Below are 85817 nucleotides of genomic sequence, written 5' to 3' on the forward strand. Positions count from 1 at the left end.
GTAGCACCGGTAGCACCAGTTGCGCCGGTAGCACCAGTTGCACCGGTAGCACCAGTTGCACCGGTAGCACCGGTAGCACCGGTAGCACCGGTAGCACCAGTAGCACCGGTATCGCCTTTAGCACCAGTTGCACCGGTAGCACCAGTAGCACCGGTATCGCCTTTAGCACCAGTTGCACCGGTAGCACCAGTAGCACCGGTATCGCCTTTAGCACCGGTAGCACCGGTATCGCCTTTAGCACCAGTTGCACCGGTAGCACCGGTAGCACCAGTAGCACCAGTTGCGCCGGTATCACCTTTAGCACCAGTTGCACCGGTAGCACCGGTATCGCCTTTAGCACCAGTTGCACCAGTTGCACCAGTTGCACCAGTTGCGCCGGTTGCACCAGTTGCGCCGGTATCGCCTTTAGCACCGGTATCACCTTTAGCACCGGTATCGCCTTTAGCACCAGTTGCGCCGGTTGCACCAGTTGCGCCGGTAGCACCAGTTGCGCCGGTAGCGCCGGTAGCACCAGTTGCACCAGTAGCACCAGTAGCGCCGGTAGCGCCGGTAGCACCAGTAGCGCCGGTAGCACCAGTTGCACCGGTATCACCTTTAGCACCAGTTGCGCCAGTAGCACCAGTAGCACCAGTTGCGCCAGTAGCACCAGTTGCGCCGGTAGCACCGGTTGCGCCGGTTGCACCAGTTGCGCCGGTATCACCAGTTGCACCAGTTGCACCACCACCGATTACGCTCAGGGTGTATTCGTTAGTGCCGTTTGAGGTCATTGTCAAACCGTGACCAGCGATCAGTTTCAGAGGATTGTTTGTTGAATTTGGATTGTATTTGAATGTACCTTCAGCAGGTGAGCTACCGCTGCCATTGTGGCCTGAGAATACAAACGGATTCAGGTTTTCGATGCGGTTTGCTACGGCAAACAATTGAGAGCCGTTGATTGCATCGGTAGAAGTTGCATTGATACGACCTGCGGCAACGTTTTGGATTTGACGTTCGTTACCTGCAGAACCTACAGACAATACTGCGCCGTTGCCCAAGCCGCTGGTTGCGCCTGCGAAGCCGCTGTAAGTGTAGCTGCCAACAGTAGCAGTGTTAGTAGGTACGAATGCGCTGGTTGTAGAACCGTTACCCAGGGCTACGCTGTTTTCGATAGTAGATTTAGCTTCTGTACCCAAAGCCAGAGTGTTTTGGGCTGTTGCTTGAGCACCGTTACCCAGAGCAGTTGCAAACTTGCCGTTAGCTTGAGAGAGGCGACCCAATGCGATGGCTTGTTCTGAAGTAGCTTGGCTTTGTACGCCCAAAGCCACTGCGTATTTACCAGTTGCTTGAGCAGCAGGACCGAATGCAGAAGCAGAAATACCGTCGGCTACAGAACCGCGACCGATTGCTACGTCAGAACCTTGTTTGGCTTGAGCGTCGCCACCCAATGCTACCGCGCCGTTTGCCAGGGCTTGAGAACGTTGACCGATGGCAGTTGCTACGATACCGGTTGCTTGAGAGTCGGTACCAATCGCCATTGCAGAACCGGCATTATTTACTACGCCGTCGCCATCAGAACCAGTAGAAGTACCATTAGCTTTAGCGTTATAACCTACTGCAATGTCAGCAGTTTGAGAAGCACTTGATTTAAAACCTACTGCAATAGAGTTATTACCAACTGCTTGAGCAGCTTCAGCCGCAGTCATAGAACCACCGACCGCAACAGAGCTTACACCAGCAGCATTAGCTGATGCACCACCGGCAAAAGAGGCTGTACCGGTTGCTTTTGAGGCCGCTCCAACCGCAACTGCATTTGTACCTGTTGCGGTAGCTTCGGTTGAAATAGCAACAGAATCTTGGCCGGTCGCGCTACTACCACCCAATACCACCACCCCTGCTTGAGCAGCACTAGAAGCCATTAAGGCACCTGCCACTGCAACTACAGCAGCTACGGCTTTACGCTTGTCGGAAGCGGATTTTTTGCCGTGTGCATGGCTGATTTCAGAAACCGCAGTCCATGTCTGGGTCGAGTGGTTCCAAATAACTTTAAAGACTTTATTCATATCGATTTTCCTGTAAGGGGTTTGATTTCTTTTGGGACGTGTTGCTCGACCATAAACTGCTTGTCCATATATATGCCGCACTTCAGAGTCTCCCCTTTATGCGGTTTTACGTCGTAATCTCTCGTATGCAATTCCCGTGCCCAAAGTCTCCATTCGGCCGAATAACAGCTAAAAGCCTGTTTTATGGGATTTTATGCTGATACATTTTGGGAAGCTTGTGAAGTTTGGGAAACGATGTGCCATTTTTTTGTCAGCTTGTTTCTTAACAAGTCACTTTTTGTTAGCTTCTTTCAATGCATTCGGAATCCTGACTCAAATTTTATATGCTTTTGGTTTCGTAAATTGACTCTTCCGATAAAGTGTTATTTTTTCGACTTCAACGGTCATGCCGGTTAGATTTACTTGTTGCTTTTTAAACGCTTTTATAACAATATGATTTCACTTAATTTTTTTAAACAGAAATGATTATTAAATATTATACGAATAGGATACTTTAGTGATAGATTTGGATGTCGGCTTTTATTTAGATAATTAATGAATTTTGTATTGAAAGTTGGTTTAAAACGTGTAAAAGCTTTGCATAGCCTGTTTTCAGACGGCCTTTAACGTTTTCTAACATATAAATGGTGAATAAATGATACGAATTTATGCGCTATTGAGCCGATAGATAAGATTAAAAAGGCAAGTGTAAAACTTGCCTTTACGTTTGGGATTTGTTTGTTCTCTATTGTAGAAAACTGTGTTGTTTTCAGGCGGCCTTACCAACGGAATGTTTGGGTCACGCCTGCGGAAGCGCCGTTGTTGCCGGCATAGCCGTAGCCACCGGTATGGCTGGAGGCGCAGGCTGTGAGTGTGGCGAGGGTAAGGATGAGGAGGATGTGTTTCATGTTTTTTCTCTGAGTGGGTTGGTTTTAGGCTTGTGTGGCGTTGTATTGCCTTATTTATCGGGCTGGCTGGGGCTTGGTTGCTTTGTCCTGATTTGCAGTTAGTCCGCTAAATTGTTTGATGATTGAAGAAGGCCGTCTGAAAACGGGTTTCATGATATTGAAACTTTGTTTTCAGACGGCCTTTATTTTATATCAGCTTATTAGTGGCGGAAATGGCGGATGCCGGTTACGACCATGGCGATGCCGTGTTCGTCCGCTGCGTCAAAGACTTCTTGGTCGCGCATGGAGCCTGCCGGATGGATGATGGCTTTGATGCCCTGCTCGGCAATGACATCTACGCCGTCACGGAATGGGAAGAAGGCATCGGAAGCGGCACATGCGCCGTTGAGGTCGAGATTGGCATCTTGCGCTTTGCGGGCGGCGATGCGGGTGCTGTCCACGCGGCTCATTTGACCTGCGCCGATGCCGTAGGTTTGGCCGCCTTTGCCGAAGACGATGGCGTTGGATTTGACGTATTTTGCGACGTTCCAAACAAACATCAGGTCGTTCCATTCCTGCTCGGTCGGTTGGCGTTTGGAGACGACTTTCAAATCGGCGCAGCTGATGCGGTGGATGTCGGGCGTTTGTACCAACAGTCCGCCGCCGACGCGTTTGAGTTCAAAGCGGTTGGCACCTGCTTCAAGCGGCACTTCCAATACGCGCACGTTTTTCTTGGCGGCGGCGATTTCGAGGGCTTCGGCGGTGAACTTCGGCGCCATGAGGACTTCCATAAATTGGTTGTCGGTAATTTGTTTGACGGTTTCGCCGTCCACTTCGCGGTTGAAGGCGATGATGCCGCCGAATGCGCTGGTGGTGTCGGTAGCGTAGGCGAGTTTGTAGGCATCCAAGGTATTGGAGGCGATGGCTACGCCGCACGGATTGGCGTGTTTTACGATCACGCAGGCCGGCGCGTCAAAGGATTTGACGGCTTCCCATGCGGCATCGGCATCGGCGATGTTGTTGTACGACAATTCTTTGCCTTGCAGCTGTTTGTAGGCGGAAAGGCTGCCTGCGGCGGGGTAAATATCGCGGTAGAACGCGGCACGTTGGTGCGGATTTTCGCCGTAGCGCATGTCTTGCACTTTAATCCAGCTTTGGTTGAACTGGCTGGGGAATTCGCCGATTTGGGGCTGACCGCTCAAGACGTCGTCTGAAAGCGAGGTTAAGTAGTTGGAAATCATGCCGTCGTATTGGGCGGTATGGCTGAATGCTTTGCGTGAGAGGTTGAAACGGGTTTTGTCGCTCAATGCGCCGTTGTTGGCTTCGAGTTCGGCGGCGATGGCAGGGAAATCGGCTGTGTCGGTAACGATGGCGACGTGTTTCCAGTTTTTTGCGGCAGAGCGCACCATGGTCGGGCCTCCGATGTCGATGTTTTCAATCGCGTCTTCCAGTGTGCAGTTTGGTTTGGCGATGGTAGCGGCGAAGGGGTAGAGGTTGACGCACACGAGGTCGATGTTGCCGATGCTGTGTTCTTCCATCTTGGCGACGTGTTCGTCCAAATCGCGACGGCCGAGGATGCCGCCGTGGATTTTCGGATGCAGGGTTTTCACGCGGCCGTCGAGCATTTCGGGGAAGCCGGTATAGTCGGCAACTTCGATAACGGGAACGCCTGCATCAGCCAAGAGTTTTGCTGTACCGCCGGTAGAGAGGATTTCAACACCGAGCTTGGTCAGGGTTTGGGCAAATTCGACTGCACCTGTCTTGTCGGATAGGCTGATCAGGGCGCGTTTGATGGAAGACATTTGGATTTCCTTTGTTGAAGGTTTAATCAGTATGGGATGAATTTTCAGGGCGGTATTATCCCCCAGTTTCGCATTTTTGGCAGTAGGTTTTTGCAAATATTGTTAACAATTTTATTGTAAAAGGCCGTCTGAAACTTGGTTTCAGACGGCCTTTTGCTTTTGTCTATTTAAATCCCATTTTCTTTGCTACCCATACTGCGCCTGCCATGCCTGTGCATAATGGCATGAGTAAGGCAACGGGGGCGTAGGTGAGCTCCAAAATAAAGGCTATGGCTGTCAGGGGCATTTTGAGGGAAACGCCGAGGAAAACGGCGGCACCGACAACGGCCGCGCTTTCAGAGGACATTTCAGGGAAAAAACTATTCCACGCGGCTGCAGCGGCAAAGGCAATGGTACTGCCGAGCATCATGGACGGGGTAATCAGACCGCCGTATGCGCCTGCCGCCAGCGCCATTAAGACGACCAGCCATTTGACGGCGGTCAGTTCAAGGCTGTGTTGCCAGTCGGTCAATCCGCCAAAGGTCAGTTGGTTGCCTGCTTTGCCGTTGCCCAAAATTTCGGGAAACAAAACGGACATTACGCCGATGAGTGCAAACATGCAGACGGCCAAGGGAATGATTTTGATGTTGTCGCGCTTGATGAAGGGGAACTTTTGGGCGGTACGCTGGAAAAAGACGGCGGTTGCGCCCAGTATCGGGCCGATGATGGCGGAAAACCAAAGTAATGAGGTGTTGATGGAAAGGTTGGCCGGATGATATTGCTGCACGTCGCCCAAGCCGATGCGCGCGACGGCGGTAGCGATGACTGAAGTCAGCAATGCGGCGGCGACGGCTTGCTGCGTCCACAAGCCCAGCATGGCTTCGAGGATGAAAAGTGTGGAGGCGAGCGGCACGTTATACACGGCCGCCAAACCTGCACCCGAGGCGCAGGCAATGACCAGCCCTGCGTCGTCTTCGCTCAACCCGAAACGGTTGACGCCGACTGAGGCGAAAGCGGCGGTCATTTCACGCGGCGCAACTTCGCGACCGAGCGGCGAGCCAAGCCCGACGGTAATGATTTGCAACAGGGCATGACTGACGGTTTCAAAAAACGGAAAACCGGCGAGAGGATTTTTAACCACGGCTTTAATGCCCGGTTGCGGCCTGCCGTAGCGTTTGAGCAACCACCACCCCAAACCAACCACCGCGCCGCAAAAGGTCATCACGCCGATACGCCGCGCAGGACTTGCCTGCGATACGCCCTCCCGGAAAGAAACGTATAGGCCGTCTGAACCGTAACCATAAGCAAGATGTTGAATCGTATGCATGATTTCGGTTAATACAATGCCAACCATGCCGCCGATAATGCCGGTAATGATGAGGGCGGCCCAAAGTTTATGCGTTTCTTTCACGGGATTTGGCTTGAGGTAGTAATGGTTTGATAAAAGCGTTTTAAGGGAACTATTATCCGCCTAAGGGATAGTTTTTGGGGGCGACGTGGGTTTCGCCGTTATAAGGGAAAATATATTTCTGATTTTTATAATTTTTCTTTCCTGATACGCCGCTGAGTTTTGCAGCCAACGCCCATACGCCGGATACGGCAGGACGGCTTTTGTCAAAAGCGATTTTGGCTTCCAGACTGGTATATCTGTCTTTGCAGTTTCGTTTTTCGCGCCCTTTATATTCATCGCAATTGCCGTAATATGCGCCGTTATCGTTACCGTTGATAATTAAGCTTTTACGGACACGGTTGCTATTATCGGTAAACAGGAAGTTTTGCGAAGTCGTCGTGTCGCCTTGGCCTGTATAACTTGACTCGGCAACATAGCCCCAGTCTTGCGCGCCAACCTGAACAAACTTCCACGCCTTATTCTCCGACGGCTCCCCCCATGCGCCAATTTCATCGCTTCCATGTTGTTTGATTGCCCACTTGCCGTCTGCTTTTTCCAAAACAAACAATTCTGCCAGACCGGAAGAAGCATGCGCGTCTTGTTTGACTTTGAGCTTCATATCGTAGGCAAAACCCGTGTACAACACATAGCGCGTAGGCGTGCCGTTGCGCGTTACGGTATGGTCGGCAACGGGTTTCATGCAATACATAATATTGTCAGATGCTGTCTCACTGTCTTTCGGCGGCTCAGTAAGCTGGCATTTGTGCGCGGCAAGCGGTCGGTTGTAATACTTGGCAATGACGGCCTGTACGGCGGCTTTGTCGCTATCGGGTGCAGCCGACGCCAAGACAGGGCAGGCGAGCAAAAGCAGAGAGATAATGCGTTTCATAGAAATTTTCCCAAAATGTCTTATTGAAAAAAGATACTGCTTACTTCAGGCCGTCTGAAACCATTTTCAGACGGCATTCTTGTGTTTGTTGCTGACACGCGCCAACATACCGGTGACAAAAGTGGACACAATAACGACGGTAATACCTATCGCAGACATAGTACTTAAATGTTCGCCCAAAATTAACACCGCCATGATAACGCCGATGACTGGCTCAAGCGAAATCAGCAGGCCGGAGACGTTGGCAGGGACTGTGTTCATGCCTTTATTCCACAACAGATAGGCAAGCCAACTACAGCCAATCCCCATATACAAAATCGACAGCGTACCACCCCATGACCAGTTGATTTGATAGCTGTCTGCCAACACCAGCGAAAACGGCAGGCACAACACCGCCGCCACCGCCATGGAAGCCGCGGTAAATGCGGGCGCACCGATACGGGCAATCATCTGCTGGCTCGGACGTATCACGCCTGCAAAACCGAATCCTGCAAGCAAAATCAGCAAACAGCCGAACCAGTCAATCGTACCGCCCTCTTCTGCACCGCCCATTACCATCATGCCCACGCCTGCAAACGCCACCGCGCCGCAAATCCAGTGGTAAAGTTTGGCTTTGTCGTTGAAGAAGAAATGACCGACAAAGACCACCAGCAAAGGCTCCAACCCCACCATGGTAATCGCGCTGGCAGCGGATGTATATTTCAAACCGATAAACTGGAGCATCAAAACGACAACGTAGTTGACAAAGGAAATCCACAACAACGGCTTCCACTCGCTCCGCGGAATCCTACCCAAATGACGGCGGCACGACGGCAGCACCATCAACGCGGCAATCAACAGCCGCGCCTCAACCATCAGCGTCGGGTCGAGCATCTCGTAGGAATACTTGGCAGCGATAAACGAGCTGCCCCAGATTAACAATGCGAGTATTTGGTAAAGCATGGTTCAACTCATGGTAAAAAAATTAATCGTTTCTTCTCTGGTTTTCAGACGGCCTGAAGCCTTTTCAAGCTGTTTTTATTTTGATTGTGTCAGCAAATCCAAAAATATCTAACTAATGGATAAATGACATGGCCGGTTCTTTCATTATAGGCAGGCAGAAATGTCCGTCCTATCCTCCCTATTACAACAAACCATGCTGCTGCAGCTTTTTGCGCAAGGTATTGCGGTTTAACCCCAAAATGACCGCAGCTTTAGATTGGTTGCCGCCGCATTGTTCCATCACGCAAATCAGCATCGGTTTTTCGACTTGGTGCAACACCATATCGTACACGCCGCAAGGTTCCGTACCATCCAAGTCTTTGAAGTATTGTCGTAAGTTTTGTTCAATACATTGCGCAATGTCAGTCGTCGTTTGATTCATCGTCATGTCTTTCTTTGGATTTGTTTTTTAAATGATGAGGCCGTCTGAAACCCTTTAGTCTTCCCGATAGTGGCATACCCAGCGGTCGGTTTTCTCTGAAAGCGTCTCAAGATAGGCGGCAAGGGTGTCGTATTGTGCTGAGGCGCTGTCCAAGCGGTTGATGTCCCGGCGTGTCTGCTCGCCTTCGGGCATTTCGTCGATATACCAGCCGATGTGTTTGCGGGCAATACGTACGCCGGCCACTTCGCCATAAAATTCATGCATGGCGCGGATATGGTTCAAAATAGTGGCGTTGCATTCTGCCAAGCTCAAGGCCGGCGGCAAAACGCCGTGTTCTGCATAATGTTTTAAATCACGGAAAAGCCACGGCCTGCCTTGTGCGCCACGCCCTATCATGATGCCGTCGGCAGCGGTTTGCTTGAGGACGGCGACGGCTTTTTGTGGCGAAGTGATGTCGCCGTTGACCCAAACGGGGATGTTCAGACGGCCTTTGGTTTCGGCAATCAGTTCGTAACGCGCTTCGCCTTTGTACATCTGCGTGCGCGTGCGGCCGTGGATGGCAAGGGCTGCAATGCCTGATTCTTCGGTAATTTTGGCGATGGTCGGCAAGTTTTGATGTTCGTCGTGCCAGCCCAAACGGGTTTTGAGGGTAACGGGTACATCCACCGCGTTGACAACGGCTTCCAAGATTTCGCCAACCAAAGGCTCGTTTTGCATCAACGCGCTGCCTGCCTGCACATTACAGACTTTTTTGGCCGGACAGCCCATGTTTATATCAATGACCTGCGCACCCAAGCCGACGTTGTAACGTGCGGCTTCTGCCATCTGCTGCGGATCGCTGCCGGCAATCTGCACGGCCACAACTCCGCCTTCGCCTTCAAAATCGCTGCGGCGCAAGGTCTTTTTGGTATGTCTCAGCGTCGGATCGCTAGTCAGCATTTCGCATACCGCCCACCCTGCGCCAAACTCGCGGCAAATCCGGCGGAACGGTTTGTCCGTAATGCCTGCCATGGGGGCAAGTGCGATGGGGTTGTCAATGAAATAGCCGCCGATGTGCATGATGTGTGCGCCAAGTTGAAAGGGCTGAAATTGTACAATTTTTAAGCAATTTTTCCAATCGTATTTACATGTTGCACAATGAAAAAGGCCGTCTGGAACTGAGTTTCAGACGGCCTTTTCAGCCACAATATTTAAATAAACAGCATAACAACCATCTGCACTGCGGCCTGAATCATGGCGATAATCGGCCAAATCAGTTTGGCCAGCAGGCCGGTAAACAACAGGATCAGGATAATCCATGTGCCGTATGGCTCGATTTTACGAAACTGCATGGACTGTTTGGCGTTAAGGAAGGTATCGATAAAAATACCGCCGTCCCAAGGCAAAATCGGAATCAGGCTGAATGCGACCCAAATCGAGTTCACCATCACGCCGTAACCGGCCATCTGCACCAACGGCGCTTGATAAGATTCAGGTACATACGCGGACAATACGACGACAAAGCCCCAGAAGAATGCCAAAATCAGATTGGCAATCGGACCTGAAATCGACACCCAACGCCACGCACGGCGCGGATCGCGGAAATTGCGCGAATCGATGGGCATAGGACGCGCCCAGCCGAACAGAAAACTGCCTATCATCAGACACACCAGCGGCACGACAATCGTACCGACAGGATCGATATGCGGCAGCGGATTGAGGGTCAAACGCCCAAACTGCTCGCCGGTATGGTCGCCCCAATATCGCGCCGTATAACCGCGTGCCACTTCGCGCACGGTAATGGCCAACAACACGGGCAATACTGCCAGCAGAAATACGCCTAAATCAAAATTTGCAAACATGGTTTTCCTTATCAAACATACCGTCTGAAAACAGAAAATATCCTTTCAGACGGCCCGAGGCTTTAATCGTCTTCTTTTTTATTCGAACTGAAAAACTCTTTCAGCTCTTTCCAAGTAATGCCCTTACCTTGCGGATTCAATTTGAAGACTGGTTTGCCGTAATTGCTGTACACACTGTCGCCGATAATATTAATGGCCTTATGTGTGCCGTTGATTTGCATATACATGCGGGAAGCCAACATGCGGCCTTTGCGGTCGAGATAATAGTCGACAACAAGATTGTTATCGAATATCCTCTGGAAGCTAAGTGGCTGGTTATCACTTATGTTGACAGACATACTGAAAAATTCCCGCGCATTTTTATAATCTTCTTCTGTTGACCCTGGTTGAGGCGTTTTCTGTAATTTCGACAATTCTTCATCAAAAGCCTTAGCCATTGCCTTCATTACGACAGAATCATACTCCGGTTTCATGACATGACGTACACGATAGCGTGCATGGTTTGCCTTACCAAAGGCATCCATTTCTTTAAATACATATGCATCGGCAGGCATAGCCTTATTGGCACTCAAAAAAGCACGTACTCCCGCCTCTGCAATATGATCAAAAGGCATGTGTTTCGAATCACCGATTTCTTTCAAACTCACTTTTAAAGGTTCTTTAATCAAACGTTTGCCGATTTTCTCATCAGTGTACACATTAACAATGGCAGACACGCTGGCAGGCAGATCAACATAAATTTCCCATTTTTCCGCATCTAACTTCATAGGAAGTTTGATACTAAGTTTTTCATTGTGGTTGTTGATGACCAATTCAGGAATCATCTCAAATTGACGCGTTGACAAATCAACTGCCGACTCATAATTCAGATGAACCCCTTCCATGTAACTGGATATGGCAGGATATTTATCCAGATAATCAACGGCAACTTGTGCGATATTGCCATCCGGCAAGGCATCAAGCATTGCATTGCGGAACTCAGCCTCTTCTCGTTCAGAAAACTCCTGCTTCAAAGCAGCGTCGTCTTCTTGAGCAACCTTCATAGAGGATGCCGCCTCCCCCTCTTTGGCTTTGGCATCCTTTGCTTTCGCTTCGGCTTTCTTTTCCACCTTTTCATCTGCCAATACAGCTTCAGCCAATGGGCTGATATATATTCGAGAGCTGCCTGTGATGTTAAAGCTGCGGTCTTCTTTTAAAATACGGTCATTGGAAATCGACATTACCTCGTGTGCGGTTTTGTGATCTAAATTACTGCACGCGCTCAAACCAAATGCCGCAGCAATGGCCAAACCAATTATTTTCTTCATTCTGTATAACCTTTTTGATTAAATGATTTCGTTAGCACAATTTAACACAAGGCGCCGATTCCATAAAGGCTTTCAAACGGCATGATTCATTGCTGCTCACTATCATACCTAATTCAATCGCCCTATCTATTTCAAGCCCAAAGGCCGTCTGAAACTTCAAATCCAGTTTCAGACGGCCTTTGATTTCCTATTTAAAATGCCTTTGCTGTTTTACAGGCTGTAATACATTTCAAATTCCAGCGGATGAGGTGCCATACGGATACGGCGGACATCTTCTTCTTTGAAGGCGATGTAGCTGTCGATCCAGTCTTTGCTGAACACACCGCCGCGCAGGAGGAATTCGTGGTCGGCTTTGAGGGCGGCCAGTGCTTCTTCCAGAGAAGCACAAACGGTAGGCACCAATGCATCTTCTTCCGGTGGTAGGTCGTACAGGTTTTTATCGGCAGGGTCGCCCGGATGGATTTTGTTTTGAATACCGTCCAAACCGGCCATCAACAAAGCGGCAAATGCCAAGTATGGGTTGGCGGTCGGATCAGGGAAACGCGCTTCGATACGGCGTGCTTTGCTGCTGTTCACAGACGGAATACGGATGGAAGCGGAACGGTTTTTGGCAGAATATGCCAGTTTGGTCGGCGCTTCAAAGTGCGGCACGAGGCGTTTGTAGGAGTTGGTGGACGGATTGGTAATCGCGTTCAGGGCCTTGGCGTGTTTGATGATGCCACCGATGTAGTAGAGCGCGGTGTCGCTCAAGCCGGCATAGCCGTCGCCTGAGAACAGGTTTTGACCGTCTTTCCAAATGGATTGGTGAACGTGCATACCGCTGCCGTTATCGCCCATAATCGGTTTAGGCATGAAGGTGGCGGTTTTGCCGAAGTTGTGGGCAACGTTTTGAATCACGTATTTCATGTCTTGGGTTTGGTCGGCGCGTTTAACCAAGGTGGCGAAACGGGTACCGATTTCCATTTGGCTGCCGGTACCGACTTCGGCGTGATGGACTTCCACTTCGATGCCGAGTTCTTCCAAAACATTGACCATGGCAGAACGCAGGTCTTGGCCGTAGTCAATCGGCGCAACAGGTGCGTAACCGCCTTTGACGGTCGGACGGTGGCCGGTGTTTTGACCGTCCATGTGCAGGCCGCTTGACCATGCGCCGCTTTCGGAAGTGATTTCGTAACGGGTTTTGTGCATATCGGTTTCAAATTCTACGCCGTCAAAAACGAAGAATTCAGGCTCAGGGCCGAAATAGGCGGTGTCGCCGATACCGGAAGATTTCAAATAGGCTTCGGCGCGGCGTGCGATAGAGCGCGGGTCGCGGTCGTAACCTTGACCGTCGGCGGGGTCGATGACGTCGCAGGTGAGGACGACGGTGGTGTCGTCGAAGAAGGGGTCGATGAAGGCAGTCGCGGGGTCGGGGCGCAACTGCATGTCGGATGCCTGAATGCCTTTCCAGCCGCCGATGGACGAGCCGTCAAACGCCTGACCGTTTTCAAACCACTCTTCAGGGTCGTCGAGGACGATGCGGGCGGGGATGGTAAAGTGGTGCTGCTTGCCTTTGGTATCGGTAAAGCGCAAATCTACGAAGCGGGCTTCGCTTTCTTCAATCAGTTTTACAGCGTCTTTGATGGACATCTTCAGCTCCTGAGGGAATAGGTTTAAGTTGTTATTCTACCACGGTAAGGCCGTCTGAAATACATCAGGGCACCCGTTTTTACGCAATGAAATATAGTTTCAGACTGTTTAATTGTCAACAATTTTACATTACGCTTTCTTAACATAAAGACCGCTATAATAAGCACTCTTTTCTTTTGTTTTCTCAGACCGTTTTATGAACAACACCCCGCGTTACGCCGTTTTCGGCAATCCCGTTGCACACAGTAAATCGCCGCAAATCCATCAGCAGTTTGCGCTGCAAGAAGGCGCAGCCATTGAATATGAGCGCATTTGTGCCGAAATCAGCGGCTTTGCCGAGGCTGTTGCGGCGTTTCGCGCCGAGGGTGGGCAAGGTGCGAATGTAACCGTTCCGTTCAAGCAGGAAGCTTTTGCGCTGGCAGACGAACATTCCGACCGCGCTTTAGCGGCCGGCGCGGTCAATACGCTGGTGTGGTTGGAAGACGGCAGAATACGTGGCGACAATACCGATGGTATCGGTTTGGCCAACGACATCACGCAGGTCAAAAATATTGCCATCGAAGGCAAAACCATTTTGCTTTTGGGCGCAGGCGGCGCGGTGCGCGGCGTGATTCCAGTTTTGAAAGAACACCGCCCTGCCCGTATCGTCATTGCCAACCGTACCCACGCCAAAGCCGAGGAATTGGCGCAGCTTTTCGGCATTGAAGCCATCCCGATGGCGGATTTGAACGGCGGTTTTGATATCATCATCAACGGCACGTCCGGCGGCTTGAGCGGTCAGCTTCCTGCCGTCAGCCCTGAAATTTTCCGCAACTGCCGCCTTGCCTACGATATGGTTTACGGCGAAGCGGCGCAGGCGTTTTTGAACTTTGCCCAAAGCAACGGCGCGGCCGAAGTTTCAGACGGCCTGGGTATGCTGGTCGGTCAGGCTGCCGCCTCCTACCATATTTGGCGCGGATTTACGCCCGATATCCGCCCCGTTATCGAATACATGAAAGCCCTGTAACCATGTTCCGCATCATCAAATGGCTGATTGCCCTGCCCATCGGCATCTTCATTTTCTTCAACGCTTATGTGTACGGCAACATCATTACTTACCGCGCCGTCGCGCCCAGCAAAACCGCCTTCATGTCCATGCGCATGAGCCAGTTTGCAAAAGAAGGCCGCGATGTCGAGCTGGATTACCGCTGGGTGCCTTACGACCAAATCTCAGTCAATCTCAAAAAAGCCCTGATTGCTTCCGAAGACGCCAACTTTGCCGAACACAGCGGCTTTGACTGGAACGGCATCAAATATGCCATGAAACGCAATAAGCAAAGCGGCGAAGTCAAAGCCGGCGGTTCGACCATCAGCCAGCAACTGGCGAAAAACCTGTTTCTTAACGAAAGCCGCAGCTACATCCGCAAAGGCGAAGAAGCGGCGATTACGGCGATGATGGAAGCCGTTACCGACAAAGACCGCATTTTTGAGCTGTATCTGAACTCAATCGAATGGCACTACGGCGTATTCGGCGCGGAGGCTGCGTCCCAGTATTTCTACAAAAAACCTGCCTCCGCCCTCACCCGCCAACAAGCCGCCAAGCTCACGGCGCGCGTTCCGGCTCCGCTGTTTTACGCAGACCATCCTAAGAGCAAACGGATGCACAACAAAACCAATATCATCTTACGCCGCATGGGCTCGGCGGAACTACCCGAAAGCGATATGGATTAATCAAAAAGGCCGTCTGAACATTTCAGACGGCCTTTATTTTTAAGCTTTCTCTTCCGGCTCCGGTACGTCAAACACTTGGCGCAGGTAAGCGAGGAAGGTGTTGTTGGTGGTCATGGTTTTGCCTGGGGAATCGGAGAGCTTGGCGACGGATTGGCCGTTACACTCGACAAGCTTCAAGACAATGTTCAAAGGCGTGTGTCCCAAGTCGTTGGTCAAGTTGGTACCGATACCGAAACTGGTTTTGAAACGGTCTTTGAAGTATTGGTGCAACGCCCATGAACGCTCAATATCGAGGCCGTCTGAAAAGGTCAGCATTTTGGTGCGGCTGTCGATTTTGAGTTTTTTGTAATGCTCGTAGGCTTTATCGCCCCAAACATAAGGATCGCCGCTGTCGTGGCGCAGGCCGTCGAAGAGTTTGGCGAAGTACAGGTCGAAATCACGCAAGAAGGCATCCATGCCGACCACGTCGGTCAGGGCGATACCGAGGTCGCCGCGGTATTCGTGTACCCAGCTTTCCAGCGCGGCTTTTTGGAAATTGCGCAAACGTACGTCCAAGGCTTGGAAGGCTTGGAGGAACTCATGCGCCATGGTGCCGATGGGTGTGATGCCGATTTTTTTGGCCAGATAAACATTGCTGGTACCGCGCACAATGTCGGGAGCGGCTTCTAATAAGGTGCGGATAACGTGTTCCTGCCATGCAAGGGTGTAGCGGCGGCGCGTACCGAAATCGGAAATAAGGAATGGCGGATCATTCGGATTTTGTGTAGCTGCAATTTCTTTCAGCTGTTGCGCTTTGGCCTGCAAACGACGCTCGCCTTCTTTGATGACGGCAGGCGTTTCCAAGCGGCGGAAATAGAGTTCGTTGACGATGGCAAGAATGAAAATCTCGAAGAACATCGCCTGTATCATCGGGCCTTCGATGCGGATGTTCAGACGGCCTTGATCATCAGGGCTGACTTGGACGAAGCGGCGTTGGAGTTGGAAAAGTTCGAGATAATCGACAAAGTCGCTTTTGATAAAGCGCAGGCTGCGCAGATAGTCGAGTTCGTCATGGGTAAAGCGCAGCTGGCACAGGGAGTCGAGTTCGCGTTCCAAGTCTTCTTGAATATCGGCCAGCGGATACACCATCTCTTTGTTGCGGCAACGGAATTCGTAGAGGCTGTGGGTTTGCGGGAATTGGTGCAACACGACTTGCAGCATGGTAAATTTGTACAGATCGGTATCAAGCAGGGATTGGATAATGGGCTGATAAGCGGACATAAGTTTTCTCTGAGTAAACGTGGGCTTGATGAGGGTATCGATTTTAATAGGAAAGGCCGTCTGAAAGAAACCTTATTCAGACGGCCTTTATCTTATTTAATCCAACTGCGCTACGGAAACCGGCAAAGAACGGATGGTAGACAACATTGTGCTGGCATCTTTTTGCTGTTTGCGGAACGCGGCCATATTGGTCGGGGTCAATTTCGGCGTCGGCAGGGCGACGGTAGTCGGGTTGACCGGCTGGCCGTTGACGCGTGCTTCGTAGTGCAGGTGCGGACCGGTCGAACGGCCGGTTGTACCGACAAAACCAATCACTTCGCCGGCACGGACTCTGCCGTCGGCAGGGCTGAACGCGCTCATGTGGCCGTACAGGGTCTCTACACCGTTGGCATGGCGAATCATCACGGTGTTACCGTAGCCGCCTTTCCAACCTTTGAAAATCACTTCGCCGTCGGCAGCGGCCTTAATCGGCGTACCAGTCGGCGCGGCATAGTCGATACCGGTGTGCATACGGACGGTATGCAGGACCGGGTGGACACGGTAGCCAAACGGGGAAGAAATGCGCGTGTATGCAACAGGCTCGGTATTAAAGCCTTCTTTTTGTTGCAGGGACTTACCGTTTTGGTCGTAGTAGCTACCGCTTTCTTCGTCGCCTTTGCCTTGGCTGTAATAATAGGCTTGGTAGGTCTTGCCGTCTTTAACCACTTCAGCCGCCAAAATATCACCGACTGCCATTTGCTGGCCGCGGAAATACATGCTGTTGTACAAAAGACGCACGGTATCGCCTTCGCCCAAGTCGCTCATATTGAACGAATCGGCAAAGATTTCTTTGAGCTGGATATACACTTCGGAAGGAATTTCGGCACGGAGCATATCGCCGATGGCGGAAGTGCGGATTTGCACGGAGCGCAGGGTCGGCATGGTTTTCATGTCGATTTCGGCATTGGAGATGCGCCATTTGCCTTTGACTTTTTCCAAAGCCACCAAGTTGCGTTCCAATTCTTCATCGGTAAAGAATTGAACGTCGGTCACTTGGCCTGAAGAGTCGATGCGGATATTGACGGATTGGTTGGTCCGCAGGTTTTTCATGTTGAGGTTGGCATTGTTTTTCGCCATGATTTGCTTGATGTCTTCTTGGTTGACACCCATGCGCGTCAAAACGTCTGCCAAAGAGTCGCCGGCTTGGACAACTTCTTGCACCCAATAGCTGGATTGATAGGTATTGGTTTCCACATAAATGGCAGGCAGCTCTTCGGAAATACGCTCGACTTTGAAATCGGTCTGTGCAGGTTGAGGGTCGGTAATGGCGTATGCGGTCATGATGCCTGAAGCCGGCAGCAGAAACGCTAAGAGGGTTGCTTTGAATCGAGTGGAATATTTGTTTTTAATCACGCGTTATCCTTAATGGGGCGGTCTGTTTTTTAAAGTTTGCAGAATGCCGGCACATCCGGCCTACCGCGACCGCCTGCTGGTTTAAACAGTTTTGGGGATAAAGGACTTTGAGTCTTTTTTCCGATCTGAAAATCAGATTTTCATTCGGAATGAATGAGGTCGTGTTTGAGATTGACGTTATTATCAGGGCTATTGTGTTGATTTACACCCTGTTTTTCTGAAATTTACGCCACGCATTCTAGCATGGCAGCCCGTTTTTTCCAAACCGGCCGTCTAAACGGCTCTTTTTCAGGGCGTAAGGGCAAGGTTCCGAAACGCATCATTTGTCGCGTAAAATAACGGTTTTCCTATCTATTTGCGCTTATGAAACTGACCCTCGCCCTCCCCTCGCTCAACCGCTTTGCCGACGAATCCGTTCCTGCGCTTGCCTTACCTGCTTTTAACCGTCTTTTGCGTTACGGCATATTACGCAAAGAAACACTCAGGCCGTCTGAATTTTACGGCCGCCATTTGTGGAACGGCAGCCTCATTACCCAAGTGCAACGTTTACGCCACACAAGCCCAAACCGCACAGCCGCTTTTGCCTCTCCGGTTTGGCAACAGATGGGCATGCACCATGTCAACATTATCAGCGGCGAGTTTATCGGCATCCAAAAAGAGGAGGCGCAACGGTTATGTGCGGATTTGTCGGCGTTTTATCAAGATAAAGATTGGCAATTCGAGCCGCTTTGCGAAAGCATGTGGCTGCTCAATATGCCGAAGATTGAAGATTGGGGCGCGGAATGTGTTTTGGATGTGTGCGGGCAGCCGGAAATGGACGGTCAGGCACACGGCAAAGATGCGGTGTCTTGGTTGGCCATGCAGACGGAAATCCAAATGTTTCTCCACACGCATCCGATTAACCAAGCGCGTGAACAACAAGGATTGCCGGAAATCAACGGTTTGTGGCTGTGGAATGACGCGGACGGTACACAGTCTGCGGATATTGTCGCTTCAGACAGCGCATGGGCGCGTTTTTCGGATAAGCCCAAACTCGATGCGCCATATGATTTGAAGGCTTGGTTTGAGATGGTTCAAGAAACAGGCAATGCGGTTTCAGACGGCCTTATCTTTTTGGACGACTTGGTTTCCACCTTACAGACAGGCGATGTTTGGGCATACAAAGATATTTTGGAAAGCTGGGAAACTCGTTGGTTTGCTCCTTTATGGGACGCACTCGCTTCAGGCCGTCTGAAAACCGTTTACATTGCTACAGACGGCGAAAACGGCGGCACGCTGGAAATCGGCCACCGTTCCAAATGGGCATTTTGGCGCAAAGCTAAAACGTTTAACGGATCGTGGTAAGCGGTTTTAAGCCTCCAACGCCTCCAATTTGGCCAAAATTTTGTCCCACACATCCTGCAACGGAATCGCTTTCAACAGACGTGTCGGATCGTTGGTGTCGATACTGTCAGGATGGGGCAATTCGGCATAATCGCCGGCATAAATGACCTCGGCCTCTTCGGAATACGGACGCCATTTATTCACCCATGACGCGCCAAACAAAGCGATTTGCGGTTTATCCAAAGCTGCGGCGATGTGCATCGGTGCGGAATCGACACCGACAAACAGCTTGGCGCCCTCAATGGCCGCCGCCAATTCACGCAGACTCAAGCATCCGGACAGCACATATACTTTTCTGCCTTCCGGAATATTCAGACGGCCTATAATTTCCTGAAGCATGTATTGCTCGACAGTGTTGTGAGAAGCAGTCAATACGACATTCTGTCCGCTGTTGAGCAGAAGCTGTACGATAGCGGCGTTTTTGCCGTCTTCCCAACATTTGAAATGCCAACGCGCCCCCGGGTGCAGCAACACATAATCTTCGCCGCTCCAACCCTGCTCACGCAATTTCTGCCGCATGCTTTTCCTTGCATCTTGTGCCACCCAAAGGCGTACCCTCGCATCGGCCACGTCTTCCGGCTGGATAAGCGGCGCGAGGATATTCAACTGGTTTTCAACGATATGATGGCTGGTATCAAGCTCATGGTTGATAAAATCATGACAGAAACGCCACCAGAAACCGTCGCGCTTGATGCAGTCCAAACCCACGCTGCAACGGGCGCACAGTTTGGCGATTATTGCCGCGCGCCATTGGTCGGACAGGTTGAAAGCCCAGTCGTAATCACGCGCCTTCAGCTTAGACAAAAGATTTTTCTCACACGCCAACTGTTTGAGTACACCCAGCTTCTTCCAATTTCGATCAATGGTAAAAATCTGCGCAATCTGCGGATTATCGGCAATCAGCTGCCCCGTACCGGCATACACCAGCATATCGATTTCGCAATCGGGGAAACGGGTTTTCAGCGCATCGACCACCGGCGTGCTCAAAAGCACATCGCTATGATGGCGCAATTTGATGATCAGAATACGTTTGGGTTGGGCTAAAGACATACAAATACTTTCAGACGGCCTGTTGATTGGCTGCTATTGTAAAGCGGAAAACAGGTTTCATAAAATACAAAACAGGCCGTCTGAAACCTATCTTGCTGATTCATCGCTATAAAATCCGCACAAGCCATGCAATTTATATTACAATCCGCACCCCGTGGTTCGAAAACCTCCCACATTAAAAAACTAAGGAAACCTCATGTCCCGCAACAACGAAGAGCTGCAAGGCATCTCCCTTTTGGGCAACCAGAAAACCCAATACCCGAGCGAATACGCACCTGAAATTTTGGAAGCGTTCGACAACAAACATCCCGACAACGACTATTTCGTCAAATTCGTCTGCCCCGAGTTCACCAGCCTCTGCCCGATGACCGGCCAGCCCGACTTTGCCACCATCTACATCCGCTATATTCCCCATATTAAAATGGTGGAAAGCAAATCACTGAAACTCTATCTCTTCAGCTTCCGCAACCACGGTGACTTCCATGAAGACTGCGTCAACATCATCATGAAAGACCTCATCGCCCTGATGGATCCGAAATACATCGAAGTATTCGGCGAATTCACACCGCGCGGCGGCATCGCCATTCATCCGTTTGCCAACTACGGCAAAGCAGGCACAGAGTTTGAAGCTTTGGCACGCAAACGCTTGTTTGAGCACGATGCACAATAATCCTGTTCAGACGGCCTAACGCCCTTTTCATTGCAAGACTTTCTCTATTGCACGGTCTCTCAAGGCCTCATGCCGTCTGAAAAACTCCGAAAGATTTCCATGTACGAATTTACCGCCGCACAGCAGAAGAAAGCGCTCTTCTGGCTGGTGCTTTTCCATATTTTTATTATTGCCGCCAGCAACTATCTGGTGCAGTTCCCCTTTCAAATTTTCGGTATCTTTACCACTTGGGGCGCATTTTCCTTTCCCTTTATCTTCCTCGCTACCGACCTGACCGTGCGCATTTTCGGCGCGCCGTTGGCGAGACGGATTATTTTTTGGGTGATGTTCCCTGCCCTGCTGCTCTCTTACGTCTTCTCCGTCCTCTTTCATGAGGGCAACTGGACAGGCTGGGCATCTTTAACTGAATTTAACACCTTCGTCGGCCGTATCGCATTGGCCAGCTTTTCTGCCTATGCGCTCGGGCAAATCCTCGATATTTTCGTGTTCAACAGATTACGCCGTCTGAAATCATGGTGGGTTGCCCCTACCGCTTCCACCGTAGTCGGCAACGCTTTGGACACGCTGGTGTTTTTCGCCGTTGCCTTTTATGCAAGCAACGATGAATTTATGGCGGCAAATTGGCAGGGCATCGCATTTGTCGATTATCTGTTCAAACTCGCCATCTGCACCCTCTTCTTCCTGCCTGCCTACGGCATCGTATTGAGCATCTTGACCAAAAAGCTGACTTCCTTAAACGTCCGTCAAGAAATGCCCGAATCAGTTTTAGCCAAATAAGCTGCAGATAAAAAACAAGGCCGTCTGAAACTTTAATCGTTCAGACGGCCTTTTATGTTTTAAACAATTAACCGGTCAATTGTTTGGTAATCAGTTTTTTCAGCGGTGGGAAGTTATTACTTGCACGCAATACCAAACCGCGCAGCAGTTTTGCCGGAGCAGTTTCATTGGTAAAGAGTTTCAGCAGCATATTAGTGCCGTGGTAAATCGGATGGGCATGGAACATATGCTTGGTGCTGTATTTTTCCAGCAGACTCTTCGCACCAATATCCTGACCGCGTTGCTCGGCTTCGAGAACCAATTTAGCCAAAAGATCGGCACTTGCCAGACCCAAGTTGAAACCGTGCGCAGTAACCGGATGCATACCGACTGCGGCATCGCCGATCAACGCGCTGCGTTTGCCATAGAAACGTTGGGCAATCATACCGACCAAAGGATAATTGTGAATGGTGCTGACCAATTCCATATCGCCCAAACGGCCTTTGAGTTGCTCTTTCACGCTGGCTGCCAACTCTTCCGGCGACATATTTTTAATCGTTTCGGCTTTATCGCTGTCCACCGTAATCACTGTATTGGTCAAGTGTTCTTCCAAAGGCAGTAACGCAATGGTGCGGCCGTAGTGGAAGCATTCATATGCGGTATGCAGGTTGGACAGAGTATGCTTCATGCGGCACACAAACATGGTGCGGCTGTAATCGTGCATATCTGAAGAAATGCCCAGTTGACGGCGCGTTTGCGAGAAGCGACTATCGGCGGCCAACAACAGACGGCCGGTCAATACTTCGCCGCTTTCCAAAATAACTTGCGCCTCATTGTCAGAAGTTTTAACTTCTTTAACATTGGTGCCGGTCAGGATTTTGACGTTGTCCAATTTGGACACGACTTCATAAGCGGCTTTACGGATATTGTGGTTGGAGATCAAATAGCCCAAGCAGTCCGCAGGCTCGCCGCGCGCCTGAGTCGGTTGCGGGAAATGGAGCTGGTAATCGGAATGGCCGTTCAACACTTTGGCATCGCGCAAAGGATAAATTTCGTCTTTTGGAATCAAATCCCACATACCCAATCGCTGCATGATTTCGCGCGACAAGTGTGTCAATGCGATTTCACGACCGTCATACGGCGGATTTTGCAACACTTCTAAAGGACTTCTTTCAATCAGGGTTATGTTCAAACCGCTTCCGGCCAACTCTGCGGCAAAACTTAATCCTGCAGGGCCTGCGCCGACGACGAGAATATCACTGTGTAAGCTCATGGGAGGAATTCCTTGTATTCAACTGATACGGATTTTTTCAGACGGCCTTAAGTTTACTGTGTTTAGCTACATGAGGGTAAATCAAAGGCATTTGATAGATTATATAGAAAGAATCAATAGAATAAAACAAAGGCCATCGATTATAAGCACGTTTTTACTTTGGCCTTAATATAAATCAAGCTTCACGACATACGGATTTTATCAAACAGACAAAACCGTCAGATAAACAAAAACCGCATTCCGAAAAGGAATGCGGCTTTCAATCGTAAAACGATTATTCTTCAGAACCGGTATAAGGACGGATGCTGACGGTTTTACGGTTCAGCGCGCCTTTGGTTTTGAATTCAACGTAACCGTCGACTTTAGCAAACAAAGTGTGGTCTTTGCCCATGCCTACGTTGTCACCTGCGTGGAATTTAGTACCACGTTGACGAACGATGATAGAGCCTGCCGGAATCAGCTCGTTGCCGTAGGCTTTAACGCCCAAGCGTTTGGCTTCTGAATCGCGACCGTTGCGGGTGCTACCGCCTGCTTTTTTACTTGCCATTTGTAATACTCCTGAACTTACTTGAAATTAGGCGATTGCCACGATTTCGATTTGGGTGAAATTTTGGCGATGGCCTTGGCGTTTTTGGTAGTGTTTGCGACGACGCATTTTGAAAATGCGTACTTTCTCGCCACGACCATGAGCAACGACTTTAGCTGTTACTTTTGCGCCTTCGATAAAAGGTGCGCCTACTTTTACAGATTCGCCGTCAGCAATCATCAAAACTTCAGTCAGTTCGATTTGGCTGTCGAGTTCGGCTGGTATCTGTTCTACTTTCAATTTTTCGCCAACGGAAACTTTATATTGTTTACCGCCGGTTTTTACGACCGCGTACATACTCAACTCCATGAGAATTAGGTTAACTTTCCGCACACCATGTGCGAAACGAGCTATTCTATTTCTATTTGCCTGTTTTGTCAAAATTTATTTTATTTACAAGTGAAAAGGCCGTCTGAAAGATATGTTGCATGCTTTTTAACTGATATAATCACGCGCTGGATTGCTGATATCTTTATGCAACGTTATTACCCCGACCGAATGTACGGGTTTAAACAGATTCATTGGAGCCCCGCTCCTTTTATCAACAGAGAATGTTTTATGCTCGAAAACCTGCCTTACTTCCAACGCCACCTGCCCGATGACCTTGCCAAAGTTAATGCGGTCATCAACCAAGCTGTTCAATCCGATGTCGCGCTGATTTCGCAAATCGGCACATACATCATCAGCGCGGGCGGTAAGCGCCTGCGTCCGATTATTACCATTTTGGCAGGCAAAGCAGTCGGGCATGACGATGAAAAACTGTACTCGCTGGCAGCGATGGTGGAATTCATCCACACCTCCACCCTCCTGCACGACGATGTCGTCGATGAAAGCGATTTGCGCCGCGGCCGTAAAACAGCAAACAACCTCTTCGGCAACGCGGCGGCTGTTTTGGTCGGCGACTTCCTATATACACGCGCTTTCCAACTGATGGTTGGCTCAGGCAGTATGCGTATCTTAGAAGTGATGGCAGATGCGACCAACATCATCGCCGAAGGCGAAGTCATGCAGCTGATGAACATCGGCAATACGGATATTACCGAAGAGCAATACGTCCAAGTTATCCAATACAAAACAGCAAAACTGTTTGAAGCTGCCGCGCAAGTCGGCGCAATTTTGGGCAAGGCTTCCCCCGAACACGAGCAAGCCTTGAAAGACTACGGCATGTACGTCGGTACGGCTTTCCAAATCATTGACGATGTATTGGACTACTCTGGCGAAACCGAAGAAATCGGCAAAAACGTCGGCGACGATTTGGCAGAAGGCAAACCTACCCTGCCATTGATTTACTTGATGAGAAACGGTTCCGAGCAGGCCGCAAACGATGTGCGCCACGCTTTGGAAAATGCCGACCGCAGCTATTTTGAAAAAATCCACGACTTTGTCGTCAACTCCGACGCTTTGCCGTATTCGATTTCCGAGGCGAAAAAAGCTGTCGACAAAGCCATCGCTTCATTGGACGTGTTGCCTGACAGCGAAGTCAAAGATGCCATGATCCAACTGGCAAAAGAATCCTTGGCCCGAGTATCTTAATCCGATGAATTTCAGCTTTGTCCCTTTGTTTCTGGTTACGCTGATTTTTTTAGGCGTTGTCAGCAACAACAACTCGATTACAATTTCGGCGGCCGTCTTATTGTTGATGCAGCAAACCGCTTTGTCGCAATACATTCCCTTTGTAGAAAAACACGGCCTGCAAGTGGGCATCATTATGCTGACCATCGGCGTATTGAGTCCGCTGGTTTCCGGCAAAATACAGATTCCGCCGCTGTCCGAGTTTCTCAATTTCAAAATGATTACCTCCGTCCTGATCGGCATCTTTGTCTCTTGGCTTGCCGGACGTGGCGTTCCATTGATGAGCGAACAGCCTGTTTTGGTAACCGGATTATTAATCGGTACTGTCATCGGCGTTGCTTTTCTTGGCGGCATTCCGGTAGGCCCCTTAATTGCCGCCGGCTTATTGTCTTTTTTTGCCGGAAAGGTTTAAAATCCCCTCCTTTAACGCCTCGCCATAGTTCAACGGATAGAACGTATGCCTCCTAAGCGTAAAATACAGGTTCGATTCCTGTTGGCGAGGCCATAGTTTCAATAAAAGCCTTTCATACTTTGAAAGGCTTTTTTGTTATCAATAAATAAAGGCCGTCTGAAACTTTTCAGACGGCCTTTTCATTTTGCCAAACCGTTAACCCGGACGACCATCCGAACGCGGACGGATCAACCAAGGAATATATTTCCATGCGTACAACAGCAGAGATACGGCAAACAAGGCGGCGGAGCAACGGATACTGTGTATGTATGCCGTACCGCTCACAAAGGTAGCCAAAACACGGATAACCGTTGCGGCAATCATCAGCCAAAAGGCGACAGGAACCACTTTAGGCGGCGGATAAATAGAGTTGCCGGTATGGCCAAGCGCAGTTCGCGCCATCATACCCAAAGTCAGTACGCCGATACCGCCAACGCCGATGAGGTGCACACCCAAATTCAGGAAACTTGAAATCCAATAAGAAAGACCAACCGCGATCAAGCCCAAGCCTGTAAACAGATAGCCGGCAAACAAAATCCAAAGCATAGGCTCTTTCAGTACGGCTTTATACCACCAGCGGTACACCTGCACGGTAAAAATCACACCGGCAGCAATAGAGAACAAAGCAGCCAATTCCGGCAATATGTTATGAGCCATCATCATAGCAGTCAGCATAGGCAGCCAAAGCGATGCGTGCGCGACCCATTGAGGGCTGGGAATTTGCGGTACGTTCAAACGTTTGGACGTAAAGAACGAGATAATCCGCATACCGATCAAACCGATAAAACCGGCCACCATAATCAAACCGGATTGCAAACCGGTCATCAGCGCGATGGCATCAAACGGCTGCATTTTCATATGGAACGCGAAATGGGTGCCACCTAAAACAAAAATAGCAAATACAGCAACATAGTTGCGCTTGTTTTGAGAACGGATTACCGGCAAAGCCATACACACCGCGCCATACCAGAAAAAGATCGTACCGAATATACCGCTTGCCGTAGCACCCCAGCCGGGAATAAACGCACACAAACGCGCAAGCAGCCAAAATGCGGTCAAACCTGCCAACGCCTTACCGCGTGTAGGCGGCTGGCCAGTCCAAGTTGCCACCGCGGTCAGCAAGAATGCAATGACAACCAATCCGGCGTAGCCCCAAATCATTTCATGGGCATGCCAATACAAACCCGGCAATTCAGGCGTACCCTGATAGCCGAAGCCCCAAAGCAATATAGACAATGCGCCATACAAAGCCGCCAACGAGTAAAACGGGCGGAAGGCCATTGCCCATACAGGATGTTTGAACAAATCGTTCATGGTGGTTCCTTCAATTTTTATATCATCATAAGACAGCAACAGAGGCCGTCTGAAACTTTTCAGACGGCCATCGATTCCCTTCCCTATTACACATTTTCAGGCAAAGGCAAAAAAGGTTCAATCGCAGGAAAAAGCTCACGTTCCTCAAAACGCGCATGATCGCGCAAAGTTACCGCAAAATCCTTATTCCATGATTCATTCATATATTCAGGATGAGCCATCATCGCACGCAGCTTGGCATGATCGCCTTCAAAACGCTGCCTCAACGCCGGATCAACCTTATCCCAATACGGCGCAAACATGGTTTCCTCCTCCAAAAAATGTGGCTCAAGCTCCACAAAATGAGGATCCAGCTCCGCTTGATGGCTTTGCTCCGGCACACGCAGGAGACGGACGCACAACGACAGCGAGCCATGATGCTCACGGGAAAGTTCTATTAATGCAGGGTGGCGTTTCAAGGGTTTCATAAGTTCGTTATAATGGCAACAGTCTATCAAACTGGATTAATTCAAATGTTTCAGATATTATGAAACCCAACCCCACATAAAGTCAAACGGCCCCTCTCCAAGTACTACGCTTTTGACATATAATAAAAATATCTAAAGAGCCAGCCATGTATCTGACCCAACATACCGATTACGGATTGCGCGTATTGGTTTATACCGCCATCAATGATGACACCCTCGTCAATATCAGCACCATTGCCGAGACTTACAATATTTCCAAAAGCCATTTGATGAAAGTGGTTACCTCATTAGTCAAAGGCGGATTTCTGGTCAGCGTGCGCGGCAAAGGTGGCGGTTTGCGCTTGGCGGATGTTCCAGAAAAAATCAACATCGGCGCAGTCGTGCGCCATCTTGAGCCGATGCAGGTTGTCGAATGCATGGGCGATAACAACGAATGCCTCATTACCCCATCCTGCCGACTGACCGGCATCATTACCGGCGCCATCAAAGCCTTCTTCAACCATTTAGATCAATACTCCCTGCAAGATCTTTTGGACAAACCAACCTACGACATACTCTATACCCCGCGTATCCCGATCAACGAAATACGCAGAATGGTTGATTAAGTCTTCAGGCCGTCTGAAAAACAGTCCGGCTATATCAAAATAATCATCAGCCTCTCAATATAGAGGGTGGTATTACTCGGAAAAATAAAAAATGCCGTCTGAAATTAAGATTTTCAAACAGCATTGTTAATTTTAAAATAATAGAAAGATATCGACCAGAGCAAGCAAAAAGTAACTGCTCGCCATTTACTTATTTCCTAATTAAAAAGTACGCCAAGTATCTTCCCAATCAACGTAACGGTCTTTTTCCAATACAAAATTGGGAACGTTATATACCAATCCCGGCTCAGGCGGCTGATAATCAAAATCAAATTTACCTTCAACAACTATAAAGATGTCAATGTGATAAGCCCATTTCGGCCTAAAAAAGCATTACCTAAATGTGCTTTAACCTTTTGTATCCATTTTATAGGTTGATTTTTATGCTGTTGTTCACATTATATTCCAACCCTTCACAAACCAATAAATACAAAAATGCCCGAAGCCAAAAGCCTCGGGCATTTTTAATATTTGGTGGGTCCGGTGGGTTTCGAACCCACGACCAAGGGATTATGAGTCCCCTGCTCTAACCCCTGAGCTACAGACCCGTCAAGAGTAGAAGCGGATTATAGCATAACTTGTTGCTTGTTCAAGATGCCGGGCAAATGTTTCAGACGGCCTGTTGGTTTTCTATTCTGGCATTATGCCGATATGCCCAATACTTCCCAAACTTTCAAAGCGTCCGATGTTGCTTTGACATCGTGAACACGGATGATTTGCGCGCCTCTAGCCACTGTGGCCAAAGCGGCTGCGACGCTGCCGTGTACGCGTTTGGCAGCATCTTGTTCGCCTGTCAGCTCGCCAATCATACGTTTGCGCGATACGCCAATCAGAAGGGGAAATCCGGTTGCGTCCATCAACTCAGGCAAATGTTTTATCAGGGTGATGTTGTGTTGCAGGTTTTTGCCGAAACCGAAGCCGGGGTCTAGCGTGATGCGTTCAGGGGCAATGCCTGCTTGAACGCATTCTGCCGCACGTGCTTTCAAATAACGCGCGACTTCTTCGACGACATCTTGATATTGCGGATTCAGCTGCATGGTTTTGGGCAAACCCTGCATGTGCATGAGACACACACCCGTCTTCGGCTGTTGCGCCAGCAATGCGACTGCACCTTCATCACTTAATGCGGCAACATCGTTGATAATATCGACGCCACCTTGCGCCAAGGCTTTTCCCATGATCACCGTACGGCGCGTGTCCAAGCTGACGGGAACATTCCACTTGGCGACTTCCGCTAAAACCGGCTGCACCCTGGCCCATTCTTCTTCAAGAGAAACATCATCCGAACCCGGGCGGGTAGATTCGCCACCGATATCGAGAATATCCGCACCGTCTTTCAGCAGCTGCTCGGCATGTGCCAATGCTATTTGGACATTTTGCGAATAGGTGCCGCCATCGGAAAATGAATCAGGGGTCAGATTGACGATGCCCATGATTTTCGGTTTGTCTAAGGCGATTTCAAATCGGCCTGCCTGCCAAATGTGCGTGTTCATAATGCTTCCATTGATGAAATAATAGGATAGAGGCCGTCTGAAACTTTTCAGACGGCCTTTAGGTTTTGACTTCAAACAGTCAATTACATTCCGCCGTAATTCGGTCCGCTCGCGCCTTCAGGACAAATCCAAGTGATGTTTTGCGTCGGATCTTTGATGTCGCACGTTTTGCAGTGAACGCAGTTGGCGGCATTGATTTGCAGACGCGGACTGCCGTTTTCTTCGACGATTTCATATACGCCGGCCGGACAATAGCGGGTTTCGGGCGAGGCGTATTCTTTGTAGTTTACATCTATCATGACCTGCGGATTTTTCAGCACCAAATGGTCGGGCTGGTTTTCTTCGTGCGCAAGGTTGGCAAGGAAAACGCTGCTCAAACGGTCGAAGGTCAAAACGCCGTCGGGCTTCGGATAGTCAATCGGCTTGCATTCAGCGGCTTTTTTGAGCTGCTCGTTGTCTTTGCCGTGATGTTTCAAAGTCCACGGGGCTTTGCCTCTGAAAATCATCTGGTCGATACCGGTATAGACGGAGCCGAGGTAAACGCCCCATTTGAATGACGGACGGACATTGCGCGCGGCGTAAAGCTCTTGATACAGCCAACTTTGTTCAAAGCGTTGCTGATAATCGGTGGCCTCTTTGCCGCTGTCGAAGCTTTCCACTTCTTCGAGGTTTTCCAACAAAGGAAATACGGCTTCTGCGGCAAGCATGGCGGATTTCATGGCCGTATGGATGCCTTTGATGCGCGGCATATTCAGGAAACCTGCGGCATCACCGACCAAAACGCCGCCTTTGAACGAGAGTTTCGGCAGGCTTTGCAAACCGCCTTCAATCAGCGAACGCGCACCATAAGCGATACGACGGCCACCTTCAAAGGTTTTGCGGATTTCAGGATGGGTTTTGAAACGTTGGAACTCTTCAAACGGCGACAAATAAGGGTTTTGATAATCCAAGCCGACCACAAAGCCGACAGCGACTTTGTTCTCGTCAAAGTGATAAATAAACGAGCCGCCGTAGGTTTTGCTGTCCAACGGCCAGCCTGCGCTGTGCATGACCAAACCGGGCTGATGTTTTTCAGACGGCACTTCCCAAATTTCTTTAATGCCCAAGCCGTAAGTTTGCGGCTCGCTGTTTTGGTCGAGCTTGAATTGTTCAATGACTTGCTTGGAAAGCGAGCCGCGACAGCCTTCGGCAAATATGGTTTGCTGCGCCCAAAGCTCCATGCCGGGCTGGAATGAATCGGTCGGTTCGCCGTCTTTGCCCACACCCATATTACCGGTCGCAATGCCTTTGACCGAACCGTCTTCGTGATAAAGCACTTCGGCAGCGGCAAAGCCCGGATAAATTTCTACGCCCAAATTTTCCGCCTGCTCTGCCAGCCAGCGGACAACTTCGCCCAAGCTGGCGATGTAGTTTGCATGGTTGTCGAAATTAGGAGTAATCGGCAGGTTGAACGCTTTTTTCGCGGTCAGGAACACAACCCTGTCCTTCGTCACTGTGCGTGTCAGCGGCGCGCCTTTTTCTTTCCAATCAGGAATCAGCTCATTCAAAGAAATCGGATCGATGATGGCACCGGCAAGCGAGTGCGCACCGGCCTCCGAACCTTTCTCCACCACACAAACGCTGATTTCGCGTCCATTCTTTTCGGCAAGCTGCTTGAGTTTGATGGCGGCGGACAAACCCGACGGGCCTGCGCCGACAATCACGACATCGTATTGCATACTGTCGCGTTCGATGGTTTCTGTCATGGCGGTTCCTGTATTGTCATTATTGAATTTAATCCGCTAATTATACAGCCTGGACATATAGTTACCAAATACAACAAAAGGCCGTCTGAAACTTTACTCAAATTTCAGACGGCCTTTACTGTGTTCAAAAGATTATTGCGCTTTGGTTTCCGTTACAAAACCGATTTTACTGATACCGGCTTCGCGTGCCGCTTGCAGGGCTTGGTTGACGTAATCGTATTCAACCGCTTTATCCGCCGCAATCGCCACAATCACATCTTCGTTTTTCGCTTTGGCCTCTTTCAGCTTGGCGGTTACCGTTGCCAAATCCACTTTGGCATCCGAATCACCGCCAACGACATAAGCACCATTGGCATCAATGCTCAAACGCAAAGGATCTTTAGGCTGCTGCTTGTCCTCTTTTGCCGCTTTTTCCGAAGCAGTCGGCAACTCCAAAGGAATCGAGTGGGTCAGTACCGGCATGGTAATCATAAATACAATCAGCAACACCAGCATCACGTCCACCAAAGGTGTAACGTTGATATCCGACATCGGCGCATCATCGCCGGAATTCATTGATCCGAAAGCCATGGTTTAATCCTTTTGGTTCAGAAGGCGGACATGCAGGTCATGTGCAAATGCGTCCATATCTTGCGCGATGGTTTTTGTACCGCGGTTGAGGAAGTTGTACGCCAATACGGCCGGAATCGCCACAAACAGGCCGACAGCAGTCGATACCAAAGCTTCGCCAATCGGACCGGCTACCGCAGCAATGCTCATTTGGCCGCTTTCGCTGATGCCGATCAGGGCATGGTAAATACCCCAAACAGTACCCAACAGGCCGATAAACGGAGCGGTTGCACCGATAGAGGCCAAAGCGGTCATACCGTAGTCGAACTGTCGCATGGTTTGGGTCAAACTGTTGCGGATATGAACGACCAAGTATTCGTTCAAAGGCAATTCGTCAATCAGCGATTTGCTCGTCGTTTGACGGTAATTTTGGTATGCGCGCAGAGATTCATCTGCAACACGGCTCATCGGTGCTTCTACCGCTTTGGCTTTTTGTACGGCATCAGCCAGCGTAAACGCATTCAGCATCAACTCTTTTACCTGAGCATTGCCTTTTTTCGCTTTGCGATATTTGATGCAGCGAATCACAATGACGCTCCAAGTTACCACACTCATCAACAACATCAGGACAAATACACCAATCAGTACCACATCACCTGATTTGAAAACTAAACTTAAATCCATAATTTTTCCAAGTTAAAAATAAAATTAAAATTTCTATCGGGTCATTTAAAATTATTTCCCAACAGCATATATTTTCCAATCAATCAGCTTAGGCCTAGATACTTATTCGAGCGTGAATTTGACAGGTACTTTAAATTCAGTCCAAACGCTTGCATTACAGCTGCCATCTTTAACGGCTTTACGCGCTGCATTATCCAGACGACTATAACCACTTGATTTATTCACACTGATTGAATCCACTTTACCGCCGGGACCAACCAAGACTTTCAAAACAACCAAGCCTTCTTCACCATTTTCAGTGGATAGTGAAGGATACGGAGGTCTTGGAATATGGCAGGTTCCTTTTGCAGGATTGCCTTTACTGCTGCCGGCACCTGTACCGCTGCCACCACCTCCGCCACCGGTACCGGAGCCATGTTCGCCTTTCGCACCGCCGCTGCCGGATCCGCTGCCTTCGCCACGGCCGCTGCCTGTACCTTTCGTACCGCCGCCGTTGCCTTTTCCTTCTCCGCCCAAGGCTTTGCCTTCGCCGTTGCCTTTACCGTTTTCAGCAGTATTCGGCCCGGTTTTGCTGCTTGAGTGTTCAGATGCTTTGGGAGATGGTTTAGGTTCTGCCTTCGGCTCTGGTTTTGGTTCAGGTTTTGGCTCGGGCTTCGGCTCAGGTTTAGGTTCCGGCTTAGGCTCGGGCTTAGGTTTCTCGATAGGTTTCGGTTTTTCCTTTTGCTGTACGATATCCGCTTTTTCTTTTTTCGTTACCACAGGTTTGATAACAGGTTTGGGCGGCTCGACAGGCTTAGGTTTGGGCTTCGGCTTGGGTTTCGGTTGTTCGGGGGTAGGCTCGGGTGCAGCAGGTGTGCCTTCGCCTTCAGGGCTGCCGTCGCCACCGCCGAAATCGCCCAAATCGACAAATTCAATATTCGCCATTTCGACAGGAGGCGGTTTGTGCGCGTGCCATAAAAGTGCAACCAAGCCGACGTGAATCAACGCAACGGAAGTCACGACGGCTGGAGTTAAAATTCGTTTTTTATCCATAATTCCGTTATGTTAATAGCAACAATTCCCGTTTGCAAGTCGTTTTACAGTCAAAATAAGCATTAATGCTTATATAGAAAGTTTATAGACCTGCTGTTTTAAAGGCTGCATATCATAATATGATATTAGCTCTCATTACTAATATTATTAAACAAGCGGTCATCTGAAAAGATAAACGGTATTGCAAAAGCCTTCGCTTCTTACAATCTTTATGTTATCCGCACATCAGACCAATATTGAAACCTCATCAGACCGATAAAAATTCAAATAGTTTCAAACCATCTGTATTTTTTATCCATAAAATATCAGGCCGTCTGAAAACATTCTTTCAGACGGCCTGACTCAAACAAAATTATTTTTTCCGCTTCGCCCTTGGGTGCGCTTCATCATAAACACGCGCCAAATGGTCGAAATCCAGCTTTGTATAAACTTGCGTAGCGGAAAGATTGCTGTGTCCCAACAATTCCTGCACGGCACGGATATCGCCCGATGCCTGCAAAAGATGGGTTGCATAGCTGTGGCGCATCATGTGCGGTGAAATATGGCTGGCACTGCCCACGCGCACTGCCCACGCCTGCAGGCGTTTTTGGATTTGACGTTGCCCCAGCCTGCCGCCGTTCTTATTGGTAAACAATGCCTGCTCGCCTTCTTTGGCAATACGCACCGCCAAATAATCGCGCAATGCCGCAATGCTTTTAGCCACCAAAGGCACTTGCCGTTGCTTGCCGCCTTTACCCTTCACACTGACCCAGCCTTCGTCCAAAACGATACCGTCCAGATTCAAACCTTGTATCTCGCTCAGGCGCAAACCGCTACCATACATCAATTCAAACATGGCCTTATCGCGCACGTCCAACTCGTCATCAACAGGCGCATGGTCAAGGATATGGTTTAAAGGTTCTTGCGGCAGCGCTTTGGGCAGGCGTTCAGGCAGGCGCGGCGCTTTCATATTAAATGTCGGGTCGCTTTCCATGACTTCTATCTGCACCAGCCAACTGCAATACTGCCGCCATACCGACAATTTCCGCGCCAAGCTGCTTTCGCTTAAGCTCTTTTGCGACAGCTTTTTCAATACCGCCACAAAATCGCGGCGCGTCGGCAGGTTGTTTTCAAGATTATCGGGCAACAGGCGCATCAATTCACTCAAATCGCGCCGATAAGCGGAAACAGTATGCTCCGACTTGCCTTGTTGCAGCAAGGTTTTCAGATAGCGTTCAAGATGAAGCGCAAAATGGTTTGATTCCGCCATTTCAGACGGCCTCCAATGCCGTTTTCAATGCCGAAGGCAGACGGCAAACTCGTTGCTTGCCATAATCGAAACACACCATGCCTGTCTGCACTTTCGCCAGCATAAGGCCGTCTGAAGTCCTGCGGATACAGTACAGCAAAGAAAAACCCACACCGGCCACGCCCGCCGCCCCCATTTCTACCGACAGCTCATCGCCATGATGACCTTGCGCCAAATATTGCACCGCCGCATCCGCCATAATCAGGCCTGCCCCTCCGGCATCCATTTCGCTCCAACCCAGCGTCACCAGCCAACGCATCCGCACTTCATGGCACAAACGCAACACCGCATCGTTCGCCAGATGGCCGCCATAGTTCACATCGCCCACCCGCACCGTCAAGGCCGTCTGAAACAAAGGCTTATCACACTCGGCCACCAAAATCCTATCCATTTTGCACACCCGTTTTCAATACCACGCCATTATAAACCGAGACCCTGTTCGTTAATATATAAAAACAATGTAACAGCTTGTAGTTTTTCATTTCAAAAAACATTATAATTTATCGAATAAATTTACCCTTCACTACCTCAGGAGCTCCTCATGGCACTCGTATCCATGCGCCAATTATTGGACCATGCAGCCGAAAACAGCTACGGTCTGCCCGCATTCAACGTTAACAACCTCGAACAGATGCGCGCCATCATGGAGGCGGCCGACCAAGTTAACGCCCCCGTTATCGTTCAAGCATCCGCAGGCGCACGCAAATACGCAGGTGCCCCATTCCTGCGCCATCTGATTTTGGCCGCAGTCGAAGAATTCCCGCACATCCCTGTCGTGATGCACCAAGACCACGGCGCATCTCCTGACGTGTGCCAACGCTCCATCCAACTGGGCTTCTCCTCTGTAATGATGGATGGCTCGCTGATGGAAGACGGCAAAACCCCTTCTTCTTACGAATACAACGTCAACGCCACCCGTACCGTGGTTAACTTCTCCCACGCTTGCGGCGTGTCAGTTGAAGGCGAAATCGGCGTATTGGGCAACCTCGAAACCGGCGAAGCCGGCGAAGAAGACGGTGTCGGCGCAGTGGGCAAACTTTCCCACGACCAAATGCTGACCAGCGTTGAAGATGCCGTACGTTTCGTTAAAGATACCGGCGTTGACGCATTGGCTATTGCCGTCGGCACCAGCCACGGCGCATACAAATTTACCCGTCCGCCCACAGGCGATGTATTGCGTATCGACCGCATCAAAGAAATCCACCAAGCCCTGCCGAACACCCACATCGTGATGCACGGCTCCAGCTCCGTTCCGCAAGAATGGCTGAAAGTCATCAACGAACACGGCGGCAAAATCGGTGAAACCTACGGCGTACCGGTTGAAGAAATCGTCGAAGGCATCAAACACGGTGTCCGCAAAGTCAACATCGATACCGACTTGCGCCTCGCCTCTACCGGTGCCATCCGCCGCTTCATGGCAGAAAACCCATCCGAATTCGACCCGCGCAAATACTTGAGCAAAACCGTCGAAGCCATGAAACAAATCTGTCTTGACCGCTACCTCGCATTCGGTTGCGAAGGCCAAGCCGACAAAATCAAACCGATTTCTTTGGAAAAAATGGCAACCAAATACGCCAAAGGCGAATTGAACCAAATCGTTAAATAATCCGTATCTCGGATTCACACTAAGGCCGTCTGAAAACTTGAAAATAAGGTTTCAGACGGCCTTAGCTTTGGGGAAATTATAGTAAAATCTTCCACCGACCACACATCAAAACACATCGAAAGCAAACATGAAACTCGCCGTTATTTTGCCGGCCTATTGCGCCGAAGCTTATTTGCCCGAATGCTTGGATTCGGTATTGAATCAAACATTCCGCGACTTTTTCGTCATCGCCATCAACGATGCTTCAACAGACAAAACCGGCGAAATCCTCGAAGCTTACGCAGCCAAAGATTCACGTTTGCAGGTTTTCCACCTTCCGGAAAACAAGGGCGAGCCGTTTGCCTGCCAATTTGCCATGGATATGCTCAAAGACGTAGAGGTCGAATATGTGGCACGAATGGACGCGGACGATATTTGCGCCTTGGATCGTTTTGAAAAACAAATTCACTTCTTAGACAGCCATCCCGAAATCGATATTGTCGGCAGCCAAGCCACCATCTTTTTTGATGACCAAACCGGAAGAGAACCCATTTTAAGCGACCTCCCCCTGCTCGACAAAGACATTAAAGCCTTTCTCTCCTTTGCCGCCCAAAACATGTTCAACCCCACCACCATGTGGCGGCACGACAGCATTAAAGACCTCAGAATAAACTACACCGCGACAGAAACCGCGCCCGATTTCCATATGTGGGTGCAATGCGCCCTACATGGAAAAACCTTTGCCGACCTGCCCGAGCCTTTGTTGTCTTACAGGATACACACCGCTCAAGAAAGCAAAAAAAGAGACAAAATCAACAGATCCGTCCAATACACCATGGAATTATGGTTCAGCCACCTTTTCCCTGAATTAAACCCAGTAGAAGTCACTCTCTTAAGTCGAATCTTGCATGAAAAGCAACTGCGTTTAACCACCGAAGAACTGAAAACCATTTTTGCCGCTTATGACAGAATCAGCAAAGACCGCAGCATCTCTTTGTTTGGCGAAGACCGCAATACGTTGTTCGGTATGATAGACCAGTTCTTCAATTTCTTAAAAAGCCGGTTGAAATTCACTTAAATCATAAAAGGCCGTCTGAAACCTCGGTTTCAGACGGCCTTTATCTATTTCAATATCAATCTAAATCAGAACAAGCCGTGAATCACTCCTTCTGCGTCTACATCAATTTTCTCGGCAGCCGGAACTTTCGGCAGACCCGGCATTTTCATCATATTGCCGCACAATGCAACGATGAAGCCTGCACCGGAAGAAACGGTAATGCCGCGCACGGTAATGCGGAAGCCTTCAGGGCAGCCCAAGAGTTTGGCGTTGTCGCTCAAAGAATATTGGGTTTTCGCCATGCAGACCGGCATTTTGTCCAAGCCCAGTTTTTCCAGTGAAGCGATTTCGGCAGACGCTTCCGCGCTGAAATCGACATCTTCCGCGCCGTACACTTTTTGGGCGATGGTGCGGATTTTGTCTTTAATGCTCAACTCAACATCGTAGGCAAAGCCGAAGTTATTCGGTTGGTTTTCGATGGCGTTGACGACTTTGTGCGCCAAGTCTGCACCACCCGCGCCGCCTTTGCCCCATACTTCAGTCAAAGAAACTTCAACGCCGTGTTCCGCGCAGGCTTTTTCAATCATGGCTAACTCAGCATCGGAGTCGGACACGAAGCGGTTGATGGCAACCACCACAGGTAGGCCGAATACATTTTTCAGGTTAGAAATGTGTTTCAGCAGATTAGGCAGGCCTTTTGCCAAAGCATCAAGGTTTTCTTCGCCGAGGTTGGCACGCTCCACGCCGCCGTTGTATTTCAAAGCGCGGACAGTAGCCACGACAACAGCCGCATCAGGTTTCAAATCCGCCAGACGGCATTTGATATCGCAGAATTTTTCCGCGCCCAAATCTGCGCCGAAGCCTGCTTCGGTTACGGCGTAATCGGCAAGGTGTTTCGCCAAACGGGTGGCGGTAACGGAGTTACAGCCGTGGGCGATGTTGGCGAACGGACCACCATGCACAAAGGCCGGAGTGCCTTCGATGGTTTGCACCAAGTTAGGCTTAATCGCATCTTTAAGCAATGCCGCCATCGCGCCATTCGCTTTCAAATCTTTGGCGTAAACAGGGCTACCGTCTTTGGCGTAGGCGACAAGGATGTTGCCCAACCGCTCTTTCAAATCACTGATATCTTTGGCAAGACAGAATACCGCCATCACTTCGGAAGCAACGGTAATGTCGAAACCGTCAGGACGCATCACGCCGTCAACAGGTTTGCCCATACCGTCGATGATATTGCGCAACTGGCGGTCGTTCATATCGACCACGCGACGCCACAGGACGCGTTTCGGATCGATGTTCAACTCATTGCCTTGATAGATATGGTTGTCGAGCATGGCGGCGAGCAAGTTATTCGCCGCACCGATAGCGTGGAAGTCGCCGGTAAAGTGCAGGTTGATGTCTTCCATCGGCAAAACTTGGGCATAACCGCCGCCTGCCGCGCCGCCTTTGACGCCGAACACCGGACCCAAAGAAGGCTCGCGCAGGGCGATCACCGAGTCTTTGCCGATATGGCGCAATGCGTCCGCCAAACCGATGGTTACAGTGGTTTTGCCCTCACCCGCAGGAGTCGGATTAATGGCGGTAACCAAAATCAGACGGCCTTGTTTTTGCGGCAGTTTAAACGCTTCGGCAGGATTGATTTTGGCTTTGTAATGACCATAGGGCTCGATGTTGTCAACGTTCAAACCCAGCTTGGCGGCAATTTCACCAATCGGGCGCATGGTGGAAGACTGGGCAATTTCAGCATCGGTTTTGAAGCTCATGATTTTCCTTTATTGAGAGAGGGAAAGGCCGTCTGAAACAATACAATTAAAGACGGCTGGAAGAAAAAGAATATTAGTTCTATTATAACGTTTTCCAAAGACAAACCGCAGTGAAAATTTCGATATTTCATCAACAAGCGGATTCATATTGTCAACAATTTGAAACAAAGGAATAAAACATGAGCAGCAACGCATGGCTGTTTTGGGCATTGGCATCGGCAGGCTTCGCCTCATTGACTGCCATTTTCGCCAAAATGGGTTTACAGGGCATAGATTCGGATTTCGCCACCTTTATCCGCACCTTGGTCATCCTCGCCGCTTTGGTACTGTTTTTAACCTACACCGGCAAATGGCAGGGCGTGAACGGCTTTACCGGTCGTAACTGGACATTCCTCATCCTATCCGGCCTCGCTACCGGCGCATCTTGGCTTGCCTACTTCAAAGCCCTGCAACTGGGCAACGCCTCGCAAGTTGCACCCGTCGACAAATTCAGCCTAGTCTTGGTCGCCCTGATGGCCGTCGTTTTCTTAGACGAACGCCCAAGCACGCAGGAGTGGATAGGCTTAGGCTTGGTAACCGCAGGTGTGTTGACTTTAGCTTTGAAACGATAAAGATTGGGATATCAAAAAAAGGCCGTCTGAAAAATTTCAGACGGCCTTCGTTTCAACCAATCAGCTCACAATTAATTTGAACCGACTTTGATTTTTTGCCACAAGTTAACAGACAGTTTTTTCGCATCTGCGCTCATTTGAGGCATGACGAAACCGTCTTTCATGTCTTGCTCGTTCGGGAAAATAGAACGTGTGTTCACCAGCTCTGCAGGCATTTTTTCGCGTGCCGGTTTGCTGGCTGGGGCGAAGGTTACGGCGATACCGTTTTTCGCAGCCACTTCTGGATCAAGCGTGTAGTTGATGTATTTATGGGCATTAACGATGTTTTTCGCATCGGCCGGAATCAGCCAAGATTCAATCCAGAAGCCCATGCCTTTCGGCGTCAACACTTCAATGCCGACGTTGTTTTTCACTTCTTCGGAACGCGCTTTGGCCAAGTTCAAATCGCCGCCGTTACCTGCCGCCAAGCAGATATCGCCGCGCGCTAATTCGTCAATGATGGAAGGGCTGAAACGTTTCACGTCAGGACGGATGGTTTTCAAAACTTCTGCAGCCGCTTTCAAATCTTCAGGATTCGAGCCTTTAGGATCTTTACCCAAGTAGTTCAACAAGATTGGGAACATTTCGCTCGGGGTATCCCACAAAGCGATGCCGCAAGATTTCAGCTTGTTGGTGTATTCGGGTTTGAACAGCAAATCCCAGCCGTTTTCAGGCAATTTTCCGCCCAAAAGCTCCTTGCCCTTCGCCGTAATCGCAATCGTATTCACACCTGAGAAGTATGGAACGGCGTATTGATTGCCCGGGTCGGCGGTTTCCAACATCTTCAGCAATTCAGGGTCGATGTTTTTGTAGTTCGGAATCAGATCCTTATTGATTTTTTGGTATGCACCTGCCTCAATTTGTCGCGGCAGGAAGGCAATACCGGGTACAACCAAGTCATAGCCGGATTTGCCGGTCAGCATTTTGGCTTCCAGCGTTTCGTTGTTTTCATACAAATCGTAAGTCAGCTTCAAATTGTTGGCTTTTTTGAAGTCTTCGACTGTACTTTCGTCAACGTAGTTTGACCAGTTGTAGATATTCAAAGTATCGGTGGCGGCTGCTTCGGCATTGGCAGCAGGCGCGCTGCCTGCTTGAGGTTGCTCGGCTTTTTTCTCGCCACCGCCGCACGCGGCCAAAGACAATGCGGCCAATACGGCTAATACAGATTTTTTCATACGGGCAGATTCCTGATGAAAGAGTGGTTAATGTCAATAAATAAGAAACCCTGCACCCCATAAACACCCCGGCGCAAAGTTAGGCTATTGTAATGGAAACGTAAGCAAACGCAAAGCAATATCCATCTGATTTTTATTGAAATAAGGCAAAGCAATATCATCTTTTTCCCAAAAGCGTTGCACCGGCTGTCGTTTTTGGGCAAAATACGGCTGATTTGCGCACGTTTATAGAGAAAAAACTTGCATACAAGGAAATCTGTCTTTAAAATTGCGCGTTTACAGAATTTATTTTTCAGGAGATATTCAATATGGCAAACAGCGCACAAGCCCGCAAACGTGCCCGCCAGTCGGTTAAACAACGCGCCCACAACGCCAGCCTGCGTACTGCATTCCGTACCGCTGTGAAAAAAGTGTTGAAAGCAGTTGAAGCCGGCGACAAAGCTGCTGCTCAAGCAGTTTACCAAGAATCCGTTAAAGTCATCGACCGTATCGCTGACAAAGGCGTATTCCACAAAAACAAAGCAGCCCGTCACAAAAGCCGTCTGTCTGCTAAAGTAAAAGCTTTGGCTTAATACTGACGCAGATGCCGAAAATCCTGACAACCAAAGCAGGATGAATCGAGCTGATACGATGCCCCTGAGGTCCTGCCTTTCAGGGGCATTGCCGTATTCACCGCCCAAACCGACTAAACAAAACCATTTACCCTTTCATCAGGCCGTCTGAAAAACAACGGAAACTCTCATGACCAAGATGTTGAAACATTCCCTAAGTATCGGATTCATTGCCGCAGCCCCGCTGGCCACCGCCGATACCGCCCTACACTGCACCACCATTCAAGACAACGCCACCCGTTTGGCGTGTTACGACAACATCTACTCGGCGCAACTCCCCCCTCAATCCCCACTGCCGCAAGTGCAAACCGAAACCGCCAAAACACCGGTTGACCTCGAAAAAAGCGTGCGCAAGAGCATTGAGAAAAAAGAAGCGGCCATTGTATTCGACAACCCTACCCATCCGAATATTTCAGACGACGTATTAAGCGAAACTGCCGACAGCTACACGCCTCTAAGCCTGATGTACGATTTGGATAAAAACGACACGCGCGGCCTGTTGAGCGTACGCGAGCATAATCCTATGTACCTCATGCCTGTTTGGTACAACAGCAGCCCCAACTATTACCCGGAATCCCCCAGCCGCGGCGTAACCACGCAGGAAAAATTCAGCGAGCAAAAACGCCTCGAAACCAAAATGCAGGTTTCCTTCAAAAGCAAGATTGCCGAAGATTTATTCAAAACCCGTGCCGATGTATGGTTTGGCTACACCCAAAAATCCGACTGGCAAATCTTCAACCAAGGCCGCAAATCCGCTCCGTTCCGCAATACCGACTACGAACCCGAAATCTTCATTACCCAACCCGTTAAAGCAGACCTGCCTTTCGGCGGCAAACTGCGCATGGTCGGCGCAGGTTTTGTTCACCAATCCAACGGTCAAAGCCGCCCCGAATCACGCTCATGGAACCGGGTTTACGCCATGGCCGGCATGGAATGGGGCAAGCTGACCGTTATCCCCAGGGTTTGGATGCGCGCCTTCGACCAAAAAGGAGACGACGACGACAATCCGGATATCAACAAATACATGGGTTACGGCGACTTGAAAGTCCAATACCGTTTCAACGATAAGCAAAATGTTTATTCCGTCCTGCGTTACAATCCGAAAAGCGGACGCGGCGCCGTTGAAGCGGCCTATACTTTCCCCATCAAAGGCAAACTCAAAGGCGTTGTCCGCGGCTTCCACGGCTACGGCGAAAGCTTGATTGACTACAACCACAAACAAAACGGCATCGGCTTCGGCCTGATGTTCAACGACTGGGACGGCATCTAAATGACCCCATATTGTTTCAGACGGCCTTTGCAATCAAGGCGGCCGTCTGAAACAATAAGACAAAACAAGCCATTCGTTTAAAATACTCGTTTCCTAGCGTCCAAACGCGTATAATGCAAAGTTTGGGCAAAACTTGCCGGAATGAAACAAAGATGACAGAAGCCGCAGCCGAAAGCGGAAAAATCGCCAAGGCTTTAAAGAAATACCTAATTACAGGCGTGCTGGTTTGGTTGCCGATTGCCGTAACCATCTGGGCGATGAGCTATATCATCTCCGCCGCCGACAAACTGATCAACCTATTACCGGAAAGCTGGCAGCCCCAGCATTTCTGGGGGTTCAACATACCTGGCTTGGGCATTGTTGCCGCCACCGTCGTCTTGTTCGTTACCGGCGTATTCGCCGCCAACGTATTGGGCAGACGGATTCTCGGCGCATGGGACAGCCTTTTAGGACGCATTCCCGTCGTCAAATCCATCTACTCCAGCGTTAAAAAAGTTTCCGAATCCCTGCTCTCCGACAGCAGCCGCTCGTTCAAAACCCCCGTACTGGTTCCCTTTCCGCAACCGGGCATTTGGACGATAGCCTTTGTTTCCGGCCATATCCCCGCTAAACTCAAAGGCAGCCTGCCGCAAGATGACGACTATATTTCCGTTTACGTCCCAACCACGCCCAACCCGACCGGCGGCTATTACATCATGGTGAAAAAAAGCGACGTTCGCGAGCTGGACATGAGCGTGGATCAGGCATTGAAATATGTAATTTCGCTGGGCATGGTAATGCCGGACGACTTACCGGTTAAAGTCCTACCCGCCCAAAAGCCGTCTGAAGACGGTGATACCGAACATAACAATTAAGGTCTTCTTTTTTCAGACGGCCTTTCCTTCTTTTTCAAATTGAACAATATAAAAAGGTGATTTTATGCGTACCAACTATTGCGGCCTAATCAGCGAGCAATATTTAGACCAAACCGTAACCGTCAAAGGCTGGGTACACCGCCGGCGCGACCACGGCGGTGTGATTTTTATCGACTTGCGCGACCGCGAAGGCATCGTCCAAGTCGTAATTGACCCCGATACGCCCGAAGCGTTTGCCACTGCCGATTCCGCCCGCAACGAATACGTTTTGAGCATTACCGGCCGTGTGCGTAACCGTCCCGAAGGTACGACCAACGACAAAATGATTTCCGGCAAAATCGAAATCCTTGCCAAAGAAATCGAAGTGTTGAACGCCGCTGCGACGCCGCCGTTCCAAATTGACGACGAAAACATCAGCGAAAACGTGCGCCTGACCAACCGCGTTATCGACCTGCGCCGTCCGGTGATGCAGCGCAACCTGCGCCTGCGTTATCAAGTCGCTATGGGTGTTCGCCGTTATTTGGATGCGCAAGGCTTCATCGACATCGAAACGCCGATGCTGACCCGCTCCACGCCTGAAGGCGCGCGCGACTATCTCGTGCCGAGCCGCGTTCATCCGGGTGAGTTTTTCGCTCTGCCGCAATCGCCGCAATTGTTCAAACAACTGTTGATGGTGGCAGGTTTCGACCGTTACTACCAAATCACCAAGTGCTTCCGCGACGAAGACCTGCGTGCCGACCGCCAGCCCGAATTCACCCAAATCGACTTGGAAACCTCGTTCTTGAACGAGGATGAAATCATGGACATCACCGAAGGCATGGCAAAACAAGTCTTCCAAGACGCGCTGGGCGTGGATTTGGGCGATTTCCCGCGTATGCCTTACTCGGAAGCCATGTTCTACTACGGCTCCGACAAACCCGATATGCGCATCAGCCTGAAATTCACCGAGCTGACCGACCTGATGAAAACGGAAGAATTCAAAGTCTTCCGTGGCGCAGCCGACATGAAAGGCGGTCGCGTGGTTGCCCTGCGCGTACCGAACGGCGCGAAATTCAGCCGCAAAGAAATCGACGAATACACCAAATTTGTCGGCATCTACGGCGCGAAAGGTTTGGCGTACATCAAAGTGAACGATGTCAGCAACCTTTCCAACGGCGAAGACAGCGGCCTGCAATCTCCAATCGTGAAATTCCTGTCTGAAAACGCCCTGAAAGAAATCATTGCACGTACTGGCGCGCAAAACGGCGACATCATCTTCTTCGGCGCAGACAAAGCCAAAGTCGTGAACGAAGCCATCGGCGCACTGCGTATCAAAGTCGGCTTGGAACACGGCGCGGAAAACGGCTACTTCGTGGACGAATGGAAACCGCTGTGGGTGGTGGATTTCCCGATGTTCGAATACGACGAAGACGGCGACCGCTGGGCAGCCATGCACCATCCGTTCACCTCGCCCAAGCCCGGTCATGAAGACCTGATGGCGACCGATCCTGAAAACTGCCTGGCACGCGCCTACGATATGGTGTTAAACGGCTGGGAAATCGGCGGCGGCTCTATCCGTATCCACCGTGCCGACGTACAGGAAAAAGTGTTCGCCGCACTGAAAATCAGCCCCGAAGAGCAACAGGAAAAATTCGGCTTCCTCTTGGACAACCTGAAATTCGGCGCGCCTCCGCACGGCGGTTTGGCGTTCGGCCTTGACCGTCTGGTGACGCTGATGACCGGCGCCGAATCCATCCGCGACGTGATTGCCTTCCCGAAAACCCAACGCGCCCAATGCCTGTTGACCAACGCGCCAAATGCGGTGGACGACAAACAGTTGCGCGAATTGAGCTTGCGCCTGCGTCAGAAAGCAGTTGAAACAAAAGAAGCATAATTTACCGGCTTAACCTTTAAAATATCAAGGCCGTCTGAAAAATTTGAAATTTCTTTCAAATTTTTCAGACGGCCTTTCTACATTTTGGTCGTTTATATATATATAATCAACCGCAAACTGTTTTATTTTAAACGTTTACTTTAATGACGTTAGAGTGTGAAAATTAACCGTTTGTAATAAAAACAAACAAATAGTCTTCGCAAGCAATATCATAGCTGTTATACAATAAAGGAACCTGACAATGTTTCTAATACTAACGGGGCTGATACTGACTTTTTTTGTTACATTGTTTATTATTACTTCAATTGTTCATAAAAAACAGTTTGCCTACAACACACACCAAGACTATAACTATCCCTCCCTCCCCTCTACCGCGCATGCTACCCTCAAGGGTGGCAGCCTGACTTTGCCCGCCACTATCCGCGGGCAAGATACCGTTATTGCCAAACTCCGTATCAAATCCACTTGGGCAGGATTGCTGGTATTGCCTTTTGTTGAAACCATTTCATCTAAGGGAAAATGGAAGCAATATTTCGAATACGGCGCAAAAGGCGTGCGCTATATCAATCTGAGTGATACCTTCTCTGACAACGACAAAACCATCCGCTTGGAAGGCAAATACCTATCCTTGCCTGATCAAGAAATCGAACTCTCTGTTTATCCGCGTGAAAACCTCGACGGCAAAAAAATCCTTGTCCTCGCGCCTCATGCTGACGATGCCGAATTAAGCGCATACGGTTTGTATGAAAAACACGCCGCCAATTCAATGATCTGCACCTTAACTGCCAGCGAAGGCGGCAGCTTCCACTATGGCAATCTTTACAGCACATGCGACTGCGACACTCAGGCACAATATCTGCAAAAAGGCAGGATGCGCGTTTGGAACAGCCTGACCGTGCCCATTTTGGCCGGTGTGCCGTCTGAAAACATCCTGCAACTGGGCTACTTCGACAGCACATTGACCGCCATGCGCCAAAATCCGGAAAAAGAGATTAAATCGACCAAAATCGATACGACCGATGTCGATATTTTCCGCAGTGCCAATACCTCCCCATTGGCGAAACATCTCAAGCCCGGCTCGACTTGGAACAGCTTGGTGGACAACCTTGGCTATCTGATAGAAACGTTCCAGCCGGATATTATCGTGACGCCGTCTCCCAATATCGATGTGCATCCCGACCACCAACATACTGCTCTGGCCGCCATCGAAGCCCTGCGCAAAATCGATTACCGCCGCGGCAATCTGTTTTTACACACCATACATTATCTGAGCGACGACTTCCCTATCGGTAAAGTAGGTTCCTCCCTCAGCCTGCCGCCATCCTCCGAGCAACCGTTTTACTTCCAAAGCATCTATTCCCATCCCTTGGATAAAGAAGAGCAAAACCGCAAACTTCTCGCCCTTGACGCCATGAACGACATCCGTCCTAATTCAGACGGCTATATGCGTTGGAGCACCATGATATTCAAAGGCTTAAATAAACTGCGACACCACGTCCTCCATCTCGACAAAGACTTGGTCAACCGCTTTGTCCGCAGCAACGAATTCTTCTATACCGTCCCCATCAGCGACTTGTACCAAGAAGAGACGCTGAAACAAATCACCTATCAGGGCAAAGCCCAATAAACCACAAAGGCCGTCTGAAAAGATGTTTCAGACGGCCTTTATCACACCAAATCAAAACAATAAAATCACCGCATTACAAACGAAAAACACCAAGCCCAAATCCAAAAGCGACAACCCAAGTTATAATAAAACCCTTCCCACACGTCCCACATCATCATGCCGATTTACTTCATCGCCGATTTGCACCTGAGCGAATCCCATCCTCAGCTGACCGCACTCTTCCAAAAATTTATCCAAGAAAAAGCCGTTCACGCCCAAGCCGTATACATTCTTGGCGACCTTTTCGATTTTTGGATCGGCGATGACGAAAACAGCCCTTTGGTTCAAACCATCAAACAAACCATCCTCAGCCTAACCAAGCGTAGCATTGCCTGCTATTTCATCCATGGCAACCGCGACTTCCTCATCGGCAAAACCTTCGCCCGCGATACCGGCATGACCTTACTGCCCGAGTACGCCGTTATCGACCTGTTCGGCACACCCACCCTACTCTGTCACGGCGACACCCTCTGCACCGACGACCATTCTTATCAAAAATTCCGCCGTACCGTCCATCAAAAATGGCTGCAACGCCTGTTCCTGCTCCTGCCGCTCACGCTCCGACTGAACATTGCCACCAAAATCCGCAAGCAGAGCAAACAGGACAAACAACACAAAACCGCCGACATCATGGACGTCAATCCAGCCTTTACCCACGAAACCGTCCAACGCTTCCACACGCCCCTGCTCATCCACGGCCATACCCACCGCGAAAACATCCATCGCAACGCCGATTACACCCGCATTGTACTCGGCGACTGGCGCGATAATTACGCCTCCATTCTCGAAGTTGATGCCGAAGGCTACCGTTTTATCGCCTTATAAAACATCAGACCGTCTGAAAACCGGTTTCCCGATTGTTCAGACGGCCTGACTGACAAACATCCTCAAACGGTTTACGCAAACCAACCGCGTATCCGCTCCAAACCACCAAAGCGCACACACGCATCCGCATTCGCCTCGGTTTTCGGTTTCGCCCGATAAGCAATGCCGAATCCCGCCTCCCGTATCATCGGAATATCGTTCGCACCATCACCCATCGCCACCACCTGCCACGAAGCCAAACCCAGACACTCACGGTATTCACGCAACAAATCCGTCTTAGCCTGCGCATCGATAATCCGCCCTTTCAGACGGCCTGTCAGCTTGCCGTTTTCCACTTCCAACACATTCGCAAAATGGAAATCCAAGCCCAAACGCCGTTGCAGGCGTTCCGTAAAGAACGTAAACCCGCCCGACACCAGCATAAACTTCACATCATTCCGTTTGCACTCTGCCAACAAAAATTCCGCACCCGGCGAAAGCTGCAACACATTCTCGTACACCTCTTCCAACACGCGCTCGTCCAAACCGGCCAGCAAAGCCACACGCTTACGCAAAGACTGCTCAAAGTCCAGCTCGCCGCGCATCGACTGCTCCGTAATCGCTGCCACCTCATCTTTCAGCCCGACACCGGCCGCAATCTCATCCACACACTCAATCGTAATCAGCGTCGAATCCATATCGCTGACAATCAGTCCCAAATCAGCAAAAGCCACATCCGGCAACACCGCACCATCTATCTGCTGCGCAATCAACGCCGCACGCATATCGTCCGTCAATTCAAAATCATCATCAACCGGCACACGCAACACCGACTTCCCTGATGGCGCAGACACTAAACCGCCAAATGCCGACCAGTCGCAAGCGCCCAAATCCCCATGTTGCAACACCAAAACTTTCTTCATCTCATTCTCCTCATACCCCAAGACCTTTACAAACATATCGGGTACACATTCAGCCTAAAACAACGAAACCGTATTTTTGCAAAGGCCTTAAAAAACCAAAACAGCATTATAGCCGAACAACCCCGGCAATTTTCAGACGGCCTGTAAACAATTCAACTAGAGCTACCAATACCAATCCCTGCATCAACTAAACAAGTCATGATTCAAAAATTTGATTTAGGACAAGCTGTTTAAAAAACTTTGCAAGTAACAGATAACTTGTTATTGCTTTTTCTTACAGTTTCGATATAGTTCTTTATGGCTAGTTTGGCACTACCCCTTATATCTAGCTTTCATTGCATTACAACCTTCATTCGTTGCCAACGGCTCCCTTTCCGGCGGCAACCTTTTTTTGACCCGATGGTTTGGCAAAATCGAAATTGAATCAAATAAAATGATTCGGAGACTTATATTTAATTTTTAAAACAAAACGGCTTATAAAAAACAACGGCTCAATTTAAACGGATATTGCCGCCAATATTTAAAAACAAACAGACCTTTCTTTATCAAGGACCTCATCAAATGCATCATTCTGAAAAACTATTCAAACTGAGCACACTTACCCTCTGCCTTGCCGCATTGCCCCAAGCCGCACAAGCTGCCGAAGAAGTACAACAGGCTGAAGTGGAACAAGTTACCGTAGTGGGTAAAAACAAAAGCCTGCGCACTGAAAGCCAAAACAGCTACACAGTATCCGCCCTGCGCTCAACCACAGGGCTGGTGCTCTCTCCGCGGGAAATTCCCCAATCTGTCAGCGTTATTACTAAAAAACAAATTGAAGACCAAGGCATTACCGACTTAGAAGGTGCATTGCAAAACGCTACGGGTATCAATGTTTTCAAAAGCGGCGGACGCACGCATTTCATGTCGCGTGGCTATTTTATCGAACAGTTTGAAGAAGACGGCATTGCCACGCAACTCGGCTCTCCCGGCGGATTCGGCTTAGGCGGCCCAGCCGGCGACCCGACCAGTGCAACCGATATGGCCATGTACGACCACATTGAAGTGGTGCGCGGTGCGGCAGGTTTGACACAGGCAAACAACGAACCCGGCGGCACGGTAAACGCCGTCCGCAAAAAGCCGACTGCAAAACGCCAACTTTCCGCCGATTTGATGGCAAACTCATGGGGCAAAGTAAACAGCACCTTTGATGCATCCGGCACCTTAAGCCAAGAACACGGCCTGCGCGGTCGTTTTGTCGGCTCGGTAGGCAGCAACAAAACCTTCAAAGACCAATCCGGCGGCCGCGACCTCCTTCTGTATGGCGTGATGGACAAAGACATCGGCGACAACAGCAAACTTACCTGGGGCGCAAGCTATCTCAACCAAACCGAAACACCCGATCCTGACGGCCTGCCGATGCGTGCAGACGGCAAAGAGTGGAAACGCAGCCGCTATCTTGGTGCGGATTGGAACGAAGCCCGCCTGAAAAAATACAATCTTTTTACCGAATTTGAACATTATTTCAACGACAACTGGAAACTGAGCAGCAAGTTGGACTGGCGTAAGAACACCAGTTCAAAAGAATATTACACGCTGGGTGGCACAGGTAACGGCATCGGTACAGACGGCCTGGGAACCACATACAGCTTCGACCGTTACGATGCAGGCAACCGCCAGTTCACTTTCCAAAACAACCTGACCGGCCGCATCTTTGCTTTCGGCCAAAATCACGATCTCTTCTTCATGCACAGCTATTCCAAAGAGAACGTGAACTCAAGCAACCGCTGGTTTGATGACAGCAGTACCTATGACGCAGATGCCTTTAACGGCAGCGAGAAAGCCAAACCTGATTGGGATTCTGCCACAGCCAAAGCCCGTGGCGGTGACGGCCGTTATACTACCCATGCCTTTGGTTTGGGCGCGCGCATCAATCCTACCGACAAACTACACATTATCGCAGGCGGACGCTATACCAGCTGGAAACGCGACTTCTATTGGGATCGCAACCTCAAAGACGGGGTAGCAGGTTCATCAGACTCGCTCAAACGCAACCGCTTCGTTCCTTATGCCGGCATCACTTACGACATCACACCTAAACAAAGCGTTTACGCCGCCTATACATCCATCTTCAAACAAACGATGAACCGCGACTACAACGACAACCTGCTACCTCCGATTATGGGACGCAACTACGAACTCGGCTGGAAAGGCGAATGGAACGAAGGCCGTCTGAATACTTCCGTCGCCCTCTACCGCACCGACAAAGACAACAACAACCAACGCGTCAATGCCAAACCGCACGCCTATTGGGAACCGCTCAACCAAAGCAGCCGCGGCTTGGACGCCGAAATCTCTGGCAGCCTGACCGACCGTTGGCAAGTTTACGCAGGCTACACCTTCAACCGCAGCACCAACCGCAACAGCGTTACCGGCAATGTTGAATCTCGCCGAAAAGGCTACAACTTCAGCAGCCATACGCCGAAACATATGTTCCGCCTCTACACCAGCTATATCCTGCCGATTGATGACGGCAAATGGACGGTCGGGTTGGGGGTAAAGAGCAGCAGCAAAACCGCCAATTCCTACGGTTCCATCAAGCAAGGCGGCTACACGGTTTGGAATACCAACGTCCAATACCGCCCGAGCAAAAACCTGCAACTGGGGCTGGCAGTCAACAACCTGACCGACAAACGCTACTACGAAAACCAATACAGCCGTGCCGCCAACAGCGGCAACTTCTACGGCGAACCGCGCAATGCCGTGTTCAGCCTGAAATGGAAAATGTAAAATAGCGGCAAATCGGGAGTGGATTGCCCTCCACTCTTCAAAAGCATATAAAAACCAATCATTGCTTATAAACAAGGCCGTCTGAAAACAAAATTCTGTTTTCAGACGGCCTATCACGCACATTTACAAGCATTCATCATGAATACGCTCAAAAAATTCTTTTACCTTGCCCGCCCTTTTTGGTCGGGGACACACGGTCGCCTCCAATGGCTGATGCTCGCCGTTTTGATAGGGTTTACCCTATTCTCTATTACCATCAGCGTTTGGATTGCCGCGTGGGACAAACGCTTCTACGACGCGCTGGCCGCGTTTGACGGCGCATCCATGCCTTCGCTCATTGTCGAATACCTCGGCTATATGGCGATGGTTATCGGCTGCATCGTCTGCGGCGACTGGCTGCAAAAACGCCTCATCTTCCGCTGGCGCACCCATCTGACCGAGCAATTTCAAAAAAACTGGCTCGAAGGCCACAAACACTACCGCCTGCGCCTGACAGGCGAACCGGACAACCCCGACCAACGTATCGCCGAAGACATCTACCTGCTTGCCGACAAAAGCATCAGCCTCTTTCGCTCCTTCATCAATAATATTGCCAAATTCAGCGCGTTTGTCGCCGTATTGTGGACGCTCTCCGGCGTACAGACTTTCAACATCGGCGGATACAGCATTACTGTTTACGGCTATCTTGTTTGGGTTGCACTGATTTATTCCATCTTCAGCACCGTCATCGCCCATCTTGTCGGCCGCAAACTCAAAAACCTCAACATTGACCGCCAGCATCGCGAAGCCGACTACCGCGCAGCCCTTTTACGCGTACGCGACCATGCCGAACAAATCGCCTTCTACAACGGCGGCGAAGCCGAAACAGGCCGTCTGAAACAGCGTTACCTCCGCATCCGCGACAACTGGCGGCGGCTCACCAACTGCGAATTCCGCCAAGAAACCTTCTGGGCGACCTACGTGCGCATCAGCATCTTCATCCCCATCCTCGCCACCCTGCCCATGTACCTCGCCAAAACCATGACCTTCGGCGACATGATGCAGACCCGCACATCGTTTGCCCGCGTCCAAGACAGCTTCGGCTGGTTTACCGACTCCTACCGCCGCCTCATCGAATGGGCGGCAGTCGTCGAACGCCTCTCCGGTTTTCAGACGGCATTGGAACAAGTAGAGCAGGAAGGCAGAAGCGCCGCCCGCCCAGCACCCGCCCTGACTTTAAACAACCACCGCCAAAGCGGCATACTCGTCCTGCAAAACCTCACCGTCCACACCCAAACCGGCAGCCCCCTGCTCACCGACATCAACCTCGAAGCCCACGCCCCTGAATGGGTATTGCTCGAAGGCAGAAGCGGCATCGGCAAATCCACCCTGTTGCGCACCCTCGCAGGCTTGTGGCCGTATTACCAAGGCAGCTTCGCCCTCGACGGCAGCCTCCTCTTTCTTCCCCAACGCCCTTACCTGCCTGCGGACACATTGCGTCAAACTGTCAGCTACCCTTATACGGCCTGCCAAGACGACCATTTGATTCAAACCGTTTTGGAACAAGTCGGCTTAAGCAGCCCCACGGGTAGGTTGCACACGTTGATGAACGATTTGGACACTTCATACGAATGGCACGGCATCCTTTCCGGCGGCGAACAGCAACGCCTCAGCCTCGCCCGCGCACTGCTGCACAAACCGCAAATCCTGTTCCTAGATGAAGCCACCAACCAGCTCGATGATGAATCCGCCCTGATGTTGATGCAGACCCTCAAGCAACATTTGCCCGATACTTTGGTCATCGGCATCAGCCACCAACCCAAGATTCAAGCCCTGTTTGATAGCTCTCTGAATTTGAATGAAAAATTATTTAAATGTTAAAATGTGCAAAATGCTTGCTTTCGATCCCAACAAGGTATATAGTACCAAGTAACTAGTTCTTATTGATGAGAGCTACTCCTTGGATACTTGCCTCCGGTTCTCCAACCCGGGGGCATTTTTTTTGTGTTTGTATGAATAGGATAAAGACGGAATATAAAAGGTTTTAAAAACATGAGGCCTATAATCTTTATAAGGGATTGACTATAAATAAAAAACGCCAATCTCAAAGCCATAGTCAAATAAAACCTCAAACCACGTTTTCCCAAACTTTTAGGTCGTCTGAAATCCTCTCTCCAATATCGTCAATCCCATATTTCAGACGGCCTGTTTAACCCTCTATTGCAAAGCTTGGCACAAGCACCGCTGACCGACGGCAATTAATTACTATATAATCAAACGCATTGTTACCCTACAAAGGAGCCACACCATGACCACAAAAATTAAAATTGGTATCGTCGGTGCAACCGGTTACACAGGCGTTGAATTGTTACGTCTGCTCAGCAGCCACCCCAACACAGAAGTCACGGCCGTCACCAGCCGAAGCGAAGCCGGTATTGCGGTTGCCGACTACTTCCCCAGCCTGCGCGGCATTCACGACCTTTCATTCCAAACGCCCGAGGATGCCGGACTTGACCGTTGCGACCTCGTATTCTTCGCTACGCCCAACGGCGTAGCCATGAAAGAAGCACCGGCCCTTGTGGAAAAAGGCGTACGTGTAATTGACCTGTCTGCCGACTTCCGCATCCGCGACATCCCCACATGGGAAAAATGGTACAAAATGACCCATGCCGCGCCGCAACTCGTTTCCCAAGCAGTGTACGGTTTGTGCGAACTTCACAAAGACGACATCGCTAAAACCATGCTGGTGGCCAATCCAGGTTGTTACCCTACCTGCGTTTCCCTGCCCTTATTGCCGCTGCTTCAGGCTGGCCGTCTGAAAGCCAACGCTCCTCTGATTGCCGACTGTAAATCCGGTGTTTCCGGTGCAGGCCGCAAAGCCAGCACCCACGCCCTGTTGTGCGAAGCAGGCGACAACTTCAAAGCCTATGGCGTCGGCGGCCACCGCCATCTGCCTGAAATCCGACAAACCCTGTCCGGACTGCAAGACCATGTTTCAGACGGCCTGATTTTCGTGCCACACCTTGTTCCGATGATACGCGGCATGCACGCCACCCTGTATCTGCACCTGCAAGAACATACCGATCCTGAAGCTTTGCTGCGCGAATACTACCGAGACAGTCCTTTTGTCGATATTTTGCCTTCAGGTTCGACACCTGAAACCCGCAGCGTGCGCGGTGCTAACCTTTGCCGTATCAGCGTTCAAAAAGCGCCCGATCAAGACGATGTATGGATTGTTCTTTCCGTCATCGACAACTTGGTCAAAGGCGCAGCCGGTCAAGCCGTGCAGAATATGAACATTATGTTCGGTCTGCCCGAAACCACCGGCCTGACTAATGCACCATTGATGCCTTAATATCATCTTATTGAAAACACAAGGCCGTCTGAAACTTTGATCGTTCAGACGGTCTTTATCGATTCATTCACAAACATTACTCATACACCACGCCGGCAAGCATTTCTTCTTCATTCAAGTTGCCGTACTGTTGCTCCCAATCGTGGGTAGCCTCCACCATATCGCATTCTTTGGCAAAAGCCAGCAGCCTGCCGTCCATCTGCTCCAGACTCAAGCTGCCCAAGCGTTCGCATTCCGAAGCCGTCAGATTACCTTCTGCCTCATGCGCCTCCGAAGATCCGAAAGGCAGAGCAAAAAAACCCAGTACCAACGCCAGCAGCACCCAAAAAGTATTTTTACGCGAACGAGTCATTTCACACCTCTCATCATAATCATATAGCAGGTTTAAATCAGAAAAACTAAACCAAATAAAATTAAACTAAGAAAAATCGAATAGAAAATTAGAAATATCGATTTATCTAAGACAAAACAAATAATACTAAGAAAAAATAGAATATGCAATACTTTTTCTTAGATTAGGTAATTTTTTTCTTACAATTTTATAAAAACTAAGGTAAAATACACTCAAATCGTCCAAACCATATAAAAAACATACCTCCATAAAGGCATAAACATGGATACCTTTAAAGACCGCCTGGCTTTCTTATGGAAAGATGAAGCCCGCCAAGCCAAAATTGCCGCCGACATCGATATGACCATCGCCGGATTCAGCCGTATCTGGAACGAAGGCGGCCTGCCGAAATCGGAAACGCTAAAAAAAATCAAACAACTTAAAGGCTGCAGCATAGACTGGCTTTTGACAGGCGAAGGTTCACCCTTCCCCGATTCCGAAGCCCCAAAAGCCACAGCAACCGACACACTGGGCAACCCTGTCGATATAGACGAATTCGTCTTCGTACCGCGTTACGACATCCAAGCCGCGGCCGGACACGGTCAGCTCGTCGGCGATGAGCAACCCATGTTCGCCATGGCGTTCCGACGCTATTGGATTGAAAATTATGTAACGCGCGACATCAAAAACCTTTCCGTTATCTCAGTCAAAGGCGACTCGATGGAAGGCGTGCTGAATGATGGCGACACCATCCTCATCAACCACGGCCAAACCACGCCGCGCGACGGCCTCTATGTTTTGCGCCTCAACGAAAACCTTTTGGTCAAACGCCTGCAACTGATACCCGGCGGCATCGTCAACGTCATTTCTGCCAACGAAGCCTACCCTACTTTTGAAATCGACTTGAAAAACCCAACCGACGACGTTGCCATCATCGGCCGTGTCGAATGGTTTGGCAGAAGTATCTAAATCTGACATACTGATGCTTGAAATTTCTGCCATGCCCTCCATGTAAGCTGGCAGACCCTGTCTGCACAAACTTGCCTTGACTAACGGTTTGCGCGACAATAGTAAAAATATTCATATAAAAGGAATCACATCATGTCAGACGAAAGCCCTATTATCTTTACTGACAGCTGCTGCACCAAAGTTGCCGACTTGATTGCCGAAGAGAACAATCCTGATTTAAAATTGCGCGTATTCGTCAACGGCGGCGGTTGCTCCGGCTTCCAATATGGTTTTACCTTTGATGAAATCAAAAACGACGACGATTTTGAAATCCAGAAAAACGGCCTGACGTTCTTGGTTGACCCGATGAGCTACCAATATCTGGTTGGTGCGGAAATCGACTACACTGAAAGCCTGCAAGGTTCTCAATTCGTCATCCGCAATCCGAATGCAGAGACAACTTGCGGTTGCGGTTCGTCCTTCTCCGTATAAACAGTCCGTTTTTGCCACAAAAAACAGGCCATCTGTATCTTCAGACGGCCTTTTGTGTGAATTTATTTTAAACAATTTTAGATTTACCTTATAATATCGGGCGTGAATATTTACTCTGCAATAGACATAACATTGGACATGCATATTTCCATATAAATAAAAAATTATTGTCCAGCCGATTAACGACACAAAGGCAAACCGTACTTGGTCTGCCTGAGACTGTAGCCTCTGTTCTGGCTCGTATCATAAGCCAAGACAGCTCAAACACAATAACAAAACCTTAGGCCAAACCCATTTGGTTGACGCAGTCGAAATACTCATGGGATATCAATGAGCAAACAAGAAAAATTTTTCGACGTATACGTTTCCTATCCGCCAAACACGGATAGGGAGCGCATCCATGCCTGCCTGTATGAAAACCTGCCTGAAAACGAAGTTGAGAGCCTGATTCAAGCCTTGGCCGAGCGTCCGCAAGCCATTGTGGCCGAGAAATGCACCCAAGACGAGCGAGAAAATGCGCAGCATTACTTCGGCTATTTGGGTTTGGACGTGATCGTCCGTCAGGCTATGGAATTGGAAGCGGTTGAAGAAGAAGCCGTATTGGCAGTCAACACTCCCGACCCTATCCAATGCCCCGTCTGCATGACGATTATTGACGAACTAGATTCACAGGAATGTAAAACCTGCCACTTTGATTTGACAGAAAAAAATGAGCTTGCCATCCAGCGCAAGCGCATTGAATGGCAGGAAAGAATCTCTTTCGAGCATAAAAAACAAACCGAAATTGCCCACAAGCTCAAATATGAACGTGAGCAGGAAGAGAAAAAACTGCGCAAAAAAATCCGTGCCGAATTGGAATCCCAATTACGCAAAGAGTTAGGCCAAAATCCTGAGCTGGCCGCACTTGCAGCGAGGAAGAAAACACGGTTTCTGCTTACAATGGCTATCGTATTCGCCGTTTTGAGCCTGCTTGCACTCGGCTATATCGCTGCAAAATTCTTCTAAACTGATTTCAAAACTTAAGGCCGTCTGAAAAACAGATTTTCAGACGGCCTTTTATTTCCTTATTGATTGAACCATTTCAATCAAGCCTCTTGCACATCAACATCCACCGACCATCTGATTTTGCCGTCGCGGTTTTGCTGCAACACCTGCACCCACAAACTCACGGCGCGGTGCAAATCCTGTCGGGATATCGACTCGAGGAAGATTTGCGCGCGTTCGCGTTCGGCGAGGCGCACCATCAGCATGGGGGCGGCGCCGAACTGGGAGACGCTTTCGGGCAAAAGCGGGGCGAGAGTTTCTTTGGCGGCGTTGAGAAATTCCATCGCATCGGCAACACGCGGCGCGTCGGCGCGAATGGCGGTTTGAAAACCGAAGGGCGGCATGGCGAACATTTGCCGCTCGTTCAATTCGTTTTCGGCAAACATGGCGTAGTCCTGCGCTTTGACGGCGGCGAAGACGGGATGTTCGGGCAGTTGGGTCTGTATCAACACCTTGCCGGGTTTGTCGGCGCGCCCCGCCCTGCCGGATACCTGCATCAGCTCGGCAAACAGCCTTTCCGGCGCGCGAAAGTCCGCGCTGTACAGGCTGCCGTCGGCGTTCAACACGATAACAAGGTTGAGTCGCGCGAAATCATGGCCTTTGGCGAGCATCTGCGTGCCGACCAAAATGTCGATTTCGTTTTCGGCGATGCGGCGGTACAAATCTGCCCAGTCGTTTTTGTGCGCCGTGCTGTCCCTGTCGACGCGGACGACGGCGGCCTTGGGCAGGAAGGCGCGCAGGGTTTCTTCGACGCGCTGCGTGCCGTGTCCGACGGCGGTCAGGTCTTGGTTGCCGCAGTCGGGGCATTTGAACGGGATGGGTTCGCGGTGGTCGCAGTGGTGGCAGCGCAGTTGGCGGGCGCGTTGGTGCAATACCATTTTGGCGGAGCAGTTCGGGCAGCCGAAGGTATGGCCGCAGTCGCCGCAAAACAGCGCGGGCGCGAAGCCGCGCCGGTTGAGGTACACCAGCGACATGCCGCCTGCTTCAAAGTTCTGCTTCAAAAGCTGCAAGGCTTGCGGCGAGAAGCCGTTGTCGAGTTTCAGACGACCTACGTTGAGGATGTCCACTTGCGGCAGTTGCGCGGCGGCATGGGCGCGCTCGGTCAGTTGCAGCAGGCGGTACGCGCCGCTTTGCGCCTTGTGCCAGCTCTCCAAGCTGGGCGTGGCGCTGCCCAATACGACGGGGCAGCCGCTCTGCTTCGCCCGCCACACCGCCAAATCGCGGGCGTGGTAGCGCAATTCGTTGTCCTGTTTGAACGAGCCGTCGTGTTCCTCATCGACCACAATCAGCCCGACATCAGGCAAAGGCGTGAACACCGCCAGCCGCGTGCCGATCACCAGCTTTGCCTGCCCCAACATGGCACGCAAATAATCCTGCGTGCGCCTGCCTGCCGCCATCTGGCTGTGCAACACGGCGGTCGGCACGTCGGCAAAACGGTTTTCCACCCGCTCCAAAAGCTGCGGCGTGAGGTTGATTTCGGGCAACAGAAACAACACCTGCCGCCCCTGCGCCAATACTTTCGCCATCGCATCAAAATACACCTCGGTCTTGCCGCTGCCGGTGATGCCGTACAGCAGAAACGGCTGGAAGCTGCCGAAGGCCGTCTGAATTTCATCGGAAGCCTTCTGCTGGTCGGCGTTTAATACAAATTCAGAGTGCGAAGCCTGCCCGTGGTACGACCTTAAAACAGGTTTCGCCGCTTCCGTCGTTTCAATCCAGCCCTGTTCCGCCCAATCTTCGATTAATCTCGCCGCCTGCGCGTTCACCTGCTTTAACGCCGCCATCGTCATCCCGCCCAACAGCAGCGCATCCCACAAAGCCGCTTTTTTGTTGAACCGCGCCGGCGGCGGCGTTTGCGCCCTGCCCTGTTCGTTCAGCGCGTAAAACAACGGCGGCTGCGGCATTTCCACCGCGCGCGTTTCCTTCAAACCCTGCGGCAGCGCGGCAAACACCGCCTGCCCGGTCGGATAGTGGTAATAACGCGACGTAAATGCCAACAAATCACACCAGCTTTGAGGCAACGGCTTTTCTTCCATAAAGGCCGTCTGAACGCTCAAAATCCGCGCCGTATCCATATCGGGCGCAATATCCGCTTCCCACACAATCCCGACAACGGTTTTATTGCGGAAAGGCACAAGCACCCGCGTTCCCGGAGGAAGCGGCTCGGAATGGGAATAAGTCAAAAGGCCGTCTGAAAGCGGCACGTTTACGGCAATACGGTGATAGAACATACAAACAATCAAATTATTTTTTCGTATTTTAACAGCCGAAAGCTATTTTCAGACGATAATTTGAGCCTGAGTACAATGCAGACATGACAGAGGTTTGATACAATGCCTTACTTTCAACACACGCAAGTCTCTCGCATGAAAACCAAGTTAATCAAAATCTTAACACCGTTTGCCGTCCTTCCTTTGTTGGCATGCGGTCAACCTGCCGTATCCAACGCCAACGCGGCGCCTGCTCCGGCCGCCAAAGCGGAAGCGCCTGCTGACAAATCCGTTGCCGCTTCTTTGAAAGCGCGTTTGGAAAAAGTCTATGCCGCCCAAGATTTGAAAGTTTTGAGCGTCAATGAAACACCGATTAAAGGCATTTACGAAGTTGTCGTCAGCGGCAAACAAATCATCTATACCGATGCCAAAGGCGACTATATGCTCGTTGGCGACCTCATCAACGTCAACACGCGCCAAAGCCTGACTGAAGAACGCGCCGCCGATTTAAACAAAATTGACTTTGCTTCCCTGCCTTTGGACAAAGCCATCAAAGAAGTGCGCGGCAACGGCAAACTGAAAGTCGCTGTTTTCTCCGATCCGGACTGCCCGTACTGCAAACGCTTGGAGCATGAGTTTGAAAAAATGACCGACATCACGATTTATACCTTCATGATGCCGATTCCAAGCCTGCACCCTGATGCCGCGCGCAAAGCCGAGCTGTTGTGGTGCCAACCTAATCCGACCCAGGCATGGATCGACTGGATGCGCAAAGGCAAGCTCCCAAGCGGCAAAGCAAACTGTGAAAACCCTGTTGCAGAAACCACTTCGTTGGGCGAACAATTCGGCTTCAACGGCACACCAACCGTGGTCTTCCCTAACGGCCGCAGCCAAAGCGGTTACAGCCCTATGCCCCACCTCAAAGAAATCATCGAGAAAAACCAGTAATACAGGGTTTAATCTCCATAAAGGACGCTTTACGCGTCCTTTTTTCATGTCGCCCGCCATCAACTGCCTTCAGACGGCCTCAAAACAGACAAATATAAAAAAGGATGTGTCCAACACGTCCTTTTTCCCTTTACCTTACAGGTAGAATTTTTCAATTACTTTCAGATTTTCATCCAATTTATACACCAGCGGCTGACCGGTTGGGATTTCCAAGCCCATGATGTCTTCGTCGGAAATGCCTTCGATGTGTTTGGCCAACGCACGCAGGGAGTTGCCGTGTGCCGCCACCAATACACGTTTGCCGCTCAAGATAGCCGGAGCGATTTGGTCTTCCCAGAAAGGCAGGACGCGCTCGAGGGTAACTTTGAGGTTTTCGCCATCAGGTACGACATCGCTAGGCAGGTTGGCATAGCGGCGGTCGTTGTGGGCGGAGTGAGGGTCTTTAGGATCCAGCAGCGGAGGCAGGGTGTCGTAGCTGCGGCGCCAGATGTGGACTTGTTCGTCGCCGTATTTTTCTGCGGTTTGTTTTTTATCCATACCTTGCAGCTGGCCGTAGTGGCGCTCGTTCAGGCGCCATGATTTGATTTGTGGAACAAACAGTTGGTCAGATTCTTCCAAAACGATGTTACAGGTTTTGATGGCACGGGTCAGAACGGAAGTAAAGGCGATGTCGAACTCGTAGCCCTTCTCTTTCAGCTTCTTACCTGCTGCTGCGGCTTCTGCCAAACCTTGCTCGCTCAGCTTGACGTCGCGCCAGCCGGTGAAAAGGTTTTTCGCGTTCCATTCGCTTTGTCCGTGACGGATGAATACTAATTCCATGATAGTTTGCTCCAATGAAGTTTGGGAAAGGGTATTTATATCACACTTTGCCGCCGCGCTGATAACGCCGGCGGTTACTTTTGATATGTTGCAAGTTTGCTTTTAGTCTTCAGACGGCCTTGTCGGAAGGTAAACATCAAAACGCGTGCTTTTGCCTGTGTATTGATAAGCAGGCTTGCGCCCGTCGAGAAATTCGCCCAAGCGTGGGCGTTTGACGACAATACGCTTTTTGGCGGTATTCAACGCTGCGTCCAACAACTCGGCTTCGTCTTGTGCCGCGCCGACCAAGTCGTGAAAGTAAGCCATTTCTTTTTTCACGGCGGCGGTTTTGCGGCGTTCCGGATACATTGGGTCGAGATACACCACATCGGGTCTGCCGTTTTGCGTTGCCAATTCTTGCATTAAATCAACGGCATTGCCGAAGTGCAAAGTAATGCGTTGGGCAATCTCCCGTGTTTCTTCACTTTGCCCTGCCCTGTTAAGGCCGTCTGAAAGTAGACAGGCAACGGCGGGATTTTGTTCAAAAGTTTGTACCTTCAAACCCAACGAGGCAAGCACAAAACTGTCGCGTCCCAGTCCGCCGGTAGCGTCCCAGACAGTCGGTTGCGCAGTGTGGTTGACGGCTTTGGCAATCAACTCGCCGCCGCCTTTAGTGCGCCGGTAATGGGCGGCACCGCCATCAAAATCAACGCGGACACGGCCTTTTTCACCAGCGCGGCACAAACTGATACCGCTTTCGTCAGCAATAAGGAAACCGCCTTCTTCAGGCTGCCGGTCGATAACGGTCAGCCCGAAAGGCTCGGTAAGGCTGCGAAGTTCGGCAGATTCGGTTTCGTCAAAATAAATCTTGTACATAAGGCTTATGTTTCAGACGGCCTTGAAAACTCAGGCCGTCTGAACGTTTTAATTGATGTCCAAGCGTTCCATGCGGTAGCGCATAGAGCGGAAGCTGATGCCCAAAAGCTTGGCGGCTTGGGTACGGTTGTAACGGGTTTGCTGCAAAGCCTGCTCGATGATGCTGCGTTCCACTTGGTCGAGGTAATCCTGTATCTGCATGGTACGCGGATCAAACGGCGGAATGGGGCTGTGATTGAGCGTAGTTTCGTGTGCGTCAGGTTCGGCAATATCGTCAAAAGAGAAGCCGCTACGTTCAGCCTTAACCTGTGGGGCATTTTGAATCTGCAAGTCATCCACTTGTATCACTTGGCCGACCGTCAGTGCGACGGCGCGTTCGAGGATGTTTTCCAACTCGCGGAAGTTGCCGGGATAGCTGTAATGCAACAGGGCTTCTTGGGCTTTCGGGCTGAGTTTGTAGGTTTGATTGCCGTGACGGTGTTTGTACAGCAGATACAAAATCAGCGCGCCCAAGTCTTCGCGCATTTCGCGCAAAGGCGGCATGTGCAGGGTGACAACGTTGAGGCGGTAATACAAGTCCTGACGGAACGCGCCGCTTTCAACCAAAGCTTCGAGGTTTTTATGGGTCGCACAAATAATGCGCACATCCACAGGGGTTTCCCGCGCATCGCCGATACGGCGCACGGCTTTTTCTTGAATGGCGCGCAGGAGTTTGACCTGCATGGCAAGCGGCAAATCGGCAACTTCGTCAAGGAACAAAGTGCCGCCGTCAGCGTGTTGGAAAAAACCTAAACGGTCTTGATCCGCGCCGGTAAAGCTGCCTTTTTTGTAACCGAAAAATTCGCTTTCCATCAGGTTTTCAGGAATGGCGCCGCAGTTGACGGCAATAAACGGTTTGTCGGCACGGTTGGACAGCTCGTGAATCGTGCGCGCCGCCTGCTCTTTACCCGTACCGGACTCGCCGGAGATATAAACGGAAACAAGGCTGTGAGCCAATCTGCGAATCAGGTGGCGCACTTCGACCATTTGCGGCGAGGTACCCAACAGGCGCGGCATATCGTCCTCGCCTTCCAATATAGGTGCGTCTTGTTGCAAAGCAGGATTGATGCTGCCGGCCGAAAAACGCTCTTTTAAGGAATTGAGTCCTTCCGGAACAATCAAAGGCCGGTTAAATTCGCTCTGTACGCTCTTAGGAGGCGTAACGACAGGCTTGGCCGGTTGAGGTTCGGGTTTATACAGGGCGGCAGAAACTGGCACAGGCTGCGATTTGATTTTTTCAGACGGCGTGGGTTCGGCAGTATTGTCTGAAACCGACACTGCCGATTTAACCAATGAACGCAACTGCGACAGCGTAATCGGTTTTTGCAGATAATCAAACGCCCCTGCTTTCAAGGCTTCAACGGCTTGGTCGGCATTGCCGAAGGCCGTAATCACGGCGACGGGTGTGTCGAGCATCAACTCGTCGATGTATTGGACAACCTCGAGGCCGGAGCCGTCGGGCATACGCATATCGGTCAGCACCAGCGAATAATCGTTGTTGCCCAGCTTGTCTTTGGCTTCTTCAACACCAGCCGCAGTATCGACGCGCAGACCCATTTTCATCAGGGTCATTTCCATCAGGTCGCGGATGTCTGCCTCGTCATCAACAACCAAAACCGGCTCTTGCAATTTATTCATCCCGCGCTTGCTCCTTCGGTAAAATCAATTCAAACCCGTTCATTTCAGGGTGATAATGCAGCTGCCCCATATTGGCGTGTGCCAACTCGCGTGCGACGTAAAGCCCCAAGCCGGTGCCTTGTTTTTCGGTAGTGTAAAACGGCTCGAACAAATGATTTCGTACATCAGGCGGCACGCCTTTGCCGTTGTCCGCCACTACGATGGAAATATGCATCCTGCCGCTAGGGCGGATAAGGACGGTAATGGCGTTTTCGTCCTGACGGCTGTGTCGCCACGCATTGTTGCACAAGTTCCACATCACTTGCTGCAAGTGCATAGGATCGACCAATACGGTCAGATTGTTGCCGTCCATATTCATGCGCAGACAGCCGATGGCATCGGGATTGTTCAAGGTAAATTCCTGCTTGAACTCCAACCAGAATTTCATCAGATTAATCGGCTGGCGGCTGATGTTGTCTCGTTTGTTAAACAGGGATACGTCTTCCAACATCTTGTCGATGCGTTGGATATTGCTGTCGATGATGTTGTAGAGCTTGGCCTTGAGCGGGTCTGCCTCATCGCCCTCTTGCAACAAATCGCTGGCATGACGGATGGCGGACATCGGGTTGCGGATTTCGTGGGCAAGGTTGGCAGTCAACTGTCCGAGCGAAGTCAGCTTGGTGGACATGGCCTCCGCAGCCACTTCACGCAATGAGCGGACGTACAACATCAGCAGCTCAGTTTGCTCCTGAATCAGCGGAACGGCACGGACGTGCATGGCGTGTTGGAAAATATGGATATCGGTTTCAAAAGGTTTGTCGGGTTGACGCTGCCAGCGTGCGACCAGTTCGCCAAACACGATTTCCTGCTGATCGATAATCAGACTGGGGAAATAGATTTTTGCCTGCTTGTTAAACAGCCACACGCGTTGGGTCGCATCAATCACCACAACCGCTTCCTGAACGCGGTTCAAAACCAAATGGTTCAAGCCGCTGATACGGCGGTATGCCAGTTGATGGCGGCTGGCGGACTCTGTAGCCTGCTCCAAATAACGGGCGGCAAACGATGTCAACATTGCCACCAGATAGCCTGCGCCGATCAGCATCAAAGAATTCGCCATTGATTTCGCGTCCCAATTAAACGAATCGAAACGCATACTGCCGTCTAAAAACAGGTTCAAAATAAACAACATTGCCGTATAACCTGCATACAGCATGGGGTAATGGCCATAACTGAGCAGACACGACGTAGCAACAAACGGCAAAACCAAAATCCCGAAACCGGAAGCCGTACCGCCGGAGATATACACCAAAACCATCATCATGGTGATGTCGACCATGGCGCTGGCATTGGGCAAATCCAAAGACTGCCACTGCCAGCCCGGACGGAACACGGAGAGCATAATCAGGAAGAAATACAGCGTTACCCAGATATAAAACGCAACGTCCGGCAACGAAACGCCAATCAGGTTGCCGCCTGTGTAGCTGCCGAACGCGTGCAAAACCAAAAGCGGTAAGACGATGGCTATTCGGGCAATGTTGATTACACCGGGAATCCGCTCCCTCAGATTACCCAGTTCTTGAAGATTGGCTCTGTTCATAAGTGAACCTTTTTTATTATCATGCAATGTCGTATAAATTTAATTTATTTAGATATATTTGTTCTTGTTTCAGGACAAACTTTTCAGATGGCCTGAGATTTCCAATACCTTGCCTTTTTTACCGCGTTTGCCGTCAATATCGGCAATACGCAGTTTTTCCTGATATTCTGCACCGCGTCGGCCGACCGATACAACGGTAAACTCAGGAGAGGTCGTCACCATAATGTGTTCCAAAGATGCACCGTCGGTCAGCGACATCAACTGCAAACCGCGCCCTTTGGGCATGACTTTGAGTTCGCCGATGGAAAACGCCAAGAGGCGGTGGTCGCTGCTTGCCAGTACGATTTTGCAGTCGGGGTTGATGAGCGAGGAAGCATAGACGGCAATCGGCGGCAGGACGGTTTCGCCACTGTCCACAGTCATCACCACTTTGCCCGCTTTCACGCGCCCGACCATGTCGCCCAGCTTGGCAATGAAGCCGTAACCGCCGCTGCCTGAGAGCAGGTAGTGCTGTTCGGGCTGGCCGGTGAGCATGGCGACGGGTTTCGCGCCGTTTTGCAGCTCGATTAACGATGAAACCGGCACGCCGTCGCCACGTCCGCCGGGGATTTCGGCGGCATCGAGCGTGTAGGTTCTGCCCAGTGAATCCAGGATGACGACAGGCAAAACGGTGCGGCCTTCGAGGGTTTGTTTGAGGCGGTCGCCTTCTTTGAACGCGGTCTGGCTCAAATCGAGGTTGTGTCCGGCACGGCTGCGTATCCAGCCTTTTTCCGACAGAATCAGCGTGATGGGTTCGTCGGCGGTGGTCTGTGTCAGCACCGCGCGTCCGGCTTCTTCCACCAGCGTGCGGCGCGGGTCGCCGAACTGCTTCATGTCCGCCTGCATCTCTTTGATAATCAGCTTGCGTTTTTCGTTTTCGTCACCCAAAAGGATATTCAGACGACCTTGCTCTTCGCGCAATTCGTTCAATTCTTTTTCGAGTTTGAAACCTTCCAAACGCGCCAACTGACGCAGGCGGATTTCCAAAATGTCTTCGGCTTGGATTTCGGTCAGCCCGAACGCCACCATCAGGTCAGTTTTCGGGTCGTCTGATTCGCGGATGACTTTAATCACTTCATCAATGTGCAGAAAAACTTTCAGACGGCCTTCAAGGATGTGCAGCCGTTTTTCCACTTGGTTCAAACGGAATTTCAGACGGCGTGTTACAGTAACGACGCGGAAATCCAGCCATTCCTGCAAAATCGTTTTCAGGTTTTTCTGCGCGGGACGGTTGTCCAGCCCCATCATCACCAAGTTCATGGACACATTGCCTTCCAGCGAAGTCTGCGCCATCAGCGTGTTGATGAAGGTATCGGTATCGATGCGGCTGGATTTCGGCTCGAACACCAGACGCACGGGATGTTCGCCGTCGGACTCGTCGCGCACGCGATCGATTAAATCCAGCATCAGCTTTTTGGTATTGAGCTGATCTTGGTTGAGCTGCTTTTTACCCGCTTTCGGTTTCGGGTTGGTCTGTTCTTCGATTTCGGCAAGGATTTTGGCGGAATTGGCGTTCGGTGGCAGTTCGGTCACAATCACGCGCCATTGTCCGCGCGCCAGTTTCTCGATTTCGTAACGCGCACGCACGCGCACGCTGCCCTTGCCGGTTTCGTAAATCCGGCGCAATTCGTCCGCCGGCGTAATGATTTGACCGCCGCCGGCAAAATCAGGCGCGGGAATATATTGCATCAGGTCGGCGGTTTCCAGCGTCGGTTTTTTCAACAGCGCAATCGCCGCCTGCGTGACTTCGTTCAAATTGTGCGACGGAATTTCGGTCGCCATGCCCACCGCGATGCCCGACGCGCCGTTGAGCAACACCATAGGCAGGCGGGCGGGCAGGTGCAGCGGTTCGTCAAACGCGCCGTCGTAGTTCGGCACGAAATCCACCGTCCCCTGATTGATTTCGGACAACAGTAATTCCGCAATCGGCGTCAGCCGCGCTTCGGTGTAACGCATCGCCGCCGCCCCGTCGCCGTCGCGCGAACCGAAGTTGCCGATGCCGTCGATTAAGGGATAGCGCAAGGTAAAATCCTGCGCCATGCGGACCATTGCCTCATAGGCGGAACTGTCGCCGTGCGGGTGGTATTTACCCAAAATCTCGCCGACCACGCGCGCCGATTTCACCGGCTTCGCCCCCGCCGTCAAACCCATATCGCGCATGGCAAACAAAATGCGCCGCTGCACGGGCTTCTGGCCGTCTGAAACTTCAGGCAGCGCGCGGCCTTTGACCACGCTCATGGCGTATTCGAGATAGGCGCGTTCGGCGTACTGACCTAACAGCAGGTAGTCTTCGCCGATAGGAGATGGGCTTGGAGCGGAAATGTGTTCTGTCATCAGGATGGTAAAACGAAATAAATTAAAGAAGGATATTGTAAAGCAAAATCGGTAGTCATAGCCAATTTGAGTGATGAACGGTAGTGCAGCGACAATAAGGCTTACCGAATCAGGTCAGCAAATGGAATCCGTTTCGACAAAAAAGGCCGTCTGAAACCATTTCATGTTTCAGACGGCCTTTTCATTTTGGTTTTAAATCAAAACTTCGTTATTCTGTAGTAGCCGGTTTAGCCGCAGTTTTAATGGTTAAGGTCAACGCGGCGGCAATGGCGAGGAAAACACCGGCAAACGTCATCGCGTTGGCAGGGTTTGAACCCAAGAAGGTTTTGTACACCCAGCCGAAAGATACGGTTTCAATCAGCATTGGAATCACAATCATCATGTTCACAATACCCATGTACACGCCGTAACGTTCTTTCGGAATAGAACCGACCACAATCATAAACGGCACGCCCATCATACTTGCCCAACCGACACCGAAACCAATCATCGGGGCAAACATCAGGTATTTGTTGCCGATGTGCGGAATGGTGAGCAAGGCCAGCGCGGCAAGGGTTACGGCAAAGGCGTGAACATATTTGGCGGCATATTTGCGCGCCATCCACATCAGGCCGAAGGCGGAGATAAAGGTTACAACGTTGTAGAAACCGTTTACCAAACCGGTCCATGCAACCGCTTGACTATACGCTTCGGTATTTTCAACAGTCGAATCCCAAACGGATTGGACGATACTGTGGGAAATATATTGCCAGTAGATAAAGAGTGCGTACCATTGGAAGAGATACACCAAAGCCAGTTGCCACAGGGCAGTCGGCATTTCGCATACAGCAACGATAATATCTTTAACAGCATGAGCCGGACCACTTGGTTACGCCTTAATAGCCGCCATTTCCGCAGGACTAGGCTCGCGTTCGGATGTCGATAAAACAGTAACCAAAACCGAACCGATAGAGCAAACCGCACCAATATAGAATGAGCCGAATACCCAATAAGGAATACCCACTTCAGAAGTTTGGTTCAACCAACCAACTTGTTTAAGGAGATAAAGAGAAATGTTAGCAAGGGTAATACCCAAACCGGTAAACACAGACTGCATCAAGAAACCGGTAGATTGCTGATGTTCGGGCACAGTATCGGCAATAAAGGCACGGAAAGGTTCCATTGCAGTGTTGTTACTGATGTCCAAGAGCCACAGCAGCAATACGGCCACCCACAATGCGGTAACGTGCGGATAAATAAAGAGACAGAGGCTGCAGCCGATGGCGCCAATCAAGAAATACGGGCGACGGCGACCCAATCCCGGCACCCAAGTGCGGTCACTCATCGCACCAATCATCGGCTGCACCAGCAAACCGGTAATCGGGCCTGCCATATTCAAAATTGGCAACTGGCTCGGATCGGCATGAAGAAAGCTGAAAATCGGATTAATCGCAGTTTGCTGCAACCCGAAGCTATATTGAATACCGAAGAAACCGAAGTTCATCAGCATAATCTGGCGAAATGTCATCGCCACTTGTGGGGAGATTTTCATAGGAAGGCTACTCCTGGGTAATAAACTATGGAAACAACAAACTCCAATTTCAGCAGTATGACGCTTTTATTATATTTGGGCTGCCCTTTTTACTAAGGCAACTCCGTTTTCAGACGGCCTTTATTTTGACCGTTTGCATGATTCTTATTTTGATGTGTGTTTGTATTGTTTAAAGTTTATTTTCAGGCCGTCTGAAACTATTTATTAATCACAGACTGACGCCAGATGGTTTCCCCAACGACCTTGACTGGCCGAACCGAGCCGGTCGGGTGTTCAATGTGTTGAAACAGCAAATCCGCCGCCATCGCGCCCATGCGCAAATAGGGCAACTCTGTACTGGTCAACGGCGGAAACAGCGTCTCCGCAATCGCACTGTGGTTATCATAGCCAGCAACCGAAACTTGCTCGGGAACCTGCACGCCGCGCGTCCTCAAAATCCCGTACACGCGCACCGCCATTTCATCGTTGCCGCAGCAAATTACCATCGGCGGAAGCGGCAAAGACAGCAGCTTCAAAATAGCCGAAATCAAAGACCCGCTGTCGTTGCTGAAGTCAGGATAGCCAGTTTGCACCAAATCAGGATCGAAGACGATATCCGAATCAGCCAAAGCACGGCGGTATCCGGCCAATCTCAATCTCGTCGCTTCCACACCCGGCTGCAAAGTCACATAAGCAATCCGTTTGTGTCCGCTTTGGATAATCCGGCGCACCAAGCCATACTGCCTTGCTTCATCATCCGGCAAAACCGCCGGCGTACCCACTGAATCAAAACAGTTGACCAACACCATCGGACAACGGTTGGGCACTTCCGGCAGCAATACTTCCTGATGGAAACCTGCCACATATAAAATCCCCTCGGCCCGATGCTCCATAAAGGTACGGATCAGCGGCTCCATCTGACCGGGCTGACCCGGCTTATTATCGATGTCGGCAATCATCAAAATCTTGCCTTGTGCGCGAATCTGCTGCTGAATGCCCTTAATCAAGAACATATCCGGTATGCCGTGCCCGCCCGTATTCTCGCCTGTCCGCGAAATGGCGCCGATAATCAGGCCGACCAATCCGGAACGGTGTGACCGCATAATCCGCGCCGCAGAAGACGGGATATAGCCCAAAGCAGCAATCGCTGTTTCTACTTTGGAACGGGTTTTCTCACTGACCGGCGCATCGCTGTTAATCACCCGACTGACCGTCTTGGGAGATACCCCGGCATAAGCAGCGACATCATAAATTGTAGCCATCTTACGGACCCGCCCCGACAAGATTTCAATAATGTTACATAGGATAACACAGCAGACATCGGTGTCATACCCCCTTTTTTACAGAAACTTGATGATAATCAACCGTTTATATTGAATTTTGCATACATTTCTTAAACAAAACCGCCCCTACCACCTCCCAAAAGTTGTCCAAATTTGTTAAACTACAAACAACTACAAAAAGCAGAAAATAGATACCCTGCTTGTTTACCGTTACATACTAAGGAAACGAGATGTCCGCATACTCAGACGCATGGCAGGCCTTGGAAGCCCATCATGCCGATACTCAACACGTTACCCTGCGCGAACGCTTCGCCGCAGATGCCGAACGTTTCAACAATATGCACGAAATTCTGCACGGTTTGTTATTTGATTACAGCAAAAACCGTCTAGATGAAAACACCCTAGATTTATTGTGCCAACTGGCCGAAGCAGCCGATTTGCCACAATATATGCAGGCCATGAGCAGCGGTGAAAAAATCAACACCAGCGAACACCGCGCCGTCCTCCACACTGCCCTGCGCCTGCCTGCCAATGCCAAACCTGTTTACGTTGACGGCGAAAACATCGTGCCCAATGTTCATCACGAACTCAACCGCGCACTCGAGTTCGCACGCCAACTTTTAGACGGTACGCACGCAGGCATTACCGGCAAGCCGATTACCGACTTGGTTCACATCGGTATCGGCGGCTCCGATTTAGGGCCGCGCATGGCCACACAGGCGCTGCAGCCTTATTGGCAAAACATCCGCGTCCACTTTGTCAGCAACTCCGATGATGCCGACCTGACCCAAACCCTTCTCGGCCTCAACCCCGAAACCACCGTATTCAGCATTGCCAGCAAATCGTTCCGCACACCGGAAACCCTGCTCAATGCCTATGCTGCGCGCACTTGGTATCGCGATGCAGGTTTACCTGATTCCGGCATCTACCGCCACTTCTGCGCCATTTCCGCCGATGTGGCCGCTGCCCAAAACTTCGGTATCTCCCCCGACAAAGTCTTTGCCATGTCCGACTGGGTCGGCGGCCGCTATTCCGTCTGGTCGCCTATCGGCCTGCCATTGATGGTTGCCGTCGGAGAAAAAGCGTTCCGCAAAATGCTGGCCGGCGCACACACGATGGATACCCATTTCTTCGAAACGCCATTCCGCCGCAACATTCCCGTCCTGATGGCGCTCATCAACGTTTGGTACAACAACTTCCAACATTCAGACGGCCAAACCGTTGTCCCATACAGCCACAACATGCGCCTCTTTACCCCGTGGCTCAACCAGCTCGATATGGAAAGCCTCGGCAAACAGCGTACTTCAGACGGCCAACCCGTTTCCTGCACCACTGGCGGCATTGTCTTCGGCGATGAAGGCGTCAACTGCCAACATGCCTACTTCCAGCTTCTGCACCAAGGCACGCGTCTGATTCCCGTCGACTTCATCGTCCCCATGACCACAGTCTACGGCAACCACCGCCAACACCGCTTTACCGTTGCCAATGCCTTCGCCCAAGCCGAAGCGCTGATGAAAGGCAAAACCTTAGACGAAGTGCAAATCGAATTGGCTGCCCTGCCCCAAGACGAACGCGACCGCCTTGCGCCGCAGAAAGAGTTCCCCGGCAACCGTCCGAGCAACAGCCTGCTTATCGACAGCCTGACACCTTTCAACCTCGGCATGCTGATGGCGGCTTACGAACACCGCACCTTCGTACAGGGTGTGATTTGGCGTATCAACCCCTTCGACCAATGGGGCGTGGAATACGGCAAAGAGCTGGCCAAAACCATCGAACCCGAACTCGAACGCGGCACGCCGGCACATGACAGCTCCACCAACGGTCTGATCGCCTTCTACCGCAACTGCAACGCAAGATCGAAGGCCGTCTGAAAATAAAATGTCCGTAAGACTAGCATATCTACCTATCTTACGGACATTTCAAAACCTAATCGGCGGTAAGAATGAACCGTTAAAGCACCGCACTTTTAGACAAAAGTAGCTAGATTTTGATATAAAAAAAGGCTAAATCGATAATGACTTAGCCTTTTTCATCAGACTTGATTAGTTGTTTGTTGTTAATGCGCCTAAATCTTTATCAACTAAGAACAAACCTTTACCATCTTCACCAAGAAGATTTAATTTATCCAAAATTCCACTGAATAATTTTTCTTCTTCATGTTGTTCAGCCACATACCATTGTAAGAAGTTAAAGGCAGAGTAGTCTTTCTCTTCAAAAGTTCTACCAACTAATTCATTGATTTTAGAGGTAATTAACTTTTCATGTTCATAAGTTAATTCAAGTACTTGTTTCAATGATGAAAATTGATGAGGTGGTTCATCAATTTGTGTGATGATAGCCAATGCGCCGGTCTCATTTAAATAAGTGAAGAGTTTACGCATATGCTGCATTTCCTCAGCCGCATGCTCTGATAAAAATTTTGCAGCTCCTTCGAAACCTTGTTGTTCGCACCAGGCGCTCATTTGTAAATATAAGTTAGAAGAATAAAACTCTAAATTCATTTGATCATTTAATAGTTTAATCACGCTATTTGATAACATTTTATTTCTCCTATTCTTATAAAGTTTTTAATTCACGATCAATGTAGTAGAGCGCTGTACCACTTTCACCAAGAAGTTTGAATTTATCAACAATACTGTTAAATAATTTTTCTTCTTCATGCTGTTCAGCTACATACCATTGTAAGAAGTTAAAAGTAGAGTAATCCTTTTCTGCAAAAGTACTCTCAACTAACTCATTAATTTTAGATGTCACTAGTTTTTCGTGTTCAAGTGTTGTTTCAAAAACTTCTTTTAATGAAGCGTAATCGTGTTTAGGGGCGTCAATTTTACCTAACAAAGGCATTCCACTGGTTTCGCTCACATAAGTAAACAACTTTTGCATATGTTCCAATTCTTCATCGGCATGACGAAGTAAAAATGCCGCAGCGCCTTCATAACCATGTTTATGGCACCATGCACTCATTTGCAAATAGACATTTGATGAATACAACTCGAGATTAATTTGTTCGTTTAATTTTGCTGTAATTGACTTACTTAGCATAACTAACTCCTTTTCTTAATGCGGTTATATAGATGTATCACAATACAAAATTTGTATTTGCGGATGAATTTTACTCATTTTATTGAGAATAGTCAATTTTATTTTATCAATTTTTATTGTAACACATTAATTTAAAAGGATTTTATAAATAAATCATTCTCATTTGGTTCCATTTAATGAAATGAGTTATCAATATCGCCTTTGCCTAAATTCTCTAGAGAAATGATGAGGTGTTGGAAGGAGAATCGTAGATTTCCAAAGTTTTTTGCTCTCACTTATCAACTCCAAAATACTGGATAAATAGAAAACATGAAAATTCAATGTTTTTTATAGAATTACGCATCAAAGCGATATAGTTTCAAAGTAGGTTATCCTTAATATTTGAATGTGACAATTACCATTTATTATTTAACATAATATACATATTGTTGAAAAATCTACTGGTTAACTTCAATCAGGGAAAGCATGAAGAAGTTAGGAAGTTGGTTGGAAAGTTGATTAGGGTAGATTTTATTCAAATGAAAGACTAGGCTATGAAATCAAAATTTGTGTATAAGTTACTGGTAATTTCAAAGTACCTGTATATTTTAATTTGTATATCAATACCAATCGTTTTTATTTATGAAAGCTACCAAGGAGATAATGTTGATTTTATGATTTATATTCATGCTTTTATTATTTTTTCCATATTGGGTGTATTGACTCAATATTCTACATCTAATTTTTTTGAAAAGGAAAAATAACATGATTGAACTATCCATTGAGGATCTGGAACTAATTTATGGAGGAGGCTTAGGAGAGAGAATCCTTCAAGGAGGAGCAAATGGTGCATAAATAGGAGGATCAATTGGTGCAGGTATTGGTCTGGGTGTCGGTATAGCTTTTGGCAGTATTCCTGCCGGACCAGCTATTATGGTCGGTGGCACAATTGGTGCTGCTGTTGGTGCTGCAACTGGTATGGGTGTTGCAGCATATGAGTATTACCAAGAAACTCAGCCTAAAGGGACAGTAACGGTCGGTCCGATTTCTGCTTTTGCTGTGGGCAAATCAGGAAACGGCTACACTGACGGCACAAATTACCACTGATATTTCTCATCGTTCAAACGATCTCTAGGGGTCGTCTGTAACTTTCTTAACTTCAATTTTATGAATACACCCAAGCAACCCTTCTTCCGTCCTGAAGTCTCCGTTGCCCGCCAAACCAGTTGTTCCAACAAAAGGCCGTCTGAAACTTAATTTGTCAAAGTTTCAGACGGCCTTTATTCAACAAAGATAGCAGAAGTTAATTCGCCATATCCCCCATCTTTGCTACAATATCCCTTTTCTTTTTTATTGATTCCACTATGACAACCGCACCCCAAACCAGCACTTGGCGCAAGATTTTCTCGCGCAGTATGCTGATTTGTATCTTTACAGGCTTCACTTCGGGGTTGCCGCTTTATTTTCTGATCAACCTGATTCCAGCATGGTTGCGCAGCGAATATGTCGATTTGAAAACCATCGGCCTGATGGCACTTATCGGGCTGCCTTTCACTTGGAAATTTATCTGGTCTCCCGTCATTGATTTGGTCAGATTACCTTTTTTAGGACGGCGGCGCGGTTGGATGCTGGTTACGCAAATTGGTTTGCTGCTGACCTTGCTCATTTACGCCTTCCTAAATCCTGCTCAGCATTTATATGTAATTATGGGCTTATCGTTGGTGGTCGCCTTTTTCTCTGCCAGCCAAGATATTGTATTGGATGCATTTCGACGCGAAATTTTGTCAGATGAAGAATTAGGCTTAGGCAACTCTATCCACGTCAATGCCTACCGTATCGCCGCTTTGGTACCCGGCTCGCTCAGCTTGATTCTGGCCGACTTAATGCCTTGGCACAACGTATTCATCATCACGGCGCTATTTATGTTGCCGGGTCTGCTGATGACCCTGTTTTTAGCCAAAGAGCCTGATATTCCCCCAACTGTGCCTCGTACATTTGCCCAAACAGTCTCTGACCCTTTCAGTGAGTTCTTCTCACGCAAAGGAATCAAACAGGCCATATTGGTATTGCTGTTTATCTTTCTCTACAAACTGGGCGACAGTATGGCAACGTCTCTGGCAACGCCGTTTTATCTGGACATGGGCTTCAGCAAAACCGACATCGGCCTCATTGCCAAAAATGCCGGTTTATGGCCTGCTGTCATTGCCGGTATTGTAGGCGGTATTTGGATGATAAAGCTCGGCATCAATAGAGCTTTGTGGATTTTCGGCGTGGCGCAATGGGTAACGATTCTAGGCTTTGCTTGGCTGGCAAATTTTGGCAAATTCGAAACCATCACACTAACAGAACAAATGATGCTTGCAGCTGTAATTGGTGCAGAAGCAGCTGGCGTAGGTCTGGGTACAGCAGCATTTGTTGCCTATATGGCTCGTGAAACCAATCCAGTATTTACGGCCACACAATTAGCCCTCTTTACCAGCCTGTCAGCCGTTCCCCGTACATTTATCAATGCTTCGGCAGGTTATCTGATTGAAGCGATGGGTTACTTTAATTTTTACTGGCTGTGTTTTGCTTTGGGCATACCGGGCATGTTGCTGCTGTTTAAAGTGGCACCGTGGAATGGCGAAAAAATGAGTAACTAGATTGCCAGTCTAAAACTTCTAGTAAAACAAAAGGCCGTCTGAATGTTCAGACGGCCTTTATCATACAAAAGCTTTATTCGGCAGCAGGTTTGACAGTACTGCGGACATCACCGCTTTTTTCTTTATGTTTCAAAACAGCGCGGTCGAGCTTGTCCATCAAAACATCAATCGCAGCGTACATATCCTGTTCAATCGCTTCAACGTGCAAATCTTTGCCTGCCAGATGCGCATCGGCTTCAGCTTTTTGATTGACTTTTTCCACCGAGAGCGTAATGGTCACAGAGATGATGTTGTCGGCGTGGCGATTGATTCGTGCCAACTTGTCGGAAACATAGTTTTTGATGGCTTCGGTAACATCAAAATTCAGACCGGTGATTTTCAGATTCATGATACAGCTCCTTCGGTTGATTAGTCCGTCAAAACGGATCGGAATATATCTACTCGGTAAATTTTCGCTTGTGTGCCGGTGGGATGTCTAATGATTCTCTATATTTTGCAACTGTACGTCTGGCGATTTCAATGCCGCGTTGTTTTAATAATTTGACGAGGGTCTCGTCCGAATAGGGTTTGCTGCTGTCTTCGCTTTCAATCAGCTGGCTTAATACGGCTTTGATTGCGCCTTGGCTGAACCCTTCGCCGTCATCGTCGGCATTGACTGCCTGTGTGAAGAAATAGCGTAACGCAAACAGGCCGCGCGGGCAAGACAAATATTTCTGATTGGCGGCGCGCGAGATGGTACTTTCCGCCAGACCCAATTCGGCGGCGGCATCTTTCATCAGCATTGGCGACAGGCCGATTTCTCCGAAGATGAAAAAATCTTCCTGATTTTTGACGATATACTCAGCAAGGCGGAGGACCGTGCTTTTACGCAGCTCCAAAGAATCAATACGCTGCTTGGCTTCGTTGATTTTTTCCTTCCACCCCAGTGCGCCCTCTTCCGCTGATTTCATCAGGTCGCAATACTCCTGATTGAGCTGCAGCTTCGGCCAAGCCGCCTCGTTGCTGATGACTTCCCAGCCATCCTTGCCCTCTTTGACCCAAACGTCAGGCTGAATATAAGGCGTGGGCGTGGCAGAGGCGAAACCGTAGGCCGGATAGGGATTGAGCTCGGCAATCATATCGAGCGCGGCTTCTATGGTTTCACTGTCGGTATCGGGATAGAGTTTGCGGAAACGCAGAACATTTTGTTTGCGGTTTTTGCCTAAGTCTTGAAGCGAACTTTGCACCAAATGCGCGGCCATTTGTCGGGCAGGAGAAGCCGGCAAACGCATTAACTGCAGCATGAGCGACTCGGTCAAATCCGCCGCCGCCACGCCGGGCGGATCAAAGGTTTGCAATATATCCAGTGCATTTTGCAGGGCTTCTTCGTCCAGCATCCATTCTAACGGCGTGTGGTCGATGATTTCTTCAAGGCTGTCGGTGAGGTAGCCTTGTTCGCCCAAAAAATCAATCAAGACATGAACATAGGCCGCTTCCACTTGCGAGAGCGGATGCTCGCACACTTGGGCATGCAGATAGTGTTTGAAATCCTCTTCTTCGGCGATGTTGCTCCAAATATCTTCGGCATCATCGCCGCTCAACTGCTGACCTGCGCGCGGCATGGTGACGGTACGGTTGAGTCCGCTATCGGCAAACTCATCGGTTTCCGGACGCTCAAGCAGAGGATTGTCTAATAACCAGTCTTCCACTTCGCGCTCAAGCTCAAGACCCGACATCTGCAAGATGCGCAAAGACTGCTGCAGCCGCTGGTTGAGCTGCTGGGTCTGTTTGAGTTTAAGGACGAGTGAAGACATAGTGTTTTTTCAAAGTGTATGGATAGTTTTTCAGACGGCCTTCGTACGGAGAGCCGTCTGAAAAACTAGGTTATCGGTATTATATTTGTATTTTTAGTAATTATTTCAATATTTAGAGCCACCCTCAATTAAAATGAGAGCCTCGTGTGAAACCGGTTTTACGATTACCGCCAAATATGCATTCAATATTTGAAATTTTCACCCAAGTAAACCGAACGGACTTGTTCATTGTTGACCAAATCATCCGGCTTGCCTGAAGCCAATACCGTACCGTCGCTGATGATATAGGCACGGTCGCAGATGCTGAGGGTTTCGCGCACGTTGTGGTCAGTAATCAATACGCCGATACCGCGTGATTTGAGGAACTCGATAATTTTCTGAATATCGATGACGGCAATCGGGTCAACGCCGGCAAAAGGTTCGTCCAGCAAAATGAAACGCGGCTGCATGGCCAACACGCGCGCGATTTCGACACGGCGGCGTTCGCCACCGGACAAGGACGGCGCAGGGTTGTTGCGCAGGCGCTCGATGTTCAAATCGGCCAACAGTTTTTCAAGTTCGGCATCGATACGGCTTTTGTCCTTCATGCTGATTTCCAAAATGGCGCGGATATTTTGTTCCACGGTCATTTTGCGGAAAATCGAGGCTTCCTGCGGCAGATAGCCGACGCCGAGGCGGGCGCGCTCGTGAATGGGCAGGTGGCGCAACTCTTGGCCGTCCAGCATCACGCTGCCTGCATCGGCGGCAATCAGGCCGACAATCATGTAAAAGCTGGTGGTCTTACCCGCGCCGTTGGGACCGAGCAGGCCGATGACTTCGCCGCTTTCGATTTCCAGGGAGAAGCTTTTGACGACTTGGCGTTTTTTGAAACTTTTTTGCAGGTTTTGAACCACAAGACGGCTGTTGTTTGCGCTCATATTCTGTTGACTTTCGATATTGACCTCAGGCCGTCTGAACCTTTTTCAGACGGCCTTGTTCGTGTGTTTTCTTATTTGTTTTTTTGCGGGCTGGACGGCTGGATGACAACGCTGACGCGGCCGGATTTGGCGGCGGATTTCACACCGGATTTGGCGCTGCCGTTGATGGTGTAAACCTCAGTTTTGGTGTTGTAAGTGATGACCGCACCTTCAGCCACATCGCCGCCGCGCTGTACTTTGGCATTGCCGGTCAGGGTAACCAGACTGGCTGCGGAAGAATACGTGACGGTATTGGCTTGGCCATTCACCACGCCTTTGCCGCCGTCCAACTCTTGGCTGAATTTGACGGGCGAGCCGGTGGCTTTCATCAACTGCTCGCTTTTGTCGTTGCGCGAAACGGTTACGCTGCCGGCACGGATATTGAGCGTGCCTTGTTTGATGATGACGTTGCCGGAAAAGGTGGTGCTTTGGTTGTTTTGATCAAGCGAGCCTTGGTCGGCTTCGATTTGAATCGGCTGCTTGCTGTCGCTTTGCAGGGCAAAGGCCGGGCTGGCGGCAAAAACGGCAACAAGGGCTAAGGTTTTACAAATTTTTTGTATCATAAATTGTGGCTTTCACTTTGGAAGGGAAATTCAGCAAACCGGTTTTGTGATCATAAGTCATGCCGTTTGCCTGACCGCCGGACTGTCCGTATTGGAAAGTAACGGGACTGTCGGTATAGGCGTATTGCGCCTCGGTATCGACATTCAAACGTTCGGTTTTGACAATGCCGGCCAAACGCTTGGCATCTGCCGCTTTGTTTAAGACGACATTTTGTTCAAAAACGACTTTTTTGTTTTGAATATTGTACGCAGCCTTGTCGCTGCCGACTTCGTACAACAGGTTGCCGTCGCGGTAAAACGAAAGATGCGGTTTGTCCAAATGCACATCCGCGCTATTCGGATATTGGACGGCATCGACCGCGCTCAGGTTTTCTTTCAGACGGCCTTCTTGGTCAAAACGTTTGCCGTTGATGCCTTTCATAGCATATTGCGGCTCATTCGGATTGAGGACGACTTCTTCGACTTGTACTTCGCTGATGCGGCCGAGCCACGCCGCCAGTGCGCCGAGTGAGACGGCCAACACCAGCGGAAAGGCGATTCCGTAACGCCATCTGATTTTCATCGTACATACTCTTTCAAAGCAGGTTCAAGCGTACCTTGCGCCTGCATAATCAAATCGCACACTTCACGCACCGCGCCTGCGCCGCCGGAACGCCGAGTTACATAATGGGCGTATTGCAAAGTAAACCAATGCGCTTCAGGGACGGTGACCGCCAATCCGCAACGCACCATCACAGGCAAATCGACAACATCGTCGCCGACAAAGGCGCACTCATGCTCCTCCACACCGGCCTGTTCGCGTAATTGGGCGTAGGCGGCACGTTTGTCGTGAATGCCTTTGAAGTAATAGTTGATGCCGAGCTGCTTCACGCGGATACCGACGGAAGGTGCATCGCGGCCGGTAATAATCGCCGTTTGCACGCCGCCGGCCTGAAGCATTTTCAAACCGTGTCCGTCCAAAGTGTGGAACGATTTGATTTCTTCGCCGTTGTCGCGAATAAAAATGCGGCCGTCGGTCAAAACGCCGTCCACATCCAGTATCAGCAGTTTGATACCTAAAGCGCGTTGTTGCAGGTCGGAAGAGAGGTTTTGCATAAGGTTTCCTTATTTCAGACGGCCTATTCTAGCATAAGGCCGTCTGAAAACGTTTTTGCCGTCGTTTCAGACAATTCGTGCCATCAATAAATCGTGCATGTTCAGCGCGCCAATCAGTACGCCGTTTTCTTCGACCACCAGCAAACCGTTCACATGGCCGCTTTGCATGGCTTTCAAAGCTTCGGTGGCGAGACGGTCGGCGGAGATGGTTTTTGGCGAAGCGTGCATGATGTCGTCCACTTTCAAACCGGCAAAGCTGTCGCGTTCTTGAAACAGACGGCGCAAGTCGCCATCGGTAAATACGCCTTTCAGACGGCCTTCGGCATCGGTTACCGCCAACATGCCCAAGCCTTTTTCACTCATGCGGACAATGGCTTCTTTCAACGGCGTGCCCAACAAAACGGCTGGCAGGGCTTCGTCTTTGTGCATGATATCCGCCACGCGCAGCAGCAGGCGTTTGCCCAAGCTGCCGGCCGGATGGCTTAAAGCAAAATCGTCCGGCGTAAACGCACGCGCCTGCAACAATACCACCGCCAGCGCATCGCCCAACGCCATCACGGCGGTCGTACTGGAAGTCGGTGCAAGGCCGAGCGGACAGGCCTCTTTGGAAACCGCCGCGGTAATATGGATATCGGCATGGCGCGCCATGGTCGAAGTCGGATGAGCAGTGATGCAAATGAGCGTGATGTTTTTGCGTTTCAACGCCGGAATAATCGCCGCAATTTCGTCGCTTTCGCCGGAATTGGAAATAGCAACCACGACATCGTTATCGACAATCATGCCCAAATCGCCGTGCGCCGCTTCGGCAGGATGGACGAAAAACGCAGGCGTGCCGGTGGAAGCCATGGTCGCCGCCATTTTGCGGCCGATGTGTCCGGACTTGCCCATACCGGCAATCACAACCCTGCCCTTGCAGTGCAACAACGCTTCCGCCGCACGGACAAAGTTGTCGTCCAAAGCCGCCGCAATTTCACGCAAACCTTCGGCTTCCGTATTCAATACATCACGCGCCCAGTCGAGATAAAGTGTGTTTTCCGCCATCAAAACTACCTTTCGTGCTTGAATTTAGGTTTGTTTTGCCCAAATTAATCGGCTGTAAACTGTTCAAATTCATCGAATCGGCGTAGCATTACCGCCACTTCACAAACAAACCTATTATGTAAAAGGAATCTGAGATGACTATTTTATCGGACGTTAAAGCATTAGGACAACAAATCTGGTTGGACAATCTCTCCCGTTCGCTGGTACAAAGCGGCGAATTGGCAGAAATGCTGAAACAAGGTGTGTGTGGCGTAACTTCCAATCCTGCCATTTTCCAAAAAGCCTTTGCCGGAGACGCGCTGTACGCCGATGAAGTAGCCGCGCTCAAACAACAAGACCTAACCCCGAAACAACGCTACGAAACCATGGCGGTTGCCGATGTGCAAGCCGCTTGCGACGTATGCCTTGCCGAACACGAATCCACCGGCGGCAAAACCGGCTTCGTCAGCCTCGAAGTTTCGCCTGAATTGTCCAAAGACGCACAAGGTACGGTTGAAGAAGCGCGCCGCCTGCACGCCGCCATCGGCCGCAAAAATGCCATGATTAAAGTACCGGCAACCGACGAAGGTATCGAAGCGCTTGAAACCCTCGTTTCAGACGGCATCAGCGTCAACCTGACCCTGCTCTTCTCCCGCGCCCAAACCCTTAAAGCCTATGCAGCCTACACACGCGGCATTGCCAAACGTTTGGAGGCGGGACATGACGTTTCCCATATCCAAGTTGTCGCCAGCTTCTTTATTTCCCGTGTCGATGCCGCATTAGACGCCACTCTGCCCGACTACCTCAAAGGCAAAGTCGCCATTGCGCTGGCCAAAGCCGCCTATCAAGATTGGGCGCAATACTTCAGCAGCAGCGAATTTGCCGCACTTGCCGAAAAAGGTGCCAACCGCGTCCAACTTTTGTGGGCATCTACTGGCGTGAAAAACCCTGCCTATCCTGATACGTTGTACGTTGACAGCCTGATTGGCGCCCATACCGTCAACACCGTTCCCGATGCCACACTCAAAGCCTTTATCGACCACGGCACCGCCAAAGCCACGTTGACCGAAGGCACGGACGAAGCCCAAGCGCAGCTTGCCGAAACCGCCCAACTCGGCATTGATGTTGAAACTTTGGCAACTCGTTTGCAAGAAGACGGTTTGAAACAATTTGAAGATGCTTTCGCCAAACTACTGGCTCCCTTGGCTTAAGCGAATTGAACGGACGGCCAAGAAACTTAAATCATTTTGAAAAGTCTCAGGCCGTCTGAAACCCAAATTCGGGCGTGTACGGCACGCCCTTTTCTATCACGATTTGAATAGCGTGCAGACACACTGCCCCTGCCCTACAAAACCACCCTGCCATGTATATAGGACGTTTCGCCCCCAGCCCTACCGGCCTGCTTCATATCGGCTCCCTACTGACCGCCGTCGCCTCCTATGCCGACGCGCGCGTTCATCAGGGCAAATGGCTGGTCCGCATTGAAGACCTTGACCCCCCGCGCGAAATGCCCGGCGCCGCTGCCGACATTTTGCGCACGCTCGAAGCTTTCGGTTTTGAGTGGGACGGCGAAGTCGCCTATCAAAGTCGCCGTTACGACCTATATCAAGACACCCTCGACCGTCTTAAAACAGCCGGGCTGGTGTATCCCTGCTATTGCAGCCGCAAAGACTGGCAGGCGGCGGCAACACATGGCGCAGACGGATTTGTATATAACGGCCGTTGCCGCAATCCTCAGCAAAGACCCGACACGCAAAACAAAACTCCGGCATGGCGCATTCAAGTTCCTGATCGCATGATCGGTTTTTCAGACGGCATTGTCGGACATTACGCACAAAATCTGGCACATGATATCGGCGATTTTGTCCTGCTTCGTGCCGACGGCTATTGGGCATATCAGCTTGCCGTGGTTGCCGACGATGCCGATCAAGGCATAACGCATATTGTCCGCGGTCAGGACTTGCTCGTTTCCACGCCGCGCCAAATCTATCTGCAACAATGCCTCGGCGTTCCCACACCGGCCTACGCCCACCTTCCCCTATTGACCAACAATCAAGGGCAAAAATGGTCGAAACAAACCCTTGCCCCGGCTTTGGATTTGAATCAAAAAGAACAACTCCTACGCCAAGTCCTAACCTACCTCAACCTACCCGATGCACCTACCGTGAACCGTCCGCAGGAATTGCTTGATTGGGCGGTAGTACACTGGCAAATGGACAAAATCCCAAAATCGTCCATTATCACAGACTGAATTAGCACGATTACAACAAAATTACTCTAGGTATTACAATATTTCATAAAGTTATGTAAGTAATCTTCCGGTTCATCCCAAACCATGCCCAAGAAGCGAAAAATCATGTATATTTTGAAAATTTCCTAAAATTGTCACAAACTGATAATTTCAAGGTTGTAACAACATACGGCTGACGCGTTATTGAGGATGACAAAACGCGGCAGATCTCCCACGATACAACAAAAAGAATACCGCTATGCCAAGTGCCATTATTGTAGAAGACGAAGTATTAGCAGCAGAACGCTTACGTGTATTATTGGAAGAGTGCAATGTCGTACTACTCAACGTCTTTCACCATGCCATGCCAGCATTGGAGTGGCTGAGCGTCCACGAAGTCGACATCGTCTTTGCCGACATCGGCATGCCGGAAATCGACGGTCTCGAGTTTGTCGAACGCATTAAGCGTACCGCCAAGCGCCAGCCGGAAATTGTATTCACCACAGCCTATGAAGAACACGCCCTGCGCGCGTTTGAGCTGGCTGCCGCAGACTATCTGCTCAAACCAATCAAAATGACCCGCCTGCAAACCGCGCTTGACCGCATCATCGAGAAAAAACGCGAAAAAGCAGACAGTTTCACCCATTTCAAAGTGTACAACCGCGAACGCATGGTTGAAATCCCATGGCAACAGGCGCGTTACCTGATGGCGGAACACAAAACCGTCTATCTGTTTACCGGCGACGGCCACAGCTACGAATTACCGAAAACATTGGTTTACTGGGAAGAATTGCTGGGCGATAAAGTCATCCGCATCCACCGCAATGCCCTCGTCTTCCGCCACACCCTCGACAGCCTGATTCGACTGGACGATGACGAAAACGACGAATACGCATCCACATGGGGTGCTAAAATTCTCGATATTCCAACTCCGTTGCCTGTCAGCCGCCGACAACTGTCCACCCTGAGGAAAATCATTAAAAACAGCATCTAACAATGCGCTCCTTGATTGGCTCTCTTTAAATCAAAGGCCGTCTGAAAAGATATTTTCAGACGGCCTGAGACCTTTGCAAAATTCCCCCCAATCCCCTAAATTCCCACCAAGACATTTAGGGGATTTTCCATGGGCACCTTCTTTCAATAAACCGCACAAGCCATGATTGCCAAACACATCGACCGTTTCCCACTATTGAAGTTGGATCAGGTGATTGATTGGCAACCGATCGAACAATACCTGAATCGTCAAAAAACCCGTTACCTTAGAGACCACCGCGGTCGTCCCACCTATCCCCTGTTGTCCATGTTCAAAGCCGTCCTGCTCGGACAATGGCACAGCCTCTCCGATCCCGAACTGGAACACAGCCTCATCACCCGCATCGATTTCAACCTGTTTTGCCGTTTTGACGAGTTGAGCATCCCCGATTACAGCACCTTATGCCGCTACCGCAACTGGCTGGCGCAAGACGACACCCTGTCCGAATTGCTAAAACTGATTAACTGCCAACTGACCGAAAAAGGCTTAAAAGTAGAGAAAGCATCCACCGCCGTCGTTGACGCCACCATTATTCAGACCGCCGGCAGCAAACAGCGTCAGGCCATAGAAGTCGATGAAGAAGGACAAGTCAGCGGACAAACCACACCGAGTAAAGATAAAGATGCCCGTTGGACAA

At 50.1% G+C, this 85817-nt stretch carries 76 protein-coding genes, 2 tRNA genes, 3 pseudogenes and 1 riboswitch; of the genes and pseudogenes, 32 read left to right on the forward strand and 49 right to left on the reverse strand.

Translation table 11 applies throughout. The features are described from left to right. The 11 genes from O3660_RS08085 to glnA all read right to left on the reverse strand — a co-directional run. The coding region (locus O3660_RS08085; RefSeq protein WP_371464813.1) for an ESPR-type extended signal peptide-containing protein at window positions 1-2039 on the reverse strand (2039 nt) is incomplete at its 3' end. Between the two features lie 758 nt (window positions 2040-2797). Then, on the reverse strand, window positions 2798-2926 hold the full coding sequence (locus O3660_RS08090) for a hypothetical protein (protein WP_256388401.1): 129 nt from the start codon (window positions 2924-2926) through the stop codon (window positions 2798-2800). A 200-nt stretch (window positions 2927-3126) separates the two neighbouring features. After that, complete coding sequence (gene purH / locus O3660_RS08095; RefSeq protein WP_371464814.1) at window positions 3127-4707, reverse strand: bifunctional phosphoribosylaminoimidazolecarboxamide formyltransferase/IMP cyclohydrolase; 1581 nt, start codon at window positions 4705-4707, stop codon at window positions 3127-3129. Window positions 4708-4870: 163 nt separating this feature from the next. Then, entirely contained in the window at window positions 4871-6040 is a 1170-nt protein-coding gene (locus O3660_RS08100; RefSeq protein ID WP_371464836.1) for a chloride channel protein, read from the reverse strand. Between the two features lie 109 nt (window positions 6041-6149). Further along, on the reverse strand, window positions 6150-6965 hold the full coding sequence (locus O3660_RS08105) for a hypothetical protein (protein ID WP_049351147.1): 816 nt from the start codon (window positions 6963-6965) through the stop codon (window positions 6150-6152). A gap of 66 nt (window positions 6966-7031) precedes the next feature. Further along, the gene (locus O3660_RS08110) at window positions 7032-7907 is read right to left on the reverse strand and encodes an EamA family transporter (protein WP_049351146.1); all 876 of its coding nucleotides are present in this window, start codon (window positions 7905-7907) and stop codon (window positions 7032-7034) included. 181 nt (window positions 7908-8088) lie between these two features. After that, window positions 8089-8328: a Fis family transcriptional regulator gene (locus tag O3660_RS08115; RefSeq protein ID WP_049351145.1), complete on the reverse strand. Its 240-nt coding sequence runs from the start codon at window positions 8326-8328 to the stop codon at window positions 8089-8091. Window positions 8329-8382: 54 nt separating this feature from the next. Beyond that, the gene (dusB, locus tag O3660_RS08120) at window positions 8383-9387 is read right to left on the reverse strand and encodes a tRNA dihydrouridine synthase DusB (RefSeq protein WP_049351144.1); all 1005 of its coding nucleotides are present in this window, start codon (window positions 9385-9387) and stop codon (window positions 8383-8385) included. A 131-nt stretch (window positions 9388-9518) separates the two neighbouring features. Beyond that, window positions 9519-10169: a site-2 protease family protein gene (locus tag O3660_RS08125; RefSeq protein ID WP_049351143.1), complete on the reverse strand. Its 651-nt coding sequence runs from the start codon at window positions 10167-10169 to the stop codon at window positions 9519-9521. 62 nt (window positions 10170-10231) lie between these two features. Then, window positions 10232-11476: a hypothetical protein gene (locus O3660_RS08130; protein WP_371464816.1), complete on the reverse strand. Its 1245-nt coding sequence runs from the start codon at window positions 11474-11476 to the stop codon at window positions 10232-10234. 210 nt (window positions 11477-11686) lie between these two features. After that, window positions 11687-13105, reverse strand: coding sequence for a type I glutamate--ammonia ligase (glnA, locus tag O3660_RS08135; protein ID WP_371464817.1), 1419 nt, complete (start codon window positions 13103-13105; stop codon window positions 11687-11689). Window positions 13106-13301: 196 nt separating this feature from the next. Here glnA and aroE point away from each other — a divergent pair, with 196 nt between their 5' ends. Then, window positions 13302-14111: a shikimate dehydrogenase gene (gene aroE, locus O3660_RS08140; RefSeq protein WP_049351140.1), complete on the forward strand. Its 810-nt coding sequence runs from the start codon at window positions 13302-13304 to the stop codon at window positions 14109-14111. Between the two features lie 2 nt (window positions 14112-14113). Further along, window positions 14114-14815: a monofunctional biosynthetic peptidoglycan transglycosylase gene (gene mtgA / locus O3660_RS08145; RefSeq protein ID WP_003684244.1), complete on the forward strand. Its 702-nt coding sequence runs from the start codon at window positions 14114-14116 to the stop codon at window positions 14813-14815. Between the two features lie 39 nt (window positions 14816-14854). Here the strand turns inward: mtgA and pncB are convergent, their stop codons facing one another. Both pncB and O3660_RS08155 read right to left on the reverse strand, forming a co-directional pair. Continuing rightward, window positions 14855-16075, reverse strand: coding sequence for a nicotinate phosphoribosyltransferase (pncB, locus tag O3660_RS08150; RefSeq protein ID WP_049351139.1), 1221 nt, complete (start codon window positions 16073-16075; stop codon window positions 14855-14857). A gap of 96 nt (window positions 16076-16171) precedes the next feature. Beyond that, window positions 16172-17467, reverse strand: a complete 1296-nt coding sequence (locus O3660_RS08155) for a M23 family metallopeptidase (RefSeq protein WP_371464818.1) — start codon at window positions 17465-17467, stop codon at window positions 16172-16174. 363 nt (window positions 17468-17830) lie between these two features. Here O3660_RS08155 and O3660_RS08160 point away from each other — a divergent pair, with 363 nt between their 5' ends. Then, the gene (locus O3660_RS08160; RefSeq protein WP_049351137.1) at window positions 17831-18811 is read left to right on the forward strand and encodes a hypothetical protein; all 981 of its coding nucleotides are present in this window, start codon (window positions 17831-17833) and stop codon (window positions 18809-18811) included. A 6-nt stretch (window positions 18812-18817) separates the two neighbouring features. On the opposite strand, the gene rfaQ is transcribed toward O3660_RS08160, so the two are convergent. Beyond that, the gene (gene rfaQ / locus O3660_RS08165; RefSeq protein ID WP_154954189.1) at window positions 18818-19900 is read right to left on the reverse strand and encodes a putative lipopolysaccharide heptosyltransferase III; all 1083 of its coding nucleotides are present in this window, start codon (window positions 19898-19900) and stop codon (window positions 18818-18820) included. Between the two features lie 148 nt (window positions 19901-20048). Further along, window positions 20049-20093, forward strand: a riboswitch (PreQ1 riboswitch). Between the two features lie 3 nt (window positions 20094-20096). On the opposite strand from rfaQ, the gene queF reads away from it, so the two are divergent. Further along, window positions 20097-20570 (forward strand): preQ(1) synthase, encoded by a 474-nt coding sequence (queF, locus tag O3660_RS08170; RefSeq protein WP_003748427.1) that lies wholly within the window; start codon window positions 20097-20099, stop codon window positions 20568-20570. Window positions 20571-20669: 99 nt separating this feature from the next. Continuing rightward, window positions 20670-21347, forward strand: a complete 678-nt coding sequence (locus tag O3660_RS08175; RefSeq protein WP_049351135.1) for a 7-cyano-7-deazaguanine/7-aminomethyl-7-deazaguanine transporter — start codon at window positions 20670-20672, stop codon at window positions 21345-21347. 67 nt (window positions 21348-21414) lie between these two features. Here the strand turns inward: O3660_RS08175 and ubiM are convergent, their stop codons facing one another. The 3 genes from ubiM to rplU form a co-directional block, all read right to left on the reverse strand. Beyond that, window positions 21415-22599, reverse strand: a complete 1185-nt coding sequence (gene ubiM / locus O3660_RS08180) for a 5-demethoxyubiquinol-8 5-hydroxylase UbiM (protein WP_049351134.1) — start codon at window positions 22597-22599, stop codon at window positions 21415-21417. Between the two features lie 274 nt (window positions 22600-22873). After that, the gene (gene rpmA / locus O3660_RS08185; RefSeq protein WP_002212328.1) at window positions 22874-23146 is read right to left on the reverse strand and encodes a 50S ribosomal protein L27; all 273 of its coding nucleotides are present in this window, start codon (window positions 23144-23146) and stop codon (window positions 22874-22876) included. A gap of 27 nt (window positions 23147-23173) precedes the next feature. Continuing rightward, window positions 23174-23482: a 50S ribosomal protein L21 gene (gene rplU / locus O3660_RS08190; RefSeq protein ID WP_002216394.1), complete on the reverse strand. Its 309-nt coding sequence runs from the start codon at window positions 23480-23482 to the stop codon at window positions 23174-23176. A 261-nt stretch (window positions 23483-23743) separates the two neighbouring features. On the opposite strand from rplU, the gene ispB reads away from it, so the two are divergent. The 3 genes from ispB (at window position 23744) to O3660_RS08205 (ending at window position 25262) form a co-directional block, all read left to right on the forward strand. Further along, window positions 23744-24718, forward strand: coding sequence for an octaprenyl diphosphate synthase (ispB, locus tag O3660_RS08195; protein ID WP_049351133.1), 975 nt, complete (start codon window positions 23744-23746; stop codon window positions 24716-24718). Window positions 24719-24722: 4 nt separating this feature from the next. After that, a complete protein-coding gene (locus O3660_RS08200; protein ID WP_049351132.1) occupies window positions 24723-25169 on the forward strand; it encodes a DUF441 domain-containing protein in 447 nt (148 codons plus the stop codon). A gap of 18 nt (window positions 25170-25187) precedes the next feature. Next, window positions 25188-25262, forward strand: a tRNA-Arg gene (locus tag O3660_RS08205). Window positions 25263-25364: 102 nt separating this feature from the next. On the opposite strand, the gene O3660_RS08210 is transcribed toward O3660_RS08205, so the two are convergent. Both O3660_RS08210 and O3660_RS08215 read right to left on the reverse strand, forming a co-directional pair. Next, window positions 25365-26522 (reverse strand): NnrS family protein, encoded by a 1158-nt coding sequence (locus O3660_RS08210; RefSeq protein ID WP_003680098.1) that lies wholly within the window; start codon window positions 26520-26522, stop codon window positions 25365-25367. Window positions 26523-26608: 86 nt separating this feature from the next. Then, window positions 26609-26989 carry a hemerythrin domain-containing protein gene (locus O3660_RS08215; RefSeq protein WP_049351131.1) on the reverse strand — a complete coding sequence of 127 codons (381 nt, stop codon included), beginning with the start codon at window positions 26987-26989 and terminating at the stop codon, window positions 26609-26611. A gap of 146 nt (window positions 26990-27135) precedes the next feature. Here O3660_RS08215 and O3660_RS08220 point away from each other — a divergent pair, with 146 nt between their 5' ends. Continuing rightward, on the forward strand, window positions 27136-27594 hold the full coding sequence (locus tag O3660_RS08220; protein WP_049328858.1) for an Rrf2 family transcriptional regulator: 459 nt from the start codon (window positions 27136-27138) through the stop codon (window positions 27592-27594). A gap of 511 nt (window positions 27595-28105) precedes the next feature. Here the strand turns inward: O3660_RS08220 and O3660_RS08225 are convergent. The 8 genes from O3660_RS08225 to O3660_RS08260 all read right to left on the reverse strand — a co-directional run bounded on the left by O3660_RS08225 (window position 28106) and on the right by O3660_RS08260 (window position 34815). Beyond that, window positions 28106-28181: transfer RNA gene (locus O3660_RS08225), tRNA-Ile, on the reverse strand. A 93-nt stretch (window positions 28182-28274) separates the two neighbouring features. Beyond that, window positions 28275-29126 carry a dihydropteroate synthase gene (gene folP / locus O3660_RS08230; protein ID WP_049351130.1) on the reverse strand — a complete coding sequence of 284 codons (852 nt, stop codon included), beginning with the start codon at window positions 29124-29126 and terminating at the stop codon, window positions 28275-28277. Between the two features lie 83 nt (window positions 29127-29209). Further along, window positions 29210-30871: an electron transfer flavoprotein-ubiquinone oxidoreductase gene (locus O3660_RS08235; protein WP_049351129.1), complete on the reverse strand. Its 1662-nt coding sequence runs from the start codon at window positions 30869-30871 to the stop codon at window positions 29210-29212. 132 nt (window positions 30872-31003) lie between these two features. Continuing rightward, entirely contained in the window at window positions 31004-31441 is a 438-nt protein-coding gene (locus O3660_RS08240) for a biopolymer transporter ExbD (RefSeq protein WP_049351128.1), read from the reverse strand. A gap of 3 nt (window positions 31442-31444) precedes the next feature. Continuing rightward, complete coding sequence (locus tag O3660_RS08245; RefSeq protein ID WP_003686817.1) at window positions 31445-32104, reverse strand: MotA/TolQ/ExbB proton channel family protein; 660 nt, start codon at window positions 32102-32104, stop codon at window positions 31445-31447. 102 nt (window positions 32105-32206) lie between these two features. Continuing rightward, window positions 32207-33136: an energy transducer TonB gene (locus O3660_RS08250; RefSeq protein WP_049351127.1), complete on the reverse strand. Its 930-nt coding sequence runs from the start codon at window positions 33134-33136 to the stop codon at window positions 32207-32209. A 352-nt stretch (window positions 33137-33488) separates the two neighbouring features. Continuing rightward, on the reverse strand, window positions 33489-34385 hold the full coding sequence (gene xerC / locus O3660_RS08255) for a tyrosine-type recombinase/integrase (protein WP_049351126.1): 897 nt from the start codon (window positions 34383-34385) through the stop codon (window positions 33489-33491). A gap of 1 nt (window position 34386) precedes the next feature. Further along, a complete protein-coding gene (locus O3660_RS08260) occupies window positions 34387-34815 on the reverse strand; it encodes a thioesterase family protein (RefSeq protein WP_049351125.1) in 429 nt (142 codons plus the stop codon). Window positions 34816-34965: 150 nt separating this feature from the next. On the opposite strand from O3660_RS08260, the gene fba reads away from it, so the two are divergent. Both fba and O3660_RS08270 read left to right on the forward strand, forming a co-directional pair. Next, window positions 34966-36030: a class II fructose-bisphosphate aldolase gene (gene fba / locus O3660_RS08265; protein WP_003686828.1), complete on the forward strand. Its 1065-nt coding sequence runs from the start codon at window positions 34966-34968 to the stop codon at window positions 36028-36030. Between the two features lie 127 nt (window positions 36031-36157). Further along, a complete protein-coding gene (locus O3660_RS08270) occupies window positions 36158-37087 on the forward strand; it encodes a glycosyltransferase family 2 protein (RefSeq protein WP_049351124.1) in 930 nt (309 codons plus the stop codon). A 65-nt stretch (window positions 37088-37152) separates the two neighbouring features. Here the strand turns inward: O3660_RS08270 and O3660_RS08275 are convergent, their stop codons facing one another. Continuing rightward, window positions 37153-38829 (reverse strand): formate--tetrahydrofolate ligase, encoded by a 1677-nt coding sequence (locus O3660_RS08275; protein ID WP_314053152.1) that lies wholly within the window; start codon window positions 38827-38829, stop codon window positions 37153-37155. A 179-nt stretch (window positions 38830-39008) separates the two neighbouring features. Here O3660_RS08275 and O3660_RS08280 point away from each other — a divergent pair, with 179 nt between their 5' ends. After that, window positions 39009-39440, forward strand: a complete 432-nt coding sequence (locus O3660_RS08280; RefSeq protein WP_003680126.1) for an EamA family transporter — start codon at window positions 39009-39011, stop codon at window positions 39438-39440. Window positions 39441-39511: 71 nt separating this feature from the next. Here the strand turns inward: O3660_RS08280 and O3660_RS08285 are convergent, their stop codons facing one another. Then, window positions 39512-40654: an extracellular solute-binding protein gene (locus tag O3660_RS08285; protein ID WP_070625056.1), complete on the reverse strand. Its 1143-nt coding sequence runs from the start codon at window positions 40652-40654 to the stop codon at window positions 39512-39514. A gap of 308 nt (window positions 40655-40962) precedes the next feature. On the opposite strand from O3660_RS08285, the gene rpsT reads away from it, so the two are divergent. From rpsT to lpxH, 6 genes are all read left to right on the forward strand, one after another. Then, the gene (gene rpsT, locus O3660_RS08290; protein ID WP_002212556.1) at window positions 40963-41226 is read left to right on the forward strand and encodes a 30S ribosomal protein S20; all 264 of its coding nucleotides are present in this window, start codon (window positions 40963-40965) and stop codon (window positions 41224-41226) included. A gap of 169 nt (window positions 41227-41395) precedes the next feature. Continuing rightward, on the forward strand, window positions 41396-42535 hold the full coding sequence (locus O3660_RS08295) for a phospholipase A (RefSeq protein ID WP_371464823.1): 1140 nt from the start codon (window positions 41396-41398) through the stop codon (window positions 42533-42535). A gap of 152 nt (window positions 42536-42687) precedes the next feature. After that, entirely contained in the window at window positions 42688-43389 is a 702-nt protein-coding gene (locus O3660_RS08300; protein ID WP_371464826.1) for a DUF502 domain-containing protein, read from the forward strand. 64 nt (window positions 43390-43453) lie between these two features. Further along, window positions 43454-45262, forward strand: a complete 1809-nt coding sequence (gene aspS / locus O3660_RS08305) for an aspartate--tRNA ligase (protein WP_049351120.1) — start codon at window positions 43454-43456, stop codon at window positions 45260-45262. A 241-nt stretch (window positions 45263-45503) separates the two neighbouring features. Next, window positions 45504-46889, forward strand: coding sequence for a PIG-L family deacetylase (locus O3660_RS08310; RefSeq protein WP_049351119.1), 1386 nt, complete (start codon window positions 45504-45506; stop codon window positions 46887-46889). Between the two features lie 156 nt (window positions 46890-47045). Further along, entirely contained in the window at window positions 47046-47753 is a 708-nt protein-coding gene (lpxH, locus tag O3660_RS08315; protein WP_049351118.1) for a UDP-2,3-diacylglucosamine diphosphatase, read from the forward strand. A gap of 71 nt (window positions 47754-47824) precedes the next feature. Here lpxH and serB read toward each other — a convergent pair whose 3' ends face one another. Then, a complete protein-coding gene (gene serB / locus O3660_RS08320) occupies window positions 47825-48655 on the reverse strand; it encodes a phosphoserine phosphatase SerB (RefSeq protein ID WP_049351117.1) in 831 nt (276 codons plus the stop codon). A gap of 561 nt (window positions 48656-49216) precedes the next feature. Here serB and O3660_RS08325 point away from each other — a divergent pair. The 3 genes from O3660_RS08325 (at window position 49217) to argC (ending at window position 54758) form a co-directional block, all read left to right on the forward strand. Next, the gene (locus O3660_RS08325; RefSeq protein WP_371464827.1) at window positions 49217-51424 is read left to right on the forward strand and encodes a TonB-dependent siderophore receptor; all 2208 of its coding nucleotides are present in this window, start codon (window positions 49217-49219) and stop codon (window positions 51422-51424) included. Between the two features lie 138 nt (window positions 51425-51562). After that, entirely contained in the window at window positions 51563-53284 is a 1722-nt protein-coding gene (locus O3660_RS08330) for an ABC transporter ATP-binding protein/permease (protein WP_049351115.1), read from the forward strand. Between the two features lie 427 nt (window positions 53285-53711). Continuing rightward, window positions 53712-54758 carry an N-acetyl-gamma-glutamyl-phosphate reductase gene (gene argC / locus O3660_RS08335; RefSeq protein ID WP_049351114.1) on the forward strand — a complete coding sequence of 349 codons (1047 nt, stop codon included), beginning with the start codon at window positions 53712-53714 and terminating at the stop codon, window positions 54756-54758. A 76-nt stretch (window positions 54759-54834) separates the two neighbouring features. Here the strand turns inward: argC and O3660_RS08340 are convergent, their stop codons facing one another. Then, window positions 54835-55110, reverse strand: a complete 276-nt coding sequence (locus O3660_RS08340; protein ID WP_371464829.1) for a hypothetical protein — start codon at window positions 55108-55110, stop codon at window positions 54835-54837. 261 nt (window positions 55111-55371) lie between these two features. Here O3660_RS08340 and O3660_RS08345 point away from each other — a divergent pair, with 261 nt between their 5' ends. From O3660_RS08345 to O3660_RS08355, 3 genes are all read left to right on the forward strand, one after another. Then, window positions 55372-56058: a helix-turn-helix transcriptional regulator gene (locus O3660_RS08345; RefSeq protein WP_003680158.1), complete on the forward strand. Its 687-nt coding sequence runs from the start codon at window positions 55372-55374 to the stop codon at window positions 56056-56058. 132 nt (window positions 56059-56190) lie between these two features. After that, a complete protein-coding gene (gene erpA / locus O3660_RS08350; RefSeq protein WP_003680162.1) occupies window positions 56191-56529 on the forward strand; it encodes an iron-sulfur cluster insertion protein ErpA in 339 nt (112 codons plus the stop codon). 330 nt (window positions 56530-56859) lie between these two features. Further along, window positions 56860-57534 carry a hypothetical protein gene (locus tag O3660_RS08355; RefSeq protein WP_003686803.1) on the forward strand — a complete coding sequence of 225 codons (675 nt, stop codon included), beginning with the start codon at window positions 56860-56862 and terminating at the stop codon, window positions 57532-57534. An 80-nt stretch (window positions 57535-57614) separates the two neighbouring features. Here the strand turns inward: O3660_RS08355 and O3660_RS08360 are convergent, their stop codons facing one another. Then, window positions 57615-59804, reverse strand: a complete 2190-nt coding sequence (locus tag O3660_RS08360; RefSeq protein WP_371464830.1) for a primosomal protein N' — start codon at window positions 59802-59804, stop codon at window positions 57615-57617. Window positions 59805-59939: 135 nt separating this feature from the next. On the opposite strand from O3660_RS08360, the gene O3660_RS08365 reads away from it, so the two are divergent. Continuing rightward, entirely contained in the window at window positions 59940-60731 is a 792-nt protein-coding gene (locus tag O3660_RS08365; RefSeq protein ID WP_049351151.1) for a DsbC family protein, read from the forward strand. A 135-nt stretch (window positions 60732-60866) separates the two neighbouring features. Here O3660_RS08365 and O3660_RS08370 read toward each other — a convergent pair whose 3' ends face one another. The 8 genes and pseudogenes from O3660_RS08370 to O3660_RS08405 form a co-directional block, all read right to left on the reverse strand. Then, window positions 60867-61550, reverse strand: a complete 684-nt coding sequence (locus O3660_RS08370; protein WP_003679823.1) for a 2,3-diphosphoglycerate-dependent phosphoglycerate mutase — start codon at window positions 61548-61550, stop codon at window positions 60867-60869. Window positions 61551-61652: 102 nt separating this feature from the next. Then, the gene (locus tag O3660_RS08375) at window positions 61653-62405 is read right to left on the reverse strand and encodes a class I SAM-dependent methyltransferase (protein ID WP_371464831.1); all 753 of its coding nucleotides are present in this window, start codon (window positions 62403-62405) and stop codon (window positions 61653-61655) included. Between the two features lie 48 nt (window positions 62406-62453). Then, window positions 62454-63470 (reverse strand): annotated as a pseudogene (locus tag O3660_RS08380) (sigma-54 interaction domain-containing protein); the annotation flags it as partial. A gap of 161 nt (window positions 63471-63631) precedes the next feature. Then, window positions 63632-64082: pseudogene (locus O3660_RS08385) on the reverse strand (response regulator); the annotation flags it as partial. Beyond that, window positions 64075-65661: a nitrogen regulation protein NR(II) gene (locus O3660_RS08390; RefSeq protein ID WP_371464833.1), complete on the reverse strand. Its 1587-nt coding sequence runs from the start codon at window positions 65659-65661 to the stop codon at window positions 64075-64077. The gene O3660_RS08390 and the pseudogene O3660_RS08385, both read right to left, overlap by 8 nt. 69 nt (window positions 65662-65730) lie before the next feature. After that, on the reverse strand, window positions 65731-68034 hold the full coding sequence (gene parC, locus O3660_RS08395; protein ID WP_049351108.1) for a DNA topoisomerase IV subunit A: 2304 nt from the start codon (window positions 68032-68034) through the stop codon (window positions 65731-65733). A gap of 208 nt (window positions 68035-68242) precedes the next feature. Beyond that, window positions 68243-69565, reverse strand: a pseudogene (locus O3660_RS08400) (MFS transporter). A 197-nt stretch (window positions 69566-69762) separates the two neighbouring features. Further along, a complete protein-coding gene (locus tag O3660_RS08405; protein WP_049351107.1) occupies window positions 69763-70806 on the reverse strand; it encodes a LacI family DNA-binding transcriptional regulator in 1044 nt (347 codons plus the stop codon). A gap of 251 nt (window positions 70807-71057) precedes the next feature. Here O3660_RS08405 and pgi point away from each other — a divergent pair, with 251 nt between their 5' ends. Next, the gene (gene pgi, locus O3660_RS08410) at window positions 71058-72698 is read left to right on the forward strand and encodes a glucose-6-phosphate isomerase (protein WP_049351106.1); all 1641 of its coding nucleotides are present in this window, start codon (window positions 71058-71060) and stop codon (window positions 72696-72698) included. A gap of 171 nt (window positions 72699-72869) precedes the next feature. Here the strand turns inward: pgi and ftnA (O3660_RS08415) are convergent, their stop codons facing one another. Together ftnA (O3660_RS08415) and ftnA (O3660_RS08420) are read right to left on the reverse strand one after the other, a co-directional pair. Then, complete coding sequence (gene ftnA / locus O3660_RS08415) at window positions 72870-73367, reverse strand: non-heme ferritin (RefSeq protein ID WP_003686798.1); 498 nt, start codon at window positions 73365-73367, stop codon at window positions 72870-72872. Window positions 73368-73383: 16 nt separating this feature from the next. Further along, a complete protein-coding gene (gene ftnA, locus O3660_RS08420; RefSeq protein ID WP_003686837.1) occupies window positions 73384-73869 on the reverse strand; it encodes a non-heme ferritin in 486 nt (161 codons plus the stop codon). Window positions 73870-74781: 912 nt separating this feature from the next. Here ftnA (O3660_RS08420) and O3660_RS08425 point away from each other — a divergent pair. Together O3660_RS08425 and O3660_RS08430 are read left to right on the forward strand one after the other, a co-directional pair. Further along, a complete protein-coding gene (locus tag O3660_RS08425; protein ID WP_318250504.1) occupies window positions 74782-74955 on the forward strand; it encodes a hypothetical protein in 174 nt (57 codons plus the stop codon). Between the two features lie 257 nt (window positions 74956-75212). Next, a complete protein-coding gene (locus O3660_RS08430) occupies window positions 75213-76490 on the forward strand; it encodes an AmpG family muropeptide MFS transporter (protein ID WP_318250505.1) in 1278 nt (425 codons plus the stop codon). Between the two features lie 73 nt (window positions 76491-76563). On the opposite strand, the gene hpf is transcribed toward O3660_RS08430, so the two are convergent. The 7 genes from hpf to O3660_RS08465 form a co-directional block, all read right to left on the reverse strand. Further along, complete coding sequence (gene hpf, locus O3660_RS08435) at window positions 76564-76878, reverse strand: ribosome hibernation-promoting factor, HPF/YfiA family (RefSeq protein WP_003679851.1); 315 nt, start codon at window positions 76876-76878, stop codon at window positions 76564-76566. Window positions 76879-76927: 49 nt separating this feature from the next. Then, the gene (gene rpoN / locus O3660_RS08440; RefSeq protein WP_049328830.1) at window positions 76928-78283 is read right to left on the reverse strand and encodes an RNA polymerase factor sigma-54; all 1356 of its coding nucleotides are present in this window, start codon (window positions 78281-78283) and stop codon (window positions 76928-76930) included. A 182-nt stretch (window positions 78284-78465) separates the two neighbouring features. After that, a complete protein-coding gene (lptB, locus tag O3660_RS08445) occupies window positions 78466-79200 on the reverse strand; it encodes an LPS export ABC transporter ATP-binding protein (RefSeq protein ID WP_003679854.1) in 735 nt (244 codons plus the stop codon). A gap of 71 nt (window positions 79201-79271) precedes the next feature. Beyond that, window positions 79272-79802, reverse strand: coding sequence for a lipopolysaccharide transport periplasmic protein LptA (gene lptA, locus O3660_RS08450; protein WP_049351105.1), 531 nt, complete (start codon window positions 79800-79802; stop codon window positions 79272-79274). Then, window positions 79783-80364, reverse strand: coding sequence for an LPS export ABC transporter periplasmic protein LptC (gene lptC / locus O3660_RS08455; protein WP_049351104.1), 582 nt, complete (start codon window positions 80362-80364; stop codon window positions 79783-79785). Before lptC ends, lptA begins: the two co-directional genes overlap by 20 nt. Continuing rightward, on the reverse strand, window positions 80361-80897 hold the full coding sequence (locus tag O3660_RS08460) for an HAD family hydrolase (RefSeq protein ID WP_049351103.1): 537 nt from the start codon (window positions 80895-80897) through the stop codon (window positions 80361-80363). Before O3660_RS08460 ends, lptC begins: the two co-directional genes overlap by 4 nt. 66 nt (window positions 80898-80963) lie before the next feature. Next, a complete protein-coding gene (locus O3660_RS08465; protein WP_049328826.1) occupies window positions 80964-81938 on the reverse strand; it encodes an SIS domain-containing protein in 975 nt (324 codons plus the stop codon). Window positions 81939-82072: 134 nt separating this feature from the next. Here O3660_RS08465 and tal point away from each other — a divergent pair, with 134 nt between their 5' ends. The 4 genes from tal to O3660_RS08485 form a co-directional block, all read left to right on the forward strand. Beyond that, the gene (gene tal / locus O3660_RS08470) at window positions 82073-83128 is read left to right on the forward strand and encodes a transaldolase (protein ID WP_308905176.1); all 1056 of its coding nucleotides are present in this window, start codon (window positions 82073-82075) and stop codon (window positions 83126-83128) included. Between the two features lie 152 nt (window positions 83129-83280). Next, window positions 83281-84168 (forward strand): tRNA glutamyl-Q(34) synthetase GluQRS, encoded by an 888-nt coding sequence (gene gluQRS / locus O3660_RS08475; RefSeq protein WP_049351101.1) that lies wholly within the window; start codon window positions 83281-83283, stop codon window positions 84166-84168. A gap of 238 nt (window positions 84169-84406) precedes the next feature. Continuing rightward, window positions 84407-85141, forward strand: a complete 735-nt coding sequence (locus tag O3660_RS08480) for a LytTR family DNA-binding domain-containing protein (RefSeq protein WP_049351100.1) — start codon at window positions 84407-84409, stop codon at window positions 85139-85141. Between the two features lie 162 nt (window positions 85142-85303). After that, on the forward strand, window positions 85304-85817 hold a 514-nt coding region (locus O3660_RS08485), incomplete at its 3' end, for a transposase (protein ID WP_371464835.1).

The organism is Neisseria sp. 27098_8_139 (assembly GCF_041433195.1).
GTDB lineage: Bacteria > Pseudomonadota > Gammaproteobacteria > Burkholderiales > Neisseriaceae > Neisseria > Neisseria subflava.

What these genes read in the sequence shown, in the direction of transcription:
- O3660_RS08090 (WP_256388401.1), bottom strand. Translation starts at nt 2,926, where the DNA reads ATGAAACACATCCTCCTCATCCTTACCCTCGCCACACTCACAGCCTGC.
- purH (WP_371464814.1), bottom strand. Translation starts at nt 4,707, where the DNA reads ATGTCTTCCATCAAACGCGCCCTGATCAGCCTATCCGACAAGACAGGT.
- O3660_RS08100 (WP_371464836.1), bottom strand. Translation starts at nt 6,040, where the DNA reads ATGGTTGGCATTGTATTAACCGAAATCATGCATACGATTCAACATCTT.
- O3660_RS08105 (WP_049351147.1), bottom strand. Translation starts at nt 6,965, where the DNA reads ATGAAACGCATTATCTCTCTGCTTTTGCTCGCCTGCCCTGTCTTGGCG.
- O3660_RS08110 (WP_049351146.1), bottom strand. Translation starts at nt 7,907, where the DNA reads ATGCTTTACCAAATACTCGCATTGTTAATCTGGGGCAGCTCGTTTATC.
- O3660_RS08115 (WP_049351145.1), bottom strand. Translation starts at nt 8,328, where the DNA reads ATGAATCAAACGACGACTGACATTGCGCAATGTATTGAACAAAACTTA.
- dusB (WP_049351144.1), bottom strand. Translation starts at nt 9,387, where the DNA reads ATGCACATCGGCGGCTATTTCATTGACAACCCCATCGCACTTGCCCCC.
- O3660_RS08125 (WP_049351143.1), bottom strand. Translation starts at nt 10,169, where the DNA reads ATGTTTGCAAATTTTGATTTAGGCGTATTTCTGCTGGCAGTATTGCCC.
- O3660_RS08130 (WP_371464816.1), bottom strand. Translation starts at nt 11,476, where the DNA reads ATGAAGAAAATAATTGGTTTGGCCATTGCTGCGGCATTTGGTTTGAGC.
- glnA (WP_371464817.1), bottom strand. Translation starts at nt 13,105, where the DNA reads ATGTCCATCAAAGACGCTGTAAAACTGATTGAAGAAAGCGAAGCCCGC.
- aroE (WP_049351140.1), top strand. Translation starts at nt 13,302, where the DNA reads ATGAACAACACCCCGCGTTACGCCGTTTTCGGCAATCCCGTTGCACAC.
- mtgA (WP_003684244.1), top strand. Translation starts at nt 14,114, where the DNA reads ATGTTCCGCATCATCAAATGGCTGATTGCCCTGCCCATCGGCATCTTC.
- pncB (WP_049351139.1), bottom strand. Translation starts at nt 16,075, where the DNA reads ATGTCCGCTTATCAGCCCATTATCCAATCCCTGCTTGATACCGATCTG.
- O3660_RS08160 (WP_049351137.1), top strand. Translation starts at nt 17,831, where the DNA reads ATGAAACTGACCCTCGCCCTCCCCTCGCTCAACCGCTTTGCCGACGAA.
- rfaQ (WP_154954189.1), bottom strand. Translation starts at nt 19,900, where the DNA reads ATGTCTTTAGCCCAACCCAAACGTATTCTGATCATCAAATTGCGCCAT.
- queF (WP_003748427.1), top strand. Translation starts at nt 20,097, where the DNA reads ATGTCCCGCAACAACGAAGAGCTGCAAGGCATCTCCCTTTTGGGCAAC.
- O3660_RS08175 (WP_049351135.1), top strand. Translation starts at nt 20,670, where the DNA reads ATGTACGAATTTACCGCCGCACAGCAGAAGAAAGCGCTCTTCTGGCTG.
- ubiM (WP_049351134.1), bottom strand. Translation starts at nt 22,599, where the DNA reads ATGAGCTTACACAGTGATATTCTCGTCGTCGGCGCAGGCCCTGCAGGA.
- rpmA (WP_002212328.1), bottom strand. Translation starts at nt 23,146, where the DNA reads ATGGCAAGTAAAAAAGCAGGCGGTAGCACCCGCAACGGTCGCGATTCA.
- rplU (WP_002216394.1), bottom strand. Translation starts at nt 23,482, where the DNA reads ATGTACGCGGTCGTAAAAACCGGCGGTAAACAATATAAAGTTTCCGTT.
- ispB (WP_049351133.1), top strand. Translation starts at nt 23,744, where the DNA reads ATGCTCGAAAACCTGCCTTACTTCCAACGCCACCTGCCCGATGACCTT.
- O3660_RS08200 (WP_049351132.1), top strand. Translation starts at nt 24,723, where the DNA reads ATGAATTTCAGCTTTGTCCCTTTGTTTCTGGTTACGCTGATTTTTTTA.
- O3660_RS08210 (WP_003680098.1), bottom strand. Translation starts at nt 26,522, where the DNA reads ATGAACGATTTGTTCAAACATCCTGTATGGGCAATGGCCTTCCGCCCG.
- O3660_RS08215 (WP_049351131.1), bottom strand. Translation starts at nt 26,989, where the DNA reads ATGAAACCCTTGAAACGCCACCCTGCATTAATAGAACTTTCCCGTGAG.
- O3660_RS08220 (WP_049328858.1), top strand. Translation starts at nt 27,136, where the DNA reads ATGTATCTGACCCAACATACCGATTACGGATTGCGCGTATTGGTTTAT.
- folP (WP_049351130.1), bottom strand. Translation starts at nt 29,126, where the DNA reads ATGAACACGCACATTTGGCAGGCAGGCCGATTTGAAATCGCCTTAGAC.
- O3660_RS08235 (WP_049351129.1), bottom strand. Translation starts at nt 30,871, where the DNA reads ATGACAGAAACCATCGAACGCGACAGTATGCAATACGATGTCGTGATT.
- O3660_RS08240 (WP_049351128.1), bottom strand. Translation starts at nt 31,441, where the DNA reads ATGGCTTTCGGATCAATGAATTCCGGCGATGATGCGCCGATGTCGGAT.
- O3660_RS08245 (WP_003686817.1), bottom strand. Translation starts at nt 32,104, where the DNA reads ATGGATTTAAGTTTAGTTTTCAAATCAGGTGATGTGGTACTGATTGGT.
- O3660_RS08250 (WP_049351127.1), bottom strand. Translation starts at nt 33,136, where the DNA reads ATGGATAAAAAACGAATTTTAACTCCAGCCGTCGTGACTTCCGTTGCG.
- xerC (WP_049351126.1), bottom strand. Translation starts at nt 34,385, where the DNA reads ATGGCGGAATCAAACCATTTTGCGCTTCATCTTGAACGCTATCTGAAA.
- O3660_RS08260 (WP_049351125.1), bottom strand. Translation starts at nt 34,815, where the DNA reads ATGGATAGGATTTTGGTGGCCGAGTGTGATAAGCCTTTGTTTCAGACG.
- fba (WP_003686828.1), top strand. Translation starts at nt 34,966, where the DNA reads ATGGCACTCGTATCCATGCGCCAATTATTGGACCATGCAGCCGAAAAC.
- O3660_RS08270 (WP_049351124.1), top strand. Translation starts at nt 36,158, where the DNA reads ATGAAACTCGCCGTTATTTTGCCGGCCTATTGCGCCGAAGCTTATTTG.
- O3660_RS08275 (WP_314053152.1), bottom strand. Translation starts at nt 38,829, where the DNA reads ATGAGCTTCAAAACCGATGCTGAAATTGCCCAGTCTTCCACCATGCGC.
- O3660_RS08280 (WP_003680126.1), top strand. Translation starts at nt 39,009, where the DNA reads ATGAGCAGCAACGCATGGCTGTTTTGGGCATTGGCATCGGCAGGCTTC.
- O3660_RS08285 (WP_070625056.1), bottom strand. Translation starts at nt 40,654, where the DNA reads ATGAAAAAATCTGTATTAGCCGTATTGGCCGCATTGTCTTTGGCCGCG.
- rpsT (WP_002212556.1), top strand. Translation starts at nt 40,963, where the DNA reads ATGGCAAACAGCGCACAAGCCCGCAAACGTGCCCGCCAGTCGGTTAAA.
- O3660_RS08295 (WP_371464823.1), top strand. Translation starts at nt 41,396, where the DNA reads ATGACCAAGATGTTGAAACATTCCCTAAGTATCGGATTCATTGCCGCA.
- O3660_RS08300 (WP_371464826.1), top strand. Translation starts at nt 42,688, where the DNA reads ATGACAGAAGCCGCAGCCGAAAGCGGAAAAATCGCCAAGGCTTTAAAG.
- aspS (WP_049351120.1), top strand. Translation starts at nt 43,454, where the DNA reads ATGCGTACCAACTATTGCGGCCTAATCAGCGAGCAATATTTAGACCAA.
- O3660_RS08310 (WP_049351119.1), top strand. Translation starts at nt 45,504, where the DNA reads ATGTTTCTAATACTAACGGGGCTGATACTGACTTTTTTTGTTACATTG.
- lpxH (WP_049351118.1), top strand. Translation starts at nt 47,046, where the DNA reads ATGCCGATTTACTTCATCGCCGATTTGCACCTGAGCGAATCCCATCCT.
- serB (WP_049351117.1), bottom strand. Translation starts at nt 48,655, where the DNA reads ATGAAGAAAGTTTTGGTGTTGCAACATGGGGATTTGGGCGCTTGCGAC.
- O3660_RS08325 (WP_371464827.1), top strand. Translation starts at nt 49,217, where the DNA reads ATGCATCATTCTGAAAAACTATTCAAACTGAGCACACTTACCCTCTGC.
- O3660_RS08330 (WP_049351115.1), top strand. Translation starts at nt 51,563, where the DNA reads ATGAATACGCTCAAAAAATTCTTTTACCTTGCCCGCCCTTTTTGGTCG.
- argC (WP_049351114.1), top strand. Translation starts at nt 53,712, where the DNA reads ATGACCACAAAAATTAAAATTGGTATCGTCGGTGCAACCGGTTACACA.
- O3660_RS08340 (WP_371464829.1), bottom strand. Translation starts at nt 55,110, where the DNA reads ATGACTCGTTCGCGTAAAAATACTTTTTGGGTGCTGCTGGCGTTGGTA.
- O3660_RS08345 (WP_003680158.1), top strand. Translation starts at nt 55,372, where the DNA reads ATGGATACCTTTAAAGACCGCCTGGCTTTCTTATGGAAAGATGAAGCC.
- erpA (WP_003680162.1), top strand. Translation starts at nt 56,191, where the DNA reads ATGTCAGACGAAAGCCCTATTATCTTTACTGACAGCTGCTGCACCAAA.
- O3660_RS08355 (WP_003686803.1), top strand. Translation starts at nt 56,860, where the DNA reads ATGAGCAAACAAGAAAAATTTTTCGACGTATACGTTTCCTATCCGCCA.
- O3660_RS08360 (WP_371464830.1), bottom strand. Translation starts at nt 59,804, where the DNA reads ATGTTCTATCACCGTATTGCCGTAAACGTGCCGCTTTCAGACGGCCTT.
- O3660_RS08365 (WP_049351151.1), top strand. Translation starts at nt 59,940, where the DNA reads ATGAAAACCAAGTTAATCAAAATCTTAACACCGTTTGCCGTCCTTCCT.
- O3660_RS08370 (WP_003679823.1), bottom strand. Translation starts at nt 61,550, where the DNA reads ATGGAATTAGTATTCATCCGTCACGGACAAAGCGAATGGAACGCGAAA.
- O3660_RS08375 (WP_371464831.1), bottom strand. Translation starts at nt 62,405, where the DNA reads ATGTACAAGATTTATTTTGACGAAACCGAATCTGCCGAACTTCGCAGC.
- O3660_RS08390 (WP_371464833.1), bottom strand. Translation starts at nt 65,661, where the DNA reads ATGAACAGAGCCAATCTTCAAGAACTGGGTAATCTGAGGGAGCGGATT.
- parC (WP_049351108.1), bottom strand. Translation starts at nt 68,034, where the DNA reads ATGACAGAACACATTTCCGCTCCAAGCCCATCTCCTATCGGCGAAGAC.
- O3660_RS08405 (WP_049351107.1), bottom strand. Translation starts at nt 70,806, where the DNA reads ATGGCTACAATTTATGATGTCGCTGCTTATGCCGGGGTATCTCCCAAG.
- pgi (WP_049351106.1), top strand. Translation starts at nt 71,058, where the DNA reads ATGTCCGCATACTCAGACGCATGGCAGGCCTTGGAAGCCCATCATGCC.
- ftnA (WP_003686798.1), bottom strand. Translation starts at nt 73,367, where the DNA reads ATGTTATCAAATAGCGTGATTAAACTATTAAATGATCAAATGAATTTA.
- ftnA (WP_003686837.1), bottom strand. Translation starts at nt 73,869, where the DNA reads ATGCTAAGTAAGTCAATTACAGCAAAATTAAACGAACAAATTAATCTC.
- O3660_RS08425 (WP_318250504.1), top strand. Translation starts at nt 74,782, where the DNA reads ATGGTCGGTGGCACAATTGGTGCTGCTGTTGGTGCTGCAACTGGTATG.
- O3660_RS08430 (WP_318250505.1), top strand. Translation starts at nt 75,213, where the DNA reads ATGACAACCGCACCCCAAACCAGCACTTGGCGCAAGATTTTCTCGCGC.
- hpf (WP_003679851.1), bottom strand. Translation starts at nt 76,878, where the DNA reads ATGAATCTGAAAATCACCGGTCTGAATTTTGATGTTACCGAAGCCATC.
- rpoN (WP_049328830.1), bottom strand. Translation starts at nt 78,283, where the DNA reads ATGTCTTCACTCGTCCTTAAACTCAAACAGACCCAGCAGCTCAACCAG.
- lptB (WP_003679854.1), bottom strand. Translation starts at nt 79,200, where the DNA reads ATGAGCGCAAACAACAGCCGTCTTGTGGTTCAAAACCTGCAAAAAAGT.
- lptA (WP_049351105.1), bottom strand. Translation starts at nt 79,802, where the DNA reads ATGATACAAAAAATTTGTAAAACCTTAGCCCTTGTTGCCGTTTTTGCC.
- lptC (WP_049351104.1), bottom strand. Translation starts at nt 80,364, where the DNA reads ATGAAAATCAGATGGCGTTACGGAATCGCCTTTCCGCTGGTGTTGGCC.
- O3660_RS08460 (WP_049351103.1), bottom strand. Translation starts at nt 80,897, where the DNA reads ATGCAAAACCTCTCTTCCGACCTGCAACAACGCGCTTTAGGTATCAAA.
- O3660_RS08465 (WP_049328826.1), bottom strand. Translation starts at nt 81,938, where the DNA reads ATGGCGGAAAACACACTTTATCTCGACTGGGCGCGTGATGTATTGAAT.
- tal (WP_308905176.1), top strand. Translation starts at nt 82,073, where the DNA reads ATGACTATTTTATCGGACGTTAAAGCATTAGGACAACAAATCTGGTTG.
- gluQRS (WP_049351101.1), top strand. Translation starts at nt 83,281, where the DNA reads ATGTATATAGGACGTTTCGCCCCCAGCCCTACCGGCCTGCTTCATATC.
- O3660_RS08480 (WP_049351100.1), top strand. Translation starts at nt 84,407, where the DNA reads ATGCCAAGTGCCATTATTGTAGAAGACGAAGTATTAGCAGCAGAACGC.